The sequence below is a fragment of the Sphingobacterium bovisgrunnientis genome (genome assembly GCF_009829085.1).
Classification (GTDB): Bacteria; Bacteroidota; Bacteroidia; order Sphingobacteriales; family Sphingobacteriaceae; genus Sphingobacterium; species Sphingobacterium bovisgrunnientis.
In genome coordinates, this window is sequence record NZ_WUQY01000001.1 from 173014 (window position 1) to 288356 (window position 115343).

Consider the following 115343-nt stretch of genomic DNA (forward strand, 5'->3'; position numbering starts at 1 on the left):
TGGCTGGAGCATATATTCCGGGCGATATTTTTGTGCGCTTTTTGCGTCTGAACAATAAAGATGTGGTATATGTGTGTGGTTCAGACGAGCATGGCGCAGCTATTACGATACGAGCAAAAAAAGAAGGTGTTACGCCAAAAGAAGTTATTGATAAATATAATAAGCAGATCAAAGAATCTTTTGAAGAATTTGGTATTTCATTCGATATTTATCACCGTACTTCAGAGCCAATCCATCACGAATTATCCCAAGAATTTTTCTTGAATTTGTACGAAAAAGGAGAGTTCATTGAGAAATTTTCAGAGCAATATTACGACGAGGAATTTCACCAATTCTTAGCCGATAGATATATTACAGGTACTTGTCCACATTGTCAAAATGAAGGCGCTTATGGTGACCAATGTGAGAAATGTGGTACATCGTTGAGTCCAACGGATTTGATTAATCCAAAATCAACTTTAAGCGGTAAAACTCCGATTCTTAGAGAAACCAAACACTGGTACTTGCCATTGGATAAATACCAACCTTGGTTGGAAGAATGGTTGATTGAAGGTAAAAGGAATGAACTGAAATCGAATGTATTTGGTCAATGTTCTTCTTGGTTGAAATCGGGTTTGCAACCACGCTCAATGACACGTGATTTGGATTGGGGAGTGGATGTTCCTTTGGAAGAAGCGACGGGTAAGAAATTGTATGTGTGGTTGGATGCACCTATCGGGTATATTTCAGCGACAAAACAATGGGCTATTGACCACGGTAAGAATTGGGAAGACTATTGGAAGAAGCAAGAGAATTCTGAAGATGAATCTACGTTGATTCACTTCATTGGAAAAGATAATATTGTATTTCACTGCATTATTTTCCCTGCGATCCTGCATGCACACGGCGAATATATCTTGCCAGAAAATGTACCAGCTAATGAGTTTTTGAATTTAGAAGGCGATAAACTCTCGACTTCACGTAATCACGCAGTTTGGTTACACGAGTATTTGGAAGAATTTCCAGATAAGCAAGACGAATTACGTTATGTGTTGACTTCGATCCTTCCAGAAACATCGGATTCTGAATTTACGTGGAAAGATTTCCAAGCACGTATAAACAATGAGTTGGTTGCAATTTTGGGAAATTTTGTAAACCGTGTGATGGTGCTTTCGCACAAATATTTTGACGGTAAAGTATTGAAGGGTTCTGAATTCAATGAGACAGATAACGCTGTTTTTGAAGAACTGAAAAAATATCCTGGATTGATCGAGCAATCTCTTGGAAATTACCGATTCCGTGAGGCGTTAGCACATTTTATGAATGCGGCACGTTTAGGGAATAAATATTTAGCCGATGAAGAGCCTTGGAAAGTTTTCAAAACAGATGAAGATCGCGTCAAAACGGTATTGAATGTAGCGACACAAATCGTAGCTAACTTGGCTATTTTGGGTCAACCTTTCTTGCCAAAAACTTCAACTACTTTATTTGAAATGTTAGACTTACCTCAACAAAATTGGGATAAAGCAGGAACAGCTGATCTTATTGCAACAGATAAACAGTTGGGTGAAGTTCAAATGTTGTTTGATAAAATTACGGACGCTGAAGTAGAAGCACAATTGCAAAAATTGGCTGAATCAAAAGCGAGCAATGCTTTGGCAAATACAACTGTAGCGCCAGCAAAACCAAATATCTCTTTCGATGATTTCATGAAAATGGATATCCGTATCGGAACAATCTTAGAAGCAGAGAAAGTAGCTAAAACGAAGAAATTATTGAAATTAAAAATTGATACAGGTATCGACCAACGTACTGTCGTTTCGGGTATTGCTGAGTTTTTTGCGCCTGAGGATATCGTTGGAAAACAAGTTTCTATTTTAGTAAACTTAGAACCTCGTGAAATCAAAGGTATTCAATCGCAAGGTATGATCTTGATGGCTGAAGATGCAGATGGCAGATTAGACTTTGTAAATCCGACATCAGGTATTACAGTAGGAAGTTCAGTGCGATAATCTTTGGATTAAGTATAATAGAACAAAGAGCAAAGATCGTAATGTCTTTGCTCTTTTTAGTTTAGTCTTTTACTCGAACAAACGTATCAATATTCCTAAATCCATCCGAATTAAGAAATTTTTTGAATTGCTTTTTGTTTATATCGTAATTTATGGTACTTTTTGAAGTATCTTCAGGTGTTCTAGTTATTTCATTCAATAAATCAATATCTTCTTTACCTGAAATATAGGATAATGTGAGTATGTCTTTTTCTAAAGTCAACTTTCCAACGCTCCATTTCTTATCATTCTTATCTTGCCTATTGAGAAAATAATGTCCTTTGTATTTTTTCAAAACATGACCTTCTTTAAATTCGAATAGAGTATCAAGGTTCTGATATTTTTGAATAATGGAACCATCTGTTCGGAGTACAATTTCTCTACTTTTAGATTTACTATTTATCAACGTGTCAGCTGACAATTGATATATAGTGTCTAAAGAGTCTAGTAATGTCTCGATGTAATGGCTGTAAGATTGTGTTATTAATTGATCTGTTATAAATAAAGTTGTCGCAGAATCGGAAGATTGATAAGTACCTAAATACTTTTTATCAAAGCTATTTTCATTTTTCAGGTCAATAGGTTGGGGATCGTCGAATGTTGCAGTTGGTCCGCAGCTTATGATTATCAATGTAAGTAATCCACATATTGTGGATAAGGTGTTTAATCTGTTCATAACGGTTATTTTCTCTATATACTTTTAGGAGAATAAAGTAACCGTTATGAAAAGTAATATGTATGATACAAAAATTAAACAGAGGATTTGCTTTGATTTTTACTAATTATTAATCCGATTAAGAATCCAATAGCTGATGGAACAACCCAGCCTAAATCCACTCCAGCAAAAGGTAGTAATTTGTACAAATCAGCATTCCACCAATTCAGCATAATTCCTAAACTAAAGAATGCGACAATTGTAGAAGCGATTAAAGCACCTATATATGGAGCTTTACTTTTAATAAATCCGCCAAAAATAATTATGTAAAGAACCAACGTGATGGCTATAGGATATACGAAGGCCAATGGTGGGTAGGCAAATTGAATGATTTTATCGACCCCTAGAATAGCCAATAGTGCCGAGAAAACAGAACAAACGGTTACTAATAATTTATAACTTAATTTTCCACCTGTCAATTCGGAGAAAAAGGAACCTACAGCAGAAGTCAAGGCGATTGAGGTAGTCAAACATGCTAACGCAATACAAATTCCGATACCAACCATACCATAGTCTCCTAAAGTACTTTTAGCAATATGAATAAGCAATGCCGAGCGGCTGATTCCTTTGTCTTCGATACCTGAAGTTGCTCCTAAATATACAAGTCCTCCATAAATAAATATCAAACAAACTGATGATATAATGCCCGAAGAAATCACAACTGAACTTTTGTCACTCATTTTAGTATAGCCTCTTGCTTGCGCTGCTGCGATAATTATTCCAGCAAATACTAAGGATGCTAGCATATCTACAGTTTGATAGCCTTCGGTAAATCCGAATTTAAATGACTCCGTAGTACTTAATGTTGTCGATGCAAAATCTCCAGCAGGATTTATTATCCCTATTAAGATCAATGCAAAAAGAAGAACCAACAATAAGGGAGTGAGTATATTGCCGATAATATCTACCACTTTTGAGGGCGATATGCTCAAAGCCCAAGTGATTCCAAAAAATATAACAGAAAAAAGGATTGGACTGAAAGTAGGGAAATTTGGAGCTATTCCAATTTCAAATGTTGTCGCTCCAGTGCGCGGTATAGCAATCAGCGGACCGATGCACAGCATAATGATTGTTCCAAGAATCGAAGCAAGCAAAGGGTGTATGCGATTTCCCAAATCGTATATGGTATTCCCTGACTTTACAATAGAAAGAATGCCTAAAAAAGGTAATATAATTCCCGTTAATCCGAATGCGATAATAGTTATGAGCGTGTGATGACCGACTTGCAGGCCGATGAATGGAGGAAGAAGGAGATTTCCTGCCCCAAAAAACATCGCAAATAAAGCAAATCCTATGGTGATTGTATCTTTGTTTTTCGTCATTATAGATAGGTTTAGTATAATAAATGTATCAGTTGTTTTGCTTCTTTCACATCATGCACACGTAGGATTTGTACACCTCTTTCGAGTAAAATAGTATTCAATGCAGTAGTTGCATTTAGAGATTCTTGTGGATTGATACCAAGTTTTTTATAAATCATGGATTTGCGGGAGATACCTCCCAAAATCGGTAGCCCATGATAATGTAATTCATTGACACGCAACAGTAATTCGTAATTCTGTTCAATCGTTTTGGCGAAGCCAAATCCAGGATCCAGAATAATATCTTTAACGCCCAATTCTCGTAATTTGGCGATTCTAGTACCCAAATCCACAGCCACATCATTCACGATATCGTCGTAATCCGTGAGTTGTTGCATAGTTTCTGGTGTGCCACGCATGTGCATCAATATATAAGGTATTTGCAATTCTGCAACAGTTGCAAACATATCATCATCCAAAATTCCTCCTGAAATATCGTTGATAATATGTGCGCCAGCTTGAATTGCAGCTTTTGCCACATCAGCACGAAACGTATCAATTGATAGTGGAATCTCTGGGAATTTCTCAGTAATGGCTTCGATAATCGGGATCGCTCTATCTATTTCTTCTTGTGAAGATATAAGTGGCGCACCTGGCCGTGAAGAATAAGCACCAATGTCAATTATGTCTACACCATCCGCTATCATTTGTACTGTGCGTTTTAACGCATTTTCTAGTGAATTATGCATCCCCCCATCAAAAAATGAATCAGGTGTAACATTCAAAATTCCCATGATTAAGGGCTTTTCAAATGTCATCAACGTGCCTTTAATATTGATAGATTGACAAGGAGAGGTCTTCAGCTTATTCATACTTTGTAAAAATATAAAAAAGGCTGTAATATTCACTACAGCCTTTCCTCAATGTGGTATAAAATACTATTTTACAACCAAAACACCATCTGCTACGATGCTAATATCTGTTTTGGATTGTGTAATTTTAGCAATTTCTTCTTTGGTTTTGCCTTCATCTTCTGCATTGTGTTGCAATTGCTTTACAGAAAGCTCCTTTACTTTTGCTTTTCCTTCAACTACAACAGTTTTGCCAATAAGATCAGCAGGAACAAAATAACCGTAATCCGTGAAACGTACATTGATAGGATCAACCTCTCCAGCACGTTTCAAGGTTAAGAAACAACCTTTCTTTTTGCATACTCCGACTACTTCACCCTCTATTTTACCTGAATATTGTTTTTTGGTTTTTAAAGTGCTTTCAAGTTTTGCTACAGAAATAGCATCTTTGCTCGTGATAGCTTTTCCGTATTGAACACCTACTTTTGCAGGCTTAATGTCTTGTTGGGCAAAAGCTATAGCAGTCATCGCCATCAAAGACACACACAGTGTAATTAACTTTTTCATAGAGTTATTATTTACGTATAAATTCAAATTTTCCAGAAGGATCTAATTTCATTATTAGTGAAGGTTTCCCTTTAGAGGTATCATGTTGACCAAACTTAACGATATAATCAACACCATCTTTGATTTCATCAGAGATTTCATCAAAATTACCAGCAGATGATTGACCACTAATATTTGCTGATGTGGAAATAATAGGTTTTCTAAACCGTTGCAATAATTGTTGACAAAAAGGATGATTAACAACGCGAATACCTATGGTACCATCTTCAGCAATAGCATTTTCTGCCAAATTTTTAGCCCCAGAATAAATAATAGTTAATGGTCTTTCCGTAACTTCTATCAATTCATAAGCAACTTCTGGAATTTCGCGTACATAACTTGCCAATTGATTGTCATTATGCAGAAGAATCAACATACTTTTGCTTTTATCTCTTCCTTTCAAGGCAAATACTTTCTCTACCGCTTCTGGATTCGTCGCATCACAACCTATACCCCAAATCGTATCCGTTGGGTACAAAATGAGACCACCGTTTTTCAATGTCTCTAATGCTTGATTGATATCCTCTCTATCTACAAATGTACTGGCCATGTTGAAATTAGATTAAACAGCTACGTTGTGCTCGCGCAATGCATCATTCAATGATGTTTTCTTATCTGTAGATTCTTTACGTTGACCAATGATTAAAGCACAAGGCACTTGGTATTCCCCCGCAGGGAATTTCTTCGTATATGAGCCTGGTATTACAACCGAACGCGCAGGAACATAGCCTTTGTATTCTACTGGTTCTGGACCTGAAACATCGATAATTTTTGTTGACGCAGTCAAAACTACATTAGCTCCCAATACAGCTTCTGTTTCTACGCGAATACCTTCTACGACGATTGCACGAGAACCGACGAATACGTTGTCTTCGATAATCACTGGAGCAGCTTGTACAGGCTCTAATACACCACCGATACCTACACCACCAGATAAATGCACATTTTTACCAATTTGCGCACATGAACCTACAGTAGCCCAAGTGTCCACCATAGTACCTTCATCAACGAATGCACCGATATTTACGTATGAAGGCATCATGATTACACCTTTAGCTAAATAAGCACCATAACGTGCAGAAGCGCCAGGTACAACACGTACACCTAATTCTTTGTAGTTAGTTTTTAATTTCATTTTATCGTGATACACAAAAGGCGTGTTTTCAATGACTTTCATATCTCGAATTGGGAAATAAAGAATTACAGCTTTCTTGATCCAATCATTTACATGCCAACGGTTGCCAATTGGTTCTGCTACACGCAATTCACCAATATCCAGTTTCATAATGATAGTCTGTACAGCCTCAAAATATTCTTTATTGCCTAATAATTGTCTATCTTCCCAAGCTTCTTCGATTAATTTTTGAAGTTTTTGAATTTCCATTTTTTCTTTTATAAATCACTAAATACTAACTACAAATATGCTCATTTTTCTCGAAATGAATAGCCAATTAAGGTCATTATTTTGAAAGAATGTAGTATTTTTGGGCATGGCAAATGAATCTGAAAAATTACGTATTGACAAATATTTATGGGCTATTCGAGTTTTCAAGACGCGTAGTTTAGCAACCGAAGCCTGCAAAGCTGGACGTGTCAAATTGAATGGACAGAATATAAAGCCTTCATACGTTGTGAAGGTGGGAGATACATATGCTGTACAGAAAGGTATCGAACGTAAACTTATCTATGTAGTTGGACTTTTAGAGCGACGGGTGGATGCAAAAACTGCTGTGCAATTTTATGAAGATCGTACGCCTGTGGAAGAAACACATAGTTATAAATCAATGTTCCAGGCTCCGATTCTAAAACGTGATCGTGGAACAGGTAGACCTACAAAACGTGATCGACGTGAAATCGATGATTTGAAAGCGAGTGAATGGTGGGAAAACGAAGAATAATTACTTTATTATAATATCAATTATTCGTCGTCTGTTATCGATGTATTTCAGAATGGAATCACCTATTCCCACATTTCTTACATTAACATTATTTTCAAGAATAAGTTTTTTGGCTTGAGTGGTGTCACCTAATAGAAAATATGTTAGTGCTATTGACATGTTTTCGGCGGCAATTTTATTTTCAGGAAGTGTACCGATATGGTTTTGATGTCTAGTAAGAGCTTTTTTGTAAGTAAGTTGTGCTTCTTCAGTATCATCACCTAATTTCTCTAGTAGCATTCCTTTCATTTGTAGAGCTTCTGGGTATTCTTTCTTAGCTAATAATTCGTCTACTGCTACTTTTGCCTCTTCATATCTGCGTTGATCGATCAGAAGATTAGCTTTATTTTGAATAGGTAAATGATAGGACGAATCTAGGGCAATTGCTTCATCGAATAAGATTAAAGCGCTATCAGGGTTGGTAAGAAATAGCTGTGTAGCTTTGTTGTTCAATGCGATAGCCTCTTTTTTATAAGGGGAAGATGAAGTACATCCTATGAATATTATAACAGTTAATAGGCTTAACATTGATTTCATAACAAACGAAAATGGGATATAACTAAAAAGGCAGAACGTTACATTCTGCCTTTTCAATAATTATTATTGAAAATTATCTCTTTTCTAAATCGATATAAACGCTATCTACATCACCTGTGTATACTTGACGCGGACGACCGATAGGCTCTTTGTTGTCACGCATTTCTTTCCATTGTGCGATCCATCCTGGAAGACGACCTAATGCAAATAATACAGTGAACATTTCCGAGTTAAAACCTAACGCGCGGTAGATAATACCCGAGTAGAAGTCAACATTTGGATATAATTTTCTGTCAATGAAATATTGATCTTCTAAAGCTGCTTTTTCAAGACCTTTTGCGATATCCAATACAGGATCATTGATACCTAATTTCTCCAATACATCATCTGCTGCTTTCTTGATGATTTTAGCACGAGGATCGAAGTTTTTGTATACGCGGTGACCGAATCCCATCAAACGGAAAGGATCGTTTTTGTCTTTCGCTTTGTCTAAATATTTTTTTACATCGCCACCATCGTTTTTGATGTCTTCCAACATCTCAATTACTGCTTGGTTAGCTCCACCGTGAAGTGGTCCCCATAAAGCATTGATACCTGCCGAAATAGAAGCGTATAAATTCGCATTAGAAGAACCTACGATACGTACTGTCGATGTAGAACAGTTTTGCTCGTGGTCTGCGTGTAAGATTAATAAAACGCGCATAGCGTCAAGTACTGCATCATCAAAGATTTTATCGCAGTTCACTTCACCAAAGATCATGTTCATGAAGTTGTCGATATAACCTAAATCTTTTTTAGGATATACAACTGGATGACCTAATGATTTCTTTTGAATCCAAGAAACGATTGTTGGCATTTTACCCAACAAGTTTACGATCGTTTCGTATTCTTCTTCTTCGTTTTGATTTGGATTTAATGATTCTGGATAGAATGCCGATAAAGCACCAACTAAACATGAAAGTTGACCCATAGGGTGGGATTTCGATGGAAAACCAGCGAAGAAATTTTTCATATCTTCGTGTACCAACATTTTCCCTTTGATATCAGATCTGAATTTTTCTAAAACTTTTCTAGATGGTAATTCGCCGTATATCAATAAGTAAGCAACTTCTAAGAAAGTGGATTTTTCTGCTAATTCTTCAATTTTATATCCACGGTATTTAAGAATACCTTTTTCGCCATCCAAAAATGTAATTGCACTTTTAGTAGCGCCTGTATTTTTGAATCCTGGGTCTAAAGTAATATATCCTGATTGGTCTCTTAATTTTGAAATATCAATAGCTTTCTCGTTCTCCGTTCCTGTGATTACAGACAACTCGATCGTCTTGCCATTTAAAGTAATAGATGCTGTTTCCGACATAATCAAATTTCTTGTATATACACAAAAGTATAAAATTCAACAAGAAAAACTAAACTTAAAACAAGTTTAAATGACATTTATCAGTCATAAATCGTAAACTAAATAATTCATTAACTATCTGATTATCTATTTCCGTCAAAAAGTGTTAAATATTTTACGAAAAATTTGTTATTCTACGAAATGTTCGTAGATTAGTGTTGTGAAATATAATCATGACGATATGAACTTAGAGAAATTAACGATACAAGAAGAAGAGGCAATGTTATCCATTTGGCAATTGAATGGTGGTTTTGTGAAAGAAATATTAGATAATATGAAGCCAGAAGAACAAGTGCCGTACACTACACTTGCTTCTACAGTCAAAAACTTAGAACGTAAAGGCTATGTAAAGGCTGTTAAATACGCAAATGCCAAACGTTATGAGCCACTTATTTCATTGGAGGATTACCGCGCTAAATTTATGAATTCATTCGTGGGCGATTATTTCAAAAACTCGTACAAAGAAATGGTTTCATTCTTTATCAAGGAAGAGAAGCTAAGCGAAAGTGAATTGAAAGAAATTCTCAACATGATTAAGGACAATAAATCTTAAAGAGATGGAAAATCAACTAACCTACATACTTCAAGTAAACCTTCTTTTAGCGTTAATCTTTTTGGGTTATTATTTCTTATTGAAGGGTTTGACTTTTTACGCGTTGAATAGGGGGTACTTTGTCTTAGGGAGTCTGTATGCATTTGCGTACCCGTTTATCGATATTAAATCTTGGTTTACGAGAAACGAAGTTATGCAAACTGTGCTACCACCAGAATTAATGCCGACATTCGATATGTCAGCTACTAGTACTAGTCAAATTACATTGTTGGATGTCATTATCACGGTTGTAGTTATTTTGGCGGTGTTATTTGTATTTAAATTGCTAATGCAGCTATTTAGTTTGTTGCGAATTCACTTACATTCCAAAAATTCTTCTTGGCAATCCTATTTCTTTCGCAATGTAGTTTTTCCAATAGTTCCTTTTTCCTTTTTCAATAAAATATATATACACAAAGAGCAACATCAGGAAACTGAATTGCAGGATATTTTCGCGCACGAAATTGTACATGTGAGAGGCCATCACACGGTAGATATTTTGTTGTTCGAAATCATATTGGTGGTTTGTTGGTACAATCCCTTCGTATGGTTAATGCGCAAAGCCGTACGTCAAAATTTAGAATTCCTGACCGATCAACAGGTGCTGAATAAGGGCGTGGACAAGCAAACCTATCAATATTCTCTATTGCATGTCACGCGACAAGGTGTTGCGGTGGGCATGAGTAATCATTTTAATTTTAAAACCCTAAAAAAGCGCATTATGATGATGAACAAAAAGCGCTCTTCCAAATTGGAATTGAGCAAGTATGCTTTCTTACTGCCAGTTTTTCTGATCGCGGGAATGTCTTTTACAGTAAGTAAAGCCGAAAATAATATTGAGAAAATAGTTGAGAAATCACAACAAACTACTGTAATATCTGAACCTTTGAATGTGAAATTAAAGGGTGAAGTTGGTGAATTGTTAAAGAATACGATTGGTACGGATATTATATCCGTTGACACAAGTCAACAAATTTATAATGCGGATTATCCGTTAGCTCCTTCAACTTTTAACAAAGAAGAATTGAGAGGTAAGAATCTCTATTTCAAAATTGATGAGAAGTTAGTGTCATTAGATGAATTTTATGATTTCTCTAGATCCGACATTTATGCAGTAGATATTTATACCGATAAAGAGTATATACGGAAGAAGATAGGCAAAGAAAACGCAGAAGGATATTTTGTGATTACTTCGCGTGATTGGATTGCGAAAAATTATCCCGTAGAGCAGTTGCAAAAGATGGTGAACGATGGAAATGAACGTGGCCTTACTTTTACAGTAGAAGAAAATGGTAAAAAACGTGTAATAAAAGGTCAATCTGCTGATTTTGAAGCTTTGAAAAAGTTAGCTCCTTTCTATGATTACGAATCTTCAAAGAATAAGAAAAATGCTCAAACTAATGAGAAGTTTGATTTGACTTTTATGAAATCAGATACTTCTAGTCCAATAAAGCTAATTTTCAAAGATAATCTAGGTAAGGATATTATATCGTCAAGTAAAAGTGGCGCATCTGTTATTCTTTCAAATCCAGATTTAAAACCTCTTTATGTAGTGGATGGTAAAGTAAGCACAGGAGAAATTGTAAGATCTTTGAGTCCAGATAACATTGAATCTATTTCGGTATTAAAAGATAAAAGTGCCACAGCGATTTATGGTGATAAAGGAAAGGATGGGGTTGTGGTGATAAATACTAAGGATTACGACCAAAAGAAAGTTAATGTTAAAATCAAGGAAGCAATAACTAGAGAAATTGAAAATGAGCGTCAGAAAAATGAAGTTTTAGTAGTAGGTTATAAACAGGAACCTCAATCTAAAATAGAGCTAAAAGGAGTCATTAATGGAATTTCAATAGATGATGCTTCTTTAATTAATAAAGAAAAACGTGTAAATTTTAATTCTTTTCAAACGAATAAGCCTTTGATCATTGTTGATGAAAAGGAAATGGAGAGTAATTTTGATTTGAATTCTTTAAATGTAAATAATATTCAGTCAATTTCTGTGTTAAAGGATCAAAGTGCAACAGCCTTATATGGTGATAAAGCAAAAAATGGAGTTATTTCCATTCAAACAAAAGGTAATGATCAGAAAGAGGTAGTAGTGACAGGTTTCAAAATCGATAAATCACATACAGATTCAAGCAAAACTATGTCAAATGACAAGGTGAAAGAAGTTGTAGTTACAGGGCACAAAAAGAAATAAATATAATTCCAAATTCTAAATTATATAAAAAGGGTTTGAACATATTTTCAAACCCTTTTTTAAGCTATACAAATTCAGCTTCCTATTTATAAGCGAATACTTCACCAAGATCTTCGTTGCTTGTAAAAGTACAGCCTAAGTCAGTTAATTCACCTGTACCAATATTGATAACCATTCCATGAACCGCTAAATCGTCGCGATCTTTCCAAGCATTTTGTACGATTGAAGTTGTACATAGGTTGAAAACTTGCTCCTGAACATTCAATTCAATAAGACGATTTACTTTATCTTCGTGATTTTCGATAGCATCAATTTCAGCAGCATGCAAACGGTAAACGTCTTTGATATGGCACAACCAGTTGTCAATTACACCAAATTGTTGACGGCTCAAAGAAGCAGCTACACCGCCACAACCGTAGTGACCTGCAATGATTACGTGTTTTACTTTCAATACATTAACCGCATAATCCAATACAGATAACATACTCATGTCAGAGTGGATTACCATGTTTGCAATATTACGGTGTACAAATACTTCACCTGGTTTTTTACCTGTGATTTCATTTGCCGGAACTCTACTATCCGCACAGCCAATCCACAATACTTCTGGACTTTGACCTTTTGCTAATTGTTGAAATCTGCCTGATTCGTCTTGTTTTACGAAATCAACCCACTCTTTGTTCCCTTGTAATATTTTTTTAAATCCTAATTCTAATTCTTTGTTACCCATTTTAATAATTATTAGGTTTTTTTTGTTTGAATATACAAATTACCGTATTTATTATTAATAATTCGAATCTTCGATGTGATAATTTGTGTTTTTGGAAATTTATTTACAAGGCATTGTAAAAGGTATATTAGAACAATAAAGCAGTAGCAAAATTAAATTACTACTGCTTTATGATGTATTTTACTTCTCCAGTTATTTTTTGCGCAGAAAGAATAACCTATTGAAAAGTGTAGTTCAAATTATATCCAGCTTACCACACCAGTTTCTACATTATAGTTCGCACCTATAATTTTGATCTTTCCATCTTTTTCCATTTTATTCAAAGTGTTACTTTGATTGCGGATATCTTCCATTGTTTGTTTTACGTTTTGAACGTTTAATCTTTCCAACAAATCCTCATTTTTAGAAGAACGCTCTTCTCCGTCCTCAAGAATATTCTCAATGATAGGATTGAAATGACCAACTAAATGGCTAAGATTATTCATCTCCGTCTGCTGGATTGCAGCCGCATCTAAACCTCCTTTTAATGCACCACATTTCGAGTGTCCTAAAACAACGATTAATTTAGAGCCAGCAACGTTACAAGCAAATTCCATAGAACCTAAAATATCTTGATTTACAAAATTTCCGGCAATACGAATACTGAAAATATCTCCTAATCCCTGATCAAATATTAATTCTGCAGAAGTACGACTATCTATACAGCTTAAAATTACGGCAAATGGCCACTGTCCTTCTCTCGTATCATTTACTTGAGATAACAAGTCTCTATTAGCTTTTAAGTTTTGAACAAATCTATCGTTACCAATTTTTAATATTTCAAATGCTTTATCTGGAGTAATTGTCGCTTGAGTTTCTAAAGTATGTGCCTTCATTATATATTTTTAATTTGTTATTGCTTGATAAATATTATACTATTTTCTGTAGTTTGTTTTGTTTGGTGCGTGCTGTCTTGCGTTTGTATGTCACGTCATTCAGCTCGATTTCAAGACCTTTGCTCATAGCATTCTGTTCAAAATCTTTTAACACTTCTAATACATCTTTATCAATAAATTTACTGTTCTCGCCATTGATGATTACCTTATCAACGTATTTTGGTAGGCTATATAGCTTTTGCTGGATTGGTACTTTATTTAAGAAAGAAACCTCTTCTGCCAAAGTTAATACCGCAGTTTGCTCTTCAGTGATTTCAAATTTATAGGCGTTTTGCATATTTGCACGCAAGATGTAAAATGTAGCTACTAGGATACCAATACCTACACCCATTAATAAATCTGTAAATACAATCGCTACAACAGTTGTTGCAAATGGAATAAATTGATCTAATCCTTTGCGAAACATTTGTTTAAATAAAGCAGGTTTAGCTAGTTTGAATCCTGTGTGCAAAAGAATCGCTGCCAAACATGCTAATGGAATTAGATTGATAATTGCTGGAATTGCCATCAATGCAACTAATAACCAGATACCATGGAAAATTGCGGATTGACGTGTACGACCACCAGAGTTTACATTGGCTGATGAACGAACAATAACGGATGTCATTGGAAGACCACCTAGAAAACCAGAAGTCATATTACCTACTCCTTGAGCAACTAATTCTCTATTTGTTGGCGAATTTCTTTTGAATGGATCCAACTTATCCACAGCTTCTAAGCTTAATAATGTCTCCAAACTTGCAATAATTGCCAAAGTGAAGGCAACTATCCAAACTTCTTTATTTGCAATTTGCGTGAAGTCTGGGAAAACAAATAATTGTGTAAACTGTGCTATAGATGATACTTCCGGTATGGAAACATAATGCGATGGAATTAACGCCATTTCGGTACCTTGAAAAGCAAAGCCTAATCCTACCCCCAACAATACCACCACAAGTGGTGCAGGCATTTTGTTCAAATATTTAATAGATGGCCAAAATATAAGTATTGCCAACGATAAGAAACAAATGATTGTGGCTCCCCAATTCACACTTGAAAAGATGGTGTCCGTATATGCAGCAATGCCGCCTCCGTTATCCAATTCAAATGCGTGCGCTTCTGTCATTCCAAATGCCAAAGGCAATTGTTTTAAAATTATCGTAATACCAATTGCTGCAAGCATTCCTAGGATTACAGATGATGGAAAATAATTTCCAATCATACCTGCTTTGATAATTCCCAGAATTAATTGAAGCACACCAGCAATAACGACTGCTAATAAGAAAGTTTCGTAAGCGCCTAATTTCTGAATTGCTCCAAAAACAATAACTGTTAATCCTGCAGCAGGTCCAGATACGCTCAACGGAGAACCGGAGATAGCACCTACCACTATTCCTCCAATAACACCTGTTAATACTCCAGCGAATAATGGTGCTCCTGATGCCATAGCAATACCTAAACACAAGGGTAAAGCGACTAAGAATACGACTATTGACGCTGGTAAATCATATTTTAAGTCCCTTTTCGATAATTTAAGAAAAGCGGACACACGAGTTCCAAACATAATAATTTATGATAATTGTTGTTGTTTATTTATTAAAAATCAAGATTGAAAATGCCATCTCATTAAGAATATGTCTTAATAAGGGTTAATACCTTGGCAAAGCCAAATAAAAACGATAAAAATAAACTAACAGTTCGGAGGCGGGGTCGGAACTCTTGGATGGAAGCTGCAAATGGATTTTTCGTTTCTTAAATAATTTCTTTGCTTGCCACTATTTTCTACGGCAGGATTGAAACTTAAATCTATTGCGTCAGGTTTAAAAATCTTTATAGAATGCTCATGCAAATCTTCATTGCTTGAGTTTGCATTTTTAGCACCAAGTTCTATTTCAAGTTGCAGGACAACCTGTAAAACCGTGCCTTTGTCAAGCATATTATTAAAAATGGGTGTAGCGGAAATAAGCATCTTCGTAAAGAAGACAAAAAAACAAAGCTTTGCAGCTATGATTCTTTTTCCCTTATCAAACATTGCAGATTTTCCTTTCATACCCTACAAAAATAACTTTTCTCACAAAAAAAACAAGTGAAAAAGGAATTTTGTTGTGAAATTGTGACAAAAACAAGATAAAATTTCAAATAATTTCAATTTTAGAAATTAAATTCTTGTTAAAGTGATGGTTATAATTTGATCATAGGGATTTGTATATTTATTTCTAAATTAGAAAATCTTATTTTTAAACTAATGAAACAGGAATTCATCAATAAAATCACAACTTCATATAGTCCGAAGGGAGAGTATATTCAATTAGGCTCTGGAATACTAAATGGGGAAGTGGTAACGGACGCGAAGGTAAATTTGGCCTTAAAGATGATGAATCGTCATGGTCTGATCGCAGGAGCTACGGGTACAGGAAAGACGAGAACATTACAATTGATGGCAGAACAGTTGTCTGACAAGGGTGTCCCTGTTTTCATGCTGGATGTAAAAGGTGATTTGTCTGGGTTAGCTGAGCCAGGGAAGACTAATGATGCTCTAATAGAACGAGGCAATGCTGTAGGTATTCCTTTCGAACCCTCAAATTTTCCTATTGAAATATTTTCACTGACAGGCAAATTGGGAGCTTCCATGCGTTTGACAGTAGAAGATTTTGGTCCAGTGATGTTAGCACGAATTTTGGATTTGAACGATACGCAATCTGGGGTCTTAAGCGTTATATTTAAATATGCGCAAGACAACAATATGCCGATTGTTGATTTTGATGATATAAAACGATTGCTATCTTATTTGTCTGAAGGTGCAGGAGCCGTTGAGATTAAAGATGATTATGGAAAGATAAGTTCGGCAAGCTCGGGTGCTATTTTACGTAAGCTTGTCGCAATAGAACAACAAGGCGTGGCTCATATTTTTGGAGAAAAAGAATTTGATATTCAAGATTTGTTCGGAAGAGTAGATGGTAAAGGTGTGATTACATTATTAAATATTTCTGATATTCAAGATCAACCCGTCTTATATTCGACTTTTCTATTGAGTTTATTAGCACAGTTATTCAAAAAGTTACCCGAGGCAGGTGATCTAGATAAACCTAAGTTGGTATTCTTTTTAGATGAAGCACACTTGTTGTTTACTGATGCGCCGAAAGCATTTTTGGCGCAAATAGAACAAATTATTAGACTTATTCGATCGAAGGGAGTTGGTGTGTTTTTCTGTACACAAGCCGCTACAGATGTTTCTGAAAGTGTCTTGAGTCAATTGGGTAATCGCATTCAACATGCGTTACGGGCATTTACACCTAATGATGCTGAGAATTTGCGAAAAACTGTCAAAACCTATCCAACATCTCAATTTTATGAGATTGACAAAATATTGACTTCTTTGGGTACTGGGCAAGCGTTAGTGACTGTGTTAAATGATAAAGGTATACCGACTGAAGTGGTCGCTACGCATTTGGTACCTGCACGAGCTGTAATGGGACCTTGTACAGCACAAACATATAATCAAATCACACAATCCTCGGAATTCTATAGCAAATACCAACAGCGGGTCGAAAGACGTACAGCAGCGGAAATAATAGAAGAAAAAGAAGCACATGACTTGCAAGTGGAAGCGCGTGAAAAAGCTCAAGCAGAGGCAGCAAAACAATCCTCAAAATCAAGTTCTTCAAGCTCGAGAAGACAATCTCCGTTAGAAGCAGCGCAGACACAAGCTAGTCGAACATTAGCACGTGAAGGTGTAAAACTTTTAGGTAAATTGGCAACAGGATTATTGAACACATTCTTTAAAAAGAAATAGTATATTTGCGGAATTTAATTATTTACTAAACAATATGGAAAAACCTACTTTATTAGTGCTTGCAGCTGGAATGGCAAGTCGTTATGGATCATTGAAGCAAGTGGACGGATTCGGGCCACACGGTGAGACAATCGTCGATTATTCTATTTACGATGCAATTCAGGCAGGTTTCGGAAAAGTAGTATTTATTATTCGTCAGGAATTTGAAGAAATGATGCGTGCTAAATTTGATGCTAAATTAGCAGGTAAAATAGATGTGGATTACGCTTTTCAAGATTTTGATTTGACTAAATTTGGCGTAGATCGCGTCATCGAACGTTCTAAACCTTGGGGTACAGCACATGCGGTAATGAGTGCTAAAGATAAAATTAATGGTCCATTCTGTGTAATTAATGCAGATGATTTCTACGGTACAGATGCATTTCAGAAAATGGCTAAGTTTTTAACAGCGGATGTCTCAGATAGCAATATGTCGTTAATGGGATTTGAAGTAGGAAATACAATGTCTGATTACGGATATGTATCTCGTGGTGTATGTGAAGTAAGTCCAGAGGGTAATATGGACTCTGTAACTGAACGTACAAATATATATTATAAAGGCGAAGGTGAAGACCGTAAAATTGTATTTAATGAGAATGATGTAGAATACGATTTGGATCCAAAAACTCGTGTTTCAATGAATTTTTGGGGTTTTACGCCTAAAATTTTTGACGTATGTCTCGATTTATTTCCAGCTTTTGTTGAAGCTAACGCCGATAATCCCAAAGCAGAATTTTTTATTCCATCAATTCCAGATCATATGGTGAAAAATGGAATGGCTGATTTCAAAGTTATTCCAACATCGTCTAAATGGTTTGGTGTGACGTATCCGGAAGACAAACCGATTGTACAAGAAAGCATTTCGACATTAATTGCTCAAGGAGCTTATCCTGAAAAACTTTTCTAAACAAAATTTGTTTTGAATACTATATAAAGTGCAGAAGTTTTTTGCACTTTTTTTATGACTTAAATTATGAGATTTTTCAAAATGGTACTGCTGTATATTTTAGGTATTTTGGTGTTATTTGTAGCGTTGTATTTTGCCGCGGATGCAATCTTGTCGCGCATTCCTGCAAACTCACAATCTTCTGCTAGTACGGAAACGCATTACAACATCTATTTGCTATCCAATGATGTGCACACAGATATTGTATTCCCCGTGCAGACAGATTTGTTTGATTGGAATGAAGTATTTCTGACTTCTGATACAAAAAGTAAAGATACTAACTACAAATGGGTTGGAATTGGTTGGGGAGACAAAGGATTCTATCTCAATACACCCGAATGGAAAGATCTAACTGCCAAAACAGCATTAGTTGCTGCATTGGGAATAGGAGAAACAGCATTGCATGTGACCTTTCATCACAGCGTAGTTGAAGATAAGTTATGTTATAAAATTGAAGTTAGTAAAGATCAATATCAAAAACTGATTGAACATGTGCTTGAAAGTTTAGAAACTAAGGAGGACAAAAAGCCTATCTATATTGAAACTAATGCCCAATATGGTGATACCGATGCTTTTTATGAAGCACTGGGTTCTTATAGTATGTTCTATTCTTGCAATACTTGGACTAATATTGCACTCAAAAAGGCCGATCTTCCGTCTGGTATCTGGACGGTGTTTGATAAAGGGATATTACGGTGGTATGGGTACGATAAGTAGCTAGCGATTTGTAACAACTCTTTTATATCTAATATTTTAATTATAAAGGTTTTATGATTTATATTTGGGTAATAAATCAAACCATATGAACTTTTATCCACTTTTTGGTCGTTTAGGACGAATTATAATTGCGACTGTATTATTTGTTTCAGCTGTAAATTATGTTCAAGAATCTCTGTGCGATATAAAAGTTGTTGAAATTGCTAAGAAGATAGAAGGCGAATTTTCTATTCAATTTGATGAGATTGGTGTTAAATTGGCTTTAAATGATAGTACCTTTATATTAAAGGTTGAAGCTTAAGAAATGATTATATTAAAGATAAATATGAAAGCTCGAATCTATTAGTTTTCGAGCTTTTCTATTTTTGTAATTTTAATGCCTGTAAAGCAATCACCTTGACATCCATTAGGTACATATCCCGCTAAGGAAATTAATCCATTATTATTAGTTTCGAAGTGTATTTGTGCATTTGCTCGTTTAATCAACCATTCTTCTTTAGCTTTATCATAAATTTGGTCTAAAGTCCATATGTTTAAGGGGGCTTCCATTGTGCCTAATTGGTCTTTTTCCTCTACCCATTCTAATTTAGAAATCAGATTTGCAATCGCCTCATCGGTATAATCAGTAGCTTGGAAAGCTAATCTTGCTGATTCTTCTGTCCAACCTGTTTCTGGACGTTTATTGTTGCCAATTTCTTTGAACATAAAGGATCGTTTTGTTACCACCCCTTCAACAATTTCAAATGTATACTCGCGAACAATCCCATCATAATACGATTGTACAGTTGTTTTATATGTATAGGTGTTCTTTGTTTCCTTTTTAAATTTTTGAAAAGTGGCATAGCTTTTTTCAAAATCATTTTGATTCTCCAATTTATCTTTACAACAACCAATTAGTATCAGTGTAAAGAATAGGAAGTGAAGGAGTTTGTTCATAATTGTAAGTTTATATTAATATAACGAAGAGATACTTAGACTGCTACAATACAAAAAAATCCCCTAAGAAAATTTTCTTAGGGGATTTTTTTGTATTGGTGAAATAGATTATTTAACCTCTTCGAATTCTACGTCTTGAACGTCATCACCACCTTTTTGCTGTGAAGATTGACCAGCGTCACCTTGAGGTTGTTGTGCACCACCTTGTTGTGAAGCTGCATACATTTCTTCAGAAGCTGCAGTCCAAGCATTGTTTAATTCAGCTGAAGCTGTATCAATGTCTTCGAAATTACGTGCTGCATAAGCTGCTTTTAATTTCTCTAAACCTGCTTCGATAGGCGCTTTTTTATCAGCTGAGATTTTATCGCCGTATTCTTTCAATTGTTTTTCAGTTGAGAATACTAAAGCATCTGCAGCATTGATTTTATCCGCTTCTTCTTTTATTTTTTTATCCGCTTCAGCGTTAGCTTCTGCTTCTTGTTTCATTTTTTGGATTTCTTCATCCGACAAACCTGAAGAAGCTTCGATACGAATATTTTGCTCTTTACCAGTTGCTTTATCTTTTGCAGATACTTTGATGATACCATTCGCATCGATGTCAAATATAACTTCGATTTGAGGAATACCACGAGGAGCAGGAGGGATATCAGCCAATTGGAAACGACCTAAAGTACGGTTGTTTGCAGCCATTGGACGCTCACCTTGCAATACGTGAATTTCAACGGATGGTTGGTTGTCAGATGCTGTAGAGAATACTTCTGATTTCTTAGTAGGAATAGTAGTATTCGCTTCGATCAATTTAGTGAATACACCACCCATTGTCTCGATACCTAAAGAAAGAGGCGTAACGTCTAATAACAATACGTCTTTCACTTCACCTGTCAATACACCACCTTGGATAGCAGCACCTAAAGCTACAACTTCATCCGGGTTAACACCTTTAGAAGGCTCTTTACCGAAGAATTCTTTTACTGCATCAACGATAGCAGGGATACGTGTAGAACCACCTACTAAAATGATTTCATCGATGTCAGCTGTTGTGTAACCTGCATTTTTCAATGCTGTACGACAAGGATCGATTGTACGTTTTACTAAATCAGCTACTAAAGACTCGAATTTAGCACGTGATAATGTACGTACTAAGTGCTTAGGACCTGTAGCGTCAGCAGTAATATATGGTAAGTTGATTTCTGTTGAAGTAGTGCTTGAAAGCTCGATTTTAGCTTTTTCAGCTGCTTCTTTCAAACGTTGTAACGCCATAGCGTCATTTTTCAAATCAAAACCATTGTTTTCCGCTTTGAACTCATCGTTCAACCAGTTGATTACTGCGTTGTCAAAGTCATCACCACCTAAGTGTGTATCACCGTCAGTAGATTTTACTTCGAATACACCATCACCCAATTCTAAGATGGAAACGTCATGTGTACCACCACCACAGTCAAAAACTGCGATTTTCATATCTTTGTTTGCTTTATCAAGACCATAAGCTAAAGCTGCAGCTGTAGGCTCATTGATAATACGCTCAACTTTAAGACCAGCGATCTCACCAGCTTCTTTAGTTGCTTGACGTTGTGCATCATTAAAGTAAGCAGGTACAGTGATTACCGCACGTGTTACTTCTTGACCCAAATAATCTTCTGCAGTTTTCTTCATTTTTTGAAGTGTCATCGCAGAGATTTCTTGAGGTGTATATTTACGGTCATCGATCTCCACACGAGGAGTATTGTTGTCACCTTTTACTACTTTGTAAGGTACGTGAGATGTTTCTTTTGAAGCCTCATCAAAAGAAGTTCCCATGAAACGTTTGATAGAATAAATCGTTTTGTGTGGATTTGTGATTGCTTGACGTTTTGCAGGATCACCTACTTTACGCTCACCACCATCTACAAATGCTACGATTGAAGGTGTAGTACGTTTTCCTTCGTTGTTAGCAATTACTACTGGCTCATTACCCTCCATTACAGCGACACATGAGTTCGTAGTTCCTAAGTCGATTCCTATTATTTTAGACATATTATGTATTTTGTTGTTTACTATTTGTTCAAATTTGATAAGTATATATCAACCCTTGTGCCAACAACTATTTTGACCATAAAATCTAATGTTTATCATCAATATGTCTTAATTCTGCCACAATAGTGTGACAAATTGTCTTTGATTAGTAAATTAATTGTTCTTGAATTTGCCTTTTTGCCGTATTACTGTCACGTCCACGTTGAAACATTCTGCCAAAATTTTTGACAAAATCATCCAACGTCAATGCATTGGCTTTTTTGTCTTTCCAATCTGTAGGTGTAGTATCATTGGTATAATCCACTTTAGTAGCCCAATATTGAATATGCATTTCCGGTATTGCTAATCCCATAATCATGCCCGGAAGTCCACTACTTAAGGCTGGTCCCGCTGAAACGGGAATCTGATCCGTATAAAATGCGACTAAATAAAGGGAATCAGGTGTAGAACCATTTACTCTTCGGCATTCGAAACCTGCAATTTCTCGGTATTCGTCGGTGAATCGCCATGTAATATTGTTGAGGCTGTCAGATATGATGTACTTTTCGTCGATTTCCAATTGCACATTACTGGTGCCATCTTTTAGATTTTGATGAAAAACTTTAGAATTGTTATTCATTCTACCTCGAGGCATATTTCCACCGCCACCAGCATTCATCCTAAAATTTCCACCGCCCATATTTCCACCTCTACCGCCACCTGCGCCAGCTCTCACAACAGCTCTATTGCCCGAATTATTTGGTGTTGCAGTTTCTTCGGCCGAAGGGTCTACTGTCAATACGGTGCTATTTTCATCAAAATATAACATCAACTTTTGTGTGGTCGATTCGGGCATATTATCCAAATTAAATCCGCCTCCAGCACCAAATCGCATCATCATATTTGGATCCGCATTTTGAGTCATGCTGCGTACTCTAGCTTTGGTGAACGTGACTTTGTCAAATGAAATTTTACCTCTTGTGCCGAAATAGGCGTACTGTGCATCACTCTGCCCCCAGCAGATTAATAATATAAATGTTAGTATTAGCTTATTCATTGTTTTTCTTTCCTAAGTTTTTGTTAAAATCCCATTTTAGACCAAATAAAAAGTATCGTGTCAACATCAATTGTGTTGATTCAGAGAATTGTGTATCCGAGACATTTCTATTTGTTGTATTGAATGTTTTGAATATGTCAAATGCTTTTACGCTGGCTACTAAACTTTGATTTTTTAATAGCTTCTTGCTCATTTCCAGGTTTGTGTAGAATTGATGAATAGATTTGTTGTAAAACTTGGTTGGTCCTTCTACACTATAATTTATGTGTGTGGTAATATTAAACTGTTTTGGTAAAAAGTAGCGTAAATAAGTTGATCCGCCAGTACTTAAATTTGTGTAATTCAAATCACGTTGTAGGCTGTTACGTTGATTATTTACATTCACACGCCAGTTAAAATCATAGTCCAAACCTTTTGAATCTTGTTCATTAAAACTAAATCCTGTAAAAACAGATGCGTTTTGCGTATTGTTTAGCTCATACTGCCCCTGATCGTTTCGTGAACCATCTTCCGAATAGCGTGTATATGTAAATCCATTTCCATAATTCGCTCCTGAAAAAATATTCAATTGCACCTTACGGTCAAATATAGGTCTGCCGTGGTTTGCATTTAAGTTTGCATTCCAACTCGATCTACCCATTACATTGACATAGGTGCTTGTGGTCAAAGTGTCAGTTACAGTTCGTTTGTTTACAATTGGATTGTTTTTAAAACTTATTGCAGAGTTTAAATTCCAGCTTGTGCCTTTTAAAAGACTCATAGTATTGTAATTCAACCTGAAATTATTGTTCACAGCTCGCTGCAAATCTGGATTTCCTAATTGTAAAAAGATAGGTGAAGTTTGTGGTTGCAATGGTTGCAATTGTCCAAATGAAGGTACATCAAAACTATTTTGGTAAGATGCAGATAGATTTTTTCGATTAGAAATTCTATAATTACCATTAATATTTAAATCATTATCCCAAAAACTTCTGCTAAGATCAATATCTCGGTAAGAGTCATTTATCCCCTGATCTCTATAGTTCGTGCGATTTGAAAGAGAGAAATTTAATTTTTCAGTATTATAATTCAAATTTGCTACGACGCTTTGATTGCTAGACTCATTTATTAGATTTTGTGAATATTGTTCGTCAATTGTTTGATTCCCACCATCATTATTAAATGCATCAATTTTATTTTTGTTTTTATTGTACCCAAAATTATAGCCTATAGAGTAATACATTTGTTGGGTAATACGATCAGAAAACTGCAATTGTGTAGAAAAATTATTACCATCAGATTCATTTATCCTTGTCTGATCGACGATTGTTTCTCTATTGTCTTTGTGTAAATACGTGCGTTGAAAGACTTCACTTTCTTGGTTGGACTGATTCATGTCATTACTCACGTGAATATTAATCGATCTTCCATTGGCGTTGAGTCGTTTGCGATAATTTATTCGGAAATCGTTGGAAAGATTGTCTCCGAAATTGCGGTTAGAACTCGTAAAGTCACGTACAGAGTCGGTCGCATTGTTAAGCATAAAACTCTCCGAGCTACTAAAGCCTGTACTTTGATTTTGTCGTGCATTTAAATGTACTTCCATATTGGACGTCGAATCTATACGCCATCTAAATTGTGATCTAAAGTTATGCCCTTGGTTAGCATTTTCATTTTTGGAGCTACTGTTTGTCTCTTGGATTTGATCATTAGAAACAATCTCTTTATTGTAGCTATCACGTTCGTTGCGGTTGCTTGCGTCATTAAAATTATAATTGGCGTTCACGTTTAGCTTTTTGCTAAAGAACTGATTTTCATAATTAGCTCCAATAGATGAATTTTTTGGTTCACCTGTTATTTGGCTATTCATGCGTAATCCACCTTCACGCCCTCCCGCTGATGCGCCCATATTGTTGGTGTTAGCGGTGATTCCAATGCGTTCTGTTCGGTTGAACTTTGCAGCAAAGAGATTGGCTGTATATAATTCTTCCGTTCCGAGGTTAGCTTCGATGTTGCCGAATACACCAACCCGTGCTTCTTCTTTGAGCACGACATTCAACGTCTGAATACGCTGACCATCATCGATGCCCGTTAACTCAGCTTGTTCAGACTTACGTTCATACACTTGAACTTTGTCTACCGCATCAGCGCGGACATTACGAATTGCGATTTTAGGATCATAACCAAAAAATTCCTCTCCATCAATCAATACTTTAGCAACTGATTTTCCGTGAGCGGTGATTGCACCATCACCAGAAACTGTAAGCCCCGGAAGCCTTCTCAATAGATCTTCTAATTTAGCATTCTTCTCCGTTTCGAAACTGCCCGCATCGTACTCGATAGTATCACCTTTAATACGAATTGGAATTCTTCCTGTCACAACCACTTCTTCTATCAAATTAGCTTGAGAATTCAGTAGAATATTATCTAATGTGGTATTCTTGTTGAGTTGGATTGGTTGAGAATACAATTCGAATTTGGGGTAAGAGATTATGACTATATAATCGTTGTTTTTAATTTTCTTAAATTCAAAAATTCCGTTTTCATTCGCTCTGGTATGATATTGTAAGATCGAATCTTGATTTAGTAATATAATTGTTGCATTTGTTAAGGGGGTATTATCCGCTTTATCGAGGATTTTCCCATTTAAATTTGATTGTGCTATACTCAAGCTTGAAATCAGAAGTCCAAGAAAGGTAAAAATGATGCTTTTCATTAAAATTGGTTTATGGTATTAGGGTCTTAGATGGTAGTTTTTTAAAAAGGTTTAATCGAGAACCAACAAATTTATGACAAATAATATTTCGTAAAAAAGTACTTTTGTTTAAGCTTAAAACACTGATATATGACTTTTGAAGAATACTTAAATTATTTCGAGCAGATCATCTTAAATCCTGAGCAATATCCTGTTTATCAAGATGAAAATTATTACAATTATGCCAAACTAAATTGGTCAAGAACCAATCGTTGGCTTAATAAATTTGAGCCAAACGATGAGCTCAAAGCTGTAATTTCTTCAATACAAGAGCCACAAACTTGGATTATTATTACGGAGCCATGGTGTGGTGATGCAGCACATTCAGTTCCACAATTGATTAATATGGTGGAGAATAATGCTAATATCAAGTTGGATATTCAATTGCGTGACGAGGAGCCTTTTATGATTGAGAATTATTTAACAAATGGGGGAAAGTCTATTCCTAAGCTGATTATACGAGATGCAAATAATAATGATTTAGCCGTTTGGGGACCGCGTCCTCAAAAACTCCAAGAGTTATATTTGTTTTGGAAAGAAGAAGGTGTTGAATTCAACGCTATGAAAGAATCTCTTCAAAAGTGGTATAATGAAGATAAAGGTGTTGAAATTCAAAATGATATCATAAAACTTTTATCTTAGTACATAATTTTACTATGCATATTGAAGATATTAGATCGCATTGCTTAGAAAAGCATCAATTGGTCACTGAAGAATTACCTTTTGGACCTGATACGCTTGTTTTCAAAATTGCAGGTAAAGTGTTTCTTTTAATCGGGTTGGATCAAGTGGAGAATTTGAGTTTCAACGTGAAATGTGATCCTGAATATGCAATTGAACTACGTGAGAAATATGATCAAACTATATTTCCAGGATATCATATGAATAAAATACACTGGAATACGGTTTTTCTTGGTCGAGAATTGAACCCTAAACAGTTATTAGATCTAATTGATCATAGCTTTGATTTAGTGGTCAAATCCCTTCCTAAAAGTATTCGAGAAACTTTATAACTACAAAAGGCAATCCTCAAGATTGCCTTTTGTAGTTATATTACATTTTCAAACCAATTTCTCTTAAGCGTTCGTCCAAATATTGACCTGCTGTATAGTCTTCGTATAATTTTGGATATTCCTCCGAAATACATGAATCTAATGATGCTAAGCTCATACTTGCCTTTGGATGTAAGAAGAATGGCACAGAATAGCGTGATGTCTTCATCAATTCACGAGGAGGATTCACCACTCTATGTGTAGTTGATTTCAATTTATTGTTCGTTAAGCGTTGCAACATATCTCCCACATTCACAACAATATCTTCTCCTTTAGCTTTTATTGGAAACCATTGTCCATCTTTCGTTAATACTTCTAAACCATCAGCACTAGCTCCAATTAATAAAGTAATCAAATTGATGTCTTCATGCGCACCTGCTCTAACGGCATCATCAGAAATAGATTCTGGATTTTCGATAGGAAAATAGTGAATAGCTCTCAGTATTGAATTACCATTGATTACATATTTTTCAAAATAATCTTCTTCTAATTCTAAATAGGAAGCAATGGCTTTCAACAGATTACGCCCAGCATCTTCAAGTTTCTTGTAAATTTCGGCAGTTATCTCGTTAAATTTAGGTAATTCAGCTACAGATGGATTGTCCGGGAAGTCCGCTTTTGAGTACTCTTCGCCTATAATAGTTTGACCACGCTGCCAAAACTCTTTCAAATCTGGAACCTTAGCGTCTTTGGCTTTTTCTCTGCCTTTACTAGTATAACCACGTTGGCCAGCTAACTCCGGATATTCATATTTATCTTTTGTTTCTTGCGGTAAATCAAAAAAAGCTTTTACGACAGCATAAAGCTCCTCGATCAACGCAGGGCTAAGTCCATGATTAGCAATTGTTACGAAGCCGGTCTCATTAAATGCTTTACCGATATTTTGTACAAATTGAGCGCGAAGCTCGGTAGACCCCTGAGTATAATCATGTAGATCTAGACGAGGAATATTCACTAATGCCATATTTTTGCTTTTTGTTTTCACAAAGTTAAAGCATTATTCGCATATACAATATTGATTATGTTTATAACCTATCGTATATTCGCGCTAATTATTAGATAATCAATGCATAAAAGTTATCCACATTTTGCCTTGATGCTGATTATATCTATTAACCAATGATGTATTTAATCAATTTCAGACACAATTTTATTAAAAAAACAACATAATTCTTGAAATATTAAATTCTAATCTATAGATTTGTTATGCATGCATAATAAATGCAGGTTAGCCATTTTACCGAATTGACTATGAGCCAGAATAAAACAATTGATTATTTTTTAAAAGCCGCTTGGCAAACTGTAGCGAATAAATATAATGCAATAGCTACACAGTATGGTTTTACGCAGGCAGCTGGGTATATATTAATCAATATTCACAAAGAGGGAACACCTGTATCACAAATAGCAACTTTGACAGGTGTAAAGACGACATCGCTTTCACGCGTGTTAGTGAATTTGGAAAGTTTAGGCTTCATTTACAGAGAAGCTAGCGCACAAGATAAACGTTCTGTGAAGGTATTTTTAACTCCTTTGGGGGTGGAGAAACGAAAAATTGCAAAAGATGTCGTGAAAGGCTTCAATGAATATTTGGATGCGCAATTTACCGAGAAAGAAAGACAACAGTTAGCACAAATGCTTGCTAAATTAAATGATTTGGCAAATAAATATGAACCACAAGTCATGGTTGAAGAGTAATCAAAAAAATATAAACTTATGATGAGAAGCATTAAAAAAGTAGCAGTGTTGGGTTCGGGGGTCATGGGTTCGCGTATCGCATGCCACTTTGCTAATATTGGTGTAGAGGTGTTGCTTTTGGATATTCCTCCAAAGGAATTGCTTCCCGCCGAAGAAGCGAAAGGGTTATCATTAGAAAGTGCTGCGGTAAGAAATCGTATTGTTAATACATCACTTGATACCGCAATAAAATCTAATCCAGCGCCTCTATTTAGCAAATCTTATGCGAAGCGAATACAGACAGGAAACTTTGAGGATGATATGTCCAAAATTTCGCAGGTTGATTGGATTATCGAAGTTGTAGTCGAACGTTTGGATATTAAAAAGTCTGTGTTTGCACAGGTCGAAAAATACCGCAAACAAGGAACTTTAATCACTTCTAATACATCTGGTATTCCTATTTATATGATGAATGAAGGTAGATCGGATGATTTTAAAGCTCATTTTTGTGGCACACACTTTTTTAATCCTCCTCGTTATCTGCAATTGTTAGAAATTATACCAACAGCATTCACTAAACAAGAAGTTGTTGATTTCTTAATGCACTTTGGTGACAAGATGTTGGGCAAGACAGTTGTGTTGTGTAAAGACACTCCTGCCTTTATTGGCAATCGTATTGGGGTTTACTCGATGTTAGCTTTGACACATTTGGTGGATCAGTTGGATTTATCAGTCGAAGAAGTCGACAAATACACGGGTCCAGCGATGGGACATCCTAAGTCGGCAACTTTCCGTACTGCAGATGTGGTTGGTTTGGATACTTTAGTCAACGTGGCTAATGGTTTGGATCAAAATGCACCAAATGACGAGTCGAAAGGTGTATTCAAATTGCCTGATTACATCACCAAGATGGTAGAAAATAAATGGTTGGGTGAAAAAACAAAAAAAGGTTTTTATGAAAAAGTAAAAGCTGCTGACGGCAGTTCTGAAATTTTGTCTTTGAACTTGAAAACCTTAGAATATGGCTCGCAACAAAAAGTGAAGTCTTCCACTCTGGAGGCGACTAAGCTCATAGAAGATATTCGCAAACGCATGAAAGTATACGAACAAGGTACAGATAAAGCAGCTGCACTTTTTCGCGCTATGCATTACCCTTTGTTCGAATATGTTTCAAAACGTGTTCCTGAGATTACGGATGATTTTTTCCGTATTGACGATGCGATGCGTGCGGGTTTCGGTTGGGAAATAGGTCCTTTTGAAGTTTGGGATGCTTTGGGAGTTCGTGAAACTTTAAGCAAGATTCAGTCAGAGGAAAAACGCCTTCCAGGTCAAACAGGTGAAGTAGCACAGTGGGTGCATGATATGTTGGCGTCGGGTGCTGAGAGCTTTTATAAAGTAGAAAATGGTGTTCGCCATTATTATGATATAGTAAGCAAATCGTATAAACCAATTCCGGGTACGGAAGATTTAATCGTATTAGACCATATCCGTGACTCGAAAACGATTTGGAAAAATTCTGGAGTTTCAATCATCGATTTGGGGGATGGAATTATCAACTGTGAATTTCATACCAAAATGAATACTATTGGAGGTGATGTAATTCAAGGTATCAACAAAGCAATTGATATTGCGGAAAAAGATTACCGTGGATTAGTGATTTCGAATGACGGGAAAAATTTCTCCGCAGGAGCAAATATAGGTATGATATTTATGATGGCGGTAGAGCAGGATTACGATGAGTTGAATATGGCTGTACGTATGTTCCAAAATACAGCGATGCGTCTTCGTTATTCATCAATTCCTGTAGTTGCAGCTCCATTTCAATTGACTTTAGGTGGTGGTTGTGAGTTCTCTATGCACGCTGATTTTGTGCAATTACACGCGGAAACGTATATGGGTTTAGTTGAATTTGGGGTTGGTGTAATTCCCGGCGGTGGAGGTTCGAAAGAATTTGCTTTACGCGCTTCGAATGAATACAAAGACGATCAGATTGTACAAAATACGCTAAAAGATCGATTCTTGACTATTGGCCAAGCGAAGGTATCAACTTCGGCTGTTGAAGCTTTCGAGTTAGGTTATTTGCAAAAAGGTAAATATGCGATTACGATGAATCGTTCACGTTTATTAGCTGACGCAAAAACCAAAGCAATTGAGTTGGCAGATGCAGGTTATGTACAGCCTATTCCACGTTCGGATATCAAAGTATTGGGTAATCAAGGTTTGGGTATTGTTTACGTAGGTTCGGATTCTATGCGAGCTGGTAAATATATTTCGGATCATGATAAGAAAATCTCCGAAAAACTGGGATACGTAATGTGTGGAGGCGATCTCTCCGCACCAACGGAAGTTTCGGAACAATACTTACTCGACTTAGAACGCAAAGCTTTCTTGGAATTATGTGCTGAGCGCAAAACATTGGAGCGTATACAGCATATGTTGACAAAAGGTAAACCTTTGAGGAATTGAGGGAGATATGAGAGATTAGATTTGAGACATTAGACATGCATAATTTACTCGAGTTGAAAATTTGGAATAGAGCTATTGAATTATCAGTGGTTGTTTATGATATGGTTGCAAATTTTCCATCGGATGAAAAATATGGTTTGTCGTCTCAAATAAAGAGGTCTGTTGTATCCATTGCCTCAAATATAGCTGAGGGAGCAGGGAGAAATTCGATTAAAGAATTTATCCATTTTCTAGGAATTGCCAATGGTTCAGCTTATGAATTACATACACAAGTATTAATTGCAAGTAAGTTAGGATTGTTGGATTCTGAAAAATCCGTTGAAATATGTAATCAATTAATTGAAATTCAAAAAATGATTTTTGGATTTCACAATAAACTTAGAAATGAAGAACTAAGATAGAGAAGTAGAAAAACATCTATTATCGCATATCTATTGTCTCAAATCTCAAATCTCAACAAATGGAAGCATATATAGTAGCAGGATATCGTACGGCAGTAGCGAAGGCGCCGAGAGGTGGTTTTCGATTCATGCGTGCAGACGATTTAGCAGCAGAAGTTATAAAACATTTAGTGGCATCAGTGCCCAATTTAAATAAAGAAGAAATTGACGATGTCATCGTCGGTAATGCGATGCCCGAGGCAGAGCAAGGTATGAATATGGCGCGTTTCATTTCGCTGATGGGATTAGATACCGACAAAGTTCCAGGTGTAACAGTTAACCGCTATTGTGCATCGGGCTTAGATACTATTGCGACAGCGACAGCAAAGATTAAAACTGGCATGGCGGATATTATAATAGCTGGTGGAGCAGAGGTGATGTCAGGGATGCCATTTGGTGGGTGGAAGATAGTTCCAAATCCTAAGACAGCAAAGGAGAATCCTGATTGGTACTGGGGAATGGGATTGACTGCAGAAGCTGTCGCGCATGAATTTAATGTTTCACGTGAAGATCAAGATGCTTTTGCGTTGAATTCACATCAGAAAGCTGTGGGTGCCATTAAATCTGGTGTTTTCAAAGATGAAATCGTTCCGATTAAAATCAAGGAAAATTATGTCAAAGATGGAAAAATGGCAACACGCGAATATGTCGTTGATACAGATGAAGGTCCTCGCGTGGACTCAACGTTAGATGCGTTGGCCAAATTGAGACCGGTTTTCGCAGCAGACGGAGTAGTGACGGCAGGTAATTCTTCCCAGACTTCAGATGGTGCAGCTTTTGTATTGGTGATGTCCGAACGAAAAGTGAAAGAACTTGGCTTAAAACCAATCGCAAAATTAATTTCTTATGCAGTAGCAGGAGTGCCTCCACGCATCATGGGGATTGGACCAATTGCAGCAATTCCAAAAGCTTTGGAAATGGCTGGCTTGCAGAAAGAAGATATTGATTTGTTCGAATTGAACGAAGCTTTTGCTTCACAATCGTTGGCAGTTATCCGTGAGTTAGGTTTGGATGAATCAAAAATCAATGTGAATGGCGGTGCTATTGCTTTAGGTCACCCATTAGGATGTACTGGAGCAAAATTAACCGTGCAGGTTTTGAATGAACTGAAACGACGCGGTGGAAAATATGGCATGGTGACCATGTGTGTGGGTACGGGACAAGGTGCAGCAGGAATTTTTGAATTGCTGGATTAGATTAGAGGGCAAACATTAAAGATTATAAATTATGATAAAAAGAATAAGATATTAAGACTTATTCTTTTCTCCTTAATAAATTAAAAACTATGAGTAACAAAGCATCAATCAAGGGCGGGGAGTTTGTAATTAAAGAAACTGCATACACAGATATTTTTATTCCAGAGGAATTTGATGAAGAAGCACAGATGATTCGTCAGACTTGTTTGGATTTTTTGGATACGGAAGTACTAAATAAGTTGGATCGCATTGATGCACAAGAAGAAGGGTTGATGCAAAGTTTGCTGGATAAATCAGGTGAATTGGGCATGTTGGGCGTGTCCATTCCAGAGGAATACGGTGGCTTTGGTAAGAATTTCAACACATCGATGCTGGTTACGGATGCGGTAGGTGGTGGATTTTCTTTTGCGGTAGCTTTATCAGCTCATACAGGCATTGGTACATTGCCAATTTTGTATTATGGAAATGAAGCCCAAAAAGCTAAATATATTCCGAAGTTAGGCACAGGTGAATGGAAAGCAGCTTATTGTTTGACAGAGCCAAATTCGGGTTCGGATGCGAACTCAGGTCGTACTTCAGCGAAGTTGAATGCAGAAGGAACACATTATTTGATAAATGGTCAAAAAATGTGGATCACAAATGGTGGATTTGCAGATATTTTCATTGTCTTTGCCAAAATTGATGACGATAAAAATCTAACTGCTTTCATTGTAGAAAAAGATTTTGGTGGTATCACTATGAATCCAGAAGAGCATAAATTGGGTATCAAAGGATCGTCGACACGTCAAGTGTTTTTTAACGACTGCCCTGTTCCGGTCGAAAATATGCTTTCGGAGCGCGAAAATGGATTCAAAATCGCTGTGAATATTCTAAATATTGGGCGTATAAAATTGGGTGCTGCTACGATTGGTTCTGCACGTGCAGTTATTTCTCGCGCGGTGAATTATGCAAATGAGCGTGTGCAGTTTAATTTACCGATTTCAAAATTTGGTGCTATTCGTTACAAATTAGCTGAAATGGCAATACGACTTTTTGCTACTGAATCTGCAACGTATCGCGCTGGACAAAACATCGATGATGCATACGATGCATTAGTAGCAGGGGGAATGGATGAAGCAAAAGCTAAATTAAAATCCGTAGAACAATTTGCTATTGAGTGTGCGATTATCAAAGTTTGGTGCTCGGAAATGTTGGATTATGTGGTGGATGAAGGCGTTCAAATCTATGGCGGAATGGGGTATTCTGCTGAAGCACCGATGGAAAGAGCGTATCGTGATTCTCGTATAAACCGAATTTTCGAAGGTACCAATGAAGTAAACCGTTTGTTGGTGGTTGATATGTTGTTGAAACGTGCGATGAAAGGCGAGTTAGACTTAATGGGACCTGCGCAAGCGGTGGCTGGTGAATTGCTGTCTATTCCAGATTTTGGTGAAGAAGATGAAACAACTTTTGCAGCGGAGAAAAAAGTCATCGCTAATCTTAAAAAAGCAGGTTTGTTGGTGGCAGGTGCTGCGGTTCAAAAATTGATGATGTCGTTGTCGAAAGAACAAGAGATTTTAATGAATATAGCGGATATTATCGGTTACGTGTATGTTGCAGAGTCTGTGCTATTGCGTGCGGAGAAATTATACCATACAAAAGGGGAGGAAGCAGCTGCTCTTGCAACGGATATGGCTCGTGTGTATTTGTATACTACTATTGATAAAGTTAATGTGGCAGCAAAAGAAGCATTATATTCATTCGGCGAAGGTGATGAATTAAATATGATGTTAGTTGGTATACGCCGATTTACCAAAGCTCAACCTTTCAATGTGAAAGAAGCTCGTCAACGAATTGCACGAAAATTAATAGAAGAAAATAAGTATTGTTTTTAAATAACAGTTTTAATTAAGTTGATTGATTTAGCCCGCTTCTTAGCGGGCTTTTTTGTGCTAACAGTCTTATTTGTGGGTTAAATCTTGGTTATTAAAATATTATTATAGTTAATAATGAAAAATTATATCATTGATAATCAATTTGTTAAATAATAAAGTATATAAAATCTATAAAACTAGTAGACTTTTTCTTTTTTGTTTTTATATTTGCATCGTTATCTCATTCATTATGAGAGCAAAGATGGAATTAATCAACCTTAATATTAAACTTTTGAGAATGAATCAATTTTACAAATTACTAAAAACAGATCTGGTAGCACGGACTACACTTATTAAACAAAATCTTTTGCGTGGGAACATGCGAATGTGCAGATAGTTTCTTTTCCCCTTATGTATATAGATAGGGGAAGTGTGAGGCTTCCCCTTGATTTTGTTAAATAATGAACAAGTTTTCGATTGGCATTGATACTTGTAATATTCACTACTAAACGATTTAAATTTATGAATTATAAAGCTATTTATAGCATTTCCTTCGGATTATCTTTATTACTTGGAACTGCCGGCGCGGTACAAGCACAACAAAAAGATCCAAAACCTATTATTAATGCTTCGTTGGTTGGTACTGTGATTGATGCAGATACTAAAGAACCAATTTCAGGTGTCACCGTGCAATTGGATGCAGTGACTCACCAAGTTAGAACAGATAGAGACGGTAAATTTCAATTTGTTACTGGTCAAAAATTACCTTTCACGGTTATCGTTTCTTACTTAGGATACGAAACTCAAAAATTAGTTATCGAAACTTCTCCAGCTGTTATCGAATTAAAGCAAAGTGTGAATTCTTTAGAGCAGGTTTTTGTAACTTCTCGTCGCCGTACAGAACAAATTCAAGATATCCCTATCCCAGTTTCATTAGTAAAAGCAAGCACTATAGAAGATGCTGGAGCATTCAACGTAAGCCGTATTAAAGAGGTTATTCCTTCGGTACAATTGTATGCTTCCAACCCGCGTAATACAACTTTAAATATTCGTGGTCTTGGATCTACATACGGTTTAACAAATGATGGTATCGACCCAGGTGTAGGTTTTTATTTAGATGGTGTGTATATAGCACGACCAGCAGCTACAGCGTTAGATTTCATTGATATCGAACAGATTGAAGTATTGCGTGGCCCTCAAGGAACATTGTTTGGTAAAAACACTACTTCTGGCGCTTTCAATATTACCTCAAGACTTCCTTCCTTCATTCCGGGAGCTAATTTTGAAGTAAGTTATGGTAATTACGGTTATGTACAAGGTAAAGCTTCAATTACAGGACCTCTTGTAAAGGATAAGTTAGCGGCAAGAGTTTCATTTTCAGGTACACAACGTGATGGACTGTTGTATAATGTGCATACAGATCGTCAAATTAATGATATTAGCAATTTGGGACTACGTGGGCAATTGTTGTATACACCAACAGAAAATTTGAAAGTTACGTTGACGGGTGATCGAACAATTCAAAAGCCGGATGGATATGGTTGGGCAGTTGCTGGTGTTGTGAAAAATCAGCGTTCAGAATTCAGACAGTTTAATAGTATCATCAAGGATTTAGGTTATGAAATTCCTTACAAAAGCGCCTTTGAGCGTAAAGTAGATTTGGATACGCGCTCAAAAGCTGATAATGAATTGGGTGGTGTTTCATTAAATTTTGACTATAAAATTGGTAATGGAACATTGACTTCTACGTCAGCATGGCGTTATTGGGATTGGGTGCCTTTGAATGACCGCGATTACTTAGGTGTGCCAGCTTATACGATCTCTTCAGGTACTTCAACACATGATCAATGGTCACAAGAATTTAGATATTCTGGTAATATCAATGAAAAAATTAGTGGTGTTGTCGGTGTGTTTGGATTGTGGCAAGATTTACGTACCGACCCAGTACATACAGAAGAGGCGGGTGACGCATTATGGCGCTTTCAGCAAAATAATGCTACGGCTACACAATGGGGACCTGGTTTGATTGATAAAGTAGGTATTCGTACAAAATATGGTATTAAGAGTACAAGTTTAGCAGTATTCGGTCAGCTAGATTGGGCTATTACGGACAAAATTCACGTATTGCCAGGTATTCGCTACAATTATGATAAGAAAGTCGCAAACTATGCACGTGTAAATTATATTGATAACAAGATTAATTATACAGAAGCGCAATTGGCGGCAGTCAAAAGTATTTATTCAAATCAAGAATTTGATGTGGATGCGGATGCAGCGAATTTTTCGGGACAATTATCTTTACAATATAAATTCAACCCGAACTACAATGCGTTCGTTACTTATTCAAAATCTTACAAACCAATTGGTATCAATGTTGGAGGCTTACCAGTAATTGACGGTAAAGTTGCGACAGAATTGGCGGAAGTTAAGCCTGAATCTGTAAATCACTACGAATTTGGTGTAAAAACTAACCCAACACGTAATGCGTTTTTAAACTTAACTATTTTCCAAACAAATATTAAAGATTACCAAACGCAAGTTCAAACACCCGATCCAGGTGTAAACAGAGGTTATTTGGCTAATGCAGAAAAAGTAAGTGTGAAAGGTTTAGAATTGGATGGTAGTATCCGCGCCACTAACTTCTTACGTATCAACGCAGCGTTTGCTTATACAGATGGTAAATACGATTCATTTACTAATGCGCCAGTTCCATTGGAAGAAGTCGGTGGAGCACAAGCATTCAAGGATGTATCTGGCGGTCAGCTACCGGGTATTTCAAAATATTCGTGGACTATCGCTCCTGAATTAACTAAAAAAGGTAATTTCTTGAGTCTACAAGGTACTTATTTCTTAGGTGTGGATGCTTTCTATCGTTCTAAATTCTCGTCCAGTTCTTCTCCATCAGCACATTTGAATATTGATGCATATACTTTGTTGAATGGACGTGTTGGTTTCCGTGCGAGCAATGGATTATCTGTAATTGTTTGGAGCAGAAATTTAACAAACAAAGATTACTATGAGCAACTATTGGCAGCTCCAGGAAATTTTGGTCAGTATGCAGGTGTAGTAGGAGATCCACTTACTTACGGTGTGACTTTAAGATATAATTTGAGATAATAATTAGAGTAAATTAACTCAATAAACTAATCAAGATATGAGTAATAAAACACAAGCTATAGAAATACTCACAGTTGCAAATAAGAAAAAACTATTATCGCCAATTGTAGGTTTTATATTGTTACTAAAAGTTGTAATCATATCCTATTTTGGTTATTTGATTACACAAGCTGTACATAACAATACAGTAGATTTTGATAGCACATTCTTTTTGTTCATTGTGGCAGGATTCTTTGCACAATTGATTGATGGAGCTTTAGGAATGGCATATGGTGTTAGTTGTACAACATTATTACTCAGTCTAGGTATACCACCTAAATTGGCATCAGCCAGTGTACATACATCAGAGATATTTACAACAGGTGTTTCAGGCTTGTCACATATCCGATTCAATAATTTGGATAAGAAATTATTTTACAAGATTGTATTTACAGGAGTTCTAGGAGCTGGATTGGGAGCATATCTCTTGTCCGATGTATTGGATGGAGGTGTCATAAAGCCCTATATTTCTGCGTATTTAATCTTTTTAGGAGGCTATTTGATTTTTAAAGCAGTACGCAAGAAAGGTGATGCTAAGCCAAAAACAAAGTATGCACCATTTCTAGCTTTATTTGGTGGATTGTTTGATGCGATTGGCGGAGGTGGTTGGGGACCCATTGTTACTTCAAACTTATTGAGTCAAGGTCACAATCCCCGTAAAACAATTGGCACTGTGAATACGGCAGAATTTTTTGTAACCTATTTTGCAACCATTGTGTTCATCTTCATTTTAGGAGTACAGCATTTGGATATTGTACTGGGCTTAGTGATAGGAGGAGTAATCGCAGCACCTATCGGAGCTTATGTAGCATCAAAAGTAAATCCCAAAGTTTTATTAATATTAGTTGGTGTCTTAGTAGTACTTACTTCTGGGTATAGTCTATTTAGTTTTTTAAAATAAAGGCTTATCAATCAATTTATAAAGCTGTATCAAATTATTTGATACAGCTTTTTTCGTATATAAAAATGTAGAATCTTAAAAGAAAAAATTTGATTCATAAAATTGACCAAGATAACTGTTAACTTAGAAAGCGAATTGAGCTTTTGTAGGTAATAATAATTTAAATTCTTGACAAAATACGACGCAATAATAGTAGGTTCTGGACCGAATGGTTTTGCCGCCGCAATTACATTGCAGCAGCAAGGTCTTTCTACGCTTATCATAGAAGGAGCGGATACCATTGGTGGGGGAATGCGGACGAAAGAATTAACCTTACCAGGATTTAAGCATGACGTTTGTTCAGCTATACATCCTATGGCAATGGCGTCGTCTTTTATGCGTTCTATTCCATTAGCAGATTATGGATTGTCTTTCGAATATGCAAAATATGAAGCTGCACATCCGTTAATTGGCGAAGAAGGTTCTGTGTTGAATCGTGATTTACACGAGACGATTAGGGAGTTGGGGGAGGACGGCGAATACTACAGAAGCTTGATAGAACCAGTCGTTAACAATTGGGAAAAACTGGCTAAAGATACGATGGGGCCATTGGGATTACCCAAATTCCCAATTAATCTTGCAACTTTTGGTTTACATGCGATACAACCTGCTTCATGGCTTGCTAAACATTTCAAAACAGAGAAGGCGAAAGCGCTATGGGCTGGAATGGCAGCGCATGGTATTCAACCACTAGATAATTTCACTACTTCCGCTATTGGGTTGGTGCTTATGGGAGTTGGGCATCGCTATGGTTGGGCGATACCGACAGGAGGTTCTCAGTCTATTGCAAATGCTTTAGAAGCGTATTATTTATCCTTGGGTGGAAAAATTCAGACTGGATTTTGGCTAAAAAATAGATTTGATCTTCCAGAACATAAAGTGTTATTGTTGGATTTGACACCGAAGCAATTGTTAAATATTGAAGGTTTAGGTTTTACACCTTTCTATGCGAAGCAGTTGCAACGATACAAACAAGGAATGGGCGTGTTCAAAATCGATTGGGCGCTTTCTGAAGAAACTCCATTTACGGATTTGCGTGCTCGTCAAGCGGCAACAGTACATATTGGTGGTACATTCAATGATATAGCATTGTCTGAAGAAGATGGACATCGAGGGAAAATAACGGATAAACCTTTCGTGCTTTTCACGCAACAAAGTCAATTTGATAAATCCCGAGCGCCAGCAGGTAAGCATACGGGCTGGGCATATTGCCACGTACCAAATGGTTCAACGGTTGATTATACCGATATTATAGAAAATCAAATAGAGCGTTTTGCGCCAGGATTTAAAGAAACTATTCTAGCAAGACATACATTTAGTCCGCAGCAAATGGAAGCGTACAATCCAAATTACATAGGTGGAGATATCAATGGCGGAATCATGGATATTTCGCAGTTGTATACACGTCCGACCATTTCTTTGAATCCACATCGCACATCCAATAAGTCAGTTTACATCTGTTCATCTGCTACACCTCCTGGAGGAGGAGTACATGGAATGTGTGGATTTCATGCAGCTCGTATTGCCTTAAAAGATCATTTCAACATAAAAGTAAATTTATAATGGTTTCGAAAAAGATTGTAATAGCTGGAGGGACGGGCAATATTGGGAAATTGTTGTCCAAAACATTTGCTGAGTCGGGATATGAAGTTATCATCTTAAGTAGACAAAGAATGAATTCAATGAACCCAAAAATCAAATATATTCTTTGGGATGGAGAAGCTATAGGATCTTGGGTTGATGAGCTCGAAGATGTAGATACTTTAATCAATCTAAGTGGGAAATCTATTCAATGTCGCTTTACAGAGGAAAATAAAAAAGAGTTATTTCATTCTCGTTTAAAACCTACTCAAATTTTGGGTGAAGCAATAGAAAAATTAAATTTACCACCTCGATTATGGATTAATTTTTCTGGCATATCTGTTTTTGAAGGAGTAGTAGGATATCATGACGAAGAGTCAAAAGATTATGGCAATACTTTCTTAGCTAAGCTAACCGAACAATGGGAACAAACCTTTGTCCAGTCTAATACACCTAAAACACATAAAGTCATTCTTAGGTTAAGCCCAGTATTATCCAAAAAGTTTGGCATGTATAAGGAGTTATATCCTTTAGCAAAATTCGGCTTAGGAGGACAAGTGGCAGATGGTGAACAATATGTTTCTTGGATACATGAATTGGATTTAATTCGAATGGTGGTGTGGATTATCGATCGCGAGTCACCATCGACACTATATCACGCATGTGTACCTGAACCAATATCAAATAAAGAATTTATGAAAAATCTACGAAGGTCAGTGGGAATGCCAATCGGAATGCCATTGCCAACACTTTTTGCAAAAATGGGCGCATATTTCAAAGGAGTGGAAAGCGATATGCTTCTACTCACAAATTCTGTATATGCTACTCAACCTTCAAAAGAAGGTTTTAACTATAATTATTCAACTACATCAGTTGCTTTTGAACATCTAACTAAAAAATAACATTACAACTAAATTATGTCTACAAAAAGAATAGCATTCACCGAAGATTGGGTAGTGGTGATTTTGGGATTGGGATTAGTTCTTTTAGCTTTATTAGGTCTTATTATTCCTAAACCAAGTTTTAGCTGGGAATCTACTTCGGAATTAACAGATAAAGTTCTTTCAATTTCTAATCTCAGTAAAATTGGAAGTCAATTTATTACCATTTATATTACGGCTATTGTAGGAGCTTTATTATTGAATAAATCCATAAAATCTTTACTTATCGTATTTCCTTCTGTTTTTATTCTGACCATTATTGCTTTAATTCTGGCTGGGAATTCCACTGTCAAAGAGTATAATTTGGAAGCCGTGATTTTTGCATTAGGTATTGGATTGCTTATCAGCAATATATTTACCTTGCCAGAATGGTTCAAAAATGCATTAAGTACGGAATTGTATGTTAAAATAGGTCTAGTTCTTTTGGGGACGACTGTAATTTTTGGTGATATATTAAAAGCAGGTTCTTTAGGATTGATACAAGCTTTGGTAGTAGTTATTTCGGTATGGTATTTTGCATTTTGGCTGTGCAAAAAGCTCAAAATAGATAAAGAAATGTCGCTGATGTTAGCCAGTGCAGTTTCAATTTGTGGTGTTTCTGCAGCTATCGCTACTTCGGGAGCGATCAAAGGTGACAGCAAAAAATTGTCCTATGTAATTTCGTTGGTGTTGATTACGGCTATACCGATGATGATTTTTATGCCGTACATGGCAGAATGGATGGGCTTATCGCAAGAAGTTACAGGAGCTTGGTTGGGCGGTTCTATCGATACAACAGGTGCCGTGGTGGCATCAGGTTCTTTGGTCGGTGAAGAAGCATTAAAGATCAGTACAATTGTGAAATTTTCCCAAAATGTATTGCTTGGAATTGCCGCTTTTGCGATTAGTATCTACTGGACTTATTCCAAATCCGTGGATGATGAAACGAAAAAGGAAAAACCAACGTTGAAAATCATCTGGGAGCGCTTCCCAAAATTCGTAATCGGTTTTGTGTTTGCTTCGTTACTTTTCTCGTTCGTTATCTCTCCAGAGACCAATGCTTTAGTCAAAGAAAGTCTAAAAAGCTTACAAAGCCTTTGGTTTGTGTTAGCTTTTACTTCTATTGGATTAGAAACCAATTTCAAAGATCTTTTTCAACACAGTAATAAAAAGCCTTTATACGCATTTTTGATTGCACAGACATTTAATATTATCGTGACATTGGTGATTGCGATGGTTTTATTTAGATAATTTTATGGAAAATCGTATCTTAAAACATCATTATAGCAAATAAAGTGCATGACCGAAAAGGAGCTTCTATTACAATATAAGACGACAGGCAGTCTCGATGTATTGGGCAAATTGTATGCTCCGTATATGTCATTGTTGTATGGTGTATGCTTCAAGTATTTGCAAGATACGGAGCAAAGCCAAGATGCGGTGATGCAGATTTTTGAAGAGTTGATTCCAAAATTACGTACACATGAGGTGGATAATTTCAAAAGCTGGTTGCACGTTTATACCAAAAATTATTGCTTGATGCAATTGCGTAAAGATAAGCGTAGACCACAAGTTGATATTGAAGAGAATCTTTGGGAAAGTGAACAAAAATTAAGTGATGTTGCCGAGGATAAGTGGGAAGAAAAGGATTTTGAAAAACTCGAAGGTTGTCTGCAAACGTTGAACGTTGAGCAAGAGCAATGTGTGCGCTTATTTTATTTGGAACAAAAATGTTATAAAGATATCGCGGAGGAAACGGGCTTGGACTTGAATAAAGTCAAAAGTGCCATTCAAAACGGAAAGCGAAATCTCAAAATTTGTATAGAGAATAAGAAAAATGGAAAATAATTACCAACTATCGCGAATTCATAATTATGTACATGGTTTGATGAGCCGTGATGAAATGCATGCGTTAGAGCGAGAAGCATTGGATGACCCATTTTTGCAAGACGCAATTGATGGTTATCGATTGCAAAATGGAGTGGATGCAAAGCAACTAAGCATATTGCAACAGCGATTAGCGACACGTGTGCAAGAGCAAGCAAACGATAAAAATAGAAGATTCTATAGCTGGCAACGCTTGGCTGTCGGAATGGCTGCAGGTGTGATGTTTATGGTGGTGTGTACGTTGTTATTAATGAAATATTTTCCGCAAAACAGGAATGCGACACTGACAGAAGTGGAGATAATGCCGGTAAAGGAATATAATGTTAAAATATATCCTTCTGAACAAAATAATGGATTTCCTATGAATGGTTGGGATGATATTGAAAAAAAGATTGCTAAGTCAATTGAAGGTTTAAATATTAGTGATGGTACCGAAATAGTTTATCTTGAATTTGATAAAGGGGGAAAGGTTATTGGAGGAGGATCGGAGCATCGTACTTATTCCTCAGATGATTTGAATGATAGTTTAATTTACAAAATTTTTGAAAATGTTAAGTGGAAAGGCGTAAGTTCAAGTTTTACACTTGAGATTAATAAGTTACGCGTAGATTAGTTTTTGGCAAAGTATTTCTTTTTGATAATTATTTTTCTGTTTTATTTTAATAAATAAACAATCGTTGTTAAACTTAAAATGTGATTAGAAAACTTTTATTATTAGCATTTGGATTATCTATATCTCTACTAACTTTTTCACAAGAACAAAAACATAGATTATCGCTTATATCTGACTTGGATGCTGAGATTGTCACTGAATCAACTAGACCCGTTACAATTGGAATTCAATATCAATATTCTCTAAGAGATAAACAAAATCTGTCTGGATATTTTGCTGTTCGCAATAATATTTCTTATGTAGGTGCAGATTATGTTTATGATTTTTCTATTATTGAAGATAAACTTGAGTTTAATCTTGGAGGAGGACTTGGTCGTTATAGATATAAAGAGGATTTAATAGGATTATCAGTAGATTATAAACTATGGTATTTAGCAGGTACGGTTGGATTTACTTATAATTTCTCTTTAAAGCCAATATCTATATTTGCAGCATATAAACCAAAAGTAGATTTCAATTTTGATCCAGCAGGACCTACTGATATGTTTTTGGGAGTAGGTTATAGATTTTAACAACAAAGTCATTTCGTTGGTTGCGAAATGACTTTGTTGTTTATATATCTTTTATTCATCCAAAGAAGAAACATACATACTTCCCACACCAAATGTAGTAGGCTTACCTGTAGCTTCAATTTCTAATACAGCATCTTGAGAAATTTCATCATGTGTAACCCAAAGTCTATTTAACGGCTTATTATTAAGCTTTATAGATTTTATATAGCGGTTTTTATCACTAAAATTTTTAACAAGAATCTGCAGCTTATTGTTGCCATTGTTAATTGTTATTTCTGGGAAGAAAGGAACATTGACATAATAAATTGGCTCACCAATTAGAGGTTGATGAATTCCAATTGCTGATAAAACAAACCATCCTGACATAGCACCCGCGTCATCATCCATCGTGCGAATAAATGCTTTCGGTTCATTCTTATAGATTCGATCGATAAATGGATCAATACCTCGACTATTGTCATTGAAGTAATATTGTATAACTGTATCTAATGCAAGCTCGTGTACTAAAGATTGATAACGCCAAGGTTTATTAGAAGCATAATACAATGTTGGTGATTGAATGTCGGGTTCATTGGCTCTATTGAAATAATGATTGTCAAAGAAATCATCCAATTGGGCTGTCAAATTAGCTTTTCCACCCATTAATTCAGTCAAACCTTGGGTATCAAAAGGGACATTCCATCGGTATTGGCGAATCGTTCCTTGGTACATTTTACGTGCGGACATACGATCGACATCATTTTTGGTCAAATCTTTAAATTCTTTGAGCCAATGCGATTTATAGGATTTTGCGCGATTAATGAACTGTTCTTTTTGTGAAGGAATCAACTTACTCATCGCCCACATATCGTATGTGGCTTCCAAGAATTTGTCTGGTTTTGTAAAATCGAAAGTTGCAGTATCTTGAATTAGTTTATCCTTAATTTCGTCAATAGGAACAGAAAAATTCTTGTTCCTTGCATCCAATAAGACTACAGCTGCATGTTCAGTTCGGACAGAGTTCGCGGGCTCGTTTGGACCAGCAAAATCATATTTACCGTATTTATAAAGATTGGTAATTGAATATACAATATCTTGAAAACGATTGGGATTTAGCAGCGCTAAAAGGGGAAGTTGTGTCTTGTAATTGTCCCAAATAGCCCAACCATGGTACCTCGGGGAAGTAGCTTTATATCTGTTTCCATCCGTTGCTTTGAACTCGTAATCGGATTCTGAAATCTGGTATGGAGACTGCATCGTGCGGTACAGCAGTGAGTAAAAAAGTTTTTTACGTTCTTCGTTATTTCCTTCAACTAGTATTGCTGATAACTCTTTTTCCCAATTATCTTCAGAAAGTCTTTTTGTATGATTAAAATCATTTGACCTATTTGCATTCAAGGTGGCTACTGCGTGTGCTTCACTAATAGCAGAAAAACTAATCTTGATTTCTTGCTTTTGTTTGTCAGCAGGAATGCGAACGTCTACTTTTTGTTGTTCTATTTGTCTAAGTGTTGCGCCTTCTATTTCAACGGCATAATAAATTGTATAAATACCGATATTGCAAGTCGTCTTTGCGCGGATTGTACCTTTGATTAACTGATTGCTAATTTGCATTTTATTATCTACGAGCGCATCGTTTAATGCGTATCCTAAATCAATAAGAAAACCTTTGTTTCCTTTAGGAAGTGTATATTGATGAATCCCATAATTATGATGAACAGCAAAATTGGCTTGAATGCCTTCTTGTAAGTTTATTTCATAAAATCCTGGTCCTGCTTTTTCAGAAATCTTGGTAAACATAGTGTTACTGAAGTTTTCACCTAAATAGGGTTTTATCATAATTAAACCGCCGCTACCTTTACATCCCGTTCCTTCCATTCTATTATGTGTGAAGCCAATGATTTTCTTGGCTAAAAATTCATAACCTGTGTGTAGCTGAGGATACGTATGTGGCAATATACTCATTTGGTGAAATGGTGAAGATGCACCTGGAGACATTTGACCATGATCACCTGAGCTACCTAAAAATACATTAACCTTTTCTACTATTTTCTGCGCATGAATTATTTCTTTTTTTATCAATAAACACAATATAAGGACTAGATAGAATGCTTTTTTCATAAATAATAATGGTTTTTATAGGTTTAAAAGTAAATATAAGCAAAGTATTTATTAAGGTTTATAACGTATTCAGTTGTTATTTAACGAAGGCTTAACGTGAATTTTATATAAATCACTTTTCAGTGCAATTCTGACGTTGTAATTCTTGTTTTCTTAACATTAAACACGTATTAAGCTAACACGGTTGGGCTAGTTTTGCGACTAAACAATTGTATCATACACTATGCAAAACAAGTCAAAAAAGCTTTTCTGGCTTTTAATGTCCTTATCCGTTTCAACTTTTTCTCTTGAAGCTGCGCCTAAAGGCATAGCTACCAATTCGTTGAATTCTGTTATACAACAACAAAAGATTTCAGGTAAAGTCTTAGATCAACAAGGTAATGTTATTGCGGGAGCAACGGTTACGAATTCTTCGACAAGAGTACAAGTTCAAACTGATGTAGATGGTCAGTTTAAATTGGAAGGAAAAGAAAATGATGTGTTGGTTATTAAGTTTGTAGGCTTTAAAGATGTTGTACATACGGTGGCGCAGACTGATAATTTCAAGATTGTACTACAAGAAGAAGGTCAGCAAATCGAGGAAGTCTTGGTGTCTATTGGTTATCAAAAAGTTCGTAAATCAGATGTTACTGGTGCCATCTCCAGTGTGAAAGCGGAAGAACTAAATTTGAGCTCACCGAAATTGGGTCAAGCGATGGTAGGAAAAATAGCAGGTGTGCAAATCTTGCAAACTTCTGGTGCACCGTATGATGGTACGAAAATACGTGTACGCGGGATGGGGTCGATCAATGCGGGTACTGATCCTTTATATGTAATAGATGGCTATCCAGCAGGAAATAATTTGAATATCAATCCCAATGATATCGAAAGTATAGATGTTTTAAAGGATGCGGCTTCTGCAGCTATTTATGGTTCTAGAGGAGCTAGTGGTGTGGTTTTAATCACTACTAAACGTGGTAAGTCAGGCAAGAGTAATGTAGAATATGAGGCTTTGGCAGGCTTTGGACAGTTGTCTAAGAAGATTGATTTATTGAATTCGGAAGAATTTATCGATTTATTAATTGATGGTAGAAACAATACGTATCGTGATCTAGTAATAAGTCGCGGTGGTTCTTGGAATGACAATATGCGCTTTGATAGTAATGCGGATCGTGTGGCACGTGTGGGTAATGCAGGATCGATCACTATTCCTGAAGAGTACTATGATTTTGCTACAGGCACAGCTAAAAAAGCACAATATGATACTGATTGGCAAGATGCTTTATACCGAAATGCACCTTTTCAACGACATAATTTATCGGCTTTTGGAGGTACAGATAAAACAAAATACTTTTTAAGTGGATCGTACCAAGATCAAAAAGGTATTATGTTGAATACGGGGCAACAAACGTTTAATTTCCGCACGAATGTAGATTCGAAAATTAGCGAACGCCTTACTGTAGGCGCGAATGTATCTTTTACATTCAATGACAATGACGAAGTGACAACGGGTCGATTCGACAGAAGTCCATCAATGTCAGCACTGATTTATTTGCCGACATTGCCTGTTTATAATGAAGATGGCACATATGCTCAGTTTGGGATGGGCCAATTATCAGCTTCGCAATATGGGATTCAAAATCCAGAAAATCCATTAGCATATGTATCTAAAATTAAAAATACACGATTAGGTAAGCGTGGTTTATACAACGCGTATGCTGATTTTAAAATTGTAGATGGTCTCTCTTTGAAGATAAATGGCGGTATTTCTACGAATGATCAGAAATACGACTATTTTAGACCAACGAGTATTTCTAATGGAAACAATAGACCTTTCTCAGATAACGCTAAAACAGCAGCATACGCTGACGCAAATACCAGAAGTGAGATTGATAAGTTGGTCGAGGCAATTTTGAATTTCAACAAAACTTTCAACGAAAAACATACTATTGGTGCTTTGGCAGGTTATTCGGCGCAGCGCACAGATACAGATTATATAGCGGTGCGTGCGAGAGGGTTTCAAAATGATGCCATAGGCCAAATTACAGATAAAGGAGCCGATCCTTCAAACTTTATTTTACAGGATGCATTTAAGCGTGTAACGACCTTGCAGTCTTATTTTTCACGCGTTAATTACAGTTTTGATTCGAAATATTTCTTGTCGGCTTCTATACGTACGGATGCTTCATCGAGATTTGGTGTGAACAATAAGTGGGGTGTTTTCCCTTCTTTATCAGCTGGATGGACGATTTCTAACGAAGAATTCTATAACAATTGGTTAGGCCAAGGTTCTACCATGAAGTTGAGAGCAAGCTGGGGACGTAGTGGTAATAATAATATTGGAGATTATGCAAATATTACCAATTTCAGTAGCCCAACGGGCGTGATCATCGGAGATCGTGTAGAGACTGCATATTATCCATTGGATTTGAAAGATGCAAACATCGGTTGGGAAAAAACATCTCAATATAATGCAGGATTGGATTTAGGTTTCCTTAATGGACGAATCAACTTGCTTACAAACCTGTATTTAAGTAGATCAACGGATTTATTATTCAATCAGCCCGTTTCAGCGGTATCTGGTGCGACGACGATCTTAACCAATTTACCAAATAGCAAAGTTCAAAACAAGGGTTTTGATGTGCAGTTAGATACACGTATAATACGCTCTTCTGATTTTGATCTAGGTTTCAGTGGAAATATCAATGTAAACAGAAATAAAGTTCTTGATTTGGGTGGAGGCTCGACAATTATTACTAATGGAGCTGAGCGTTCTTACCATACGCATATCACGCAAGAAGGAAGTCCAATCGGAATGTTTTATGGATTTAAAGTCTTAGGCGTTGCTACGGAAGAAAACTACGATAAAGTAGCTCCATCTTCAGCTTCTACAACAGCATTACAGCCTGGTGATTTATATTTCGAAGATGTTGATGGGAATGGTGTAGTGAATGATGACGACAAACGTGTCATCGGTAATCCACATCCAAATTTCACTTATGGTTTTGCTGTAGATTTAAGATACAAGAATTTTGACTTACGTACTTCATTTAATGGTTCGCAAGGCAATATGGTGTTGGATGGCTATGATTACTACTTGTATAATATGGAAGGAAGTGGCAACCAGTATGCTGACGTAGCGCAACGTTACCGTTCAGCAATTAATCCGGGTAATGGAAAAGTATATCGTGCAGCACGTGGTGGTACACAGAGTAACAGTACACGTCTGTCTACATTTTATCTGCAAGATGGATCATTCTTGAGAATGACAAACATAATGGCGGGCTATACTGTCCCGAATAATCTAGTAGAAAAATGGAAATTAGCCGGGTTACGCGTATACGCTACTGTAGACAATCCATTGACATTCTCCAAATACAAAGGGTACAATCCAGAGCCAGATTATAATCAACGCGGTAATTTAACACCAGGTGTTGACTACGGTCTTTACCCGTTGGTTAGATCGTTTAATTTCGGTGTCAAAGTTACTTTTTAATCCATCTTCAATAAAGCAGGACTTTTAATCAACTACAACAACATGAAAAAAAGATATATATTACCATTTTTAATATTAGCATTGAGCTCTTGTAAAGATGATTTTTTGAACCAATTGGATCCGAATGCGGTTTCTGTTGAAAGTTACTTTCAAACAGAAAATGATGCTTTGTTAGCGGTGAATGGTTTGTATCAGATTTTGCGATCGGGCAATACGATTGGCGAAGGAAGTGCATTGTATAGTGAAGAACGTTCAGATAATTCGGGGCGTGATGACAATCAGTCTAATTCTGGTGAGCCTTTCCAATTCAATGATTTTTCGATTTTACCAAGCAATAGCTATTTACGTACACATTGGTCATCGATGTATGATGGTATCGCACGTGCGAATACAGTGATTAGCCGAATTGACAACATGACCTTTGCAGCAGAAGACTTGAAAAAGCGTTATTTGGCCGAGTCAAAGTTTGTTCGTGCATTACTTTATTTTCATATGGTACGCAAATTTGGTGATGTGCCTTTATCGACTGAAGAAGTTACTACTAAAACACAAGCAGATCAGTTGGCTTATCGCGCCAAAGAATCCGATGTGTATGCACAAATTATTAAGGATTTAACAGATGCTTTGGATAGTAATTTACCTAATCAACAAAAGGATTATGCGGTTGGAAGAACGTCCAAAGCGGCTATTCATTCTATTCTTGGACAGGTATACTTGACCATAGGAAGTACCCTAGAAGCCGATAAAGTAGGAAATTTTAGAAAGGCAGAGGAACATTTGAGTACCGCGTATGGAATGAGAAACTTTGGTAAGTTGTCCGAAATAGCATACAGTACTGTTTTTGATGTAGAACAAAAAATGAATTGTGACGAGTTGATTTTCCAAATACAATATTTGCAAGGCGATCAAAACTACCATTCAAGTATTGCTCGTAATAACCAAGCGCGAGGTGAATCTATCAATTCTCAATTTCCATCTACAGGAGTGGGAACACGCGCAAGTAAAGACTTGGTTAACGAATACGAAGCAGGTGACATTCGTAAGGATTTTTCGGTAAAGTTTGCTACTGATTCTAGGGTAAATGATTGGTTTATTACTAAGTTTAGAGACAATAGCGAAGCGGCTGGGACAGCTGGCTGGGGTGGAAATGACTGGATTTTGATTCGTTATGCAGATGTCATGCTGATGTTGGCAGAAGCTAAAATGAATTTAGGTAAAGATGCAGAAGCTATTGTAATATTGAATGAAGTACGTGATCGCGCAGGCCTTCCGTCGTATGAGATTTCTAGAGTCAATGCTACATATGCTAACAAATATCCAACGTTAAAAGATGCTATTTTACACGAGAGACGTGTGGAATTGGCTTTTGAAAACCACCGTTGGTTTGATTTGATAAGAGTATACAATCCAGAGGAATTGGTTACTTATTTCAAGAAAAAAGAACAGGCTAATTATGGTAATGCGAAGTTGTCGAATATTACGACTAAAGATCGATACTTCCCTATCCCTTTTGATGAATACAAATTGGATCCAATAAAAATGTATCAAAATCCAGGATACCAATAGTCATTACATTCAAATCAATTATAATCTTTTAAGAGTTTGTGTTTCTACTATTTACGTAGAGGTGCAAACTTTACTTCTTTTAAAGTATATTTGAACTTCTAAATTTTTCTAAACCTAAAGTATACATTCTCTATGAAAAATTATTATTTATTTTTTACTATTCTGTTTTTTTTAAGCGGTGTAAGCTTTGCAAAGGCCCAGACTTCAACGTATAAAAAAACCCAACAAATCTTGGATAACCCAAAGTCTGCTGATCAGACTTTAGTAGCAGCACATCGTGGTGATTGGCGTAACGCTCCAGAAAACAGTATCCAAAGTCTAGAAAATGCAATAGCTATGGGCGCGCATATATATGAGTTGGATGTACAATTGTCCAAGGATTCTGTATTGTACCTCATGCATGATAAAACTATAGATAGAACGACCAATAAGAAGGGGAAAGTAAGTGATTATACTTGGGCTGAATTGCAGACTTTTCGTTTACGCAATGGTTTAGGTCGTACAACAGATCATAAAATTCCAAGCTTAGAGGAATTTATGCAAAGCAGTAAGGGACGCATATTTTTGAATTTTGACAAAGGCTTTCAGCATTTTCAATTGGTCGTTCAATTAATTCAAAAAATGAGCATGCAAGACGAAGTGTATATCAGCATCGATGGTGGTAATTCATTGCAAGATATAGAAAGAAAATTTGGTAAAATCCCTCCTGATATTAAACTAATGCCAATTATCAATATTAATAAAGAAGATTACAAAGAATATGTGGAGTCTTATTTTTCGCGTAAAAACACAATGTTTCAAGCCGTGTTTCAACAAGAAAATGAGGAGGCTTTCCAATATCTAAAGCAAGTCCGTGAAAGAGGATATTTATTGTGGTATAATTCACTGTGGGCTTCTTTGTGTGCAGGAAGAGATGATGATAGAGCTGTAGAACAAAATCAGCCAGACGAAACTTGGGGCTGGTTAATTCAAAAGGGAGCTCATGTTATACAATCGGATAGACCAATTCCACTTTTGCAGTATATCGAAAATTTAAAATAAAAATGTAAAGGGTTGGCAATTTGGCAACCCTTTACATTTTTTATTATTCTTCCCAACGGATTTTATCCTCGATTGGAGAGCGAGCAGGCTCACGTGGTTCCGCATTGTGGTGTCCTAAATAGAATAAACCAATACATTTTTGGTTTTCTTCTAATTGAAGGAATTCACCCAAATGATTGATTAATCCTGGAGTCGCCCAATATCCACCAATATTTAACGAATGCGCTGCCAACCAAATATTTTGAACCGAACAAGCAGTCGCTGCTAATTCCTCCCATTCCGGTAATTCACCTGTGTAATTCACAATAATGGCAATAGCTACATTTGATTGAGTAGCTTTTTTCGCCATATTTTGTTTCATCACTTCTGTGTATTTTTCCGCTGGCGTAATGTTTTTGTAAATACGTGCTAATTCACTTCCTAATCTTTCCAAACCATCCTTACGGAAAATCACAAAACGCCAAGGTTGTGTGCGTTTGTGTGTAGGAGCAGCATTTGCAGCTTCTAAAATCGTAAGTAGATCTTCTTTTGAAATATCTTGATCCGTAAAACTGTTTTGATTAACCGTTCTACGGTATTTAATTGCTTTTAAAACTTCGTTTGACATAATATTTTAATAATTAAATTAAGCTTTTTCTTCCCAAAGAGCGGCAATATGAAGAATAGTTTTCACCGCTTTTTCCATATCTTGTTTACTTACCCATTCCATTTTACCGTGAAAAGCATGACCTCCAGCGAATACATTCGGACACGGTAATCCCATGAATGACAGTCTTGAACCATCAGTTCCACCACGAATACTACGACGTTCGGCTGTCATTCCTGCACGTTCAATAGCTTCCAAACCAATTTCCATGATTTGTGGAAATTGATCCAATACTTCTTTCATGTTGCGGTATTGCTCCTTTGTTTCCAAGGTAAAAGTAGTACCTGGATATTGTGCCACAACAGCCCTTGCAATGCTTTCCAATTCTGCTGCGTGGCTCGCCAAATTCGCCGTATTATGATCTCTTACGATAAATTGAATTATTGCTTTTTCTACCGAACCTGATATGCCTGTTGGATGCACAAAACCTTGTTTGCCCGATGTACTTTCTGGCGAAAGTCTATCTGTCGGAAGAGATTCTACAATTTTAGAAGCGATTTTGATAGCCGATTGCATTTTTCCTTTGGCAAATCCTGGATGTACCGAAACTCCGTGAATGGTGATTGTGGCAGCATCAGCAGAAAATGTTTCGTCTTCAATAGTTCCAGCCTTTTCTCCGTCCATCGTGTAGGCAAATTGAGCACCTACTTTTTCTAAATTGACAAAATCCACACCACGACCAATCTCTTCATCTGGTGTAAATAAAATTTTGATGTCACCATGTTTGATTTCTGGATGTGCAATTAACAATTTAGCTGCTTCCATAATTTCAGCAACTCCAGCTTTGTCGTCCGCACCAAGCAATGTCGTTCCTGAAGCGGTGATAATATCATTACCGATTTGTTCTGCCAAATCTTTGTGTTCCGCAAAGCGAATCACGACTGAATTGTCATCAGGCAAAACCAAATCCTGACCTTGGTAATTGTAGTGAACAATTGGCTTGACATCTGTGCCCGAACAATCTGGTGAAGTGTCTACGTGCGAACAAAAACAAATAGCAGGAACATCTTTCGTAGTATTCGATGGAATCGTCGCATAAACATAGCCGTTTTCATCGAGTTCCACATTAGTAGCGCCGATTTCTTTCAATTCTTCGACCAAAAGTTTACTTAAATTCAACTGTTTGGCTGTAGAAGGAAATGTCACCGATTCTGCATCGGATTGGGTATCAATCTGAACATAACGTATAAAACGATCTGCAACAGAAAGATTAGATAGATTATTTATAATAGAATTATCCATTTTAACATGTTTTGCATTACAAATGTAGCAAAGAAAGAAAGTTTTAAGGTATGTTTATTGTCAAGATCAAATAAAGAAAATAGGGAAGTTTATGGCTTCCCTACCCGCTTATTTTTGTTTATCAGCCCATCCAAAAACAGATTGCAAAATACTGGAGTTTCGAGATCCACCAATATTTTGTCTGATTTTTAATTCCTCATCAGCAACTTTCAAGAATAGACCATCGATTGCTTTTTGCGTGACATAAGCATTTAAATCCGTTTGTACTTTATTCGTAGAGAATGTGTTGTACGCTGATGTTAACTGCGTCCAATACGTATTAACTTTATTTCTACCTAGTGCAGATTCTATTATAGGACTAAACTTCTGTGTTAAAGTAGCTGAAGTCGTTCTTTTAAAGAATGTAGTTGCAGCGTCTTGTTGTGAACCCAATAAAATATTAAAAGCATCCGTCACAGTCATTTGCGAAAGCGAATTCACAAATACAGGTGCAGCTTCTTTTACTGCTGATTCAGCAGCTCTATTCAAACTAAGTACAAAATTATCAACTAATTTACCCATTCCTGCAGAACGCAAAACTTGCTCGATTTTTTGTGCTTCTTGTGGCATCATCACTTTTACCAACACATCACCATAAAAGCCATTGCTAGCAGATAAAGTTTTGATACTATTTTGCAGACCATTATTCAATGCTTGTTTGATACCTGTTGCAGCCTCCGTTTGCGTTATCGTTCCACTATTGGAGTTTGGATTCGAAGTCGTTGAGCCCGGATTCGTTTGCGGTAATGTACTAGCGATTTGACTCATTGTCTCGCAGCCTGTGAATAACGGCAACGAAGCAATGCCTAATGCCAAATATTTAATTGTTTTCATATCTATACTATTGAAACGCAAAAATACAAAATCTTATTTCCAGTCCATATGTACGGCTACAGGAAAATGGTCCGAAGGATATTTTCCGAAGTAGGTATCTGTCAAAATACCATACTTCGAGACCGAAAATGGTTTGGAAACGAAGATATGATCAATACGACCTTTTGCTTTGATGCTTTTCCCCCAACCGTTGAATGTTGAATTTGGTTCGTAGACAATACTTGCCAGCTCATAAGTATCTTGAATGCTTAGTGAGTTAGCTAATGTAAAATAGGCTTCATCGTTTTCATCTACATTTAAATCGCCCATCACGATTAATGGGAGATTCGATGCTAAAACTTTTGCTTTTTGAAGCATCAATTTCGCACTTTCTTTTCTTGCAATTTTTCCGACATGGTCAAAATGTGTGTTCATCAGAATAAATTGCTTACCATTCTTTAGATCTTCAAAAACTCCCCAAGTGCAAATACGCGGTAATGCGGCATCCCAACCTTTGTTAGGATTTTCGGTATCTGTAGTAGAAAGCCAAAATGTTCCACTTTTGATTACTTTGAAGCGATCTTTTTTATAGAAAATAGCCGAATATTCCCCTTTTTCTTTACCATCATCACGTCCTACACCAACGTAAGCATATTTTGGTAAAAGCTTTTGCATATCATCCATTTGATCTTTAAAGGCTTCTTGAACACCAAAAACATCAAACTCATGATACTTTATAAGGTTACAGACTTTGTCTTTACGGTCTATCCACAGATTTCCCGTGTCTACCTGATTGCGTTGGCGAATATTATAAGTTGCCACATGCATGGACTGTGCAAATGCTTGATAGGAGCACCACAGCAATAGCACCAAACTAAGCGTCTTTTTCATATTATTTCTTTAATACTTGTTTCAATAATTCAGGCTCGTCCGTCGTGATATAATCTACTTTTTGATCAATGAAGTATTGCATATCCTCTTGATTGTTCACCGTCCAAACATTGATTTTCATTTTTCGTTCTTTAGCTTGTTGAATATATGTTGGATTATTCTTGAATACATTGTAATTGAAATCCATTTCAGAAAAACCGTCGTTGTAGAGATCTATAGGACTTTTATTGCTACCCAAATATTGCACGCGTACTTTTTTATCCAATTTCTTCAAGTGTAAACATGCATCATAACTAAATGAGATGAAAATCGTTTTTTTCAAACCTTTCATTTTTTTCACCAAATTGTACGCTAATTCAGCAGCTTGAACAGAGCGTTCTACCCCCAATGCGCTCGGTTTAATTTCAAAAACCATTTTAGTACGTTTTTGTTTCAAGCCTTCGCGTAAGTATTCTTCTGCCGTAGGCAATTTCTCACCATTAGCTAGTTTTTTCTGACTTAATGTCGCGTAATCGTTAGTGGCTATATCCGTTCCTTGGTAATCATTATCGTGATTGACAACCAAGACATCGTCTTTGGCCAATACAACATCAAATTCAGTTCCCCAGACTTTTTGTTCAATGGCATGTTTTAACGCCGCAATTGAATTTTGAGGCACTTTTGTGTTTTTCCAAACACCGCGATGAGCAACAATTTTGGTGGATTGTGCAAATGTTGTAATGGCAAATGTGGATAGTAATAAGATAAGTAATGAAATGTTTTTCATAATCGTAAGTGCTGATTTATTTAGTAAAGTATATGATATTAGAAACTTTTCGCTCGCCTGCATGATCGAATTTGTTATTGTCTGCAGGATAGTTCACAATGCCATTATGCGGCTGATCGCGAATATACATTGACGTACTCCCACCACCATCAAGATTCATTGCATTTTCGCAACCATACCACTTTAGGATATTGGTCAACTCATGCAAGTTCATGCCTTGCGATTCATTTCTACGACCATCCACAGTAATGAGGATTAATTTATTTCCTTTTAATCCAATGGCAGTTCGCGGATGTCTATTGTCATTAAATGCATTTTTGGAAAGTTGTACTCTTGCATCTTGAGCTAAAAGCATTGGTCCAGCAAGCATAATATTTGGGTAGTAGCCAATCGATGAAGAGTCGGAAGTAATACGCGTTGATTTTTTGTCGAACGCGAAATAAGCATTGGCACGCACACTTTTAGAAAGTGTCTGGTTCACAACGAAATTTTCAACTTTGATAAAATCAACTGCTCCACCATTTTTCATATCAAAGAATCCACCATTAATCGCCACTATCGCATTTGCTTCTTGCGCTAGTTTGGATGTCAATTCACGACTTTTTGGAAGGGCTTTGAGTCCAAATTTTTTTTGATTCTTCTTAAGATCAATTTCAAGGATGTTTATGATCTGATTGCTATTGAATATGGTTGACGTAGAAGCGCTTTTCCACAGAATTCCTTTAACAATTTTTTTAGTTTGCCAAAGTTGTTGTACAAATGCGAGCGAATCTTTCTCGCTACTTGTTTGACTAAAACTTAGTAAGGGAAATAAGATTATAAATAAAAAGGCAGTAATGTTTTTCATAATTACTGCCTAATTTAAATATCTTATATTAATTTAAAGTACGATTATCTTTTTCCTTCCCATTCTGCATAAAATTGTTGCAAAAATCCTTCCATATATTGATGTCTTTGTTCCGCTATTGCTTTCGCCGTAGGTGTATTCATTTTATCTTTGAGCAACAATAATTTCTCATAGAAGTGATTAATCGTAGGAGCTGTAGTATTTTTGTATTCCTCTTTACTCAAGTTCGTTTTCGGTTTTATGTTTGGATCATACATCTCTCTATTTTTGTATCCACCATAACTAAAAGCTCTGGCAATTCCTATAGCGCCAATTGCGTCTAATCGATCCGCATCTTGTGCTATTTCCAATTCTTTGGAATGAAATGCTACTTCTCCCAACGAAGCCTTGAAAGACATATTCAGAATGATATTCTGTACATGCTCTATAATTTTTTGATCTACACCTATTGAAGCTAAAAATTCGCCAGCCACACGTGGACCAATGGTTTCGTCACCATCATGAAATTTACTGTCAGCGATATCGTGCAAGAGTGCAGTCAATTCGCAGACAAGATGGTCGGCTTCTTCTGTTTCTAGTATCAATTTCGTATTGTTCCAAACACGCTGTATATGCCACCAATCATGTCCTGATTCAGCAAATTTCAGCCTATCTTGTACAAATGCTACGGTTAGATCAATTGTTTGTTGCATGTGATTTTTCTTTTGTTCCGTCGTAAAGTTCGTATTGTAATAATCTGCAGTCTAATTTACCATTAAAAAATTCAAATCTCCTAGAAGCTTTTAAACCAATTTTCTTTGCAAGGTCTGGATTGCCTGTAAATACGTAGCCACGGTAATTTTTGCATTCTTGTTTCATAAAATCACCGACACGTTTGTACGTAAGTTCTAGTTTGCTGTGCGTTCCTAAACGTTCACCATATTCAGGGTTGAACATGATAACCCCTGGTTCTTCGGGAACTGTTGTCTCGGCAAAATCACATACTTCAAATTGAATTAAATGCTCTACACCAGCAGTTTGCGCATTCATCTTTGCAATCTCTACGGCCTGCTCCGAAAGGTCAGAAGCTATGATTTGAGGAATATTGTGTTTATTCGCCTTATCTTTTATCAATCTTCTTTCTTCAAAAAAGACTTCCTCATTGTAACCAATGATATGCATGAATGCATAATTCATACGTTGCAATCCCGGCATTCTGTTTTGTGCAATTAATGCTGCCTCTATTGCTAATGTACCCGAACCACACATTGGATTGATAAATGGTGATTTGCCATCCCATTTTGTCGCCATAATAGTCGAAGTCGCTAATGCTTCCAACATTGGGGCTTTTCCTGGATGTTTGCGGTAGCCATGTTTAGCTAATGTTTCACCCGAAGTGTCCAAGAAAATCTCCGCGCGATCTTCCATCCAGTGCAAATGAATCACCGTTTTGTGCGCGTCTGGACCTGTATCTGGACGGACACCTTTTTTATCTTTTATTCTGTCTACAATCGCATCTTTCACCTTTACATTGGCAAATAATGGGGTAGTGATTGTATCGTTGTGTACATTAGATGTCACCGTGAAATAACCATCAAAAGGGATAAGTTCTTCCCATTCGATTTTCACTAATGCATCGTATAATTCTTTTGGATCGTTCGCACGGAATGCACTGATTTCATATAGTACCTGACTTGCGGTACGCAGATTAAGATTCAAACGGATACAGTCATTAATAGAAGCATGAAGTTCCACTCCTGTATTGAATGCTCTTTTTATTTCGAATCCTAACTCTTTAATTTCTTCTTGAAGGAATGGTGATAATCTCTTGTTACAAGTTATAATCACTTTGCTTGCTGTGTTGAAAACTTCTTTCATATTTGTGCAAAGTTAATTAATCTTGAACGCAAAAATTGTGTAATTTTACGGTTTAATACAATTAATGATATGGAAATCAGAGGAAAAGTTCACGAAGTAGGTGCTGTACAACAGGTTACTGAGTCTTTTAAAAAGAGAGATATGATTGTTGCATACGCTGAAAACCCACAATTTGTGGAATATATTCGTTTTGAAGCGACGCAAGATAGAGTTAATATATTTGATAATTTAGCTGTTGGCGAAGAGGTTGAAGTTTCTTTCAATTTACGTGGTCGTCCATGGACAAATGCGCAAGGTGTTACAACTTATTTCAATTCTTTGGTAGCTTGGAGAGTGACAAAATTAGCTAATACAGCTGCTGCTTCTGCGCCTTCATATAATGATATGCCAGCTCCAGTAGATATTTCTTCATCAGGTGCTGATGACGATGATTTACCATTCTAGTAAATAAAAACCGTATACCACATACTTTTAAAAGCTGTCTCGTTCGAGATAGCTTTTTTTGCTTTTTACCCACTCACATATTTCCCATAAGGAATTTTCCTCAAGACATAAATTATTCCAATAGAACATAGTATTGTTAATAGCGTTGCAAAAGGTATCACCCAAACTGTACTCATATATTTGGAGATAAAAGGATGAATATAATTCAGGGGTAGTATATGAACCAAGTAAATCCCAAAACTATGTTCATCGACAATCTGAATCCATTTGGGAAGTTTGGCGTCTTGTGGTATTATCTTTTTGAAGAAAATAAACAAAAAGCCAGCTGCGAGAGCCGTATTTGGAAAAACATAATGATACCAATGGGGATTGTATTTATTTGCGGATAAACTCCATGTGTACGTCATGTAAGCTGTGAACATGGAAATCGAAATATATCCTATTATAGGTAGCCATTTGTTCCATTTGAATGATTTTACGGACAAATAATATCCTAATACCAAGTAACCTAAATAACCTGAAAAGAACGTAAGGTCAAATTTCGGAACTACAGGATAATAAAATTTGTTCATTACGAACATCGAAAGAAACCATAATACTAGAAATATCTCTAGTTCTCGTATACTCACCTGATTTATTATTTTGCGTAAGTAAGGAATAGCTAAATACAATCCAATAATCATATATAAATACCACAAATGTGCATTTGCGCCATGTAAAATTTTATCTTGTGCAATAGCGATGATTTTTTCTGACGACAATAACGAGAATTTCGTATACCGATAGAAGTAATAGATTAAATATATTATAGTCCAAAAAGCGAATGGATATATTAATTTGGTAATTCTCTTTTTGTAAAAAGTCCAAGTTTCTTCGTCCTTGTGTAATAATAATGCACCAGACAACATGACAAATATAGGAACAGAACATCGGGTAGCCGAATTAATCCAATTGGCGTAATTCCAATCAAAGCTATCGGCATCAAAGCGATTCAAAAAACCAGTGCTGGCATGAATCAATATGACAAACACTGTCGCTATGACACGTAAGTAGCTGATATAGTTGTTTTTTGTAGCCATTATGTAAAAATATTGAATATTGGAATAGGAATTGAACGTTTTCTGTCTATACGGTGGAATTTATTTCCGCAGAAAGCTTGAAAATTGAGTATATTAGAAGTGATTATATTAATTGATAAAAATGGGTTTTGCGACAAAGAAAACTAAAAGATGGGAATTTGGACAACTGAAATGGACTTTTTTGTCTATTTTATTTTTTGTTCCGCCGATACATCCTTTGGTGATGATGTCGCAAGCTTCCAAAAGTAAAGTGCGTTCTTGGTATGCGTTAGCGTGGGTATTATTAGCTATTCAACTTGGCTTATTCTTTTCATTTTATTATTTCGCGGGTGCCATGTCTTCAGGCATGTTGGCAACTATTGTTGGATACATAAGTTCGTATATCGTAGGTAATGGGCTGTTATTAGGGCAATCCAAAGATTATTTGCAGCGTATAGAACTTTCGGAAGTCAGACAATTGACTTGGGTCAATAACATTGCGCATCAGCGTCGATTAGAATTGGCGCAAGCCGAAGTGGAAACGCCACAATCATTTGTTACTAAGTTGATGTTTTTTCAAAAAGCTATTCTGAATAGAACGTTGCAAGCCCACACAGAAAAGATTGTACGCATGTTTCATTTACTGGAACAACGTGATATTATGGAAGCTGAAAAATTTCTGGTAAGGCATGGCACTGTGGTCAATGTATTGCGTGAATATTACGATTTGGAACAAACAAAATTGAATAATGCCATAACCTTAGAATCTAAAAACAAGTTGGAATCGGTTTTGGTGCAAGCATCTTCGGCTATTGAGCAAGATGTGACAAATTTGATTAAATACCGTTTGTTGGATGTATCTGCTGAGTCAGATGTGTACATTCAAACGCTAAAAAATAAAAAACTACTTAATGACTAAAATATGAGTACAATAGATTTGACAACTTACGACGATAATACACCGAATAAGAACCAAGAAATTCAGGTTAACTTTTCGGAAGAAGATAAAGCGGTAATCAAACAATATAAGGATAAAATAAACTTGCAATCGACTACGGATATCATTCAATTTGGTGTAGCGAGTCAGACGAAAGTAAGTAATTTTTCGAATGAAATCTTAAAGCAAGTTCGAACAAAAGATATGGGCGGTGCAGAGGATATTTTATTGAATCTACGTTCGGATATCAAATCTTTTGATGAAAATCTAAATAAAAAGCCGTTGATTCCTTTTTTTGATACATTGAAGAAAAAGGTGCAACGAATGCGTACAGAGTATGCTTCGGTGGAAAAAAATATACATCAAATTGAACTAAAATTAGAAGGGCATTATAAAACCTTGTTGAAAGATGTCAATATATTTGATAAGCTTTTCCAAGAAAACCAGAATTATTTCAAAGAGCTTTCTTTGCATATTGCGGCAGGAGAGGAGAAATTGCAAGAAGTACATTCGGTGACGTTGCCACAATTACGAAAAGAAGCGGAGGAATCGGGAGATCAACACAAAATCCAAGCATACAAAGATATGGAGCAGCATGTCGTACGTTTTGAGCGTAAGATTCATGATTTGAAGTTAACGCGTATGGTCGTTTTGCAAACTGCTCCACAGATTCGTATGATCCAAAGCAACAGTTCATCGCTGATGGAAAAAATCCAATCCAGTATTGTGAATACTTTACCGCTTTGGAAAAATCAAATGGTATTGACTTTGGGTATTGCGCATTCGCAACGTGCTTTAGAAGCACAGAAAGCGGTGACTGATGCAACAAATGAATTGTTACGTAAGAATTCTGAAATGCTCAAAGAATCTACAATCAATGTAGCACGTGAAACGGAACGTGGAATAGTTGATATCGAGACGATCAAAAAGGCGAATGTTGACATTATCAGCACAATCGAACAGGTATTACAAATTCAACGAGATGGTCGCGAAAAACGTAAAGTCGTAGAGCAAGAATTATTACAATCCGAAAACGAATTAAAGCAAAATTTGCTGAAGTCTTCAGACGATTCGAAGTTAATAAATTAGTAAGAGCCGCTTTAAGCGGCTCTTGTTAATTATATACGTCATTTCGATGTTAGGAGTAGGAGAAATTCAATTATTTTATTCCTCTATCAGGGAAATTTCATAAATATCAATTCTCTTGATACTTTCATCTTTTCCTTCAGCTGTTATTTCTTTGTATAGTTCAATATAAGTAGCTACACCATAAGCTGAATTATATTGATACGTATTATGGAAGTAAATGTCCATTTGCAGATCTTTAAATTCTTGTTCGTTAATAGGTTTTTCTTTGTTTTCGTATTTTTTGAAAAAATCAAAAACTTTTTCCATGAAATTTCCTTCAACTGTCATCTCTTGGATTATAGAGATAAAATCATTTTCTTGGTCGTATTCATCACAATACAGTATTCCATTCATGGTGATAGGAGCGTTTAAAATTGGTGCAACAATTTCTTCTTCAAATGGAATGGTATCTCGAAGATTGAGTGAAGCACCCAAAGCATAATGTAAAGCATGTATGTCTTGCGCATATGTAGTAATTAATGACTTCGGATCTATGGAACCTATAAATCCCTTTATAAATTCTAGTGTTTTTTCATCATTCGTTTCTGCGCTTAGAATATTTAATAATCTTTCGAAGTCATAAGATATCTTCTCGGAAAGTTCATCCTCATCTATAATACGCTTAAAGGCCCCTAACTCATTTGTTTCATAATCGAATTTTATAGTAGATAACTCAATAAGCTTTTGTTGTATGTTTTCTTCTAAATTACTCAACTGAGGCGTTGCAAATACATCTAAAGTTCGATAATAGCTGATAATATAGTTTGAATCTGTAGAGTCTTTTACTGTGATTTTAAAATTGAAGGAATTTTCAGTGGTCTTTGATTCTTTAGTACTACTAGAATCAATAGATATTTTTAAGACAGAATAATTTAAAGTTTCTCCCTTAGATATATAGGAAATCAAATTAATAGTTTTGGTACTATCACTTTGACCATAACAAACATTAATAAGAATTGTGGCAATAAGGAATAAAAGTCTTTTCATATTGGGTTAAAAATTTAAACTAAAAATGCCAATATTATTTGGCATTTTAAGTTTAAATTTTACATTTCCCAACGTTTTTTAGGGACGCAGGTAATATCTTGCGTTTTGCGGAGAGTAATAGGTTTGGACTCAAACTTATTTTGCAAGACGATGCTATCAGCAGCAATAGAAATAATTTTAAAGCGGGGCAAATACTGACCATTTTTGTAGCAGCCAGATATCTTTTGTTTGCCGTTTGGACGTGTATATACGCCTTCTACGACTAAACTATCGCCTCGTTGTACGTATACACCTTTAGCATATTCTTTCCAATTTCCATTCTGGAAACAAGAGTCAGGCATTGTTTTGGTTTTTGCATGGACATCCATTACTGCATAAATGGAATCACAACGAAAAGTGAATTCGTGAAGCGTGTAGCTCAACAATTGTTCCTTATTGTCAACACTATCTTGCACCCAAACACCTTGAAGATCTTTCACGCCTTCAGTCTGCATATCCGAATGACGGTAGCAGCTCGAAAAAGCGAAAAGCATACCCAGCAAAATTGATAGGTATGCTCTTGTTAAAGTGTATTTTTTCGAAAGTTTAATCACTAAGCTAATTTTAAACTTCCAACCATTTCTTCTGGTTTCACCCATTCGTCAAATTCTTCAGCTGTCACATAGCCTAATGCGATAGCTGTTTCTTTCAACGTAGAGTTGTTTTTGTGTGCTGTTTGTGCAATTTCAGCAGCTTTATAGTATCCAATTTTAGTATTCAATGCTGTTACCAACATCAATGAATTATCTACTAATTCTTTGATACGTGCGTAATTAGGCTCGATACCTACAGCACAATGCTCTTCGAAAGAAACACAAGCATCACCGATAAGACGAGCTGATTGTAAGAAATTAGCTGCCATTAATGGCTTGAAAACGTTCAATTCATAGTGACCTTGCGTACCACCAATAGTGATAGCGACATCATTACCCATTACTTGCGCTGCTACCATTGTCAAAGCCTCACATTGCGTTGGATTAACTTTACCGGGCATAATAGAGGAACCTGGTTCGTTTTCAGGTATTAAAATCTCCCCAATACCCGAACGAGGGCCTGAAGCCAACATACGGATATCGTTCGCAATTTTATTCAATGAAACAGCCAATTGCTTTAATGCGCCGTGTGTTTCTACAATAGCGTCATGTGCCGCTAAAGCTTCGAATTTATTAGGTGCAGTCACAAATGGATGACCCGTAAATTCTGCAATATATTTAGCTACTACAACATCATATCCAGCAGGTGTATTCAAACCTGTACCTACCGCAGTACCGCCCAAAGCAACTTCTGCTAAGTGAGCTAAAGTATTTTTAACAGCTTTGATGCCATAGTTTAATTGCGCTACATAACCTGAAAGTTCTTGACCTAAAGTCAATGGCGTAGCATCCATCAAGTGTGTACGGCCGATTTTCACCACGTTCATAAACTCTTGAGATTTACGTTGTAATGTATCGCGTAATTTTTCTACACCCGGAATTGTGATTTCTACTACCGCTTTGTAAGCTGCGATGTGCATTCCCGTAGGGTACGTGTCGTTTGAAGATTGTGATTTGTTTACATCATCATTCGCTTTCAATACAGGCTCACCTTCACCGATTTTGCCACCAGCCAATACTTGCGCACGGTTAGCCACAACCTCGTTTACGTTCATGTTGGATTGTGTACCCGAACCTGTTTGCCAGATTACCAATGGGAATTGATCATCCAATTTACCAGCTAAAATTTCGTCACAAACTGCAGCAATAGCATCACGTTTTTCGATAGGTAATACGCCTAATTCGTGGTTTGCATATGCAGCAGCTTTTTTCAAATAAGCAAAACCTTCAATAATTTCTTTCGGCATAGAGCCTGAAGGTCCGATTTTAAAGTTATTACGTGAACGTTCAGTTTGTGCACCCCAGTATTTGTCTGCAGGCACTTGAACTTCACCCATTGTATCTTTTTCTATTCTGAATGACATGATAGTAAAGTTTTATTTTTTTGTGTCCCAAAGTTACTGAATTATATATAGAATAGAAACTTGAAGCTACATATGAAAAACAACTTTATTGTCAAAAAATAGTATATTTAATAATCTTTCACTCTAATTATATGCTACGATGAATGCTCATAAGTCAACAGGTTTTATTTTATCACTTTGTGCTTTTATTCTTATTTTTTCATGTGTAGGCGAACGTGGTTCTGATACTAATAATTCAGATTCTACATCCGCGACACTTGATACGACTCAAAGAATAGATCAAGATGTTTTTGGTACACTTTGGACGTATGATGCGGAGGGAGATAGTATGGTCAAAAATGATATTCCAGATGACTTGACTGTTGATTTTGTGATGGATGTACTCAATAGACGTTATGAAAAGTTAGACTTAAGTCTCTCAAGAACTTCTGCTGACACAGTATTTGTCAAGTTAGGTGATGTTTCTTATTTAGAACAATTGGGTTCGACAGGCAACTATGCTTTCATGGCTGAAGTTGTGTATTGTTTGACTGAAGTTCCCTATGTTAATTTGGTAAATTTTGATTTTCCAGAATTGGATCATGCTTCACCCGGAATTTATAGAAGAGAAGACTTTGACAATAAAATCGTAGAATAATTACATGCCCAGTCGCTTTTGCATATGCTCTTCGATATGATGAAACAATTGTCTTGGTTTTAAAGTGCGCCAAGGAATTTCATTTAAGAAGCCTCCAATGTTCAAATAATAATCAATATTCTGCGATTGCAATTCTTCAATAACGTGCTCGCGGAAATGCAAGCCTGCAATCCAACCATCTTCAATATCTTGAAACCATTCTTCGTAATAGGAATCATCAGAACCGTGGAAATTTAGCACATTCTCACCTATTAAAATATATTTGGTGATACCTTCGCCAATCATGATGTCGATTATCTCTCGCTTGAGCAGCATAATGTCATTGTAAATGGCGTCATTCCACTCTCCAATAAATTCAATCACAGCAAACTGTTTATCGTAATCCGTATAGATGACTTTCAGGTAAAGTGTCTGTGAACCAAAGTCATCCCATTGGGGATGTAAAAGGTAGTTATACACTTGTTTATCAAATTCGAACTCATTGTAAACCGTGCCGTAGAATGGAGATTTCTCATCATCCGCAGCAATATATTCATGTCTCCAATTGTAGAAAGGTTCGATTTCGTGCATAAATTCCAAATTAAATTCAAAGATTGGTAATTATTTATTGATAATAAAGAGATTGGAATACAATTTGTTTTAATAAATATTGAATTATCTATACATTAAATAGAATTAACTGTTATTTTTGCTCACGCGTTTATTTCATGCAAAAAGGTACTGGAAGGAATCTATTTGTAGCTGCTACTTATGCTGCTACGCTTTTACTCGGATTGATACTGGGGCAAAATTACGTTGCGCAACAGAATAACAATCCAGGTGTATCGCTTGTGCCGATTGGACTTTCGGATAATTCGTACAAAATCCAGCAAGTTCTTGATTTGTTGTCAAACTCGTATGTGGATAGTATTGATTTGGATTCTTTGCAGAATGGCGCAATAAACCACATTATTTCGCACCTTGATCCATATTCCACGTATTTAGTTCCTAATGAGTCCAAAAATCAAAATGAACTTTTAGAAGGTACTTTCGAAGGTATAGGTTTAGATTTTTTTAATCTCAATGACACTTTACTGGTAGTTGGGGTGGTGGGAAATGGTCCCGCAGAAAAAGCTGGTTTGAAAGTAGGTGATCGTATAATACGTATTGATACGACATTTGTATCTGGACGAAACATTGGGCAAAAAGTTGTTGACCGATTGATGCGTGGCAAGAAAGGCTCTGTCGTAAATATATACGTGAATAGAGAAAACGCGCCATCGAACCAATTGTTTAAAGTGAAGCGTGACCAGATTAATGTGAGTTCTATCGATGCTTCATATCTATTGGAACCGCAAATTGGTTATGTGAAAATTAGACGGTTTGGTCTGAAGACCGCCGATGAATTTAAAACATCCATTATCGAACTTAAGAAACAGGGTGCTAGTAATTTAATCTTAGATTTGAGAGATAATGGTGGTGGTTATTTTCACATTGCCATAAAAATAGCAAGTGAATTTTTCGCGGATAAGAAGCTGTTGGTTTACACGCAGGGTGCGCACGAAACAAAAAGGGAATATTTTTCTGATGGAAATGGAAATTTTGCATCCGGTAAATTGGTTGTTTTAGTCAACGAATCTTCGGCTTCCGCTTCAGAAATCGTTGCGGGTGCATTGCAAGATTGGGATCGCGCTACTGTCGTAGGACGCCGTTCCTACGGTAAAGGTATTGTGCAGGAGCAATTTGATTTCTTGGATGGTTCACGCATTAATTTGAGTATTTCCCGTTATTATACGCCTTTAGGAAGATCTATTCAACGTAAGTATACGGCAAACTGGTCCAATATGGTTGATTATGTGACTATGTATAGAGGATTGTGGGCTTTGGATACAACATATACCAGCAATCAAATTTTCAAAACTTTGGCAGGACGTGAATTATTCAGTGGAGGTGGCATTAGTCCAGATTTTACTATAAATATCGATTCCAATGCGACCAGCCTGTTGTACCAAGAAATTCTGAAATCCAGCTATATCGAACAGTTCGTCTACGAAAGATTTACAAAGCTGTTGCCCGCATATTCAATTGAGAATTTTCTTCAAGGTTATAGACTTCCACAGCAAGAATATGATACGTTTATTGAATACCTGAAACAACGAGGTCTCGTGATCAGCGAGCGTAAGAAACGTGATCTATTAAAACTTATTCAATCGGATATAGAAGCGATAGTTGGACGTTATTATTTTGGCAGAGAAGCTTATTTCAAGGTTAAAAATAGATATGATAATTTTGTGGAAGTTGGACTGCTGCTTTTGCGTCCCGCGCCTACTGATGCTGCTTCTTAATAAATCAAATCGGCCCAAATAGGGTAGTGATCCGATAATTTCTCTTTCAAAATACCGTAATCATCTATATTAATCCTCTTGTCAGTCATGATATAATCAATCTGGAAGATGGGTAAAATGCCGAAATAGGTCACACCCCAACCAAACCCCTTTTCTTGAAAAGCATTATTCATATTCTTACTCAAAAGATTGACACTGTACGACATTGGCGTATCGTTAAAATCGCCCATTACCATATAAGGATATGGACAGCTTGAAATGTGTTTGACCAGTGTGCTTGCCTGATTACTGCGGCTCGTAAACGCTCTTTTTAATTTACGCCCTAATTTCTTAGTTTGCTCTTCGTTTTTCACCTGTTCGGTAGGTGATTTTTGAATGAAGTCTTTATCTTCTTCTTGCAATGCAAAGGACCGTAAATGCACATTATACACGCGTAGCGTATCTGCTTCACGTTTTATATCTGCGAAAATAATACGGTTAACACCATATCCATTTTCTTCAATCGCTCCTGAATTGATTATCGGATATTTCGAATAAATGGCCTGTCCATATCCTTCGTAATCATTTTTTTGGAAGGGTTCGAAGTAATAATCCTCAAAGGCCCCTTCGTCTCTAAGTGTTTTTGTAAATTGTTTAGAACCTTTTAGTCTACTGTAAAATTCTTGGAAGCAAGCTACATCGGGATTTATAGTTCGTACGAATTCAATTGTTTCTTCCCTAAACTTATTTTTTTTGTTGTCGTAATGTTGAAAGAGGTGCACATTAAAACTCATGACACGAACGATTGTATCCGCTTTGATAAGAATTTTATCGTTTTTATTTTTAAAATTTATATGTTGAGTTAGGAAAGACCAGCCAGCAACAATCGCCAGTAGGCTTAACAATACATTCCGTTTTTTACGTAAAAGCCAATAAAAAATAAAGCCACAATTGATAAATAAAATGGGTGGATAAGCTAATCCAAAGAATGCTATTATCCAAAATTCGCGTGGGTCAATAAAAGAAGCACAATAACTTAATAGCAAAGCTACTACAGCCAAAACATTAGCCGTAAAAACTGTCTTGCTAAAGAAACCGAGTTTTTTCTTACGTAAAAACGGTTGGTTTTTCATCAATCTCCTTTTTTGCTCGCGCGAAATAGCATTTCTTTCTCTCGAGGAGTAAGACTTTCATAGCCTTTGAGCGAAATTTTATCTAATATTTGGTCAATCTGTTGTTGATCTGGATATTCCTGATCCTTGGTTTTGTTTGTTTGTGCGAAATTTCCTTTTACTACTTTCAGTTTGCTGTTTTTCCTTTGGAAGATTAAGCTCCAATCTTTTCCACGTTGCAATTGGCTCGTAAACAACATTCCTGCAAACACAACGATTAAATAACTCAATGCAGCAGCTTTATTTGTTGTCACTAAGAAAGCGAATTGAAGTCCTAAATAGACAGCTGCAATCCATTTGAATTTGATCGTGCCTAAAAGCAATAGACGCAGTTCGGAATTTGGCACTAATAACGCTAGACTACTTATCATAGCACCAATTCCAAAAGCAATTGTACTCCATGTTAATCCTGGCGTATGGAAATAGGGAATAAACCCAAGCGCCAAGAATAATGTCGCGCCGAATGTTAATCCGCCAATGAAAACGGTGTTTAATTGATGTTTACTTAGAAAATTTAAATATAGATTGCCAATCCAATACAACCAGAGGCAGTCAAAAAGTAAATTCCAGAGACTCGAATAAATAAATGGATGTACGATGAATGACCAAGGCTGTGCTATGAAATCTTGTATGCCGATAGGCAGCACAGTTTTATTTAACAGCAAATTATACAAATCCACTGAAGTAGTCTCCGAAAAGGTAAGAAGGTCAAAAATATGCAAGAGAATGAATAGGACAACTTGTCCTGTAATAACGTACGGAATAATGGATGTCGTTTTGTACGTGTCTCTAAAAAATGTTTTCAAGACATTCTCTTTCATGTTATTCATTGTTAATAATATCCTTTTTTGTAGCCCCACATCTTAATCATAAGATAACCGAATAAAGCACCACCAACATGTGCTAGATGCGCTATGGAAGAACCAGAATTATTAAAACCTAAGTATATTTCGATCAAAATATATCCGCCAACGAAGTATTTTGCTTTGATAGGAACAGGAATGAACATAAAGTAAAGCGGCATATTTGGGTAGAAATAGGCAAATGCCAATAATAAACCAAATATTGCACCCGATGCTCCAACCATAGGTGTACTATATATATCTGCAATGGTCGACATACTGTCTGCATCTAAACCACTATCCAAAGGAAAATATCGCCCAAATTGAGGAACATATTGGAGTGTTGATTTGACAAATGGTGTTCCCATTATATTTGTAACCTCTATAGCTTGTACACCATATTGAAGAATTAATGCGCCTAAAGCTGTAACGATATAATAGTTTAAAAACCGTTTTGAACCAAACAGACGCTCTATAATAGGTCCAAACATCACTAACGCAAACATGTTGAAAAAAATATGTGTAAAATCCCTATCGCTATGCATAAACATGTAGGAGATAGGTTGCCATACTTCAAAAAATGGTGAATCAGGGTAATACACACCTAATAAACGATTTGCATTTGGAAATATCATGGTGCCCACAAAACAAATGATATTTATTATCAATAAGTTTTTGACTACAGGCGAAAGGTTTCCTAAAATATTATTCATCTAATTTAATACGATTAAATTTTGTCAAATTTCTCCATCAATTCTGCTAGTGTGAGCGTGATGATGGTTGGTTTTCCATGTACAGATATATTTGGGCTTTCGCACGCAAATAATTTGTCAATTAATTCTTCAATAGCATCGTTATTCAACGAGATTCCCGCTTTTATGGCTGCACTTTTAGCCAAAGATTTAGCAAGATGGTCTCTTTTGTCTACTTTTAGTTCTGTGCGATTATGTTTATAATCTTCCAAAAGTTGTTCAATAATCTGCTTTTCGTTGATATTATTTCCCAAATCTGCTGGAATTCCATCTACAATATAAGTAGTTTTTCCGAAAGGTCTTAATTGAAAGCCCAAAGTTTGTAATTCTGGAAGAATATCATCCATCAACTCAAAATCCGAAGGGGATAAATCTATCGTCGTCGGAAACAAAGATTGTTGACTACTACCTTGATTATTTTCCAATTGCTCTTTGTATTGCTCGAACAAAATACGCTCATGCGCGGCTTGTTGATCAATCAGCATAATGCCAGAATGAATTTGCGAAACGATATATCTATTGTGTATCTGGAAAAAACTTTTTTTCGATTCTGCTTTCGGAATGATTACAGGTCGCTCATCTGTTTCTTGCTCTTCTGTATCCAATAAAGGCAATTGCGTAGGTGTTTCTGTTTCTGTGATTTGATACAGTGTATCCCAATTTTTAGGAACGGCCTCGCGTTCGAATCGTGAACTATAATCATTCGATCGTGAATTATTTGAAGGCCTTAAAGAACCGATTTCACTTTCGAAAGGATTAAAATTTGGATTAAACGTAATTGTAGGCGCTTGTATTTCATCAATAGGCTTAGAGGAAATCATTCCACTAAAGCTAGTTTCTTGATCAAAATCAAGTGATGGCGTGATATTATAACGCCCTAATGAACGTTTTACGGCAGAACGAATTATCGCATAGATTGCTTTATCGTCCTCGTATTTGATCTCTGTTTTTGTAGGATGTACGTTGATATCAATTTTGGATGGATCAATATCGATAAACAATACATACATTGGAAAAGTCTCCGCTGGTAAAATCTCTTCATACGCATTCATCACGGCATGATTCAAGTATGGATCACGGATAAAGCGTTTGTTTACGAAGAAAAATTGCTCACCTCTAGTTTTCTTGGCATATTCTGGTTTGCCAATAAAACCAGTTAAATTTATAATCGAAGTTTCTTCTTCAACAGGAACTAATTTTTGGTTATAATTATTCCCAAAAAGATGCACAATTCGTTGCTTGAGAGTGCCGGGAGTCAAATGAAACAATTCATTATTTTCACTATGAAGACTCAAGAAGATTTCTGGATTAGCTAAAGCGATGCGTTGAAATTCGTCTATAATGTGGCGCATTTCCACAGAATTGCTTTTTAGAAAATTTCTACGCGCCGGAATATTGTAAAAAAGATTTTTTACTGAAATACTTGTGCCAGCGGGCAATGCTTCTGGAAATTGATTAACTACTTTGGTACCTTCAATCTGAATAACTGTCCCCAATTCATCCTCAATGCGTCTTGTCTTCAATTCAACTTGCGCAATAGCGGCGATAGATGCCATAGCTTCTCCGCGAAATCCCATCGAACGGATGGCAAACAAATCTTCAGCTTTACGAATTTTGCTGGTTGCATGACGCTCGAAGCATAATCGTGCGTCCGTAACACTCATTCCACAGCCATTATCAATGACTTGAATTAACGTTTTTCCAGCATCTTTGACAATAAGTTTTATACGATCCGCACCAGCGTCAATAGCGTTCTCAATCAGTTCTTTGACAGCTGAAGCGGGTCTTTGTACCACTTCTCCAGCAGCAATTTGATTGGCTACTGCATCAGGAAGCAATTGAATAATATCCGACATACGGCACAAAGTTACAAAAAATAATATGGCTAATTATTTGTCTAATGTATAATCTACGGCATAAAAAAAGGCAGCCAAAGCCGCCTTTTATAACTATTTAAAAGTCAATTACTAGAGTGTAATTTGACGTTTTATACTTTCTTCTAACGAGATAATTGTTTCGGTACGTTGAATACCTTTTAGTCCTTGTATATCTTCATTCAACACTTTACGAAGATGTGCTGTATCGCGACATACAATTTTTGCAAACATACTGTATTGTCCTGTGCAATAATGTAACTCAACAACCTCTTTGATGTTTTTCAATTGTGCGACTGCATCCGAATATTGAGATCCTTTTTCTAAGTAAATTCCCAAAAAGGCAGTAATATCAAATCCTACTTTCTGTGGATTAATAATTAAATTTGAACCATGAATAATCCCTAGTTCTTCCATCTTCTTCATGCGTACATGAATTGTACCACCTGATACAATTAATTTTTTCGCAATTTCAGTGTATGGAATCGATGCATCTTCCATTAAAATGGACAAGATTTGAACATCAAGATTGTCTAAATCGTAATTAGAATAATTTTTTTCCATGAATGTGATTTTTTCCAACAACCGCGAACTCCATCGCGATAATTGTGATATTTAGCTTTTGTTAGAGCAGAAACTCAATTGTTATTTTAATAGATTGATGTATTCTACAGACAATCAGAAAATATTCTTTCTGCGAATGAACCAATTTTTAGCCATAACGGTTGAATCTTTTGCAAAAATAATAACAAAATTTGATATTTTATTTGGTTTTTTTGAATAAATGCAAATTAAAATTAACATATTTATATAATATGACATTGTTTAAAATTTATTAGCTTTAATTAAAAAAATAAACTGTGAAGGGAAGATGGAAATAGAGGATGTAATTATTTCACGTAAGAAGCCTATTTATCCAGTTGGGCATGGATTGGCAAAATATTTAAAGATGTATCAACGTGATGCAAAATTGCCTATATCTTATTTTGATTTATTGAATTTTCAGGAAACAGTGCCAGTTATGGATAAATTTGGCAACGATACTTTCTGGGAAACACCTTTGTACCCGCCGTACATGCAAGATCAGTTGTATGATGGCTTGAAAATCATTTATGCCAAGCTGAAAGCTTCGGGAAATACGCGCATAGTGCAACACAAAATCATTGATCGCATCGAATATTGTGCTTTCGGAAATACAAGACCTTTTCGGATTCGTATTATTAATAGGTTGAATGATGTTTACGACTATTTTTATATCAAGCAAGCAGATGCTTCACGGATCTATGGCTTGGAATTGGAAGAAATTTTGTCTCCTAATCAAGTGAATTATCTATATGATTTCGAAACTTTGGTTGAAGAGCATATCGTAGGTATTCCAGGAGATGTATTTAGTAAAACCAGAATTACGCATCCAGATTACAACCAAACACGTATTGCTAAAGAGTTCGTGAAATTTAATGAGCGCTGCACCATAGCTTTGTTGGGTGATATGCGGGCTTATAATTTTGTGATGCAGATAACACCAGATTTTGATGATTTTCAATTTCGCATACGTGCAATTGATTTTGATCAGCAATTTTATGAAGGCAATCCGAAGGTCTACATGCCACAATTTTTCAAAGAATGTTACCCATATGTGAAGTTGTGTATGGAGCATTTGACGGATAAAACAGTTTTGCAGTATCAGCAAGAGGAGCGTTCCTCTATAGTTCATCGTGTGCGCAGCGAGCGCCATCGGATTAAAGATTTGCGAGATGCTTCAAGAGGACAGGAATTGTCTACGCAAGAAAATATCAGGAGCTTACGCGAAGGTTATGCAAAGATTTATGCTAATGACCAGTATTACCGTTGTAAAACAATGACGGATATTGTAGAATTAAATGTAAAAAATGTAGTTCGTTCGGTACAAATCTAGCGTACTCTATTTTCGTTGTCTTTGACAAAAGCTGACCAGCCCGAATAGCTTTTAGAACCTGAGGTGGTATTTTGCTGAAAGGAATGACAAACTGCCACCGCCAAGCCATCTGTCGCATCTAAGAATTCGGGTGTTTCTTTAAATCCCAGCAAGGTTTGCAACATCGCAGCCACTTGTTCTTTGCTGGCATTTCCACTGCCTGTTACAGATTGCTTAATCTTACGAGGCGAATATTCAAAAATCGGAATATCTCTACTCAGTGCTGCTGCCATTGCGACACCTTGCGCACGGCCTAGCTTCAACATGACTTGAATGTTTTTTCCATAGAATGGCGCTTCCAAAGCCACACAATCAGGATTGTATTCATCAATCAAAGCCAATACTTTTTTAAAAATACGTTGCAACTTCAAGCCATGGTCATCCAAATGTCCCATTTTCACCACACCTAATGTTTCGAGCGAAACCTTTTTTCCGGTTTCTTTCACTACACCATAGCCTAGCACAACTGTACCGGGATCGATACCAAGAATAACACGCTCTTTGGCCTTTTGTTTTAGCATACAGCAAAAATACGGTTTTGCTTAGGCTTTTTATCTATTACGATTGTTTTACATAAAATTATTGTTAAAATTGTGCGACCAAAAGGAAAATGCTGACAAAGACGCAAAAGAAATATTTCAATTATACCCTCAAATTGACTATCGTTGGTTTGGCATTTTGGTTTATTTATACTAAAATCAATAATCAAAAAAATTTATTAGAATTTAAGTATCTAATCAACAGCATAAATACCACTGCTATATACTGGACAATTGGAGTTGTTGTTTTTCTAATGTTTTTAAATTGGTTTTTTGAAGTTGCTAAATGGCAATATCTGATTAGAGATTTGGAAGAATTGAATACTTGGAAAGCTACCAAATCTGTTTTTTGTGGTTTGACATGGGCTATTTTTACACCAAACAGAATTGGCGAATACGGCGGTCGTATTATGCTATTAAAAGTAGAAAATAGAGCTAGAGGCGCTGTGTTAATGGGGGTTGGTTTGTTTGCTCAATTAGTTTTAACTAGTGTTTTTGGTGCGTTAGGTATTGCCTGGTTTGTCTCTACTTTTTTAGAAACTCCATCTGCCGTACAATTCGGGATTTGGATATTGGCAGCGATTTATGGACTTGCTTTTATATTGTTATATTTCAATGTTTATTGGGTCGATATCTTAGTAAATAGATTTAAAATGCTTCAGAAAATTCAGCCTTTTTTTGATGTGCTAAGAGAAGTAAATGTTTCTCAATTAGGTTATGTATTATTACTTTCCTTAATTCGTTTTATAATTTTCACATCACAATATATATTGTTAATGCAAGTAATTTTGCCGGATCTAGCTTTACTTCCAATGATTCTGATGATTTTTATTTTATTCTTTGTGCAGTCGGCATTACCTACTTTAGATATTTTTGATTTCAGTGTACGCAGTTTTGTTGCAAGTAATTTGTACGCTTATATTACGACGCAAGATATTGCGGTGATGGCAATTGTTTCTTTTATTTGGTTTGTGAATCTGATTCTTCCTGCTATTATAGGGTCGTTTTTTGTGTTGAATGTAAATTATTTTGGTGATAACAATTCTTAATCTCATCTTGACTCTCTGTGCACTTGTCTATGTGCTGATTGTGGTTTATTTACGCAAAGGATGGTCAACTATACCATTTTTTTCGGCAGATAAAACATCTGATAAAAGGGTTTCTATTCTTATTGCTGCGCGTAATGAGGAGGAAAATATTGCAAGAACTATTGATGCTATATTAAATCAAAATTACCCTACTTCACAATTGGAATTAATCATTGTTGATGATCATTCTACAGATAGAACAGCCGAAATCGTTCGGTCTTATGGAGATAGAGGCGTCAAATTGTTGCAATTGCAAGTAGGTGATAAGCTCAATTCGTACAAAAAGTATGCAATCACGAAGGCGATAGAAATGGCATCGGGCGAAATAATTGTGACAACAGATGCGGATTGTCGAATGGGACGCAATTGGATTCGGACAATTATGGCTTATTTTGATCAAAATGATAGTTTTTTGGTTTCTTCGCCTGTGGCTTACTCCGAAGAAAAATCGAAATTCGAGGAATTGCAAACGCTAGAATTTTTGTATTTAATTGGTCTTGGAGCTGCAGGAATCGGAAACGGCAATCCAACGACTTGCAACGGTGCAAATTTAGCCTACCGTCGTGATGTTTTTTTTGAAATGGGTGGTTTCAAAGGGATTGATAATTTGGCGTCTGGGGACGATGAACTTTTTTTACATAAAGTAGCTGAAAAGTATGCAGATAGAATTGGTTTTTGCAAATCCCGTGAAGCAATTGTGTATACGGATGCGAAACCTGATTTGACTTCGTTTATTAGTCAACGTAAACGTTGGGCTTCAAAAAGTACAAAGTACAAAGACAAGAAGGTAATTGTGTTGGGTGTCTGTATTTGGTTGTTCAATTTGGCTTTAATATGCTCGTTGCTGGGATTTCTACTTTTATTGCCTGCTCAAAATTGGTGGCTATTGACGGCATTTGGCTTGAAGATGTTGGTAGAATTGCTGTTTATGATTCCAGTTTTATCTTTTGCTAAAAGATCTGAATTACTTAAATATTTACCGTTTCTGACGATCATCCATACTTTTTACCTCGTATATATTGGTGTAGCGGGAAATATTGGGAAATACGATTGGAAGGGTAGAAAGGTGAATTAACCTTCTACCTTGCCGCGAACTGTATCTTCTGCTAATTGCACAATTTCTTCCAAAGATAGCCCTTCAGTTTTCAATGGATCTAATATTTCCCACTTCAATGGCGTGAAAGGTCTTAAGGGAAACATGCCGTAACTCGTCATTTCGTAAGACCCTGTGATCGCCACAGGAACAATCAATGCACTTGGGTTTTTCTTCACTAACGTCGCAATCCCGCCAATGTTAAAATGTTTCATTTTACCATTACGCGTTCGCGTACCCTCTGGAAATATGAAGGCAGACCAATTTTTCTGTTTCATATTATTTGCCAGTTTCAAAATTTCGGCAATTGATTGTTTTGGATCTTTACGGTCAATATTAGCAGCACCACCATGTTTCAAATTAAACGATATGCTCGGTATTCCAGCTGTTGCTAACTCAATTTTGGAGATAAACTTGCCGTGAAATCTGCGTAGAAAATAAATCATCGCTGGTATGTCGTACGTGCTTTGGTGATTTGCAACGAAAATAATGGGTGTATTTAGCGGTAAATTCTTGTTGTCAATAAATGTAACTGTATTGAAAAGAATATAATTACAGTGTGTCAAGAAGAAATTAAGGATATCTACACTTCTTTTGTGCGCTGAATAACCTCCAACTTTCAAGCATACCCACTGAATAGGATGGAAAATAATCAACAGAAGGACAAAAGCCAAATAAAATATTGGGGTAAGAATAAATCCTAAAATTTTTCTCATGTTTCGATTCACTTAAAATTTAGCAAATATAAACATAAGGTTTCGAGTATAGAAAACAACTTTATGGCTTAATATCTGGAATAATATATTCAATTATATTAATATATGGTTTAATATAATTGAATTAATTTTTATATTTGTTTATAAAAATATTATAAACATGAAGTTGCCTGTACAATGTCCTAGTTGTGAAAAAAAACTCAGTGTATCCAAATTGGTATGTCAAACTTGCGAAACTGAAGTTCTCGGTAAATATGGAATGCCTTTATTTATGCAGTTGTCGACGGAGGAGCAGGAGTTTATTTTAGAGTTCTTAATGAGCTCAGGAAGTCTAAAAGAAATGGCTAATAAGATGGGAAAAAGTTATCCAACTGTTCGTAATAAGTTGGATGATTTGATTGTGAAAATAACAAGTTTGAGAGATGAGAAATAGTGTGTATACAGAAAAACAAAGTTTCTGGACATGGTGGCTTATCTTGTTATTTGTCCTAGTATGGATGAAGAAGCTACAATCCATATACGTTAGCAATTGGAAGATTGATAACTCCAGCTATGTTGAGTTGGGAATTCTTTTGTGTGTTTTTCTGTTTTTAGCATTCGTTCGTTTGCATACAAAGATTGACGAAAAGGGAATTAGCATTAAGTTTTTCCCTTTTGTACGAAAGAAAACCTGGCTTTGGGAAGATATTGATGATCTTTATATCAAAGAATATTCGATCACAGATTATGGAGGTTGGGGTTATCGGGTAGGTAAAAACGGGACAGCCTACAATACAAAAGGCAAATATGGCTTACAATTGTTGCTTAAAAATGGTGCGCGCTTAATGATAGGTACTCAAAATCATGAAGAATTACAGCATATAATCGAAACATACAGAAAAACGAAATCATGAAAACCTTAACCAATCCGTTTGAAATTTATAGAGAAAGAAATTTACTGATTATAGGTGTGGTATTTGCGATATTGACTGGGTTAGTTTCCAGTTATACCAGTCACTTGCTATTCGGCTCTCTAAAGGTAATTAGCAACCAAAAACAATTGTGGTATGAAGCGATTCTCAATATTGCCATTACATTATTGAGCAATACAATAATGTTGTATGTATTTGCAAGACTGCGTTATGTAAAAACTCGTTTTGTTGATGTGCTAAATGTCGTATTGGTTTCTCATCTCGTATTGTATCTAATGCTGTGTTTGACGGTGTTGCCTCTTGTGCAAAATGCAGTTACTGCTGTAGAATTGGAAATATTGGATAAGGGTTTTGCAGCTCCAGAACTTTCGAAGGTACATATGATTACATTGGTAGGTTATGGTCTAGTTGTGATAAGTCTTTTATTCTATTTCTTCTATTTGCTCGTAGTCGGAATGAAAATTGCAATGAATAGCAAACGTAAACTGGATGTATTCTTACTTATTCTGTTAGTTTTTGTTTGGAATACTATTTTGCAATTTTTAAATCCGTTTTTAACGACATGAAATATTTAAGTATAGTTCTTTTTTTAGTACTACAATCTTGTGTGGGGTTTAGTCAAGATTTGATTGGAAGTTGGTCGGGAAAGTTGGATTTTGGTGTACAAAAGTTAACGTTTGTAGTGCATATCAATCAGACGGATGGCAAGTGGATAGCCAAAGCGGACAGCCCAGATCAATCGGCATTTGGAATTCCATTCCAAATTGACGTAAAAGGTGATTCTATCTTTCTAAATAATCCAAAAGGAATTAGCTTAAAACTTAAACATGGTGACGATGGTAAATTAAAAGGTCATTTTTCTCAAAATGGCATGACAATTCCTGTGGTACTTGAAAAAGGAGCTGCGGTTATTCAGCCTAAAAGTTCAGTGAAATTTCAGACTCCAAAACCACCTTATGCTTATGATACTGTGGATGTGGTTATTCCCAATACCTATTCTGACATTAATTTGGCGGGAACAATAACTAAACCCAAAGCAAAAGGTAAATATCCAGCTATAATCTTAGTTACAGGGTCTGGTCCACAAGATCGCGATGAAACATTATTTGGACACAAACCTTTTAAAGTATTGGCAGATTATTTAACCCAAAATGGAATTATTGTATTACGTTACGATGATCGTGGGGTAGGTATAAGTGACGGCTCTTTTGAAAAGGCAACGATTGATGATTTCAGTAAAGATGCTTTATCTGCATTGGATTTTTTGAAAAAACAACCAAATGTTGATATCAATAAGATTGGGATTATTGGTCATAGTGAGGGCGGTTTGATTGCAAATTTGTTAGCGGGACAGGGAGTTCCAAATCTTTCTTTTATTGTGACATTGGCTGCTCCTACAATTCCTATTCGTGATTTGATGGTGGAACAATTGTATAGCGTAGGCAAATCAGAAGGAATGTCAGAATTCCAGTTGGCAATGGCCAAGGAAATCAATAAAAAGAACTTTGATGTAGTCAAAAGTAATCTTGGTACAGAAGAGGCGTATGCACAGCTCAAGAAAAATATGAATATTTTAGAAGAGTCGGATAAGAATGTAGCTATTCGCAAAGAAATGTTAACCTTATTAGCTCCAGCTTATCGCTATTTTGTGCGAATCGATCCAACAAATTTTATCAAAAAGATTTATATTCCTGTTTTTGGGGCATTTGGAACGTTGGATGTACAAGTTCCATCTACGTTGAATCTTAGAGGATATCACGATAATCTTCCAAAAAATTCACAGACAGTTCTAAAAGAATACTATGGAATGAATCACTTGTTCCAAAATGCTAAAACTGGCAAAGTTTCGGAATATGCACAAATTGATGAAACCATAAATGAACAAGTACTTAAGGATATAGCAGGGTGGATAAAGGGATTTTAAACGAGATTCGCCAATCAAAGTAATGATTGACGAATCTTTTTTTAAGGTGTCGTATTCGATACAGGTAGTATTTTGCCATTATAGTATTTGCTGCCATTTTGGGCGAATTCAGCTACATAACGACCCATTTCGAAAGCCAAAGTTCCTGCTTCCATACCTGGAAAAGCAGCTTCAAACATTTCTGTCTGGGATGATCCTAATGCCAAACAATTTACCTTTATATTCTTGTCTTTAAATTCTTCAGCTAGGGATTCTGTTAAGATTGCCAAAGCACCTTTACTTGCCGAGTAAGCACTTAAGCCAGCAAATTTCGATGAGCCCTGAAAACCTCCCATACTGCTGATATTCACGATATGCCCTCCTTCTGTCATCATAGGTGTAATATGTTTAATCATATTGATGTGTCCTAATAAATTGGATTGGAGCATTTGTGCGAAGTCTTCTGTTGAAGTTTCCAAGAACGGCTTATTTATCAGTGCACCAGCATTATTAATCAAAATATCAACTTTGTCAAATTTAGATTTAATGAATGGAACTAGAGAGTCAGCATAATTATCATAAACAATGTCAAATTGTGCTGGGTACAACATTCCGCCATCAAAATTTAAGTCCGAAGATATTTCGTGCAATCGACGCAATTTGTCAGCAGATCGTGCCAAAGCAATTACATTATTTTCTTTGTTTGACGTCAAATCTAGGACTGTTTCAAAACCAATTCCACTGCTTGCTCCTGTAATAATAATATTTGCCATGATTAAATTTCTTCAGTTTTTTCGTTGTCAATAATTTCTTTTTCTACTTCTTTTGCGGATGGTAATTTATTTTCACCTAATCCTGATGGTCTGAAAATAATATATAAACCCGGTAGTGAGGTAATTAAAGATATAAAGTAAAAAATCAAACTTATAGTTCCTGCCAATTGTCCACTCACGCCTAAGTATGTGGCTAGTGCTATCGAAGAGGTGTCACGAACACCTAAAGCACCTCCAATAGATGGAATGATGGCGGTAATGGATGAAATTAAAAAGATCAATAGATGGGGCGAAAATTTGTCTTCGTGATTTAATGCTAATAAAATCAAGATAACAGAAAGGATCTGAAATCCTTGTACGCCCATAGCTTTGATATGTGTCTGCAAAAATCTTTTTGCAAATGGTCTAAAAAATAGAAATAATACATACAAATAAGCTGCACTTCCCATGATTGCCACTGCTACAGTGATATAGTTTGGAATAGCGAAACGAGGCATAAATACCACAAAAGCACAACAAAATATAGCCACAGCCCATAATCCACTCAATCGATCAAAAAACACAGCACTCAGAAGTTTTTTTGTAGGTATATTATATTTTTTCTTTAAGAAATAAACCTTGTAAGCATCACCTCCAACTCCGCCAGGCAGAAAGAAATTGTACAAAAGTCCAAGCCAATATAATTTGATGTTATACTTCTCCGAAAGTTTGAGATGTATGGTTTTAAAAAAACTGTTTAATCGAGAAGATGCAACTAACTGCGAGGTAATATAGCTTAAGAAGGCTAGGAACAAGTAGAAAAAGTTGGCATTTATAATGGAATCCTTAAATTCATGGAACTTTAAATTCCTGGATAGCCAATATAATGCTATAACCGTAACCAGTACTTTGAAGATATTTTTTGCTATCTTGAGTATTTTCTGTTGAGTCATATGATAAGGTACATTGCTTGCAAAAGTAAACAATCTCTACAACATTGATTCTTTCGAAATATAAAATTACTTATGGTATGATTTTTGGATGACATGGCCTATTTGGTATGCGATTATTTTATATTTGTGTACTAACGTTCAAAATGAAAATAAACAAAATAATTATGCGTAAACATATTCTTTCGATGCTATCCATTTTTACAGCGATAGCTTTATTGTCAAGTTGCGGTGCACAACGCAAAGATGCTGGAACAAATACTAACTCTACATCAAGCGCTGTATCATCTTCAGGACCATCTGCATCGCAGTGGCGCAATGGCGTAAAAGGCAATTGGGTGTTAAGTTCAGTGACACGTCAAGATATTCCACAGTCGTATACGATCAAAAATATTTTTGACGAAGCTCCAGTAGATTGTTTTATTGGTAGTGTATGGAATCTTCCTACAGGAAATTATAAAGGAAGTATTACTTTCAATTCCGCGGGAACATTATGTGCAAACGGAGCTGTCAGAACTATTATTTGGTCAATCTTTAATCCTAAAGATGGTGGAGAACCAGAATTTCAATTTAAAAAATTGTATGCTGGTGATAAAGCAGCGAATGTAACAACAGGTTATCGTTTGGGTTTAATGTTTGCAGATGGTCAGACATTAACCATGAAAATGCCAGTTCCTTTGGATAACGGAACTACTGGACACTTGGTTTTAAATTTTACAAAACAAGCGAATTAATAAGCATAAAAAAAACTCCGATGAAAATCGGAGTTTTTTTTATGCTTATTTCGTTTTCTCGAGCGCTTGCAAGATATCACCTATGATATCTTCTTGATCTTCCAAACCAACAGATAAACGTATACTGCCAGGTCGGATACCCAAGTTAATTCGTTCTTCTTCCGAAAGTTTAGCGTGCGTTGTCGTAGCAGGATGTGTTGCAATAGTCCTTGAATCGCCTAAGTTGGAGGTATAGCGAATCATAGCTAGCTCATCAATAAAACGGAATGCGCGATCTTTTCCTCCTTTTACCTCGAAAGTCACAATACCGCCACCAGCTTTCATCTGTATCTTAGCTAATTCATATTGTGGATGGGATGGTAAGAACGGATATTTCACATCTTCTATTTCTGAATGCTGTTCCAAAGCTTGGGCTAAAGCCAAAGCATTCGAACAATGTCTATCCATACGTAGGCCTAAAGTTTCCAAGCTTTTGGATAATATCCATGCATTAAATGGAGACATCGATGGACCTGTATGACGAATGAAAAACATCAACTTATTAATCAATTCTTGTGAACCCACAATTATTCCGCCCAATACACGACCCTGCCCGTCCATGTATTTCGTAGCCGAATGAATGGATAAGTCAAATCCGTATTGCAAAGGCTTTTGCAAATATGGTGTTGCAAAGCAATTATCGATGGAGAAAATCACATTTGGATGTTTCTTTTTCAAGTCACCCAATTTTTCCAGGTCGTATAATTCCAATCCTGGATTCGAAGGTGATTCCAAGAAAACGATTTTTGTGTTTGGCTGAATAGCTTTTTCCCATTCTTCCAGATTTGCAGAATTAACATAAGTGAATGATACACCCCATTTTGGAAATTGCTGTGTCAGCAATTGATGTGTAGAACCGAAAATTGCACGACTCGACACTATGTGATCCCCTGATTCAATAAATGCAGCGAATGACGCAAATACTGCTGCCATACCTGATGAGAATGCCAATCCAGCTTCCGCATTTTCCAGTGTGCATACACGATTAATAAATTCAGTGGTATTGGGGTTAGCGTAGCGCGAATATACCATACCTTCTTCTTCTTCGGCAAAGATGGCTCTACCTTGCTCTGCACTTTCAAAAATGAAACTTGAAGTTAAATATAAGGGTACAGAATGCTCGCGAGTAGCCGAACGTGGCACTTGCTCACGTATTATTCTGGATTGATCTTTTTTCATAACAGCCGTAAAGTTAACTATTTGTTGTTTGAAAATCTATCAAAATAGTCGTGTTTTTTTAAGTTTTTTTATAAATTAATAAACTATTTTTTGATACTGTTAAATCGCTGTATTACTGGATTTTTAATGACTATTTAAATAATATTATCTTTATAGGCTTATAAACTTAATTTTTTAGGGTAATATAGTTTATTTCAGTGATAAATTAGTGTATCAATTATTTGCCATAGCATTGTATTTTAGTAAAGTATTAATATGTATAATTCGTTGAATTAAGCACTAACAATTTATAAGCCATGAAGACTCTTCCTTTTATTTTAGCAAATAGCTTGTTTGTTTTGCAATTAAGTGCACAGCAAGCACCAAGACCATATGGTGCATTACCATCAGAACGTCAACTCAAATGGCATGAAATGGAAACGTATTGCCTTATACATTTTACGCCGACAACATTTCAAGATAAGGAATGGGGGTTTGGTGATGCTGATCCTAAGATTTTTAATCCTTCAAATTTTGATGCCATTCAGATCGCTAAAGCCGCAGCATCAGCTGGGTTTAAGGGACTAATAAGTGTAGCCAAACACCATGATGGGTTTTGCTTATGGCCTACAAAAACTACCACATACAGTATCGCTAGCTCCCCGTGGAAAGATGGAAAAGGGGATATGGTCAAAGATTTCATGGAGGCCTCGCATAGCAATGGGATGGCATTCGGAACTTATCTTTCAGCCTGGGATCGAAATGATACACGTTATGGTACAGCAGCATATACCGATGCATACAGAGTGCAATTGACAGAATTAATGACCAACTATGGAGAGTTATTCACTTCATGGCACGATGGCGCAAACGGTGGTGATGGATATTATGGCGGTCGAAATGAAAAACGTACGATAAATTCGGCAACATATTACGAATGGGAAGAAAAAACTTGGCCTATCATTAGACGCTTGCAACCGATGGCATCCATTTTTTCAGATGTCGGCCCAGATATGCGTTGGGTAGGTAATGAACATGGATTTGCAGCAGAAACTTCTTGGGCTACCATTACCCCTAAAGGAAAAGATGGTCAAAAGCCTATGCCTGGTTCAAGTACAGACCCTTCTAATTTACCATCGGGTGACCGCAATGGTAAATATTGGATTCCAGCAGAATGTGATGTTCCTCAAAGACCAGGTTGGTTCTATCACAAAAACCAAGACAGCAAAGTAAAAACACCAAACCAGTTATTTGAAATTTATTTGAAATCTGTAGGACGCGGTGCAAATATGAATTTGGGATTGGCACCTATGCCAGAAGGAATTTTGCATCCCAATGATGTGAAATCATTAAAATATTTTGGAGAAAAACTTGATAAGACGTTTGCGACTAATTTAGCGACTGGTGCAAAAGCCACTTCGAAACAATTGCGTGGTAAAAGTGCTGAGTTTGCTTTAGCAAATATCTTTGATGACGATAGATACAGTTATTATGCGCCAAAGGATAATGTGTTAAACCCTGAAGTTGAAATAACATTGGATGGTGAAAAGGAATTTGATCTTATCCGTATCCGAGAAAATATAAAATTAGGTCAGCGTCTGGATTCAGTAGTTGTTGATACTTGGAAGAATGGTAAATGGGAAAAATTAGCTTCAGCAACGAGTATTGGTGCAAATAGACTGATTAAGTTGTCTGAGCCAGCCAAGGTAACCAAATTGAAAGTTAAACTTTATGCACCTGTTGCGCCAACATTAAGTGATTTTGCATTATTCAAAGAGTACGATGAAGATTTTAGTTATGATATAATCGATGCGGCAGATCAAAAAGAAAAATCAGAATTCAAAGTTATTTCTGATAATATAAAAACGGATGAAGTGCTTACTAATGTTTCTTCAGAAGGATTAATTTTTGAATTGCAAGGCCAAATTTCTTCATTGGGGTATATGCCACGACAAGATGGTAAAAAAGAAGGAATAGTCCAACGCTATGAAATTTACGAAAGTCAAGATGCGAAGAATTGGGTAAAAGTCAGAACAGGGGAATTCTCGAATGTTTTATCTAATCCTATAGAGCAAGTTGTTGGATTTGATAAACCAATTAGTTCGAAGTACCTTAAATTTGTGGCAACAAATATGTCTTCTGGATTTACGTATCGTAATTTTTCATTTTATAAGTAATAACTACCTATCTACCGATGAAAACGCTATTTGTTATTTTACTTTTATTAATGCAAGTTAAAGTCCACGCACAAGAATTGAAAATGTGGTACGATAAGCCTGCTAAGAGGTGGGAGGAAACCTTGCCATTAGGAAACGGCTGGATAGGTATGATGCCAAACGGAGGGATTCAAGAAGAAAATATTGTCTTGAATGAAATCTCTATGTGGTCTGGAAGTTACCAAGACGCCAATAATTATAACGCTTACAAACAAGTAAGCACCATTCAAGAGTTATTAATTCAAGGTAAAAATGACGAAGCAGAAAAATTGGTCAATGCCAATTATGTATGTGTAGGCGCAGGGTCAGGATACGGTAATGGGGCAAAAGTTCCTTATGGCTGCTTTCAAAATCTGGGGTACCTTAACATTAATTTTTTAAATGCGAACAAAGGTGCAGCGTACAAAAGAGAATTGGATTTGAGTACAGGTATCGCTATTGCACAGTACAGCATGAGCGATACAAGTTTTTCGCGTGAATATTTTGTTTCACAAAATAGAAATATTGGTGCGATGAAATTTTCGTCCAATAAGAAAAAAGCACTCAGTATTGCGCTTCATTTTTACCGTGATGAAAATGTAAAGTCACATGTGGTAAATGGAAATACGATCTTAGTTGAGGGCAATCTACCAAATGGATATGGTGGAGATGGATTGCTCTATGCAACGAAATTTTTAGTAGTCAATAAAGGTGGAAAAGTGACTAACCACGATAATCAAATCATTGTGCAAGATGCAGATGAAATTGTCGTTTATTATACCGCCTCAACAGATTATTACGAACATAATCCTACAAATGCAGTCAATACATTGTTAGCAAATAAATTGGATTACAATAAGCTGAAAAATGCACATATTCGCGCATACAAAGAAGTATTCGATCGTGTGAAATTATCAATCCCTGATGAAAATCCGAAGCATACCATTCCTACTGATAAAAGGTTAAGTAATTTCTATACAGATCCTGCACAAGATAATGGTTTAGCTGTATTATATTATCAATTTGGACGTTATTTGACGATTTCAAGTACAGCACGTAATTCAGACAAAGCACTACCTCCAAATTTGCAGGGCTTGTGGGCGCATGAGATTCAAACACCTTGGAATGGAGATTATCATCTTAATGTGAATGCACAAATGAATCATTGGGGAGTAGAAGTGAATAACCTCTCTGAATACCATAAGCCATTTATTCAGTTGATCAAACGCATAGCAGGAGAGGGGCATAAAACTGCAAAGGCGTATTATAATTCGCCAGGATGGGTTGTCTATATGATGACTAATATTTGGGGATATACTGCTCCAGGTGAACAAGCTTCTTGGGGCGCAAGCACAGCATCAGGATGGCTGTGTAACCATCTATGGGAACATTATTTGTTTACTGAAGATAAAGAATATTTAAAAGAAGTATTTCCTATTTTGAAAGGAGCTGCTCAATTTTATAAACATACTAATGTATTTGATCCAAAAACAAGACAGTTCGTTACTTCTCCATCTGTATCTCCTGAGAATGGATTTCGAATGCCAAATGGCAAGATTGCATCTGTAGTGATGGGGCCAACAATTGACAATCAAATTGTTCGTGAGTTGTATCAGAATGTGATTGCAGCGGATTCAATCTTGCAAATTAATGATTCTTTCACGCGAGTTCTGAGGACAGACTTGCAGCATATTCCTCCAGCAGTAGTGGTGAGTAAATCAGGTAGAGTGATGGAATGGATGGAAGATTATGAGGAAGTGGAACCTACACATCGTCATGTTTCGCATCTGTATGGATTATATCCAGCGCCATTTATTTCGCCTATTACGACGCCTGAATGGGCAGATGCAGCCAAGAAAACATTGGAAGTGCGCGGAGATGGTGGTACAGGTTGGTCCAGAGCGTGGAAAATATTGTTTTGGGCGAGATTGCACGATGGCGATCATGCCTTGGAAATTCTGCGTCAATTGCTAAAGCCTGCTATTAACGAGCAAGGCAAAGTTTCGGCTGGAACATACCCGAATTTATTTTGTGCTCATCCACCATTTCAGATTGATGGTAATTTTGGCGGATCAGCTGGTATAGCGGAGATGCTGGTACAAAGTCATGATGGATTTATACATCTTTTACCAGCCTTGCCTCAAGCATGGTCTGAAGGTAATGTAAAAGGACTTCGTGTACGTGGAAATAAGACTATAGACGTCGTTTGGAAGAATAATAAAGTCGTCGATTATAAAGTTTACGGTAAGAAAGGTGAATCAGTAAATGTTCGCGTAAACCAGAATATTGAAAATAAAATTCTATAAAATTAAATTTTGTTATTTTAAATTAATTATGTGGATTTAATGGTAGTAACTAACTATTTATCACATATTAATTTAAAATAACATTTTTATGAAAAGTCTATTTCACTTGACGTATAGACTTTCATTTTTTATCATCTTTATTTTAGCTATTTCATGTAAAAAGGATTCTTACGTTGATGAAGAAAATGAATTAGTCTTTCCAGTTAATTTTACATTCACAAATTTCAAAAGCTCCTCCAGCTATTTGAAAAGTGCGTCATCGAAGCAGAATTTGTACGCTTCATCACAAATTCCCGCAAATTATAGCGAAGGCTATATTTATTTTTGGAGTTTCAACAATGAAACGTTGACACCTGATATCAAGTATTCAAAATCAGCTAATCCTTCTATCACTTATAACGATGGTAAATCCATTAATTGGGGTGCAGGAATTGCTTTTGAAAATTATCCAGCTGGAAGAGCTTCAAATTTTGCAGCTCCTAAACAAATACTTATTAAACTCCCTATCAAGGATGTTCTTTCTATTAGTAGATTAGGATTTGATATGACTGGATCTGCCATGGGACCAAAGGATTTTGAAATGTACTATAGCTTTGATAAAGGTGATACCTATCACGAACTTTCTATGGTCAATCAATTTGGTAATCTCGCTACTAATGGAAAAAATTCTTTTACTTATAATTTGGAAGAATTAGAGCTATCGGGTGAGGAGCTTTGGATACGTATTAGTCCGAAAGCAGGAGATCGGACAGGTGGTGGTGCGTATAATGAATCTACGGGAACGTTGAGAATTGACAATTTACATCTGGTAGGTATAGCACCAACTTCTAATGAAGGTTTTGTTATTAATAAATTACATTATTTATTATTTCATAAAACTAATGGTACGATTTTCAGGGCTATACTGATGATATTAGCAATTTGAATGTTCAACTTCAATTGCCAGTGGGCGAATACGATATCTTCTTTGTGTTGAATAATTCCGATGAAGAATTGATTTTAGCACCAGATATAGCTAAGGCTTCTGATGTGTACATTTCAAATAATTTTTCTAACAAGGATGCTGAGATATATGGGTATTCTCGAGTGTTGGAGGTAACAGGCAACATGTCGATAAATATTGAGCTACAACGCATGTATAGTCAAGTTAAAGTGGAATTTACAGATATTGATTTATCTACAATGAAATCAATATCTGTAAACCAAGTTCACGAGCCATTTTTTTATAGCCCATTTACTACGGGTATGGCGAATCCAATTCTTGACCAAACAGAAATCAAAATTGATGAGGATTTTCAGGCAAATAAACAGATTGTTTTCAATCAGTTTATGGGAATCCTTTCAGAGAGTATTCCGGTAAAATATAGTATCACTGTCCAGGGTGAATCAGAGGTGATACGAAGTTTTGAAATCAATAGCGCCATGAAAAATAATATTCAATTGGTATTCAGAGGTGAATTATTAGAAGGCGCGACTAATAATGTTGCCTTTCAAATCACGAAAAACGAAACTTGGGATGGCGAAAATGAAGTTAGTTTTTAGTCTGTATAATTAAATTAACAAGAAAGGGAATAAACATCATTGTTTATTCCCTTTCTTGTTCTTGGTAATATTATATTAAAGATTTATTAACTTAGTGTTTTCTGTGTAAAGTTCTTTTAGTCAGTGTTTTATTTTTTAATATTGTTTTCTGCTGACAAAAAAAATACAGTATGCGTGTGTCATTAACATTATGTTAACATTAGATTAATGGTTTATTTATACGTACGCTGCAATTTTGTACCGATGAATAAAATCACAACATATTATATCACATTCGGGACTTTATTAGCAATCCTGATTTTTGCTGGCTGTACGGATAAGAGCCACTCTATCAAGATGAAAGGCTCCGATACGGAAGTAAACTTAGCTGTAAATTTGGCTGAGAAATTTACTGAAATCGATCCTGAATTTAGTATTGCTATCTCTGGTGGTGGGTCTGGCTTGGGTATAACATCCCTGTTAAACGGTCAGGCTGATATTGCTAATTCTTCTAGACCATTATCCGAGGAAGAAGTAGAACAATTCAAAAGTAAAAATATTGAGCTTAAAACGGTAGTGTTTGCAGAAGATGCAACTGCGGTAATTGTTCATAAAGATTTGCCATTAGAGGAAATTGATTTGGAGACTTTGGGAAAGGTGTTGGATGGAACAATTGAAGATTGGAATGAATTGTCTAAAGTAAACATGCCAATAAATATATACGGTAGACAAAGTAGTTCTGGAACGTATTCATTCATGAAAAAGAAACTGAAAATTGAATTTGCACCCAAAGCAAAGGAGATGACAGGTAATGCACAGATTATTGAAGGTGTGAAGGCTGATAAATCAGGTATTGGTTACGTGGGAGCAGGTTATTTGTCTCCTGATTCGGAAAACAAACAGGGCGTTAAAGTTTTAAAGATTAAAATGACAGCACAAGATACAGCGTATTCTCCTGTAGATCCATACGCTATCAATAATAATTTGTATTACTTCCAGCGTCCACTTTACCAATTCATTCTTGCATCATCATGGCACAAGGTAAAGCCTTTTATCGATTTCGAATTAGGTAAAATAGGCAAAGAAATCATCCGTGACCACGGATATTACATCAAAGAAAATTAAATATGAAATATCAAGCTCGTTTATCTTTAGATATCGTCTTTAAGTATATCTTCAAAATCACAGGTTTGCTTGTATTGGCAGCTTTGGGAGGGATTTTGGCCATATTGATTTATAATTCATTTTCCTTCTTCTTAGATGTTAAGCCTCTTGATTTTATCACTGGATTAGAATGGAATCCTACAGGTAAGTTGCCTCAATATGGTATGTTGCCATTAATTTTGAGTACAACATTGGTAACTTTTGGTGCTATGCTTATCGCTATTCCGTTAGGAATAGGTACTGCGGCATTTATATCGGAATACGCCAGTCCTAAATTGAAAACATTCTTAAAGCCAGCAATTGAGATGCTTGCTGCAATTCCTTCTGTAGTTATCGGTTTCTTAGGAATTGTTTTAGTAGGTCCAGGTATTGCGGATTTAGCGAATTTACCAAATGGTTTGAATGCCTTAAATGGTGCTATTTTATTAGCTGTAATGGCATTACCAACTATTATTACGGTTGCGGAAGACGCTATCCATGCTGTTCCAAAAACATATAAAGAAGCCAGCTACGGAGTAGGCGCCACCAAATGGCAGACGCTATGTCGTGTGACCATTCCTGCTGCTGCACCAGGTATTATTGCGGCAATCATGTTGGGTGTAGGCCGTGCAATTGGTGAAACAATGACGGTTTTGATGGCTACAGGAAACGCTTCATTATTGCCAGAAGGTATGTTTGATTCGGTAAAAACAATGACAGCAACTATCGCTATTGAGATGGGAGAAGTTCCGTATAAAACAACGCATTATTTTTCATTGTATGCTATTGCTACTGTATTGTTCTTTATGACGCTAGTTGCGAATTTGGTGGGCGAGTTTTTCATTAATAGATTTAGAAAGTATCATGCAGCGTAAAAGATTTCAGTTCACTTCCATCATTGAATGGGGAACATTATTAATAACCACAGGATTAGTCTGTTTCTTTTTGGTGCTTATCCTTTGGGAGATTATTTCTCAAGGAGCAGGATCTCTTTCATGGTCTTTCATCAGTGAAGTTCCTCGAGAAGGAATGACAAAGGGAGGAATTTTAACCCCAATATTAGGTACGGTTTTATTGACCTTGTTGACGGCTTTATTCTCCATTCCTTTTGGTGTTTGTTGTGCTATATACTTGAATGAATATGCTGAGGATAATTGGTTGACCAAAACAATTCGTGCCGCTATCCGTAATCTATCTGGAGTACCTTCGATTATCTATGGTTTATTCGGATTAGCTTTGTTTGTACAGGCATTACAGTTAGGTACTTCGATGTTGTCCGCTGGTCTTACATTGGGATTATTGTCATTACCGTACATCATTACGACGACGGAAGAAGCATTGATGCGTATTCCTGCAAGTACACGTGAGGCTGCATTAGCGGTTGGTGCGACAAAATTAGAAACAATAAAAGATGTTGTATTGCCATCGGCAATGCCAGGGATTTTAACAGGGGTTGTTTTGACATTATCTCGAGCAGCAGGGGAGACAGCGCCGATATTATTTACAGGAGCAGCATTTTATATTAATGGTATAGGTGGGACAGTGGATAATGAGTTTATGGCGTTGCCATACCATTTATACATGCTTTCTACACAGCATCAATCTATCGAAGAAGTAAGACCAATTGCATATGGTACTGCTTTAGTATTAATAATCGTTGTCTTCTTATTGAATTTGACAGCATTTTATATTCGTTATAAATACAGAAAAAATGAAAACTAAGTTATCAGCTGAGAATTTACATATTAGCTTCGGCGCAAAAGAAGTACTTAAAAACATCAATGTTTCATTTAATGAGCATGAAATTACGGCATTGATTGGCCCTTCTGGCTGTGGTAAAAGTACGCTATTACGTAGTTTTAACAGAATGCATGATTTGTCTCCTGATGCAAAAATTACAGGGACATTAAAGCTAGAGAACCAAGAGTTGTATGATCGTTCTATTCCGGTTACAGAAATAAGGAAACGTATTGGTATGGTATTTCAAAAGGCGAATCCATTTCCAAAAAGCATTTATGAAAATATTGCTTACGGTTTGAAAATAAATAATCTACCACACGGAAAAGATGTAATCGAAAAAGCTTTACGTGAAGCTTTCTTATGGGAAGAAGTGAAAAATGATTTGAAAATGCCAGCTACACGTCTTTCAGGTGGTCAGCAGCAACGCCTTTGCATCGCTAGAGCGGTGGCATTGCGTCCAGAAGTGATCTTAATGGATGAGCCATGTTCGGCATTGGATCCGGTGAGCACACTTAAAATTGAAGATTTAATAACACACTTGAAAGAAAAATATACGATTGTAATTGTGACGCACAATATGCAACAAGCACAGCGCATAGCCGATAAAACGGTGTTTTTATATTTGGGTGAGGTGAAAGAAGAGGGAAATACCTACGATATATTCAACAATCCTAAAGAAGAAATGACCTCAAATTACATCAAAGGTAATTTCGGATAGCAGACAAAAGCGCCACAACTTTAAATTGTGGCGCTTTTGTTTGCTAGTCATTAATAGTTAACTCACCTCGAATATCTTTTTCTATCCAATAAGCTACAGCATCTTGATCAGCTAATTCGCCTTGCAAGTACATAAGTTTGGTCACAGCAGCTTCGAAAGTCATGTCGTATCCATTGAGTACGCCAATTGCCTTAAGGCCTTGGCTAGTTTCATATCGACCAAGTTCAACTGATCCTACGCTACATTGGGAAATGTTCAGAATGTTTTTTCCTGATTTGATTGCATCACTTAATAAATCCAGAAACCATTTTTCGGTTGTTGTATTTCCCGAACCAAATGTCTCCATCACGATGGAGCGCACGTCAGCATCCAAAATAGATTTTATAGTAGTGGCACTGATTCCAGGGAAAAGTTTGAGTACTGCTACTTTGTTATCGACTTGATTATGACAAATAAACTCTTTGTCCGAATTATTCATCAACGCTTCAAAATTGTATTTTAAATGTATGCCAGCTTCTACTAAAACTGGGTAGTTTGGAGATCGGAAAGCTTCAAATTTTGCAGAGTTGTATTTGAAAGATCGGTTGCCACGGAATAATTTATTGTCGAAAAGAATGCACACTTCTTGCACAATAGATTTTCCATTGTGTTTGGCACTGGCAATTTCGAGTGCCGTCATCATATTCTCGCGGGCATCGGTACGTATTTCACCAATAGGTAATTGTGAGCCAGAGAAAATCACAGGTTTTTGAAGACCTTCTAACAAAAAGCTTAAAATCGATGCCGAAAATGCCATAGTATCCGAACCATGTAGAATTACAAATCCGTCGTAATTGTCGTAATTGTCTTTGATGATTTGTGCCATTTCAATCCAAATTTCTGGTGTCATATTCGACGAGTCGATAATAGGATTGAATGAATGAACCGTTAATTGATAATCCAATCTGCTCAAATCTGGGAGGTTGTTTTTGATTAATTCAAAATCAAAAGGCACAAAAGTACCTGATTCATCTTGAACCATACCGATTGTGCCGCCTGTGTATATGATGAATATTTTCATTGCTAAATACCAAAAATGTCTTTAGAATTTTGTGTTGTTATTCTGGCTACTTCGTCTATGCTTATTTCTTGTATATCTGCTACTTTTTGCGCAACATGGATTAAATAAGAACTCTCATTTTCTTTACCTCTAAATGGAGAAGGAGCTAAATAAGGTGAATCGGTTTCTAAAACGATATGTTGTAAATCAATGTCTTTAACGACAAGATCTAAACCTGCTTTTTTAAACGTCACGACACCGCCAATTCCTAACTTAAAACCAAGATTTATAGCCCGCTGCGCTTGTTCTAGTGTTCCTGTAAAGCAGTGAAAAATTCCAAATAATTTGTCATCATTCATGTCTTCCAATACCTCAAAAATCTCATCAAATGCTTCGCGACAATGGATGTCAATTGGTAAACCTAATGATTTAGCCCAATTTATCTGCGTTCGAAAAGCATCTTGTTGCCAGGTCAATGTACTTTTATCCCAATACAAATCAATACCAATTTCTCCAATAGCGTAAATCTTTTGATTTTCGATAGCTTTTTCTATTGTTGAAAGTTCCTCTTTGTAATTTTCTTTTACACTACAAGGGTGTAAGCCAAGCATAGGAAAACACATATTCGGGTATGTTTCTACAGTTTGGATAACTTTCAAAATAGATTCTGTATCTACATTTGGAAGAAATAATCGCTGAATATTATTTCCTATACATCTATCGATTTGCTCCTGCATTTTATCTGTTCCGATATGATAATAGGCGTGAGTATGTGTATCTGTAAGAATTTGATTTGGTATTGTCATGGCTAAATAAAGCTGTAAAAGTAATAAATTGTTAAAATAGAATTTGTTTTAAAAAGAAAAAACACGATTTTGATAACAAAACCGTGTTTTTATTTTGATAATGATAATATATCACATGGTATATTATATATAATTTTTCTAGTTAACAGGAGCTGGAGCTGTTGTTACAGCAGAATCCGCTTTAGGAGCAGTACCTTTGATTACATCAACTAATTCAACTTCAAAAACAAGAGGAGCAAATGGAGGGATGCCACCTTGAGGTGCACCGTTAGATCCATAAGCTAATTTTGAAGGAATAATCAATGTCGCTTTACCACCTTTGTTTAATAATTGAAGACCTTCAGTCCAAGCAGGGATAACAGGATCTACACCTAAAGCAAATTTAATAGGCTCAAATGTACGCATTGGATTAACAGGAAGTTTTGCTTTATCTGCTTCTTCTTTAATAGAAGTATCAAATACTTTACCATGTGTTAATTTACCTACATAATTTACTTTTACTGTGTCACCGATAGCTGGTTTTGCACCTTTTCCTTCTTCAGTGATTACATATTGTAAATCAGAAGCTGTTTTCTTAGGTTCTAATTTGTTGTCTTTAACGTAACTTTCAAGTTTACCAGCTTCCGCTTTTTCTAAATTAGCGATTAATTCTTTGTAATATTTGTCTAATTCTACGTGTGCGATTGAATCAGGCAATTCAGCTTTTTTGAAATGCTTTCTAACTTTAATAGTAAACGTTAAGAATTTGTCACCAATAGGAAGTTTTGGTTGACCTGATTTAGCCGCCATTGTATCTAAGTTAAGACGGAATACTGCACTATCACCTTCACCTAAATATTTGAACATTGATGAATAACTGCCTTTGTAGTTACCAGGGATTGTGTCCGATACAATGTTTACATATTGAGGTAAACCTAAGTCATATGTACTTTGAATTAAAGAGTCATTTCTATCCGATTTAACGATCATATCCACAAATAAGTGGTCGCCATCTGCAGCTTTAACAGCAGCTTCGTCTTTTACGATTTTATACTCAAGACCGCCGTCTCCTTTTTTAAAATTTTGGCATGAAGTAGCGAACAAACCTACTGCAGCAGCTAATACAAAAATTGATTTTTTCATTTTATTGATTAATACTTATTTACTTTATTAATAATTCTGAATATTCAGGTAATATTGATTTAAATTTGTTTACAACGGACGATAAGTCTTCAGAAGAGCTACCCCCAGAAGCATTTAAATGTCCACCCCCATTGAAATATTTTTTACATATCTCATTACAAGGGATTTCACCAATCGAACGCAAAGATAGTTTAATTAATTCGGTTCTGTCAACTATTAATGCAGCTAGTCGAATTCCTTTTATAGATAGAGCATAATTCACTAAACCTTCTGTGTCTCCAGTAGTTACATCAAATTGCGCTAGATCTTCTTTCGAAATAGCAAAAAGAGCAGTATTGTATTCTGGAATGACTTCTAAACAGTTTAATAAACAGTAGCCCAAAAACTTCAATCTACGTTCTGTAGCACTGTTGTAAATTTGCTCATGAATTTCCCAATTTCTTGCTCCAGCGTCAATCAAACTCGCAATAATATGATGAACTGCTGCGGTCGTCGATCGGAAACGGAATGATCCTGTGTCGGTCATGATACCTGCATATAGACAAGTTGCTATATCTGCATCTACTTGCGCAGCTGATTGGCATACTTCGGCTATGAATGTATAAATTAATTGTGCTGTTGCGGCAGCATTAGAATCCCAATATGTCAATTGCGCGAAATCTTCTGGGTCCAAATGGTGATCAATCATCCATTTCTGTCCTTTCGCATTTGAGATAATAGACTCTAAAATATTGGTGCGAGACAAAGCACTGTAATCAAGACAGAATATGATCTCTGCATTATCAATTAATTCTTTAGCAAGCTCTGGTTTCTCTGGATAAATAATTACATCCTGACGACCTGGCATCCAATCCAAAAATGATGGGAAATCCGAAGAAAGTACCACCGAAACATCGTGATTGTTCTTTTTCAACCAATGATAAAGGCCCAATGAAGAACCTAATGCATCACCATCAGGTTTGTGGTGCGTCGTAATTGTAATTCGGCTAGGTTTGGTCAGTAAATGTAAATTCTCTTCTCCTTGTAACATATCTTTATTAAGAATACAAACGTACAAATAATTCGTCTCTACGTAAAATTATTTTTGATGCTTAAAAGCATACAGTTTCTTGTCTCTGCGCATACACAAAAGGTATGTATCACTGTTGTAATTTATCTTGCCATAATAGAATAGTGGTTGACCTTCTACAGGAAATCCATTCATCAGTGTTCCAGTAATTCCAAAAAGATACAGCAAATTGGTAGCTTTCGAAGCTACACCTATTTGATATTCGTTGGAAGTCGGTATTTTGAAAAATTGGGGCTTATCCTCTATATCTTTTGTAAAATGGAATTCGAACATTGGCTTATACGAATTTGTTTCATAGGCGCTGAGTTTGTTTCGCGCAATCAATGTAAATTCTTGAGCTGATGATCCACTGATATTTTTAAATGCACCGAAATATTTATCTACATGTTGTTCGATTTTTATTTCAGATAAAATTTTGTCCGAATTAATTCTATACAACGTTGAATTATCATCAAAAGCTAAGATTTCGTATAAATTGTTTCCAATATCTACGACGCCTATTTGTGTCTTGAATTCTACATTTCCAGGAATATCAATCTCTTTTTGTAATGAGCCATCATTATTTAAAAAATATACGCGACCATAGGAAGTACCAACGACATAGTTGGTTCCTGCTTGTTGTACAGCACCTAATATTTTCCCATCGAAATTCTCATCTTTCCAATCTGAAAGTCTATTTCCTTCCAAATCAAAAGCATAAATAGAATTTTTGGATGTAATCAAAAAAATGTTTTTATCATTCCATTTGGAGATCAGCGGTTCTGCAATTGGTTCTTCTGTAATTCCTGCTGAAAATCCTTTTAATGTTTTTCCAGAAGTATCAATTCGATACAACCTGTTACGGTCTGTGACAAATACTATGCTACGATCGTCCATTTGCTGCATTTCACCGACGATGCGTCCAGATATTACAGTAGACCAAAGTTTATTTCCAGATGGATGTATCGCATGAAGTGTATGATCTAATTCTTGGATCAAAATCATCTGGCTGGTATCGGATTGTTCGAAAACATGGGGAGCAGTGATCGCTCTGTCTTCTAATTGGTAAGTCCAATCTGGCGTACTTCCTAGAGCATTCTTGCTTTTATATAAGGCATAGATTTGAGAAGAAAAATTGCCATTATTTCCAGATAACTGAACTGACCACGAATAAAAGTCTTGAAAACCATAGTTTTCTTTATCCCTAAAGCTTGCTTGGTAATGACGAGGTAATGAATTCAATATTTTCGAAAAAGCATTTTTGTTGTGCACAAATAAAGTCACATTGGCATCGTTACCTTGCAGTTTTTCAAAATTTTTGAAACCCAGCGTTCCGGTCAATAAGTCTTTCCTACGAAAGTCATTAAGATAATTCCTTAATTCATTGCTTGAATTAGAAATTACTAACACATCGTCCACTCGTGAGACATAAGGACGAGACATATTTTTGAATGGTTCACCGTAAAGCGCATATAATATATTCCCATTTCTAAAACGATAAATATCATCACCTGCATCTTCCAAAATTCGATTGGCAATTTCTTTCCAAGCTGAAGTATCGTTTATTCCTGCATACGCAATATGTGTTTGATTTGTTTGTTCAACGAGCGCGAAGCTATTGTTCAATGTGGACGGTAGCTTGCTCAAGGATGAACTGCTATCGGCTAAAGATTGCAACGTTGATTTTAGTTTTTCAGTTTCATCACGTGCTTCAAAATATTCCTTTAAGTCAGCTTTAAATTTTGAATAATTACTTACACTATATTCCATAAATACAGAAGTATTGGCAGGGAAATAATTGTATAATCGTTGTGTTTTCTTCGTTTGATTTCGAAATAGAGCGATATAGTTTTTAGCAGATTTTTCAACTTCACTTTCTCCGGTCAACATCAGCGCATCTTGCTTGAAATTGATATTCCATGCCGATTGTCCTTCTAATCCTACAAATTGATCAGAGAAAATCCCTTTTTCACGTTGTTGAAAATGTTTTATAATATTTGAATATTGCTGATGAGGGAAATAAATAGTTAAAGGAGTATTCTTTGAATTATTTGAAATGAAATAATCAATTTGATTTTCCGAAAGCTTAGGTTTACTCTTATCTAGTACCGAAATTAACGTGTTTTTAGAGTATGAGGCAAATATTACCTGTTGATAATATGTCGTATACAATGTCGAGTCAGGATTTCCAAAGCTTAAAGCCGTAATTTTTTGTCCTAAAGTATCTGAGGTAGTAATTTTAAAAGATTGACTGTATGCCTGCATTAAAGCTGTTAAATCACTTTCCTCAATAGTATGTGATGTTGGAACGGTAAATAACAGATTTAACGAATCCGCCTCGGGATGAAATGAAATATAAACATCTTGATTTTCGATAAACTCATACAATGCTTCATGGCGCAGTATTTGATTTTTATATTTTTTAATCAATTGCATTTCTGTTTCACCAAGTAATGCATCGAATAGGTCAAAATCTTTAAAAATATTATCCGTTATCTCGTCATTTTTGATTGAAGCAATCAGAAATGTGCTTTCAGGAAGATACTTTAGCGGTTTTAAAGAATTATGTTGCTCTTTGTTAATATCACGAAAGTAATAGATAGAAGCCGCAATCACCCCAATAAATAACAACACCGTAACAATGATCGTATTCCTCATTTTACAAACCTAATTATTTCCGATTTCGAAATGAAACGAAAGCGATAAAAACATTGGTATCTGTCGTATATTAGTTCGTATTTTTTGTACATTTATGACTGGAATTAACTGAAATTATTTTTTGAATCGTAATTAATGAATAAGCAAATCATTCTAACAGCCTCATTTTTTGGAGTTATAGCTGTGATTTTGGGGGCTTTTGGTGCTCATGGATTAGAAGGCAAAATCAGTGAATATCATATTGATACCTGGAAAACGGCGAATCAATATCATTTCTACCATACTTTAGCTTTATTATTTTTATCTACTTTTTCACGTGCAAAAAGTCAGTCTATTCGTGTTTCCTTTATCTTTTTTACCATTGGGATTTTGCTTTTTTCTGGCTCATTATACTTATTGAGTGTACGTGAATTGTTGGGAATTGAAAAGGTTTCAATTTTAGGTCCGATTACTCCTTTGGGAGGCTTATGTTTTATTGTTGGCTGGATAGGTTTGTTTATTGCAGCATTGAAGAATAGAGCGTAACACCATTTACGCCCAAAATATTGAGCCTCTGATAATCGCTATCAGAGGCTTTTTCTTTACATTTGTGTATATGTCGAGTCCAGATTTATTTGCAGAACGAAAAACTTTTTTTGTAGAGGTCATCTTACCATTGGCTATCGCCAAAACGTATACCTATCGCGTGCCACATGAGCTGAACGAAAAGATTGGTATTGGTGTGCGCGTGATTGTACAATTTGGTCGAAATAAGGTTTATTCTGCTATCGTAAAAGATGTGACAACAGATCCGCCTGAAAAATATGAGGCTAAGTATATTTTGGATGTAGTGGATGAACAGGCTATCGTGGATGATGGTCAATTGAAGCTGTGGGAATGGATAGCAGATTATTACATGTGTTATTTGGGTGAAGTGATGCAAGCTGCTTTGCCAGCAGCCTTAAAGATGGCATCTGAGACTAAAATTATAGCTGTAGATAATCAGGAATTGGATCGATCGGTATTATCGGACAAAGCTTTTTTGGTATTGGATGCATTGGATGTGTCGGGTGAATTGTCTGTAGGGGACGTTTCTAAGATTCTCGGGCAAAAATCTGTTTTTCCTTTGTTGAAATCATTATTTGAACAGGGTTTTATTCAGATTTCGGAAGAAATAAAAGAACGATACAAACCAAAAACTAAGGCCTACCTGCGATTAGCTGCATTGTATAATGATTCAGAAGGAAAAAGACTTTTGTTAGATAGCTTAAATCGCGCACCGAAACAACAAGATGCCGTTCTCGGATTTTTGCAATTAGCAAAATCGCAAGAAGATATTACGCGTCAGGATTTGATGGAGGCCACAGCTTGTGGTGCAGGTGCGATAACAGCGTTGATCGATAAAGGTGTTTTTGATGTAAAAGAAAAAGTTGTTAGCCGTTTCCAAGGTTTAGATGTATTGTTGACAAAAGATTTTACATTTAGTGAGACACAACAAAAGGCTTTCGAATCGATAAATCAACAATTTGAGCAAAAGGATGTAGTCCTCTTGCATGGTGTCACAGCATCAGGGAAGACACAGATTTATATTCGGATGATTGAGCAGGCATTGGCTTCAGGCAAAAATGCATTGTATCTTCTGCCTGAAATTGCATTGACTACACAGATTACAGAAAGACTAAAACTCCATTTTGGCAATGATTTGGGTGTCTATCACTCCAAATTTAATGACAATGAACGTGCAGAAGTGTGGCATAAAGTCATTAAGAATGAGTTCAAGATAGTTATTGGTGCGCGTTCGTCGGTATTTTTACCGTTTCGTGATTTGGGGTTAATAATAGTAGACGAAGAACACGAAAACTCATATAAACAATATGATCCAGCGCCGCGTTATCATGCGCGTGATACGGCGATCTATTTGGCACATTTGCATCATGCAAAAGTATTATTAGGCTCGGCTACACCTTCTGTGGAGAGTTATTATAATGCTAAAGCCAATAAATATGGATTAGTAGAATTATTGCAACGATTTGGGGAGGCGCAATTACCAGAAATAGAAATTGTCGATATTCCTGAAGTTTCGCGAAAAGAAGAAATGCATTCATATTTCAGCGCAAGTTTGTTGAAAGGAATAGAAGAAGCTGTCGCAAAAAAGGAGCAAGTTATTTTATTCCAAAATCGTCGTGGTCATACACCATTTGTGCAATGCAGTACCTGTGGCTATGTTGCGAAATGTGTAAATTGTGATGTGAGTATGACTTATCATAAGACTTCTGATTTGCTGCATTGTCATTATTGTGGGCATTCGGAGAATACCGTAAATGTATGTCCAGCTTGTGGACTGCCTCATATGGAGAGTAAGGGGTTTGGAACGGAAAGGGTAGAAGAGGAGTTAGAAATTTTGATGCCTAATCTACGGATTGGACGTTTGGATTTGGATTCTACGAAAGGTAAATATGGTTTCGATCGTATTATTTCGGCTTTTGATGATCATGAGTATGACGTGCTAATCGGTACGCAGATGGTTGCGAAAGGGTTGGACTTTGGTCGTGTGAGTCTGATCGGGATATTGAATGCAGACACGATTATTAATTTTCCTGAATTCAGGGCTTATGAACGAGCTTTTTCACTATTTTCTCAAGTAGCAGGTCGTGCTGGTCGTCGTCAAAATCAAGGGAAAGTAATCATCCAAACCTATACGCCGAAGCATCGTGTCATCGAACAAGTCGTGAATCACGATTATAGCGGTATGTTTATGCAGGAAGTGACCGAACGTAAAAACTTTGCCTATCCGCCTTTCTATCGCATTATCAAAATTGATGTTAAACATCCCGATCAGCAGCAGACTTTAGATTCAGCCCAGAAATTGGCTAATCTACTGAGAGCTTCTTTGGGAAATAGGATTTTAGGACCAGAACCACCGTTGGTTTCTCGCGTGCGTAATCATTATATACAAACCATTACATTGAAAATCGAACGTACGAATATTAGTATCAATAAAGTAAAAGAGTTGATACGTACAGCAATATTGCATTTCGAACTGGATAAACATAATGCAGGTGTGCGAACAGTAATTGATGTAGATCCGTATTAAATAGAAAGAGCGAGGTTTATCTCGCTCTTTATGTTATTATAGTTTTATTTTTGATATTTTAAACGGTTTCTTTACCGCTTTATGCGCAGCTTGCTTGGCAATTTTAGCTTGTTTGTCGGAAACTTTTTCTGGTTTGTAACTATTCTTTCGTACATCAATACCAAATAACTTTTCATACCAAGTACAGGCCGCGGTGAATCTTCCGTAGGTCAATTCCAAATGATAACCATCACGTGTATAGGTGTCTCCTTGCGAAGATGTACGCGCATTTTGAATAGCTGTTCCTGCTGGAATTACCATGTTAAAATCTTTTATTTTGCTAATTCTCTTTGTAGTATTCGCTATTGCTGTATACATCTTAGATTGGCTTTTATCGTAGTTCGCGAAACCTTTGTGATCAGAATCATGTTGATAAGCCCAAGTTTGGTGATACAATAATTTAGTGTGAGGCTTTTTCAAAGAATTGACATACTTTATTAATTCTGGTAATTCATTCATAATTACATCGTATTGTCCCGAAAAAGGACTTGCTTGTTGTAGGCTTATGTAATCCCATTCTTCATCTGCGATTGCTTTAGAAATACTCACATCCTTTGTCGCGACTTTTTTTCCGTCCAAACCTATTTTGCGATAAGCATATGCAGCTTTGTCTTCACGTGAATTTTTGACATGGAGTTCGACAGAAGCACCACCAATGTACATGTTTCCAATAATGATTTTTTTGCCATCAGCTTTTGCTAAATCATAAAGATAATTTTCGATTCCATCTTCCGAAAAACTATTTCCTATCGCTAGGACTTTTAAGATTTTATCTTGCGCGGAAGCACTTAGGCAAAAGAAAATTAATAGCAATAATGCTGTAGAGATTTTTTTCATAGTGTATGTGTGTTTCTTATAGGATTTGCAATAATTTTAAAACTTCTCGTGTCGCTATCTCTCGTCCTTCTGCAAATTTACTTGTGTTATTTTGGTCGATAGGTTCCGCATTTAGTGCGAAATAAAATACATCAGGTCTTTTATCAATTAGTCCGACAAACCAGCCATTATTATGATCGTTGTCTTGTGACCAGCCTGTTTTCACAAAATAAATGTAATTAGATGTGTTTTCCTTTTCAAAAATGCGCAACATTTTATCATAAGTTGAGTTTAGTATGGGCAATTTCTTCGTGTAAAAGCGTTGTAAGAAATCAACTTGCTCAAATGGCGTGATGCGGGATTTCCCCTCAATCCAAAAATTAGCAATGGTACTCTCGCTTACATCCATGTTATTGTAATGCAATTTGTTGAGATAAGTTTTCATACGCTTTTCACCAATATGTCGTGCAACATTTTGATAGCAAGGCAGACAGGAGGCTTGGAAGGCCTCACGTACTGTCATATCTTTTTCCCAAGAGTCAAAAGCGCGCTTTTCTCCATCCCATTTCATGGAATCATTCTCATCCTTAAGCACATTTGTTTCCAATGCGATAATGGAATTAACGATTTTAAATGTGCTAGCAGGCAAATATCCTTTTTCGGCTAGTTCAAAATTGTTTGAATAATAGGTTTTATTTTTTGAATCAAAAACTAATATTGTTCCCTTTAAATCTTGTTTGGATAAAATTTTTTCGATCTCACTTTTGAATTCTTTACTGCGGTTAGGGTTATCACCTTGAAAATCACAGGAACTAAAAATCACGAATAGAAGGGGTAGAAAATATCGTATTATCATAACATTTATTAAATTTATGAAATTACCTATTAAAAACTGTAAACCCTAAAATATGAAAGGAAAATCTAAACCTATTGGCTTCGAATTAATTGTATTTATTCTTTAATAATATGGGCAAACAATGGTATTTTTGACGAACGATGGCATATAAATTCATAGATAATTACAGAGAGAAGGGCGCAAGGAATAAGCTGGTAAAGCATCTAGAAAGTCGAGGTATACAGGATAAGCGTGTGCTCGAAGCCATCGGTAAAGTTCCACGTCATTACTTTTTTGACGAGACATTTTGGAATCAAGCATATAAAGATATTGCCTTCCCAATAGGCGATGGACAGACGATTTCGCAGCCGTATACAGTGGCTTATCAATCGGAACTATTGCATGTGAAAAAGGGAGATAAGGTACTAGAAATTGGCACTGGGTCGGGTTATCAAACTTGTGTATTGTTAGAGCTAGGTGCAGAAGTTTACACTATTGAGCGTCAGGAAAATTTGTACAATCGTACAATTCAAGTATTGCCTTACATGGGCTACAAGCCTAACTTCTTTTTAGGAGATGGTTCTAAAGGCATTGCTGAGCATGCGCCATATGATAAGATTATTGTGACTGCGGGAGCTCCATTCGTTCCTGAAATTATGCTTAAGCAATTGCGACTAGGCGGATTACTAGTCATTCCGGTAGGAGATGAGAAATCTCAAAAAATGGTTACGATTCTTCGCATAGGCGAAAATGATTTTGAACGTATAGAATTAGATACTTTTCGATTTGTTCCGTTGGTTGGCGATAAAGCTTGGTAATTTTATTAGCATTCCAATTCTTCAAGAGCTTTTGACTATCTTTAGCCCTAATGAAGGCATTCTACGAACAAAATATCCAACAGACAAAACAAGAACTTGCATTTCTTGATAAAAATATCAACAGAAATAGTTTAATGCGATTGGCACTAATTCTAATTGGTGCTATAGCTTTATTCCAAATATTCCAAATGAACAATATTTGGATATTGCTTATTGCAGTTTTTGCGATCGTATTAAGCTTTGCATACTTAGTGCTGCGTCAAAGCAAGCTGGAAAAACTTCGTGATGAAAAGAAAGCGTTCTTACGTGTAAATGAGAACGAATTGGCTGTGAAAGAGCATTCGGAAAACATATATCTTGATGGAATAGAGTTTGATGAGCCTAAACATGCTTACACCTCCGATTTAGATATTTTCGGTCCAAAATCTTTATTTTCCTTAATCAATAGGGCAGCCACAAATGATGGTGTATCAATGCTAGCTTCATGGTTTTTGAAGGCAGCCAGCAAACATCGAATTTTGGAAAGACAGGAAGCAAGTGCTGAGTTAGCATCCAAAAGAGAATGGACGCAGTTATTGCAAACTAAATTGTTGTTTAATCTTGGGCAAAAGGTAAATATCAAAACATTTCTGACGCGCTATATGGAAGACGGATCATTGAATTTTGGTTCATCCTTTATGCGTATATACGTCAAAGTAGCACCATTTCTTTTTGTGGTAGGCGTAATTGTATCATTGTTTGTGACTCCCGTGTGGAATTATATGTTGCTTTTGGCGCTTATCCATTTGATGTGGGCAATGGCGTTAGGAGGTAAGGTTTCTTATTTTTCGAGTAGAATCGATAAGATTGGAGTTACTTTGATTGCGTATTCTGACGCAGTGAAGATGGTAGAAGACGAAAAATTTTCTTCGGAATTGAACCAAAAATTGCAAGCGGAATTAAAAACAGACAAACAGGAAAATTTATCAACAGCTTTTAAACATTTGGGAAGTCTAGTGGATAAATTGGATGCGCGCAACAATATTCTCGTTGGGGCTGTATTGAATATGCTTTTGCTTTGGGATTTCAAGCAAGTATTAGCCATCGTTGATTGGAAGAAGAATTATGAAGGTAATGTGTTAAAAGCATTTGATATTATCGCAGCATTTGAAGCATTATTGAGTCTAGCGACACTCAAAAGTAATTATCCGAATTGGTCTATACCTAAGATTTTAGACAGTGCACATAGTGATCGTATTTCAGCAATTGATATTAATCATCCCCTAATCAACAAAGATTTTGCAATAGCAAACAATTATGAAGCTACGGATCACCAGTTGGCGTTAATTACAGGGTCTAATATGGCAGGTAAAAGTACTTTCCTCCGAACTATTGGGATTAATGCTGTGTTAGCGTATGCTGGAGCGGTGACTTGTGCAACCAAGTTCGAATTACCTATTTATAATTTAGTGAGTTATATGCGTATCAAAGATAGTTTGAATGAAAGTACTTCTACATTTAAAGCCGAATTAGATCGTATGAAGTTCATTTTGGATCAACTTTCAACAAATTCCGACACGTTTGTATTGATAGATGAAATGCTTCGAGGCACTAATTCTGTAGATAAATATCTGGGTTCAAAAGCTATTATACGCAAAATATTAGCAATAAATGGTAAAGGGATGGTCGCGACGCATGATTTGCAATTGGCAAGTTTGGAAGAAGAATATATGGGCCGTTTGAAAAATTACCATTTTGATATTCAAGTAAAGGACGGCGAAATGTTGTTTGATTATAAATTGAAAAATGGAAAATGTACGATTTTCAATGCTTCACTTTTGCTTAAAGGTATAGGTGTGGACGTGCAAAACTTTTAGAAATTGTACTTTTGTGCAAATAATTTAAAAATGACTTTAGAAGAGAGAATAGATCAGGCAGAGACAAGGGTGTGTACGACGGTATTTCCATTTTTGACGAATCATCATGACACTTTGTTTGGAGGGAAGGCCATGGCAATTATGGATGAAGTTTCATTTATGGCAGCGACTCGATTTTGTCGTAAAACATTGGTTACGGTATCGTCGGATAAGATTAATTTTGAAAAAGCTATTCCGTCGGGAAGTATCATTGAAGCTATTGCTCGAGTAGATAGTGTAGGGCGTACAAGTTTGAAAGTGAAAGTGGAAATTTATCTTGAGCATATGTACGAAGAAGGACGTGAACTCGCTATACAAGGGATGTTTACGTTTGTCGCATTGGGAGAAGATAAAAAGCCGATTCCTGTATTAGAAGGTTTGGATATTAAATAAAAGACAAATGGTTTGATTAAAAATCGAACCATTTGTCTTTTATTCCGCTTCATTTTAGAGATAATATATCTCAAAATTGCGGATTGTTACGTATAAAGTTATTTTTTAGCGGGACCAAATACATTTCCTACCATGGTCATTGCACATCTAAAGCCAATCATTGCATTAGACTCATCTTGTTGCATATGACGACGTGTGCCTGGGTTCAACCAATATGCACGATCGTTCCAAGACCCACCTTTATAAACTCTTGATTTATCATTTACCAAAGTTGTTTTACCGTAAAGTTCTTTTTGCTCTTCGTCTTTGAATCCTCTTACATCACTATCGTATGCAGCTTGTTCATTTGTATTTTGTCCAGATTGCAATTCTTCCCACGTCTGTTTACGAGGAGCTTTTGCCGCTATTTTAATTGGTCTTCCGTACTGATCTTTTGCTAACTTTCCAGTCTCCGCATCTTCATATTGGTTGTCCATGAAGACATGACCACGGTAAGGATTGAAATCCTCAAAATCTTCAAAAGAGAGTTGGCGATATACATCACTTACCCATTCGTTGACATTACCAGCCATATTGTATAATCCAAAATCGTTTGGTTGATAGCTTTTTACAGGAACTGTAATATCTCCACCATCATTTAGATTACCAGCGACCCCCATGTTATTTCCGCTTGTGATTTTGAAGTTTGCTAACATTCGTCCTTGCGTACGACGTTTGTGATCGCGAACACCTAATCCATTCCAAGGGTAAGTTTTGTTTGATTCAATATTGCCTTCGAAAGTATTTCCGATCAGTCCTAGCGCTGCATATTCCCATTCTGCTTCTGTAGGCAGGCGATATGCCTGTTTCAATATGCCATCTTCCATACGTACAGTACGACGTGCATTTTGTTGAGCACCCGGGCGATTATCTTTAGGCATCTTATCACCATCTATTCCTTGACCTTGATATTGACCGTTTAAATATATTTCAGAATTGAATGGAGAATTTGTTTGTTGTTGCTGATTAACTGTTTGGTAATCTGCTAAAACCCCTCTTTGTCTCAAAATATGTTCGTTAACACGATCAGTACGCCATTGTGAATAGGCATTTGCTTGATCCCATGAAACCCCTACAACAGGATAATCTTGGAAAGAGGGATGACGCAAATAAAAATTCACGTAGGGTTCATTGTATGATAAAGGATTACGCCATACTAAAGTATCGGGCAACGCATCGTAGTACATTTTACGATCTTGAGGGAAATTTTGTCCTATCCAATGCAAATATTCTAGCCAGTCTGCATTAGAAACTTCTGTCTCATCGATATAGAATGAAGCGACTGTAACACGACGTTTGAGATTGTCGTGCGCGTAAGCCACATCCTCATTGAGACTTCCGCCCATAACAAAAGTACCCCCTTCTATTGCTATCAGTCCTGGACCTGGAGCTTGTTTAACTTTTCTATTTATTTGAAGGCCTCCATTATATGGATCGTTATACTTAACGCCAGTTTTATCAGATACATTATTTCTGTTGTTTTTACATGAAAAAACAGTAAATAAGCTTAATGTAATAAATATAGCTGCTAAACGTATACGCAAATTATGCATAGTATGGATCGAATTGGATTAATAGTAACATTCAAAAATAGAAATTATTTTAGAACATACTGCATAGTCTTGCCATTATTACTAATATTTTGTCCTTTTAAAAGCGTATTTTCGTCTATTATGAAAATTAAAGTAGGTTTTGGTTTTGATGTACATCAGTTGAAAGAGGGGCATCCTTTTATTTTGGGCGGTGTACAATTAGAACATCATGCTGGTGCTTTTGGGCATTCTGATGCGGATGTATTGGTTCATGCTATTTGCGATGCTATTCTTGGGGCAGCGAATTTGGAAGATATTGGCTATCATTTTCCCAATACCGACATGAAATGGAAAGGTGTAAGTAGCTTACTCTTGTTAAAAGAATGTATGCGATTAATTGGCGAAAAAGGCTGGACGCTCGGGAATATTGATGCTATGCTGTGTTTAGAGGCACCTAAGATTAAACCATATATTCCACAAATGAAGGTAAAAATCGCAGAAGCAACTGGACTTGATGTAGATGATATATCTATCAAAGCTACCACGAATGAGACAATGGGCTTTATCGGTCGCCAAGAGGGAGCTGTTGCTTATGCGGTGTGTCTAATACAAAAATAAATCATTTCTTTCTGAAATATACGAACGCAATAATAAGTGCTGTAATGGCTAAAGCAGCGGACAATATAAATGGTGCACCTGGAAAATACGGGTGCACATCTTTTTTAGAAAAGTAAGCGAACAAACTTGTCATTAACAAAGGACCGATAATAGAAGTTAGACTAATAACTGATGTAATTCCACCTTGAATTTGTCCTTGCTCATTTTGTGGAATGCGATCCGAAATATAGCTTTGCAATGCTGGACCAGCAATTCCTGCCGACACAAAAAATATACTGATCGCATACATCATCCAGCTGGCAGAAGCAAATCCAAAAAGGGAATACGCTATTACATATAGAATTAATCCCGTAAGAATTGCTTTTTGTAAGCCAAGTTTTGGAATAGCAATACGTATCAGTCCTGCTTGCACAATCATCAATAACGTGCCAACAAAGCCTAAGGAAAATCCCACCATTCTTTCGTCCCAACTGAATTTTTCCATCGTGTAATAAGACCATGTACTTTGCACTGCGTTAGCTGCGATGTTAATCAAGAAAATACAAACTATCAGAGGAATGATATTTGGGTATGATTTGATGTGTTTAAACGCGCCAATAGGATTTGCATTTTTCCAACTAAAAGGTCTTCGCAATTCGGGTTTCAGGGATTCTGGAATTACAAAATAGCCGTATACAACATTTAATAGGCACAACCCTGCTGCCGCAAAGAATGGAATACGTGAACCGTATTGTCCTAAAACACCACCTAAAACAGGTCCCAGAATGAATCCCAACCCAAATGCTGCGCCCAGAAGTCCAAAATTTTGTGCTTTATTTTGAGGGGTACTGATATCTGCAATATAAGCTGCTGCGACAGTATGGCTTGCGCCAGTGACTCCAGCTACTAAGCGTCCTATAAAAAGCCAAAGAATTGAAGGTGCAAGACCCGTCAAGATATAGTTAATACAAAATCCAAACAGTGAAAACAGCAGAATGGGTCTTCTTCCGTATTTGTCACTCAAATTGCCAAGTACCGAGGCAAAGAAGAATTGTGCAAATGCATACACAAAAACCAGCCATCCACCATAGGTCGAGGCTTGACTCAAATCGCCATGGATGAGTTCTTGAATAAGTTTGGGCATCACCGGAATGATAATGCCTAAACCAATGGAATCAATGACAACTGTGATAAATATAAACAATAAGCCTTTAGACGACGATGCTTTCATATTTTGTACCTTAAAGGTAAGGATTCAAATAGTATTAACTAATTATTTTAGGTAAATGCTTTGATGTAAATTCGCTTATGCGTACATGAAATATTATATTTGAGTACTTACTTGACCAATTTGGTAATTGTGAATCAGCTTTCAAAAGTCTTTCTGTATGGCGTATTCCTCATCATTCTATTGATGGAAGTAGGTTGTCGTTCGGTGAATAATACTTCAGTAAATTTGAAAGCTTCCAACTCGGCTGCATTCAAATTACGTTATAACGCACTATATAATGTCGATAAAGTATTAAAGGAAGTTGAGGAAGGAATGGTAAGGGAAGAAATTATTTGGTCACCGAATTCTTTGTTTGGTGTGCCCGATTTTAAATACGAGAAAGATGTTGAAGCTGCGATTCTAAAGTTACTAGAAATATTACCACAAGCCACAGATTCAGATTTCAAAAATAGCCTATATTTTAAATTAGGAAAAGCCTATTGCCTCAAAGCAGATTATTACACCGCACTTGAATATTTTGCATTATCGGAGAACAATTTATTGACGTCAGATATTATTTTCTGGAAATCTAGAGCGCTTAGTCATATTGGAAAAGAGCAGGTCGCTTTGCAACTATTGGAGAAATTAAGTGTTGATAGTTTATCTAAAAAAGATAAAAGCATTTATGCTGCACATAAAGCCGAAATCTTTTTTCAGCTAGATAACTTGGATTCAGCAATATTTTATCTTGAAAAAGCAATAGAGAATAGTGCTCCTAAAAAATATAAAAAGTATTGGCAATTAAAAGTAGGAGAGCGATTGTCTATAAAAAATCCCGATAAGGCTGTTGGGTATTTGCATCAAGTTGCTCGATCGAATACTGCACCTTCCGAATTGAAATTGCAAGCCGAGATTGAATTGATTTCCTTACAGCAATTGGAACGAGGCCAGCAGATCGTGAAATTGGAAGCTCTAAATAAAAAAGGTTATACGATAGGAAAGGAGTGGCAGCTGGATTTTGCGCTGGCAAATTTGTATAGCGAGCATCTAATGAGTGATTCAGCAAGTTACTATTTTGAGAAAGTATTAGAGCAGGACGATACGCCTTCTCTACTAATAAGTAAATCACATTTTGAATTGGCTAAACTTTTTGTCAAGGATAATATGGATGATCTAGCACAAAATCAGTTTGCAGGTATTGAACCCAATCATTTGATTTATTTTGAGCGTAAAGATCAAAAAATAATAACGAATTCTACAGAATTGCTTAATCTGCTAAAATCGGAAGACGCAGATAAAACGATTTTTCATGCTAAGTATGATTTAGCCAAGTTCTACATTAATCTTGGTTTGCACGATGAAGCTTTGTCTATTATAGAAAAGTTGGAAATTAAAGATACTGCCTTTGATTACTTTCACCTTACTGCGATTTTGGATACCTCAAAAGTTGACATCTTGAATAAGAAATATTCTGAGTTGATTACTCGAAGACAACAGTTTTTTACAGTTTATTCAAATTTATATACTCAATATCAGGTAGACAGTTTTCAGAATGTGATAGTTGGGGTAGAGAATTTAGTGATTGATTCTAGCTTATTCCCGCAAGATCGGTCAAGATTGGCTTATTTGAAAGCATTTGCGATTGGACATAGCTTTCCTGTTGATTCTTTGTTAAGATCTTTTACCGAAATTGTGACAACTTATAATCAGGACAGAGCTATTGTAAAAAGAGTTCATTCACATATCGATTTTATCGAAAGGAATAAGTCAATGTTTGCGAACCGTCAAATTGCATTAGAAAAGGCAAGATTGTTGTTTGCTGATTTAGGCGCAATAGATAATGATAAAACTACATTGGAATTCGTTGCCGATTCTTCTATTAATAAAACTGGAACATTTATTGACTATAAACTACCAGAATTAGAACCTTATTATTTTGTTGTCCTTATAGATGATCTCAAAATTAATTTGTCGGCTACGCGTTATGGAATTGGTCAATTTATTCGTACAAGGTTTCCCCGTCAGGGCTATGGGCATAATTTATCTGAGTTAGATAATTCACATCAAATGATTAAGGTTGGGGTATTTGAAAATTTGGAGACTGCTAAAGAATTTGAAAGCAAGATTCTGAATTTGCTGCCTCAAATAATCAAAATTGATGAAAAAAAATA

The 115343-nt window shown here is 36.2% G+C and carries 104 protein-coding genes (2 of these 104 only partly in view); 54 read left to right on the plus strand and 50 right to left on the minus strand.

Translation table 11 applies throughout. From position 1 onward, the window contains the following. Window positions 1-1991 carry the 3' portion of a methionine--tRNA ligase gene (gene metG / locus GOQ16_RS00585; RefSeq protein ID WP_160066888.1) on the plus strand. 79 nt of this gene lie to the left of the window's left edge, so only the last 1991 of its 2070 coding nucleotides appear in the window; its start codon lies off the left edge, out of view; it ends in the stop codon at window positions 1989-1991. A 61-nt stretch (window positions 1992-2052) separates the two neighbouring features. Here metG and GOQ16_RS00590 read toward each other — a convergent pair whose 3' ends face one another. The 6 genes from GOQ16_RS00590 to GOQ16_RS00615 all read right to left on the minus strand — a co-directional run bounded on the left by GOQ16_RS00590 (window position 2053) and on the right by GOQ16_RS00615 (window position 6887). Continuing rightward, window positions 2053-2706: a hypothetical protein gene (locus tag GOQ16_RS00590; RefSeq protein WP_160066890.1), complete on the minus strand. Its 654-nt coding sequence runs from the start codon at window positions 2704-2706 to the stop codon at window positions 2053-2055. 74 nt (window positions 2707-2780) lie between these two features. Then, window positions 2781-4067 carry a branched-chain amino acid transport system II carrier protein gene (gene brnQ / locus GOQ16_RS00595; protein ID WP_160066892.1) on the minus strand — a complete coding sequence of 429 codons (1287 nt, stop codon included), beginning with the start codon at window positions 4065-4067 and terminating at the stop codon, window positions 2781-2783. A gap of 11 nt (window positions 4068-4078) precedes the next feature. Then, window positions 4079-4918, minus strand: a complete 840-nt coding sequence (gene folP, locus GOQ16_RS00600) for a dihydropteroate synthase (protein ID WP_160066894.1) — start codon at window positions 4916-4918, stop codon at window positions 4079-4081. A gap of 66 nt (window positions 4919-4984) precedes the next feature. Next, window positions 4985-5464 (minus strand): DUF4920 domain-containing protein, encoded by a 480-nt coding sequence (locus GOQ16_RS00605; RefSeq protein WP_160066896.1) that lies wholly within the window; start codon window positions 5462-5464, stop codon window positions 4985-4987. Between the two features lie 7 nt (window positions 5465-5471). Continuing rightward, complete coding sequence (locus GOQ16_RS00610; RefSeq protein ID WP_160066898.1) at window positions 5472-6053, minus strand: L-threonylcarbamoyladenylate synthase; 582 nt, start codon at window positions 6051-6053, stop codon at window positions 5472-5474. Between the two features lie 12 nt (window positions 6054-6065). Further along, a complete protein-coding gene (locus tag GOQ16_RS00615; protein WP_149913893.1) occupies window positions 6066-6887 on the minus strand; it encodes a 2,3,4,5-tetrahydropyridine-2,6-dicarboxylate N-succinyltransferase in 822 nt (273 codons plus the stop codon). Window positions 6888-6993: 106 nt separating this feature from the next. Between GOQ16_RS00615 and GOQ16_RS00620 the strand changes: the two genes are divergently transcribed. Beyond that, on the plus strand, window positions 6994-7401 hold the full coding sequence (locus tag GOQ16_RS00620) for an RNA-binding S4 domain-containing protein (RefSeq protein WP_149913894.1): 408 nt from the start codon (window positions 6994-6996) through the stop codon (window positions 7399-7401). Here GOQ16_RS00620 and GOQ16_RS00625 read toward each other — a convergent pair whose 3' ends face one another. Then, window positions 7402-7968, minus strand: a complete 567-nt coding sequence (locus GOQ16_RS00625) for a hypothetical protein (RefSeq protein ID WP_160066900.1) — start codon at window positions 7966-7968, stop codon at window positions 7402-7404. A gap of 82 nt (window positions 7969-8050) precedes the next feature. Continuing rightward, the gene (locus GOQ16_RS00630) at window positions 8051-9337 is read right to left on the minus strand and encodes a citrate synthase (RefSeq protein WP_160066902.1); all 1287 of its coding nucleotides are present in this window, start codon (window positions 9335-9337) and stop codon (window positions 8051-8053) included. Between the two features lie 220 nt (window positions 9338-9557). Between GOQ16_RS00630 and GOQ16_RS00635 the strand changes: the two genes are divergently transcribed. After that, window positions 9558-9929, plus strand: a complete 372-nt coding sequence (locus GOQ16_RS00635; protein ID WP_149913897.1) for a BlaI/MecI/CopY family transcriptional regulator — start codon at window positions 9558-9560, stop codon at window positions 9927-9929. A gap of 4 nt (window positions 9930-9933) precedes the next feature. After that, window positions 9934-12168 (plus strand): M56 family metallopeptidase, encoded by a 2235-nt coding sequence (locus GOQ16_RS00640; protein WP_160066904.1) that lies wholly within the window; start codon window positions 9934-9936, stop codon window positions 12166-12168. Between the two features lie 82 nt (window positions 12169-12250). Here the strand turns inward: GOQ16_RS00640 and GOQ16_RS00645 are convergent, their stop codons facing one another. The 4 genes from GOQ16_RS00645 to GOQ16_RS00660 form a co-directional block, all read right to left on the minus strand. Next, window positions 12251-12898, minus strand: a complete 648-nt coding sequence (locus GOQ16_RS00645) for a carbonic anhydrase (protein WP_149913899.1) — start codon at window positions 12896-12898, stop codon at window positions 12251-12253. 239 nt (window positions 12899-13137) lie between these two features. After that, window positions 13138-13773, minus strand: coding sequence for a carbonic anhydrase family protein (locus GOQ16_RS00650; protein WP_160066906.1), 636 nt, complete (start codon window positions 13771-13773; stop codon window positions 13138-13140). 34 nt (window positions 13774-13807) lie between these two features. Further along, window positions 13808-15376, minus strand: a complete 1569-nt coding sequence (locus GOQ16_RS00655; protein ID WP_160066908.1) for a SulP family inorganic anion transporter — start codon at window positions 15374-15376, stop codon at window positions 13808-13810. A 126-nt stretch (window positions 15377-15502) separates the two neighbouring features. Further along, window positions 15503-15862: a hypothetical protein gene (locus GOQ16_RS00660; RefSeq protein WP_223225190.1), complete on the minus strand. Its 360-nt coding sequence runs from the start codon at window positions 15860-15862 to the stop codon at window positions 15503-15505. A 195-nt stretch (window positions 15863-16057) separates the two neighbouring features. Between GOQ16_RS00660 and GOQ16_RS00665 the strand changes: the two genes are divergently transcribed. The 4 genes from GOQ16_RS00665 to GOQ16_RS00680 all read left to right on the plus strand — a co-directional run bounded on the left by GOQ16_RS00665 (window position 16058) and on the right by GOQ16_RS00680 (window position 19608). Next, window positions 16058-17605: a helicase HerA-like domain-containing protein gene (locus tag GOQ16_RS00665; RefSeq protein ID WP_160066910.1), complete on the plus strand. Its 1548-nt coding sequence runs from the start codon at window positions 16058-16060 to the stop codon at window positions 17603-17605. Between the two features lie 34 nt (window positions 17606-17639). Continuing rightward, window positions 17640-18551, plus strand: coding sequence for a nucleotidyltransferase family protein (locus GOQ16_RS00670; protein ID WP_160066912.1), 912 nt, complete (start codon window positions 17640-17642; stop codon window positions 18549-18551). A gap of 66 nt (window positions 18552-18617) precedes the next feature. Continuing rightward, on the plus strand, window positions 18618-19307 hold the full coding sequence (locus GOQ16_RS00675) for a TIGR02117 family protein (protein ID WP_160066914.1): 690 nt from the start codon (window positions 18618-18620) through the stop codon (window positions 19305-19307). A gap of 85 nt (window positions 19308-19392) precedes the next feature. Next, window positions 19393-19608 (plus strand): hypothetical protein, encoded by a 216-nt coding sequence (locus tag GOQ16_RS00680; protein WP_160066916.1) that lies wholly within the window; start codon window positions 19393-19395, stop codon window positions 19606-19608. Window positions 19609-19649: 41 nt separating this feature from the next. Here the strand turns inward: GOQ16_RS00680 and GOQ16_RS00685 are convergent, their stop codons facing one another. The 4 genes from GOQ16_RS00685 to GOQ16_RS00700 all read right to left on the minus strand — a co-directional run bounded on the left by GOQ16_RS00685 (window position 19650) and on the right by GOQ16_RS00700 (window position 25987). Beyond that, window positions 19650-20243, minus strand: a complete 594-nt coding sequence (locus tag GOQ16_RS00685) for a hypothetical protein (RefSeq protein ID WP_160066918.1) — start codon at window positions 20241-20243, stop codon at window positions 19650-19652. A gap of 108 nt (window positions 20244-20351) precedes the next feature. Further along, window positions 20352-22256 (minus strand): molecular chaperone DnaK, encoded by a 1905-nt coding sequence (gene dnaK / locus GOQ16_RS00690; protein ID WP_160066920.1) that lies wholly within the window; start codon window positions 22254-22256, stop codon window positions 20352-20354. 145 nt (window positions 22257-22401) lie between these two features. Beyond that, window positions 22402-23292, minus strand: a complete 891-nt coding sequence (locus GOQ16_RS00695; RefSeq protein ID WP_240140935.1) for a GLPGLI family protein — start codon at window positions 23290-23292, stop codon at window positions 22402-22404. Continuing rightward, the gene (locus GOQ16_RS00700) at window positions 23285-25987 is read right to left on the minus strand and encodes a TonB-dependent receptor (protein ID WP_160066922.1); all 2703 of its coding nucleotides are present in this window, start codon (window positions 25985-25987) and stop codon (window positions 23285-23287) included. Before GOQ16_RS00700 ends, GOQ16_RS00695 begins: the two co-directional genes overlap by 8 nt. 129 nt (window positions 25988-26116) lie before the next feature. Here GOQ16_RS00700 and GOQ16_RS00705 point away from each other — a divergent pair, with 129 nt between their 5' ends. Both GOQ16_RS00705 and GOQ16_RS00710 read left to right on the plus strand, forming a co-directional pair. Next, entirely contained in the window at window positions 26117-26668 is a 552-nt protein-coding gene (locus GOQ16_RS00705) for a thioredoxin family protein (protein ID WP_160066924.1), read from the plus strand. Between the two features lie 14 nt (window positions 26669-26682). After that, on the plus strand, window positions 26683-27039 hold the full coding sequence (locus tag GOQ16_RS00710) for an MmcQ/YjbR family DNA-binding protein (protein WP_160066926.1): 357 nt from the start codon (window positions 26683-26685) through the stop codon (window positions 27037-27039). Between the two features lie 40 nt (window positions 27040-27079). Here the strand turns inward: GOQ16_RS00710 and GOQ16_RS00715 are convergent, their stop codons facing one another. Then, the gene (locus GOQ16_RS00715; RefSeq protein WP_160066928.1) at window positions 27080-28042 is read right to left on the minus strand and encodes an isopenicillin N synthase family dioxygenase; all 963 of its coding nucleotides are present in this window, start codon (window positions 28040-28042) and stop codon (window positions 27080-27082) included. A 287-nt stretch (window positions 28043-28329) separates the two neighbouring features. On the opposite strand from GOQ16_RS00715, the gene GOQ16_RS00720 reads away from it, so the two are divergent. The 13 genes from GOQ16_RS00720 (at window position 28330) to GOQ16_RS00780 (ending at window position 44379) form a co-directional block, all read left to right on the plus strand. Then, window positions 28330-28776 carry a MarR family winged helix-turn-helix transcriptional regulator gene (locus GOQ16_RS00720; RefSeq protein ID WP_149913914.1) on the plus strand — a complete coding sequence of 149 codons (447 nt, stop codon included), beginning with the start codon at window positions 28330-28332 and terminating at the stop codon, window positions 28774-28776. Window positions 28777-28794: 18 nt separating this feature from the next. Beyond that, the gene (locus GOQ16_RS00725; RefSeq protein ID WP_160066930.1) at window positions 28795-31221 is read left to right on the plus strand and encodes a 3-hydroxyacyl-CoA dehydrogenase/enoyl-CoA hydratase family protein; all 2427 of its coding nucleotides are present in this window, start codon (window positions 28795-28797) and stop codon (window positions 31219-31221) included. Window positions 31222-31256: 35 nt separating this feature from the next. Continuing rightward, window positions 31257-31622 carry a four helix bundle protein gene (locus tag GOQ16_RS00730; RefSeq protein ID WP_160066932.1) on the plus strand — a complete coding sequence of 122 codons (366 nt, stop codon included), beginning with the start codon at window positions 31257-31259 and terminating at the stop codon, window positions 31620-31622. Window positions 31623-31681: 59 nt separating this feature from the next. Then, window positions 31682-32857: an acetyl-CoA C-acyltransferase gene (locus GOQ16_RS00735; protein ID WP_160066934.1), complete on the plus strand. Its 1176-nt coding sequence runs from the start codon at window positions 31682-31684 to the stop codon at window positions 32855-32857. Window positions 32858-32946: 89 nt separating this feature from the next. Further along, complete coding sequence (locus GOQ16_RS00740; RefSeq protein WP_160066936.1) at window positions 32947-34731, plus strand: acyl-CoA dehydrogenase FadE; 1785 nt, start codon at window positions 32947-32949, stop codon at window positions 34729-34731. 501 nt (window positions 34732-35232) lie between these two features. Next, window positions 35233-37827: a TonB-dependent receptor gene (locus GOQ16_RS00745; protein WP_160066938.1), complete on the plus strand. Its 2595-nt coding sequence runs from the start codon at window positions 35233-35235 to the stop codon at window positions 37825-37827. Window positions 37828-37864: 37 nt separating this feature from the next. After that, complete coding sequence (locus GOQ16_RS00750; RefSeq protein WP_160066940.1) at window positions 37865-38767, plus strand: sulfite exporter TauE/SafE family protein; 903 nt, start codon at window positions 37865-37867, stop codon at window positions 38765-38767. Between the two features lie 168 nt (window positions 38768-38935). Then, a complete protein-coding gene (locus GOQ16_RS00755) occupies window positions 38936-40369 on the plus strand; it encodes a phytoene desaturase family protein (protein ID WP_160066942.1) in 1434 nt (477 codons plus the stop codon). Next, the gene (locus GOQ16_RS00760) at window positions 40369-41289 is read left to right on the plus strand and encodes a TIGR01777 family oxidoreductase (protein ID WP_149913922.1); all 921 of its coding nucleotides are present in this window, start codon (window positions 40369-40371) and stop codon (window positions 41287-41289) included. The genes GOQ16_RS00755 and GOQ16_RS00760 overlap by 1 nt, the downstream gene beginning before the upstream one ends. A gap of 15 nt (window positions 41290-41304) precedes the next feature. After that, window positions 41305-42558: a YeiH family protein gene (locus tag GOQ16_RS00765; protein ID WP_149913923.1), complete on the plus strand. Its 1254-nt coding sequence runs from the start codon at window positions 41305-41307 to the stop codon at window positions 42556-42558. A 48-nt stretch (window positions 42559-42606) separates the two neighbouring features. Then, a complete protein-coding gene (locus tag GOQ16_RS00770; protein WP_160066944.1) occupies window positions 42607-43155 on the plus strand; it encodes an RNA polymerase sigma factor in 549 nt (182 codons plus the stop codon). After that, window positions 43145-43807, plus strand: a complete 663-nt coding sequence (locus GOQ16_RS00775; RefSeq protein ID WP_149913925.1) for a hypothetical protein — start codon at window positions 43145-43147, stop codon at window positions 43805-43807. Before GOQ16_RS00770 ends, GOQ16_RS00775 begins: the two co-directional genes overlap by 11 nt. Before the next feature lie 80 nt (window positions 43808-43887). Further along, the gene (locus GOQ16_RS00780) at window positions 43888-44379 is read left to right on the plus strand and encodes a hypothetical protein (protein WP_149913926.1); all 492 of its coding nucleotides are present in this window, start codon (window positions 43888-43890) and stop codon (window positions 44377-44379) included. 51 nt (window positions 44380-44430) lie between these two features. Here GOQ16_RS00780 and GOQ16_RS00785 read toward each other — a convergent pair whose 3' ends face one another. Then, the gene (locus tag GOQ16_RS00785; RefSeq protein WP_160066946.1) at window positions 44431-46479 is read right to left on the minus strand and encodes a glycoside hydrolase domain-containing protein; all 2049 of its coding nucleotides are present in this window, start codon (window positions 46477-46479) and stop codon (window positions 44431-44433) included. A 223-nt stretch (window positions 46480-46702) separates the two neighbouring features. Here GOQ16_RS00785 and GOQ16_RS00790 point away from each other — a divergent pair, with 223 nt between their 5' ends. The 3 genes from GOQ16_RS00790 to GOQ16_RS00800 all read left to right on the plus strand — a co-directional run bounded on the left by GOQ16_RS00790 (window position 46703) and on the right by GOQ16_RS00800 (window position 52561). Continuing rightward, the gene (locus GOQ16_RS00790) at window positions 46703-49954 is read left to right on the plus strand and encodes a SusC/RagA family TonB-linked outer membrane protein (protein WP_160066948.1); all 3252 of its coding nucleotides are present in this window, start codon (window positions 46703-46705) and stop codon (window positions 49952-49954) included. Between the two features lie 42 nt (window positions 49955-49996). Continuing rightward, window positions 49997-51520 (plus strand): RagB/SusD family nutrient uptake outer membrane protein, encoded by a 1524-nt coding sequence (locus tag GOQ16_RS00795; protein ID WP_160066950.1) that lies wholly within the window; start codon window positions 49997-49999, stop codon window positions 51518-51520. Window positions 51521-51751: 231 nt separating this feature from the next. Further along, window positions 51752-52561 (plus strand): glycerophosphodiester phosphodiesterase family protein, encoded by an 810-nt coding sequence (locus GOQ16_RS00800; protein ID WP_160066952.1) that lies wholly within the window; start codon window positions 51752-51754, stop codon window positions 52559-52561. A 43-nt stretch (window positions 52562-52604) separates the two neighbouring features. Here the strand turns inward: GOQ16_RS00800 and GOQ16_RS00805 are convergent, their stop codons facing one another. The 8 genes from GOQ16_RS00805 to GOQ16_RS00840 form a co-directional block, all read right to left on the minus strand. Beyond that, a complete protein-coding gene (locus GOQ16_RS00805; protein ID WP_160066954.1) occupies window positions 52605-53168 on the minus strand; it encodes a nitroreductase family protein in 564 nt (187 codons plus the stop codon). A gap of 18 nt (window positions 53169-53186) precedes the next feature. Continuing rightward, window positions 53187-54449 carry a peptidase T gene (gene pepT, locus GOQ16_RS00810; RefSeq protein WP_149913932.1) on the minus strand — a complete coding sequence of 421 codons (1263 nt, stop codon included), beginning with the start codon at window positions 54447-54449 and terminating at the stop codon, window positions 53187-53189. Between the two features lie 108 nt (window positions 54450-54557). Beyond that, window positions 54558-55322 carry a DUF4197 domain-containing protein gene (locus GOQ16_RS00815; protein WP_160066956.1) on the minus strand — a complete coding sequence of 255 codons (765 nt, stop codon included), beginning with the start codon at window positions 55320-55322 and terminating at the stop codon, window positions 54558-54560. A 33-nt stretch (window positions 55323-55355) separates the two neighbouring features. Next, window positions 55356-56192 (minus strand): endonuclease/exonuclease/phosphatase family protein, encoded by an 837-nt coding sequence (locus GOQ16_RS00820; protein WP_149913934.1) that lies wholly within the window; start codon window positions 56190-56192, stop codon window positions 55356-55358. Window position 56193: 1 nt separating this feature from the next. Further along, window positions 56194-56958, minus strand: coding sequence for a glycerophosphodiester phosphodiesterase family protein (locus GOQ16_RS00825; RefSeq protein ID WP_160066958.1), 765 nt, complete (start codon window positions 56956-56958; stop codon window positions 56194-56196). A 16-nt stretch (window positions 56959-56974) separates the two neighbouring features. Further along, window positions 56975-57805 carry a phosphodiester glycosidase family protein gene (locus tag GOQ16_RS00830; protein ID WP_160066960.1) on the minus strand — a complete coding sequence of 277 codons (831 nt, stop codon included), beginning with the start codon at window positions 57803-57805 and terminating at the stop codon, window positions 56975-56977. Between the two features lie 44 nt (window positions 57806-57849). Beyond that, on the minus strand, window positions 57850-58497 hold the full coding sequence (locus GOQ16_RS00835) for an HD domain-containing protein (protein WP_160066962.1): 648 nt from the start codon (window positions 58495-58497) through the stop codon (window positions 57850-57852). Next, on the minus strand, window positions 58481-59662 hold the full coding sequence (locus GOQ16_RS00840) for a THUMP domain-containing class I SAM-dependent RNA methyltransferase (protein WP_160066964.1): 1182 nt from the start codon (window positions 59660-59662) through the stop codon (window positions 58481-58483). Before GOQ16_RS00840 ends, GOQ16_RS00835 begins: the two co-directional genes overlap by 17 nt. 69 nt (window positions 59663-59731) lie before the next feature. On the opposite strand from GOQ16_RS00840, the gene GOQ16_RS00845 reads away from it, so the two are divergent. After that, on the plus strand, window positions 59732-60106 hold the full coding sequence (locus tag GOQ16_RS00845) for a DUF3127 domain-containing protein (protein ID WP_160066966.1): 375 nt from the start codon (window positions 59732-59734) through the stop codon (window positions 60104-60106). Window positions 60107-60171: 65 nt separating this feature from the next. On the opposite strand, the gene GOQ16_RS00850 is transcribed toward GOQ16_RS00845, so the two are convergent. After that, the gene (locus tag GOQ16_RS00850) at window positions 60172-61185 is read right to left on the minus strand and encodes an acyltransferase (protein ID WP_160066968.1); all 1014 of its coding nucleotides are present in this window, start codon (window positions 61183-61185) and stop codon (window positions 60172-60174) included. Between the two features lie 121 nt (window positions 61186-61306). Between GOQ16_RS00850 and GOQ16_RS00855 the strand changes: the two genes are divergently transcribed. Next, on the plus strand, window positions 61307-62083 hold the full coding sequence (locus GOQ16_RS00855) for a 5-bromo-4-chloroindolyl phosphate hydrolysis family protein (RefSeq protein ID WP_160066970.1): 777 nt from the start codon (window positions 61307-61309) through the stop codon (window positions 62081-62083). 3 nt (window positions 62084-62086) lie between these two features. Continuing rightward, on the plus strand, window positions 62087-63190 hold the full coding sequence (locus tag GOQ16_RS00860; RefSeq protein WP_160066972.1) for a toxic anion resistance protein: 1104 nt from the start codon (window positions 62087-62089) through the stop codon (window positions 63188-63190). 75 nt (window positions 63191-63265) lie between these two features. On the opposite strand, the gene GOQ16_RS00865 is transcribed toward GOQ16_RS00860, so the two are convergent. The 3 genes from GOQ16_RS00865 to fumC are packed head-to-tail and all read right to left on the minus strand — an operon-like array spanning window position 63266 to window position 66212. Continuing rightward, window positions 63266-64216 carry a hypothetical protein gene (locus GOQ16_RS00865; RefSeq protein WP_160066974.1) on the minus strand — a complete coding sequence of 317 codons (951 nt, stop codon included), beginning with the start codon at window positions 64214-64216 and terminating at the stop codon, window positions 63266-63268. 59 nt (window positions 64217-64275) lie between these two features. Continuing rightward, window positions 64276-64854, minus strand: a complete 579-nt coding sequence (locus tag GOQ16_RS00870; protein ID WP_240140936.1) for a fumarate hydratase — start codon at window positions 64852-64854, stop codon at window positions 64276-64278. Then, window positions 64809-66212, minus strand: coding sequence for a class II fumarate hydratase (gene fumC, locus GOQ16_RS00875; RefSeq protein WP_160066976.1), 1404 nt, complete (start codon window positions 66210-66212; stop codon window positions 64809-64811). Before fumC ends, GOQ16_RS00870 begins: the two co-directional genes overlap by 46 nt. Window positions 66213-66351: 139 nt before the next feature. On the opposite strand from fumC, the gene GOQ16_RS00880 reads away from it, so the two are divergent. Then, window positions 66352-66849 (plus strand): hypothetical protein, encoded by a 498-nt coding sequence (locus GOQ16_RS00880; RefSeq protein ID WP_160066978.1) that lies wholly within the window; start codon window positions 66352-66354, stop codon window positions 66847-66849. Here the strand turns inward: GOQ16_RS00880 and GOQ16_RS00885 are convergent, their stop codons facing one another. After that, window positions 66850-67419 carry a hypothetical protein gene (locus GOQ16_RS00885; RefSeq protein WP_160066980.1) on the minus strand — a complete coding sequence of 190 codons (570 nt, stop codon included), beginning with the start codon at window positions 67417-67419 and terminating at the stop codon, window positions 66850-66852. It abuts the gene before it with no gap. Window positions 67420-67556: 137 nt separating this feature from the next. On the opposite strand from GOQ16_RS00885, the gene GOQ16_RS00890 reads away from it, so the two are divergent. After that, window positions 67557-69173, plus strand: coding sequence for a S41 family peptidase (locus GOQ16_RS00890; protein WP_160066982.1), 1617 nt, complete (start codon window positions 67557-67559; stop codon window positions 69171-69173). Here the strand turns inward: GOQ16_RS00890 and GOQ16_RS00895 are convergent. The 5 genes from GOQ16_RS00895 to GOQ16_RS00915 all read right to left on the minus strand — a co-directional run bounded on the left by GOQ16_RS00895 (window position 69170) and on the right by GOQ16_RS00915 (window position 74356). After that, window positions 69170-70285, minus strand: a complete 1116-nt coding sequence (locus tag GOQ16_RS00895) for an endonuclease/exonuclease/phosphatase family protein (RefSeq protein ID WP_160066984.1) — start codon at window positions 70283-70285, stop codon at window positions 69170-69172. The genes GOQ16_RS00890 and GOQ16_RS00895 overlap by 4 nt on opposite strands. Next, window positions 70285-71145: a DUF6576 domain-containing protein gene (locus tag GOQ16_RS00900; RefSeq protein WP_160066986.1), complete on the minus strand. Its 861-nt coding sequence runs from the start codon at window positions 71143-71145 to the stop codon at window positions 70285-70287. Before GOQ16_RS00900 ends, GOQ16_RS00895 begins: the two co-directional genes overlap by 1 nt. Before the next feature lie 11 nt (window positions 71146-71156). Further along, entirely contained in the window at window positions 71157-71879 is a 723-nt protein-coding gene (locus GOQ16_RS00905; protein ID WP_192922497.1) for a rhomboid family intramembrane serine protease, read from the minus strand. A gap of 14 nt (window positions 71880-71893) precedes the next feature. After that, entirely contained in the window at window positions 71894-73774 is a 1881-nt protein-coding gene (gene mutL / locus GOQ16_RS00910) for a DNA mismatch repair endonuclease MutL (RefSeq protein WP_160066989.1), read from the minus strand. A gap of 111 nt (window positions 73775-73885) precedes the next feature. After that, a complete protein-coding gene (locus GOQ16_RS00915; RefSeq protein ID WP_149913951.1) occupies window positions 73886-74356 on the minus strand; it encodes an Lrp/AsnC ligand binding domain-containing protein in 471 nt (156 codons plus the stop codon). A gap of 307 nt (window positions 74357-74663) precedes the next feature. On the opposite strand from GOQ16_RS00915, the gene GOQ16_RS00920 reads away from it, so the two are divergent. After that, window positions 74664-75707 (plus strand): hypothetical protein, encoded by a 1044-nt coding sequence (locus tag GOQ16_RS00920; protein ID WP_160066991.1) that lies wholly within the window; start codon window positions 74664-74666, stop codon window positions 75705-75707. Here GOQ16_RS00920 and ruvC read toward each other — a convergent pair. Further along, window positions 75704-76267, minus strand: coding sequence for a crossover junction endodeoxyribonuclease RuvC (ruvC, locus tag GOQ16_RS00925; protein ID WP_160066993.1), 564 nt, complete (start codon window positions 76265-76267; stop codon window positions 75704-75706). The genes GOQ16_RS00920 and ruvC overlap by 4 nt on opposite strands. A gap of 89 nt (window positions 76268-76356) precedes the next feature. Here ruvC and GOQ16_RS00930 point away from each other — a divergent pair, with 89 nt between their 5' ends. Next, window positions 76357-77334 (plus strand): lysylphosphatidylglycerol synthase transmembrane domain-containing protein, encoded by a 978-nt coding sequence (locus GOQ16_RS00930; protein WP_240140937.1) that lies wholly within the window; start codon window positions 76357-76359, stop codon window positions 77332-77334. Next, window positions 77318-78448 carry a glycosyltransferase family 2 protein gene (locus tag GOQ16_RS00935; RefSeq protein WP_240140938.1) on the plus strand — a complete coding sequence of 377 codons (1131 nt, stop codon included), beginning with the start codon at window positions 77318-77320 and terminating at the stop codon, window positions 78446-78448. Before GOQ16_RS00930 ends, GOQ16_RS00935 begins: the two co-directional genes overlap by 17 nt. Here GOQ16_RS00935 and GOQ16_RS00940 read toward each other — a convergent pair. Beyond that, window positions 78445-79182, minus strand: coding sequence for a 1-acyl-sn-glycerol-3-phosphate acyltransferase (locus GOQ16_RS00940; protein WP_160066997.1), 738 nt, complete (start codon window positions 79180-79182; stop codon window positions 78445-78447). The two genes, GOQ16_RS00935 and GOQ16_RS00940, sit on opposite strands and share 4 nt — an antisense overlap. 160 nt (window positions 79183-79342) lie before the next feature. Here GOQ16_RS00940 and GOQ16_RS00945 point away from each other — a divergent pair, with 160 nt between their 5' ends. From GOQ16_RS00945 to GOQ16_RS00960, 4 genes are read left to right on the plus strand one after another with little or no spacing between them, the layout of a single operon-like run. Further along, entirely contained in the window at window positions 79343-79615 is a 273-nt protein-coding gene (locus GOQ16_RS00945) for a DUF2089 family protein (RefSeq protein ID WP_160066999.1), read from the plus strand. After that, window positions 79605-80075 carry a hypothetical protein gene (locus GOQ16_RS00950; RefSeq protein ID WP_160067001.1) on the plus strand — a complete coding sequence of 157 codons (471 nt, stop codon included), beginning with the start codon at window positions 79605-79607 and terminating at the stop codon, window positions 80073-80075. The genes GOQ16_RS00945 and GOQ16_RS00950 overlap by 11 nt, the downstream gene beginning before the upstream one ends. Then, complete coding sequence (locus GOQ16_RS00955; protein ID WP_160067003.1) at window positions 80072-80659, plus strand: hypothetical protein; 588 nt, start codon at window positions 80072-80074, stop codon at window positions 80657-80659. The genes GOQ16_RS00950 and GOQ16_RS00955 overlap by 4 nt, the downstream gene beginning before the upstream one ends. Beyond that, complete coding sequence (locus tag GOQ16_RS00960; protein WP_160067005.1) at window positions 80656-82017, plus strand: alpha/beta hydrolase family protein; 1362 nt, start codon at window positions 80656-80658, stop codon at window positions 82015-82017. The genes GOQ16_RS00955 and GOQ16_RS00960 overlap by 4 nt, the downstream gene beginning before the upstream one ends. Window positions 82018-82058: 41 nt before the next feature. Here the strand turns inward: GOQ16_RS00960 and GOQ16_RS00965 are convergent, their stop codons facing one another. Together GOQ16_RS00965 and GOQ16_RS00970 are read right to left on the minus strand one after the other, a co-directional pair. After that, the gene (locus GOQ16_RS00965) at window positions 82059-82769 is read right to left on the minus strand and encodes an SDR family NAD(P)-dependent oxidoreductase (RefSeq protein ID WP_160067007.1); all 711 of its coding nucleotides are present in this window, start codon (window positions 82767-82769) and stop codon (window positions 82059-82061) included. Between the two features lie 2 nt (window positions 82770-82771). Continuing rightward, window positions 82772-83701 (minus strand): lysylphosphatidylglycerol synthase transmembrane domain-containing protein, encoded by a 930-nt coding sequence (locus tag GOQ16_RS00970; protein WP_160067009.1) that lies wholly within the window; start codon window positions 83699-83701, stop codon window positions 82772-82774. A 164-nt stretch (window positions 83702-83865) separates the two neighbouring features. Between GOQ16_RS00970 and GOQ16_RS00975 the strand changes: the two genes are divergently transcribed. Then, the gene (locus GOQ16_RS00975) at window positions 83866-84432 is read left to right on the plus strand and encodes a hypothetical protein (protein WP_160067011.1); all 567 of its coding nucleotides are present in this window, start codon (window positions 83866-83868) and stop codon (window positions 84430-84432) included. 45 nt (window positions 84433-84477) lie between these two features. Here GOQ16_RS00975 and GOQ16_RS00980 read toward each other — a convergent pair whose 3' ends face one another. Continuing rightward, window positions 84478-85650 (minus strand): trans-sulfuration enzyme family protein, encoded by a 1173-nt coding sequence (locus GOQ16_RS00980; RefSeq protein WP_160067013.1) that lies wholly within the window; start codon window positions 85648-85650, stop codon window positions 84478-84480. Window positions 85651-85946: 296 nt separating this feature from the next. On the opposite strand from GOQ16_RS00980, the gene GOQ16_RS00985 reads away from it, so the two are divergent. The 8 genes from GOQ16_RS00985 (at window position 85947) to pstB (ending at window position 95252) form a co-directional block, all read left to right on the plus strand. Further along, window positions 85947-87806, plus strand: a complete 1860-nt coding sequence (locus tag GOQ16_RS00985; RefSeq protein ID WP_160067015.1) for an alpha-L-fucosidase — start codon at window positions 85947-85949, stop codon at window positions 87804-87806. 17 nt (window positions 87807-87823) lie between these two features. Beyond that, a complete protein-coding gene (locus tag GOQ16_RS00990; protein WP_160067017.1) occupies window positions 87824-90130 on the plus strand; it encodes a glycoside hydrolase family 95 protein in 2307 nt (768 codons plus the stop codon). An 88-nt stretch (window positions 90131-90218) separates the two neighbouring features. Next, complete coding sequence (locus GOQ16_RS00995; RefSeq protein WP_160067019.1) at window positions 90219-91055, plus strand: hypothetical protein; 837 nt, start codon at window positions 90219-90221, stop codon at window positions 91053-91055. Beyond that, on the plus strand, window positions 91052-91672 hold the full coding sequence (locus tag GOQ16_RS01000) for a hypothetical protein (RefSeq protein ID WP_160067021.1): 621 nt from the start codon (window positions 91052-91054) through the stop codon (window positions 91670-91672). The genes GOQ16_RS00995 and GOQ16_RS01000 overlap by 4 nt, the downstream gene beginning before the upstream one ends. A gap of 207 nt (window positions 91673-91879) precedes the next feature. After that, window positions 91880-92776: a substrate-binding domain-containing protein gene (locus GOQ16_RS01005; protein ID WP_240140939.1), complete on the plus strand. Its 897-nt coding sequence runs from the start codon at window positions 91880-91882 to the stop codon at window positions 92774-92776. Between the two features lie 2 nt (window positions 92777-92778). Further along, the gene (gene pstC, locus GOQ16_RS01010; RefSeq protein ID WP_160067023.1) at window positions 92779-93669 is read left to right on the plus strand and encodes a phosphate ABC transporter permease subunit PstC; all 891 of its coding nucleotides are present in this window, start codon (window positions 92779-92781) and stop codon (window positions 93667-93669) included. Then, window positions 93659-94516, plus strand: a complete 858-nt coding sequence (gene pstA / locus GOQ16_RS01015; protein ID WP_149913968.1) for a phosphate ABC transporter permease PstA — start codon at window positions 93659-93661, stop codon at window positions 94514-94516. The genes pstC and pstA overlap by 11 nt, the downstream gene beginning before the upstream one ends. Then, on the plus strand, window positions 94506-95252 hold the full coding sequence (pstB, locus tag GOQ16_RS01020) for a phosphate ABC transporter ATP-binding protein PstB (protein ID WP_160067025.1): 747 nt from the start codon (window positions 94506-94508) through the stop codon (window positions 95250-95252). Before pstA ends, pstB begins: the two co-directional genes overlap by 11 nt. Before the next feature lie 43 nt (window positions 95253-95295). On the opposite strand, the gene GOQ16_RS01025 is transcribed toward pstB, so the two are convergent. The 5 genes from GOQ16_RS01025 to GOQ16_RS01045 form a co-directional block, all read right to left on the minus strand. Further along, window positions 95296-96312, minus strand: coding sequence for an asparaginase (locus tag GOQ16_RS01025; protein WP_160067027.1), 1017 nt, complete (start codon window positions 96310-96312; stop codon window positions 95296-95298). Window positions 96313-96314: 2 nt separating this feature from the next. Beyond that, complete coding sequence (locus tag GOQ16_RS01030; RefSeq protein WP_160067029.1) at window positions 96315-97097, minus strand: TatD family hydrolase; 783 nt, start codon at window positions 97095-97097, stop codon at window positions 96315-96317. A gap of 138 nt (window positions 97098-97235) precedes the next feature. Continuing rightward, a complete protein-coding gene (locus GOQ16_RS01035) occupies window positions 97236-98219 on the minus strand; it encodes an FKBP-type peptidyl-prolyl cis-trans isomerase (protein WP_160067031.1) in 984 nt (327 codons plus the stop codon). A gap of 19 nt (window positions 98220-98238) precedes the next feature. Continuing rightward, entirely contained in the window at window positions 98239-99249 is a 1011-nt protein-coding gene (locus tag GOQ16_RS01040; RefSeq protein WP_160067033.1) for a DHH family phosphoesterase, read from the minus strand. A gap of 48 nt (window positions 99250-99297) precedes the next feature. Continuing rightward, window positions 99298-101925: an NHL repeat-containing protein gene (locus GOQ16_RS01045; protein ID WP_160067035.1), complete on the minus strand. Its 2628-nt coding sequence runs from the start codon at window positions 101923-101925 to the stop codon at window positions 99298-99300. Between the two features lie 135 nt (window positions 101926-102060). Here GOQ16_RS01045 and GOQ16_RS01050 point away from each other — a divergent pair, with 135 nt between their 5' ends. Together GOQ16_RS01050 and priA are read left to right on the plus strand one after the other, a co-directional pair. Beyond that, window positions 102061-102450, plus strand: coding sequence for a DUF423 domain-containing protein (locus GOQ16_RS01050; protein ID WP_149913975.1), 390 nt, complete (start codon window positions 102061-102063; stop codon window positions 102448-102450). 70 nt (window positions 102451-102520) lie between these two features. Next, window positions 102521-104998 carry a replication restart helicase PriA gene (gene priA, locus GOQ16_RS01055; protein ID WP_160067037.1) on the plus strand — a complete coding sequence of 826 codons (2478 nt, stop codon included), beginning with the start codon at window positions 102521-102523 and terminating at the stop codon, window positions 104996-104998. 36 nt (window positions 104999-105034) lie between these two features. Here the strand turns inward: priA and GOQ16_RS01060 are convergent, their stop codons facing one another. Next, entirely contained in the window at window positions 105035-105874 is an 840-nt protein-coding gene (locus GOQ16_RS01060; RefSeq protein ID WP_160067040.1) for a DUF4886 domain-containing protein, read from the minus strand. A gap of 16 nt (window positions 105875-105890) precedes the next feature. Further along, the gene (locus GOQ16_RS01065) at window positions 105891-106709 is read right to left on the minus strand and encodes a penicillin-binding transpeptidase domain-containing protein (protein WP_160067042.1); all 819 of its coding nucleotides are present in this window, start codon (window positions 106707-106709) and stop codon (window positions 105891-105893) included. Between the two features lie 140 nt (window positions 106710-106849). Here GOQ16_RS01065 and GOQ16_RS01070 point away from each other — a divergent pair, with 140 nt between their 5' ends. From GOQ16_RS01070 to GOQ16_RS01080, 3 genes are read left to right on the plus strand one after another with little or no spacing between them, the layout of a single operon-like run. Next, a complete protein-coding gene (locus GOQ16_RS01070; protein WP_149913979.1) occupies window positions 106850-107506 on the plus strand; it encodes a protein-L-isoaspartate(D-aspartate) O-methyltransferase in 657 nt (218 codons plus the stop codon). Window positions 107507-107556: 50 nt separating this feature from the next. Then, on the plus strand, window positions 107557-109362 hold the full coding sequence (locus GOQ16_RS01075; RefSeq protein WP_160067044.1) for a MutS-related protein: 1806 nt from the start codon (window positions 107557-107559) through the stop codon (window positions 109360-109362). A gap of 30 nt (window positions 109363-109392) precedes the next feature. Continuing rightward, window positions 109393-109794 (plus strand): acyl-CoA thioesterase, encoded by a 402-nt coding sequence (locus GOQ16_RS01080; RefSeq protein ID WP_160067046.1) that lies wholly within the window; start codon window positions 109393-109395, stop codon window positions 109792-109794. Window positions 109795-109892: 98 nt separating this feature from the next. Here the strand turns inward: GOQ16_RS01080 and GOQ16_RS01085 are convergent, their stop codons facing one another. After that, window positions 109893-111386, minus strand: coding sequence for an SUMF1/EgtB/PvdO family nonheme iron enzyme (locus GOQ16_RS01085; RefSeq protein ID WP_160067048.1), 1494 nt, complete (start codon window positions 111384-111386; stop codon window positions 109893-109895). 120 nt (window positions 111387-111506) lie between these two features. Between GOQ16_RS01085 and ispF the strand changes: the two genes are divergently transcribed. Continuing rightward, complete coding sequence (gene ispF, locus GOQ16_RS01090; protein ID WP_149913983.1) at window positions 111507-111983, plus strand: 2-C-methyl-D-erythritol 2,4-cyclodiphosphate synthase; 477 nt, start codon at window positions 111507-111509, stop codon at window positions 111981-111983. A 1-nt stretch (window position 111984) separates the two neighbouring features. Here ispF and GOQ16_RS01095 read toward each other — a convergent pair whose 3' ends face one another. Then, complete coding sequence (locus tag GOQ16_RS01095; RefSeq protein ID WP_160067050.1) at window positions 111985-113193, minus strand: TCR/Tet family MFS transporter; 1209 nt, start codon at window positions 113191-113193, stop codon at window positions 111985-111987. A gap of 99 nt (window positions 113194-113292) precedes the next feature. On the opposite strand from GOQ16_RS01095, the gene GOQ16_RS01100 reads away from it, so the two are divergent. Beyond that, a protein-coding gene (locus GOQ16_RS01100) for a tetratricopeptide repeat protein (protein ID WP_160067052.1) crosses the window boundary here: on the plus strand, window positions 113293-115343 show its 5' portion. The gene runs 91 nt beyond the window's last position; the window shows 2051 of its 2142 coding nt (coding positions 1-2051); its start codon is at window positions 113293-113295; the stop codon falls past the right edge of the window.

What these genes read in the sequence shown, in the direction of transcription:
- GOQ16_RS00785 (WP_160066946.1), bottom strand. Translation starts at nt 46,479, where the DNA reads ATGAAAAAAGCATTCTATCTAGTCCTTATATTGTGTTTATTGATAAAA.
- GOQ16_RS01070 (WP_149913979.1), top strand. Translation starts at nt 106,850, where the DNA reads ATGGCATATAAATTCATAGATAATTACAGAGAGAAGGGCGCAAGGAAT.
- GOQ16_RS01075 (WP_160067044.1), top strand. Translation starts at nt 107,557, where the DNA reads ATGAAGGCATTCTACGAACAAAATATCCAACAGACAAAACAAGAACTT.
- GOQ16_RS00985 (WP_160067015.1), top strand. Translation starts at nt 85,947, where the DNA reads ATGAAGACTCTTCCTTTTATTTTAGCAAATAGCTTGTTTGTTTTGCAA.
- GOQ16_RS01045 (WP_160067035.1), bottom strand. Translation starts at nt 101,925, where the DNA reads ATGAGGAATACGATCATTGTTACGGTGTTGTTATTTATTGGGGTGATT.
- GOQ16_RS00620 (WP_149913894.1), top strand. Translation starts at nt 6,994, where the DNA reads ATGGCAAATGAATCTGAAAAATTACGTATTGACAAATATTTATGGGCT.
- GOQ16_RS00630 (WP_160066902.1), bottom strand. Translation starts at nt 9,337, where the DNA reads ATGTCGGAAACAGCATCTATTACTTTAAATGGCAAGACGATCGAGTTG.
- GOQ16_RS00645 (WP_149913899.1), bottom strand. Translation starts at nt 12,898, where the DNA reads ATGGGTAACAAAGAATTAGAATTAGGATTTAAAAAAATATTACAAGGG.
- ruvC (WP_160066993.1), bottom strand. Translation starts at nt 76,267, where the DNA reads ATGCTAAAACAAAAGGCCAAAGAGCGTGTTATTCTTGGTATCGATCCC.
- GOQ16_RS00705 (WP_160066924.1), top strand. Translation starts at nt 26,117, where the DNA reads ATGACTTTTGAAGAATACTTAAATTATTTCGAGCAGATCATCTTAAAT.
- GOQ16_RS00850 (WP_160066968.1), bottom strand. Translation starts at nt 61,185, where the DNA reads ATGGCTACAAAAAACAACTATATCAGCTACTTACGTGTCATAGCGACA.
- GOQ16_RS00675 (WP_160066914.1), top strand. Translation starts at nt 18,618, where the DNA reads ATGAGATTTTTCAAAATGGTACTGCTGTATATTTTAGGTATTTTGGTG.
- GOQ16_RS00860 (WP_160066972.1), top strand. Translation starts at nt 62,087, where the DNA reads ATGAGTACAATAGATTTGACAACTTACGACGATAATACACCGAATAAG.
- priA (WP_160067037.1), top strand. Translation starts at nt 102,521, where the DNA reads ATGTCGAGTCCAGATTTATTTGCAGAACGAAAAACTTTTTTTGTAGAG.
- GOQ16_RS00660 (WP_223225190.1), bottom strand. Translation starts at nt 15,862, where the DNA reads ATGAAAGGAAAATCTGCAATGTTTGATAAGGGAAAAAGAATCATAGCT.
- GOQ16_RS00770 (WP_160066944.1), top strand. Translation starts at nt 42,607, where the DNA reads ATGACCGAAAAGGAGCTTCTATTACAATATAAGACGACAGGCAGTCTC.
- GOQ16_RS00825 (WP_160066958.1), bottom strand. Translation starts at nt 56,958, where the DNA reads ATGAAAAACATTTCATTACTTATCTTATTACTATCCACATTTGCCATT.
- GOQ16_RS00720 (WP_149913914.1), top strand. Translation starts at nt 28,330, where the DNA reads ATGAGCCAGAATAAAACAATTGATTATTTTTTAAAAGCCGCTTGGCAA.
- GOQ16_RS00920 (WP_160066991.1), top strand. Translation starts at nt 74,664, where the DNA reads ATGGAAATAGAGGATGTAATTATTTCACGTAAGAAGCCTATTTATCCA.
- GOQ16_RS00905 (WP_192922497.1), bottom strand. Translation starts at nt 71,879, where the DNA reads ATGAATAATATTTTAGGAAACCTTTCGCCTGTAGTCAAAAACTTATTG.
- GOQ16_RS00625 (WP_160066900.1), bottom strand. Translation starts at nt 7,968, where the DNA reads ATGTTAAGCCTATTAACTGTTATAATATTCATAGGATGTACTTCATCT.
- GOQ16_RS01025 (WP_160067027.1), bottom strand. Translation starts at nt 96,312, where the DNA reads ATGAAAATATTCATCATATACACAGGCGGCACAATCGGTATGGTTCAA.
- GOQ16_RS00590 (WP_160066890.1), bottom strand. Translation starts at nt 2,706, where the DNA reads ATGAACAGATTAAACACCTTATCCACAATATGTGGATTACTTACATTG.
- GOQ16_RS00765 (WP_149913923.1), top strand. Translation starts at nt 41,305, where the DNA reads ATGTCTACAAAAAGAATAGCATTCACCGAAGATTGGGTAGTGGTGATT.
- GOQ16_RS00610 (WP_160066898.1), bottom strand. Translation starts at nt 6,053, where the DNA reads ATGGCCAGTACATTTGTAGATAGAGAGGATATCAATCAAGCATTAGAG.
- GOQ16_RS01085 (WP_160067048.1), bottom strand. Translation starts at nt 111,386, where the DNA reads ATGCATAATTTGCGTATACGTTTAGCAGCTATATTTATTACATTAAGC.
- pepT (WP_149913932.1), bottom strand. Translation starts at nt 54,449, where the DNA reads ATGGATAATTCTATTATAAATAATCTATCTAATCTTTCTGTTGCAGAT.
- GOQ16_RS00855 (WP_160066970.1), top strand. Translation starts at nt 61,307, where the DNA reads ATGGGTTTTGCGACAAAGAAAACTAAAAGATGGGAATTTGGACAACTG.
- GOQ16_RS00650 (WP_160066906.1), bottom strand. Translation starts at nt 13,773, where the DNA reads ATGAAGGCACATACTTTAGAAACTCAAGCGACAATTACTCCAGATAAA.
- GOQ16_RS00745 (WP_160066938.1), top strand. Translation starts at nt 35,233, where the DNA reads ATGAATTATAAAGCTATTTATAGCATTTCCTTCGGATTATCTTTATTA.
- GOQ16_RS01035 (WP_160067031.1), bottom strand. Translation starts at nt 98,219, where the DNA reads ATGAAAAAATCAATTTTTGTATTAGCTGCTGCAGTAGGTTTGTTCGCT.
- GOQ16_RS00890 (WP_160066982.1), top strand. Translation starts at nt 67,557, where the DNA reads ATGCAAAAAGGTACTGGAAGGAATCTATTTGTAGCTGCTACTTATGCT.
- GOQ16_RS01040 (WP_160067033.1), bottom strand. Translation starts at nt 99,249, where the DNA reads ATGTTACAAGGAGAAGAGAATTTACATTTACTGACCAAACCTAGCCGA.
- GOQ16_RS00970 (WP_160067009.1), bottom strand. Translation starts at nt 83,701, where the DNA reads ATGACTCAACAGAAAATACTCAAGATAGCAAAAAATATCTTCAAAGTA.
- GOQ16_RS00735 (WP_160066934.1), top strand. Translation starts at nt 31,682, where the DNA reads ATGGAAGCATATATAGTAGCAGGATATCGTACGGCAGTAGCGAAGGCG.
- GOQ16_RS00865 (WP_160066974.1), bottom strand. Translation starts at nt 64,216, where the DNA reads ATGAAAAGACTTTTATTCCTTATTGCCACAATTCTTATTAATGTTTGT.
- GOQ16_RS00885 (WP_160066980.1), bottom strand. Translation starts at nt 67,419, where the DNA reads ATGCACGAAATCGAACCTTTCTACAATTGGAGACATGAATATATTGCT.
- GOQ16_RS00655 (WP_160066908.1), bottom strand. Translation starts at nt 15,376, where the DNA reads ATGTTTGGAACTCGTGTGTCCGCTTTTCTTAAATTATCGAAAAGGGAC.
- GOQ16_RS00710 (WP_160066926.1), top strand. Translation starts at nt 26,683, where the DNA reads ATGCATATTGAAGATATTAGATCGCATTGCTTAGAAAAGCATCAATTG.
- GOQ16_RS00730 (WP_160066932.1), top strand. Translation starts at nt 31,257, where the DNA reads ATGCATAATTTACTCGAGTTGAAAATTTGGAATAGAGCTATTGAATTA.
- GOQ16_RS00750 (WP_160066940.1), top strand. Translation starts at nt 37,865, where the DNA reads ATGAGTAATAAAACACAAGCTATAGAAATACTCACAGTTGCAAATAAG.
- GOQ16_RS00740 (WP_160066936.1), top strand. Translation starts at nt 32,947, where the DNA reads ATGAGTAACAAAGCATCAATCAAGGGCGGGGAGTTTGTAATTAAAGAA.
- GOQ16_RS00980 (WP_160067013.1), bottom strand. Translation starts at nt 85,650, where the DNA reads ATGAAAAAAGATCAATCCAGAATAATACGTGAGCAAGTGCCACGTTCG.
- GOQ16_RS00945 (WP_160066999.1), top strand. Translation starts at nt 79,343, where the DNA reads ATGAAGTTGCCTGTACAATGTCCTAGTTGTGAAAAAAAACTCAGTGTA.
- brnQ (WP_160066892.1), bottom strand. Translation starts at nt 4,067, where the DNA reads ATGACGAAAAACAAAGATACAATCACCATAGGATTTGCTTTATTTGCG.
- GOQ16_RS00795 (WP_160066950.1), top strand. Translation starts at nt 49,997, where the DNA reads ATGAAAAAAAGATATATATTACCATTTTTAATATTAGCATTGAGCTCT.
- ispF (WP_149913983.1), top strand. Translation starts at nt 111,507, where the DNA reads ATGAAAATTAAAGTAGGTTTTGGTTTTGATGTACATCAGTTGAAAGAG.
- GOQ16_RS00835 (WP_160066962.1), bottom strand. Translation starts at nt 58,497, where the DNA reads ATGCAACAAACAATTGATCTAACCGTAGCATTTGTACAAGATAGGCTG.
- GOQ16_RS00955 (WP_160067003.1), top strand. Translation starts at nt 80,072, where the DNA reads ATGAAAACCTTAACCAATCCGTTTGAAATTTATAGAGAAAGAAATTTA.
- GOQ16_RS00820 (WP_149913934.1), bottom strand. Translation starts at nt 56,192, where the DNA reads ATGAAAAAGACGCTTAGTTTGGTGCTATTGCTGTGGTGCTCCTATCAA.
- GOQ16_RS00900 (WP_160066986.1), bottom strand. Translation starts at nt 71,145, where the DNA reads ATGAAAGAGAATGTCTTGAAAACATTTTTTAGAGACACGTACAAAACG.
- pstA (WP_149913968.1), top strand. Translation starts at nt 93,659, where the DNA reads ATGCAGCGTAAAAGATTTCAGTTCACTTCCATCATTGAATGGGGAACA.
- GOQ16_RS00640 (WP_160066904.1), top strand. Translation starts at nt 9,934, where the DNA reads ATGGAAAATCAACTAACCTACATACTTCAAGTAAACCTTCTTTTAGCG.
- GOQ16_RS01060 (WP_160067040.1), bottom strand. Translation starts at nt 105,874, where the DNA reads ATGAAAAAAATCTCTACAGCATTATTGCTATTAATTTTCTTTTGCCTA.
- GOQ16_RS00965 (WP_160067007.1), bottom strand. Translation starts at nt 82,769, where the DNA reads ATGGCAAATATTATTATTACAGGAGCAAGCAGTGGAATTGGTTTTGAA.
- GOQ16_RS01030 (WP_160067029.1), bottom strand. Translation starts at nt 97,097, where the DNA reads ATGACAATACCAAATCAAATTCTTACAGATACACATACTCACGCCTAT.
- folP (WP_160066894.1), bottom strand. Translation starts at nt 4,918, where the DNA reads ATGAATAAGCTGAAGACCTCTCCTTGTCAATCTATCAATATTAAAGGC.
- GOQ16_RS00915 (WP_149913951.1), bottom strand. Translation starts at nt 74,356, where the DNA reads ATGGAAAAAAATTATTCTAATTACGATTTAGACAATCTTGATGTTCAA.
- GOQ16_RS00940 (WP_160066997.1), bottom strand. Translation starts at nt 79,182, where the DNA reads ATGAGAAAAATTTTAGGATTTATTCTTACCCCAATATTTTATTTGGCT.
- GOQ16_RS00815 (WP_160066956.1), bottom strand. Translation starts at nt 55,322, where the DNA reads ATGAAAACAATTAAATATTTGGCATTAGGCATTGCTTCGTTGCCGTTA.
- GOQ16_RS00725 (WP_160066930.1), top strand. Translation starts at nt 28,795, where the DNA reads ATGATGAGAAGCATTAAAAAAGTAGCAGTGTTGGGTTCGGGGGTCATG.
- GOQ16_RS00830 (WP_160066960.1), bottom strand. Translation starts at nt 57,805, where the DNA reads ATGAAAAACATTACTGCCTTTTTATTTATAATCTTATTTCCCTTACTA.
- GOQ16_RS01065 (WP_160067042.1), bottom strand. Translation starts at nt 106,709, where the DNA reads ATGATAATACGATATTTTCTACCCCTTCTATTCGTGATTTTTAGTTCC.
- mutL (WP_160066989.1), bottom strand. Translation starts at nt 73,774, where the DNA reads ATGTCGGATATTATTCAATTGCTTCCTGATGCAGTAGCCAATCAAATT.
- GOQ16_RS00895 (WP_160066984.1), bottom strand. Translation starts at nt 70,285, where the DNA reads ATGAAAAACCAACCGTTTTTACGTAAGAAAAAACTCGGTTTCTTTAGC.
- GOQ16_RS00930 (WP_240140937.1), top strand. Translation starts at nt 76,357, where the DNA reads ATGCTGACAAAGACGCAAAAGAAATATTTCAATTATACCCTCAAATTG.
- GOQ16_RS00790 (WP_160066948.1), top strand. Translation starts at nt 46,703, where the DNA reads ATGCAAAACAAGTCAAAAAAGCTTTTCTGGCTTTTAATGTCCTTATCC.
- GOQ16_RS01095 (WP_160067050.1), bottom strand. Translation starts at nt 113,193, where the DNA reads ATGAAAGCATCGTCGTCTAAAGGCTTATTGTTTATATTTATCACAGTT.
- pstB (WP_160067025.1), top strand. Translation starts at nt 94,506, where the DNA reads ATGAAAACTAAGTTATCAGCTGAGAATTTACATATTAGCTTCGGCGCA.
- GOQ16_RS00775 (WP_149913925.1), top strand. Translation starts at nt 43,145, where the DNA reads ATGGAAAATAATTACCAACTATCGCGAATTCATAATTATGTACATGGT.
- GOQ16_RS00870 (WP_240140936.1), bottom strand. Translation starts at nt 64,854, where the DNA reads ATGGGTGAAACCAGAAGAAATGGTTGGAAGTTTAAAATTAGCTTAGTG.
- GOQ16_RS00950 (WP_160067001.1), top strand. Translation starts at nt 79,605, where the DNA reads ATGAGAAATAGTGTGTATACAGAAAAACAAAGTTTCTGGACATGGTGG.
- GOQ16_RS01005 (WP_240140939.1), top strand. Translation starts at nt 91,880, where the DNA reads ATGGTTTATTTATACGTACGCTGCAATTTTGTACCGATGAATAAAATC.
- GOQ16_RS00975 (WP_160067011.1), top strand. Translation starts at nt 83,866, where the DNA reads ATGCGTAAACATATTCTTTCGATGCTATCCATTTTTACAGCGATAGCT.
- GOQ16_RS00840 (WP_160066964.1), bottom strand. Translation starts at nt 59,662, where the DNA reads ATGAAAGAAGTTTTCAACACAGCAAGCAAAGTGATTATAACTTGTAAC.
- GOQ16_RS00680 (WP_160066916.1), top strand. Translation starts at nt 19,393, where the DNA reads ATGAACTTTTATCCACTTTTTGGTCGTTTAGGACGAATTATAATTGCG.
- GOQ16_RS00695 (WP_240140935.1), bottom strand. Translation starts at nt 23,292, where the DNA reads ATGAATAAGCTAATACTAACATTTATATTATTAATCTGCTGGGGGCAG.
- GOQ16_RS00845 (WP_160066966.1), top strand. Translation starts at nt 59,732, where the DNA reads ATGGAAATCAGAGGAAAAGTTCACGAAGTAGGTGCTGTACAACAGGTT.
- GOQ16_RS00715 (WP_160066928.1), bottom strand. Translation starts at nt 28,042, where the DNA reads ATGGCATTAGTGAATATTCCTCGTCTAGATCTACATGATTATACTCAG.
- GOQ16_RS00995 (WP_160067019.1), top strand. Translation starts at nt 90,219, where the DNA reads ATGAAAAGTCTATTTCACTTGACGTATAGACTTTCATTTTTTATCATC.
- GOQ16_RS00685 (WP_160066918.1), bottom strand. Translation starts at nt 20,243, where the DNA reads ATGAACAAACTCCTTCACTTCCTATTCTTTACACTGATACTAATTGGT.
- GOQ16_RS01080 (WP_160067046.1), top strand. Translation starts at nt 109,393, where the DNA reads ATGACTTTAGAAGAGAGAATAGATCAGGCAGAGACAAGGGTGTGTACG.
- pstC (WP_160067023.1), top strand. Translation starts at nt 92,779, where the DNA reads ATGAAATATCAAGCTCGTTTATCTTTAGATATCGTCTTTAAGTATATC.
- dnaK (WP_160066920.1), bottom strand. Translation starts at nt 22,256, where the DNA reads ATGTCTAAAATAATAGGAATCGACTTAGGAACTACGAACTCATGTGTC.
- GOQ16_RS00635 (WP_149913897.1), top strand. Translation starts at nt 9,558, where the DNA reads ATGAACTTAGAGAAATTAACGATACAAGAAGAAGAGGCAATGTTATCC.
- GOQ16_RS00615 (WP_149913893.1), bottom strand. Translation starts at nt 6,887, where the DNA reads ATGGAAATTCAAAAACTTCAAAAATTAATCGAAGAAGCTTGGGAAGAT.
- GOQ16_RS00700 (WP_160066922.1), bottom strand. Translation starts at nt 25,987, where the DNA reads ATGAAAAGCATCATTTTTACCTTTCTTGGACTTCTGATTTCAAGCTTG.
- GOQ16_RS00665 (WP_160066910.1), top strand. Translation starts at nt 16,058, where the DNA reads ATGAAACAGGAATTCATCAATAAAATCACAACTTCATATAGTCCGAAG.
- GOQ16_RS00960 (WP_160067005.1), top strand. Translation starts at nt 80,656, where the DNA reads ATGAAATATTTAAGTATAGTTCTTTTTTTAGTACTACAATCTTGTGTG.
- GOQ16_RS01050 (WP_149913975.1), top strand. Translation starts at nt 102,061, where the DNA reads ATGAATAAGCAAATCATTCTAACAGCCTCATTTTTTGGAGTTATAGCT.
- fumC (WP_160066976.1), bottom strand. Translation starts at nt 66,212, where the DNA reads ATGTCATTCAGAATAGAAAAAGATACAATGGGTGAAGTTCAAGTGCCT.
- GOQ16_RS00880 (WP_160066978.1), top strand. Translation starts at nt 66,352, where the DNA reads ATGAATGCTCATAAGTCAACAGGTTTTATTTTATCACTTTGTGCTTTT.
- GOQ16_RS00760 (WP_149913922.1), top strand. Translation starts at nt 40,369, where the DNA reads ATGGTTTCGAAAAAGATTGTAATAGCTGGAGGGACGGGCAATATTGGG.
- GOQ16_RS00605 (WP_160066896.1), bottom strand. Translation starts at nt 5,464, where the DNA reads ATGAAAAAGTTAATTACACTGTGTGTGTCTTTGATGGCGATGACTGCT.
- GOQ16_RS00805 (WP_160066954.1), bottom strand. Translation starts at nt 53,168, where the DNA reads ATGTCAAACGAAGTTTTAAAAGCAATTAAATACCGTAGAACGGTTAAT.
- GOQ16_RS00670 (WP_160066912.1), top strand. Translation starts at nt 17,640, where the DNA reads ATGGAAAAACCTACTTTATTAGTGCTTGCAGCTGGAATGGCAAGTCGT.
- GOQ16_RS00990 (WP_160067017.1), top strand. Translation starts at nt 87,824, where the DNA reads ATGAAAACGCTATTTGTTATTTTACTTTTATTAATGCAAGTTAAAGTC.